The 114,925-nt window shown below is 71.7% G+C and carries 88 protein-coding genes, 4 pseudogenes and 1 riboswitch (1 of these 93 cut by a window edge); of the genes and pseudogenes, 48 read left to right on the top strand and 44 right to left on the bottom strand.

Going from position 1 to position 114,925, the window contains the following annotated elements; translation table 11 throughout:
- The 11 genes and pseudogenes from IF09_RS0107615 to IF09_RS0107570 all read right to left on the bottom strand — a co-directional run.
- Window positions 1-273 (bottom strand): annotated as a pseudogene (locus IF09_RS0107615) (sulfate ABC transporter substrate-binding protein); the annotation flags it as partial.
- Window positions 274-485: 212 nt separating this feature from the next.
- Complete coding sequence (locus IF09_RS0107610) at window positions 486-1,826, bottom strand: sulfate adenylyltransferase subunit 1 (RefSeq protein WP_030293226.1); 1,341 nt, start codon at window positions 1,824-1,826, stop codon at window positions 486-488.
- A 2-nt stretch (window positions 1,827-1,828) separates the two neighbouring features.
- Window positions 1,829-2,767, bottom strand: coding sequence for a sulfate adenylyltransferase subunit CysD (gene cysD, locus IF09_RS0107605; RefSeq protein WP_030293224.1), 939 nt, complete (start codon window positions 2,765-2,767; stop codon window positions 1,829-1,831).
- Window positions 2,764-3,309 (bottom strand): adenylyl-sulfate kinase, encoded by a 546-nt coding sequence (gene cysC, locus IF09_RS0107600; protein WP_030293223.1) that lies wholly within the window; start codon window positions 3,307-3,309, stop codon window positions 2,764-2,766. The genes cysD and cysC overlap by 4 nt, the downstream gene beginning before the upstream one ends.
- Window positions 3,310-3,359: 50 nt before the next feature.
- Entirely contained in the window at window positions 3,360-4,082 is a 723-nt protein-coding gene (locus IF09_RS0107595; RefSeq protein WP_051832175.1) for a phosphoadenylyl-sulfate reductase, read from the bottom strand.
- Entirely contained in the window at window positions 4,079-4,258 is a 180-nt protein-coding gene (locus tag IF09_RS0107590; protein WP_030293221.1) for a hypothetical protein, read from the bottom strand. The genes IF09_RS0107595 and IF09_RS0107590 overlap by 4 nt, the downstream gene beginning before the upstream one ends.
- Window positions 4,255-5,946 (bottom strand): nitrite/sulfite reductase, encoded by a 1,692-nt coding sequence (locus IF09_RS0107585; protein ID WP_030293219.1) that lies wholly within the window; start codon window positions 5,944-5,946, stop codon window positions 4,255-4,257. The genes IF09_RS0107590 and IF09_RS0107585 overlap by 4 nt, the downstream gene beginning before the upstream one ends.
- Window positions 5,947-6,169: 223 nt before the next feature.
- Window positions 6,170-6,253, bottom strand: a complete 84-nt coding sequence (locus tag IF09_RS48200; protein ID WP_309550570.1) for a putative leader peptide — start codon at window positions 6,251-6,253, stop codon at window positions 6,170-6,172.
- 170 nt (window positions 6,254-6,423) lie between these two features.
- A complete protein-coding gene (locus IF09_RS0107580) occupies window positions 6,424-6,987 on the bottom strand; it encodes a GNAT family N-acetyltransferase (RefSeq protein ID WP_030293218.1) in 564 nt (187 codons plus the stop codon).
- A 5-nt stretch (window positions 6,988-6,992) separates the two neighbouring features.
- Complete coding sequence (locus IF09_RS0107575; protein WP_051832190.1) at window positions 6,993-8,258, bottom strand: GAF domain-containing protein; 1,266 nt, start codon at window positions 8,256-8,258, stop codon at window positions 6,993-6,995.
- Window positions 8,259-8,629: 371 nt separating this feature from the next.
- Window positions 8,630-10,273 carry an acyl-CoA dehydrogenase family protein gene (locus tag IF09_RS0107570; protein WP_030293214.1) on the bottom strand — a complete coding sequence of 548 codons (1,644 nt, stop codon included), beginning with the start codon at window positions 10,271-10,273 and terminating at the stop codon, window positions 8,630-8,632.
- A 17-nt stretch (window positions 10,274-10,290) separates the two neighbouring features.
- Here IF09_RS0107570 and IF09_RS0107565 point away from each other — a divergent pair, with 17 nt between their 5' ends.
- Together IF09_RS0107565 and IF09_RS0107560 are read left to right on the top strand one after the other, a co-directional pair.
- Window positions 10,291-11,412 (top strand): YihY/virulence factor BrkB family protein, encoded by a 1,122-nt coding sequence (locus tag IF09_RS0107565; RefSeq protein WP_030293212.1) that lies wholly within the window; start codon window positions 10,291-10,293, stop codon window positions 11,410-11,412.
- A gap of 27 nt (window positions 11,413-11,439) precedes the next feature.
- Window positions 11,440-12,195, top strand: a complete 756-nt coding sequence (locus IF09_RS0107560; RefSeq protein WP_051832174.1) for a helix-turn-helix domain-containing protein — start codon at window positions 11,440-11,442, stop codon at window positions 12,193-12,195.
- On the opposite strand, the gene IF09_RS0107555 is transcribed toward IF09_RS0107560, so the two are convergent.
- Window positions 12,192-12,611, bottom strand: coding sequence for a VOC family protein (locus IF09_RS0107555; RefSeq protein WP_030293206.1), 420 nt, complete (start codon window positions 12,609-12,611; stop codon window positions 12,192-12,194). The genes IF09_RS0107560 and IF09_RS0107555 overlap by 4 nt on opposite strands.
- A 310-nt stretch (window positions 12,612-12,921) precedes the next feature.
- Here IF09_RS0107555 and rsgA point away from each other — a divergent pair, with 310 nt between their 5' ends.
- The gene (rsgA, locus tag IF09_RS0107550) at window positions 12,922-14,037 is read left to right on the top strand and encodes a ribosome small subunit-dependent GTPase A (protein ID WP_030293205.1); all 1,116 of its coding nucleotides are present in this window, start codon (window positions 12,922-12,924) and stop codon (window positions 14,035-14,037) included.
- Between the two features lie 91 nt (window positions 14,038-14,128).
- On the opposite strand, the gene IF09_RS0107545 is transcribed toward rsgA, so the two are convergent.
- The 4 genes from IF09_RS0107545 to IF09_RS0107530 form a co-directional block, all read right to left on the bottom strand.
- Window positions 14,129-14,506, bottom strand: coding sequence for a PPOX class F420-dependent oxidoreductase (locus IF09_RS0107545; protein ID WP_030293204.1), 378 nt, complete (start codon window positions 14,504-14,506; stop codon window positions 14,129-14,131).
- Window positions 14,507-14,577: 71 nt separating this feature from the next.
- The gene (locus IF09_RS0107540; protein ID WP_030293202.1) at window positions 14,578-15,795 is read right to left on the bottom strand and encodes a beta-ketoacyl-[acyl-carrier-protein] synthase family protein; all 1,218 of its coding nucleotides are present in this window, start codon (window positions 15,793-15,795) and stop codon (window positions 14,578-14,580) included.
- A gap of 138 nt (window positions 15,796-15,933) precedes the next feature.
- Window positions 15,934-16,416, bottom strand: coding sequence for a DUF456 domain-containing protein (locus tag IF09_RS0107535; RefSeq protein ID WP_030293201.1), 483 nt, complete (start codon window positions 16,414-16,416; stop codon window positions 15,934-15,936).
- A gap of 24 nt (window positions 16,417-16,440) precedes the next feature.
- A complete protein-coding gene (locus tag IF09_RS0107530) occupies window positions 16,441-17,415 on the bottom strand; it encodes a helix-turn-helix domain-containing protein (RefSeq protein ID WP_030293199.1) in 975 nt (324 codons plus the stop codon).
- Between the two features lie 199 nt (window positions 17,416-17,614).
- Between IF09_RS0107530 and IF09_RS48435 the strand changes: the two genes are divergently transcribed.
- The 5 genes and pseudogenes from IF09_RS48435 to IF09_RS42650 all read left to right on the top strand — a co-directional run bounded on the left by IF09_RS48435 (window position 17,615) and on the right by IF09_RS42650 (window position 22,776).
- Window positions 17,615-18,214: a hypothetical protein gene (locus tag IF09_RS48435; RefSeq protein WP_030293197.1), complete on the top strand. Its 600-nt coding sequence runs from the start codon at window positions 17,615-17,617 to the stop codon at window positions 18,212-18,214.
- Window positions 18,215-18,270: 56 nt separating this feature from the next.
- On the top strand, window positions 18,271-19,047 hold the full coding sequence (locus IF09_RS48430) for a S8 family serine peptidase (protein ID WP_030293196.1): 777 nt from the start codon (window positions 18,271-18,273) through the stop codon (window positions 19,045-19,047).
- A gap of 103 nt (window positions 19,048-19,150) precedes the next feature.
- Window positions 19,151-21,550 (top strand): protein phosphatase 2C domain-containing protein, encoded by a 2,400-nt coding sequence (locus tag IF09_RS47870; protein WP_051832172.1) that lies wholly within the window; start codon window positions 19,151-19,153, stop codon window positions 21,548-21,550.
- A 104-nt stretch (window positions 21,551-21,654) separates the two neighbouring features.
- Window positions 21,655-22,196 (top strand): annotated as a pseudogene (locus IF09_RS0107510) (thiamine pyrophosphate-dependent enzyme); the annotation flags it as partial.
- A gap of 253 nt (window positions 22,197-22,449) precedes the next feature.
- On the top strand, window positions 22,450-22,776 hold the full coding sequence (locus tag IF09_RS42650; protein ID WP_051832188.1) for an ATP-binding protein: 327 nt from the start codon (window positions 22,450-22,452) through the stop codon (window positions 22,774-22,776).
- Between the two features lie 77 nt (window positions 22,777-22,853).
- On the opposite strand, the gene IF09_RS0107500 is transcribed toward IF09_RS42650, so the two are convergent.
- Both IF09_RS0107500 and IF09_RS0107495 read right to left on the bottom strand, forming a co-directional pair.
- On the bottom strand, window positions 22,854-23,915 hold the full coding sequence (locus IF09_RS0107500) for a DUF2637 domain-containing protein (protein ID WP_030293184.1): 1,062 nt from the start codon (window positions 23,913-23,915) through the stop codon (window positions 22,854-22,856).
- Window positions 23,916-24,119: 204 nt separating this feature from the next.
- Entirely contained in the window at window positions 24,120-24,971 is an 852-nt protein-coding gene (locus IF09_RS0107495; protein ID WP_051832186.1) for a (2Fe-2S)-binding protein, read from the bottom strand.
- 139 nt (window positions 24,972-25,110) lie between these two features.
- On the opposite strand from IF09_RS0107495, the gene IF09_RS0107490 reads away from it, so the two are divergent.
- Window positions 25,111-25,776, top strand: coding sequence for a GntR family transcriptional regulator (locus IF09_RS0107490; RefSeq protein WP_037634243.1), 666 nt, complete (start codon window positions 25,111-25,113; stop codon window positions 25,774-25,776).
- A 26-nt stretch (window positions 25,777-25,802) separates the two neighbouring features.
- On the opposite strand, the gene IF09_RS46790 is transcribed toward IF09_RS0107490, so the two are convergent.
- Window positions 25,803-26,579 (bottom strand): hypothetical protein, encoded by a 777-nt coding sequence (locus IF09_RS46790; RefSeq protein ID WP_030293180.1) that lies wholly within the window; start codon window positions 26,577-26,579, stop codon window positions 25,803-25,805.
- Window positions 26,580-26,733: 154 nt separating this feature from the next.
- The gene (locus tag IF09_RS0107480) at window positions 26,734-28,416 is read right to left on the bottom strand and encodes a PucR family transcriptional regulator (RefSeq protein WP_030293179.1); all 1,683 of its coding nucleotides are present in this window, start codon (window positions 28,414-28,416) and stop codon (window positions 26,734-26,736) included.
- A 255-nt stretch (window positions 28,417-28,671) separates the two neighbouring features.
- Here IF09_RS0107480 and IF09_RS0107475 point away from each other — a divergent pair, with 255 nt between their 5' ends.
- From IF09_RS0107475 to IF09_RS0107450, 6 genes are all read left to right on the top strand, one after another.
- A complete protein-coding gene (locus IF09_RS0107475) occupies window positions 28,672-29,565 on the top strand; it encodes an FAD binding domain-containing protein (protein WP_030293178.1) in 894 nt (297 codons plus the stop codon).
- A 2-nt stretch (window positions 29,566-29,567) separates the two neighbouring features.
- Window positions 29,568-30,173, top strand: a complete 606-nt coding sequence (locus IF09_RS0107470; RefSeq protein ID WP_030293177.1) for a (2Fe-2S)-binding protein — start codon at window positions 29,568-29,570, stop codon at window positions 30,171-30,173.
- A 2-nt stretch (window positions 30,174-30,175) separates the two neighbouring features.
- A complete protein-coding gene (pucD, locus tag IF09_RS0107465; protein WP_030293176.1) occupies window positions 30,176-32,578 on the top strand; it encodes a xanthine dehydrogenase subunit D in 2,403 nt (800 codons plus the stop codon).
- 356 nt (window positions 32,579-32,934) lie between these two features.
- Entirely contained in the window at window positions 32,935-34,398 is a 1,464-nt protein-coding gene (locus tag IF09_RS0107460) for an NCS2 family permease (protein WP_030293174.1), read from the top strand.
- Between the two features lie 75 nt (window positions 34,399-34,473).
- Window positions 34,474-35,637 carry an XdhC family protein gene (locus IF09_RS0107455; RefSeq protein WP_030293173.1) on the top strand — a complete coding sequence of 388 codons (1,164 nt, stop codon included), beginning with the start codon at window positions 34,474-34,476 and terminating at the stop codon, window positions 35,635-35,637.
- Window positions 35,638-35,766: 129 nt separating this feature from the next.
- Window positions 35,767-37,059: a YncE family protein gene (locus tag IF09_RS0107450; protein ID WP_030293167.1), complete on the top strand. Its 1,293-nt coding sequence runs from the start codon at window positions 35,767-35,769 to the stop codon at window positions 37,057-37,059.
- Window positions 37,060-37,127: 68 nt separating this feature from the next.
- Here the strand turns inward: IF09_RS0107450 and IF09_RS0107445 are convergent, their stop codons facing one another.
- On the bottom strand, window positions 37,128-39,350 hold the full coding sequence (locus tag IF09_RS0107445) for a terpene synthase family protein (RefSeq protein ID WP_030293164.1): 2,223 nt from the start codon (window positions 39,348-39,350) through the stop codon (window positions 37,128-37,130).
- A 208-nt stretch (window positions 39,351-39,558) separates the two neighbouring features.
- Window positions 39,559-43,566 carry an FG-GAP-like repeat-containing protein gene (locus tag IF09_RS0107440; protein WP_051832170.1) on the bottom strand — a complete coding sequence of 1,336 codons (4,008 nt, stop codon included), beginning with the start codon at window positions 43,564-43,566 and terminating at the stop codon, window positions 39,559-39,561.
- Window positions 43,567-43,899: 333 nt separating this feature from the next.
- Here IF09_RS0107440 and IF09_RS0107435 point away from each other — a divergent pair, with 333 nt between their 5' ends.
- Both IF09_RS0107435 and IF09_RS0107430 read left to right on the top strand, forming a co-directional pair.
- On the top strand, window positions 43,900-50,643 hold the full coding sequence (locus IF09_RS0107435) for a polymorphic toxin-type HINT domain-containing protein (protein WP_158709921.1): 6,744 nt from the start codon (window positions 43,900-43,902) through the stop codon (window positions 50,641-50,643).
- Window positions 50,644-50,721: 78 nt separating this feature from the next.
- Complete coding sequence (locus IF09_RS0107430) at window positions 50,722-50,985, top strand: Imm32 family immunity protein (RefSeq protein WP_030293158.1); 264 nt, start codon at window positions 50,722-50,724, stop codon at window positions 50,983-50,985.
- Window positions 50,986-51,093: 108 nt separating this feature from the next.
- On the opposite strand, the gene cobN is transcribed toward IF09_RS0107430, so the two are convergent.
- Entirely contained in the window at window positions 51,094-54,711 is a 3,618-nt protein-coding gene (gene cobN, locus IF09_RS0107425; RefSeq protein ID WP_030293156.1) for a cobaltochelatase subunit CobN, read from the bottom strand.
- 32 nt (window positions 54,712-54,743) lie between these two features.
- A riboswitch (cobalamin riboswitch) is annotated at window positions 54,744-54,885 on the bottom strand.
- 123 nt (window positions 54,886-55,008) lie between these two features.
- On the opposite strand from cobN, the gene cobG reads away from it, so the two are divergent.
- The 3 genes from cobG to IF09_RS0107410 are packed head-to-tail and all read left to right on the top strand — an operon-like array spanning window position 55,009 to window position 58,456.
- Window positions 55,009-56,310 (top strand): precorrin-3B synthase, encoded by a 1,302-nt coding sequence (gene cobG / locus IF09_RS0107420; RefSeq protein ID WP_234320904.1) that lies wholly within the window; start codon window positions 55,009-55,011, stop codon window positions 56,308-56,310.
- Window positions 56,307-56,954, top strand: coding sequence for a precorrin-8X methylmutase (locus IF09_RS0107415; RefSeq protein ID WP_030293152.1), 648 nt, complete (start codon window positions 56,307-56,309; stop codon window positions 56,952-56,954). Before cobG ends, IF09_RS0107415 begins: the two co-directional genes overlap by 4 nt.
- The gene (locus IF09_RS0107410; RefSeq protein ID WP_030293151.1) at window positions 56,951-58,456 is read left to right on the top strand and encodes a precorrin-2 C(20)-methyltransferase; all 1,506 of its coding nucleotides are present in this window, start codon (window positions 56,951-56,953) and stop codon (window positions 58,454-58,456) included. Before IF09_RS0107415 ends, IF09_RS0107410 begins: the two co-directional genes overlap by 4 nt.
- Window positions 58,457-58,478: 22 nt before the next feature.
- Here the strand turns inward: IF09_RS0107410 and IF09_RS0107405 are convergent, their stop codons facing one another.
- The 4 genes from IF09_RS0107405 to IF09_RS0107390 are packed head-to-tail and all read right to left on the bottom strand — an operon-like array spanning window position 58,479 to window position 61,963.
- Window positions 58,479-59,147, bottom strand: coding sequence for a hypothetical protein (locus IF09_RS0107405; RefSeq protein WP_030293150.1), 669 nt, complete (start codon window positions 59,145-59,147; stop codon window positions 58,479-58,481).
- Between the two features lie 44 nt (window positions 59,148-59,191).
- A complete protein-coding gene (locus IF09_RS0107400; protein ID WP_030293149.1) occupies window positions 59,192-59,953 on the bottom strand; it encodes a cobalt-precorrin-6A reductase in 762 nt (253 codons plus the stop codon).
- On the bottom strand, window positions 59,943-60,692 hold the full coding sequence (cobM, locus tag IF09_RS0107395) for a precorrin-4 C(11)-methyltransferase (protein WP_030293148.1): 750 nt from the start codon (window positions 60,690-60,692) through the stop codon (window positions 59,943-59,945). The genes IF09_RS0107400 and cobM overlap by 11 nt, the downstream gene beginning before the upstream one ends.
- Window positions 60,689-61,963, bottom strand: a complete 1,275-nt coding sequence (locus IF09_RS0107390; protein WP_051832168.1) for a bifunctional cobalt-precorrin-7 (C(5))-methyltransferase/cobalt-precorrin-6B (C(15))-methyltransferase — start codon at window positions 61,961-61,963, stop codon at window positions 60,689-60,691. Before IF09_RS0107390 ends, cobM begins: the two co-directional genes overlap by 4 nt.
- Window positions 61,964-62,138: 175 nt before the next feature.
- Between IF09_RS0107390 and IF09_RS0107385 the strand changes: the two genes are divergently transcribed.
- Both IF09_RS0107385 and IF09_RS0107380 read left to right on the top strand, forming a co-directional pair.
- Complete coding sequence (locus IF09_RS0107385; protein ID WP_030293144.1) at window positions 62,139-63,071, top strand: oxidoreductase; 933 nt, start codon at window positions 62,139-62,141, stop codon at window positions 63,069-63,071.
- A gap of 110 nt (window positions 63,072-63,181) precedes the next feature.
- Window positions 63,182-64,588, top strand: a complete 1,407-nt coding sequence (locus IF09_RS0107380; RefSeq protein WP_063607322.1) for an FAD-dependent oxidoreductase — start codon at window positions 63,182-63,184, stop codon at window positions 64,586-64,588.
- Between the two features lie 11 nt (window positions 64,589-64,599).
- On the opposite strand, the gene IF09_RS41610 is transcribed toward IF09_RS0107380, so the two are convergent.
- Window positions 64,600-65,598, bottom strand: coding sequence for a trypsin-like serine peptidase (locus tag IF09_RS41610; RefSeq protein ID WP_051832167.1), 999 nt, complete (start codon window positions 65,596-65,598; stop codon window positions 64,600-64,602).
- A gap of 209 nt (window positions 65,599-65,807) precedes the next feature.
- Here IF09_RS41610 and IF09_RS0107370 point away from each other — a divergent pair, with 209 nt between their 5' ends.
- From IF09_RS0107370 to IF09_RS0107340, 7 genes are all read left to right on the top strand, one after another.
- Window positions 65,808-66,866 carry a phosphatidylinositol-specific phospholipase C domain-containing protein gene (locus IF09_RS0107370; protein ID WP_030293137.1) on the top strand — a complete coding sequence of 353 codons (1,059 nt, stop codon included), beginning with the start codon at window positions 65,808-65,810 and terminating at the stop codon, window positions 66,864-66,866.
- Window positions 66,867-66,934: 68 nt separating this feature from the next.
- A complete protein-coding gene (gene tsaD / locus IF09_RS0107365; protein ID WP_030293134.1) occupies window positions 66,935-67,984 on the top strand; it encodes a tRNA (adenosine(37)-N6)-threonylcarbamoyltransferase complex transferase subunit TsaD in 1,050 nt (349 codons plus the stop codon).
- A gap of 94 nt (window positions 67,985-68,078) precedes the next feature.
- Entirely contained in the window at window positions 68,079-68,747 is a 669-nt protein-coding gene (locus IF09_RS0107360) for an O-methyltransferase (RefSeq protein WP_030293133.1), read from the top strand.
- 48 nt (window positions 68,748-68,795) lie between these two features.
- Window positions 68,796-69,557 (top strand): tyrosine-protein phosphatase, encoded by a 762-nt coding sequence (locus IF09_RS0107355; RefSeq protein ID WP_324606839.1) that lies wholly within the window; start codon window positions 68,796-68,798, stop codon window positions 69,555-69,557.
- A 138-nt stretch (window positions 69,558-69,695) separates the two neighbouring features.
- On the top strand, window positions 69,696-70,529 hold the full coding sequence (locus tag IF09_RS0107350) for a S1 family peptidase (protein WP_030293131.1): 834 nt from the start codon (window positions 69,696-69,698) through the stop codon (window positions 70,527-70,529).
- A gap of 490 nt (window positions 70,530-71,019) precedes the next feature.
- The gene (locus IF09_RS0107345; protein WP_030293130.1) at window positions 71,020-73,377 is read left to right on the top strand and encodes a hypothetical protein; all 2,358 of its coding nucleotides are present in this window, start codon (window positions 71,020-71,022) and stop codon (window positions 73,375-73,377) included.
- Complete coding sequence (locus IF09_RS0107340; protein WP_051832166.1) at window positions 73,374-75,413, top strand: DEAD/DEAH box helicase; 2,040 nt, start codon at window positions 73,374-73,376, stop codon at window positions 75,411-75,413. Before IF09_RS0107345 ends, IF09_RS0107340 begins: the two co-directional genes overlap by 4 nt.
- 6 nt (window positions 75,414-75,419) lie before the next feature.
- Here the strand turns inward: IF09_RS0107340 and IF09_RS0107335 are convergent, their stop codons facing one another.
- A complete protein-coding gene (locus IF09_RS0107335) occupies window positions 75,420-76,712 on the bottom strand; it encodes a ricin-type beta-trefoil lectin domain protein (RefSeq protein ID WP_030293125.1) in 1,293 nt (430 codons plus the stop codon).
- Between the two features lie 153 nt (window positions 76,713-76,865).
- Here IF09_RS0107335 and IF09_RS0107330 point away from each other — a divergent pair, with 153 nt between their 5' ends.
- Window positions 76,866-81,494 carry a HEAT repeat domain-containing protein gene (locus IF09_RS0107330; protein ID WP_030293122.1) on the top strand — a complete coding sequence of 1,543 codons (4,629 nt, stop codon included), beginning with the start codon at window positions 76,866-76,868 and terminating at the stop codon, window positions 81,492-81,494.
- A 19-nt stretch (window positions 81,495-81,513) separates the two neighbouring features.
- Here the strand turns inward: IF09_RS0107330 and IF09_RS42645 are convergent.
- Window positions 81,514-81,662: pseudogene (locus IF09_RS42645) on the bottom strand (CorA family divalent cation transporter); the annotation flags it as partial.
- Window positions 81,663-81,749: 87 nt separating this feature from the next.
- On the opposite strand from IF09_RS42645, the gene IF09_RS0107320 reads away from it, so the two are divergent.
- From IF09_RS0107320 to IF09_RS42640, 3 genes and pseudogenes are all read left to right on the top strand, one after another.
- The gene (locus IF09_RS0107320) at window positions 81,750-82,400 is read left to right on the top strand and encodes a hypothetical protein (protein ID WP_030293120.1); all 651 of its coding nucleotides are present in this window, start codon (window positions 81,750-81,752) and stop codon (window positions 82,398-82,400) included.
- A gap of 259 nt (window positions 82,401-82,659) precedes the next feature.
- Window positions 82,660-83,217 (top strand): hypothetical protein, encoded by a 558-nt coding sequence (locus IF09_RS0107315; protein ID WP_030293119.1) that lies wholly within the window; start codon window positions 82,660-82,662, stop codon window positions 83,215-83,217.
- 393 nt (window positions 83,218-83,610) lie between these two features.
- A pseudogene (locus IF09_RS42640) lies at window positions 83,611-83,958 on the top strand (IS110 family transposase); the annotation flags it as partial.
- A 114-nt stretch (window positions 83,959-84,072) separates the two neighbouring features.
- Here IF09_RS42640 and IF09_RS0107305 read toward each other — a convergent pair.
- Window positions 84,073-85,245 (bottom strand): magnesium and cobalt transport protein CorA, encoded by a 1,173-nt coding sequence (locus IF09_RS0107305; RefSeq protein WP_078613106.1) that lies wholly within the window; start codon window positions 85,243-85,245, stop codon window positions 84,073-84,075.
- A gap of 111 nt (window positions 85,246-85,356) precedes the next feature.
- On the opposite strand from IF09_RS0107305, the gene IF09_RS0107300 reads away from it, so the two are divergent.
- Both IF09_RS0107300 and IF09_RS0107295 read left to right on the top strand, forming a co-directional pair.
- Complete coding sequence (locus IF09_RS0107300; protein WP_030293116.1) at window positions 85,357-86,472, top strand: winged helix DNA-binding domain-containing protein; 1,116 nt, start codon at window positions 85,357-85,359, stop codon at window positions 86,470-86,472.
- 45 nt (window positions 86,473-86,517) lie between these two features.
- A complete protein-coding gene (locus IF09_RS0107295; RefSeq protein WP_078613105.1) occupies window positions 86,518-88,269 on the top strand; it encodes an AMP-binding protein in 1,752 nt (583 codons plus the stop codon).
- 69 nt (window positions 88,270-88,338) lie between these two features.
- Here IF09_RS0107295 and IF09_RS0107290 read toward each other — a convergent pair whose 3' ends face one another.
- Together IF09_RS0107290 and IF09_RS0107285 are read right to left on the bottom strand one after the other, a co-directional pair.
- The gene (locus IF09_RS0107290; RefSeq protein ID WP_030293114.1) at window positions 88,339-88,827 is read right to left on the bottom strand and encodes a glutathione peroxidase; all 489 of its coding nucleotides are present in this window, start codon (window positions 88,825-88,827) and stop codon (window positions 88,339-88,341) included.
- Between the two features lie 171 nt (window positions 88,828-88,998).
- Window positions 88,999-89,883, bottom strand: a complete 885-nt coding sequence (locus tag IF09_RS0107285; RefSeq protein ID WP_030293113.1) for a hypothetical protein — start codon at window positions 89,881-89,883, stop codon at window positions 88,999-89,001.
- A gap of 279 nt (window positions 89,884-90,162) precedes the next feature.
- Between IF09_RS0107285 and gcl the strand changes: the two genes are divergently transcribed.
- Together gcl and IF09_RS0107275 are read left to right on the top strand one after the other, a co-directional pair.
- Entirely contained in the window at window positions 90,163-91,950 is a 1,788-nt protein-coding gene (gene gcl, locus IF09_RS0107280; protein WP_030293112.1) for a glyoxylate carboligase, read from the top strand.
- 150 nt (window positions 91,951-92,100) lie between these two features.
- Window positions 92,101-92,724, top strand: coding sequence for an ATP-binding protein (locus IF09_RS0107275; protein WP_030293111.1), 624 nt, complete (start codon window positions 92,101-92,103; stop codon window positions 92,722-92,724).
- Between the two features lie 358 nt (window positions 92,725-93,082).
- Here IF09_RS0107275 and IF09_RS0107270 read toward each other — a convergent pair whose 3' ends face one another.
- The 3 genes from IF09_RS0107270 to IF09_RS0107260 all read right to left on the bottom strand — a co-directional run bounded on the left by IF09_RS0107270 (window position 93,083) and on the right by IF09_RS0107260 (window position 96,580).
- On the bottom strand, window positions 93,083-94,540 hold the full coding sequence (locus tag IF09_RS0107270; RefSeq protein WP_030293109.1) for a catalase: 1,458 nt from the start codon (window positions 94,538-94,540) through the stop codon (window positions 93,083-93,085).
- Window positions 94,541-94,771: 231 nt separating this feature from the next.
- On the bottom strand, window positions 94,772-95,671 hold the full coding sequence (locus IF09_RS0107265) for a 2-hydroxy-3-oxopropionate reductase (RefSeq protein ID WP_030293106.1): 900 nt from the start codon (window positions 95,669-95,671) through the stop codon (window positions 94,772-94,774).
- A gap of 75 nt (window positions 95,672-95,746) precedes the next feature.
- On the bottom strand, window positions 95,747-96,580 hold the full coding sequence (locus IF09_RS0107260; protein WP_030293105.1) for a TIM barrel protein: 834 nt from the start codon (window positions 96,578-96,580) through the stop codon (window positions 95,747-95,749).
- A 126-nt stretch (window positions 96,581-96,706) separates the two neighbouring features.
- Here IF09_RS0107260 and IF09_RS0107255 point away from each other — a divergent pair, with 126 nt between their 5' ends.
- The 7 genes from IF09_RS0107255 to IF09_RS0107225 all read left to right on the top strand — a co-directional run bounded on the left by IF09_RS0107255 (window position 96,707) and on the right by IF09_RS0107225 (window position 102,592).
- Window positions 96,707-96,958 carry a hypothetical protein gene (locus IF09_RS0107255; RefSeq protein WP_078613104.1) on the top strand — a complete coding sequence of 84 codons (252 nt, stop codon included), beginning with the start codon at window positions 96,707-96,709 and terminating at the stop codon, window positions 96,956-96,958.
- Window positions 96,955-97,338 (top strand): helix-turn-helix domain-containing protein, encoded by a 384-nt coding sequence (locus IF09_RS0107250; protein WP_030293103.1) that lies wholly within the window; start codon window positions 96,955-96,957, stop codon window positions 97,336-97,338. The genes IF09_RS0107255 and IF09_RS0107250 overlap by 4 nt, the downstream gene beginning before the upstream one ends.
- Window positions 97,339-97,492: 154 nt before the next feature.
- A complete protein-coding gene (uraD, locus tag IF09_RS0107245) occupies window positions 97,493-98,011 on the top strand; it encodes a 2-oxo-4-hydroxy-4-carboxy-5-ureidoimidazoline decarboxylase (protein ID WP_030293102.1) in 519 nt (172 codons plus the stop codon).
- A 2-nt stretch (window positions 98,012-98,013) separates the two neighbouring features.
- Window positions 98,014-98,415, top strand: coding sequence for a hydroxyisourate hydrolase (gene uraH, locus IF09_RS0107240; protein ID WP_030293100.1), 402 nt, complete (start codon window positions 98,014-98,016; stop codon window positions 98,413-98,415).
- Window position 98,416: 1 nt separating this feature from the next.
- Window positions 98,417-99,340: a factor-independent urate hydroxylase gene (gene pucL, locus IF09_RS0107235; protein ID WP_030293098.1), complete on the top strand. Its 924-nt coding sequence runs from the start codon at window positions 98,417-98,419 to the stop codon at window positions 99,338-99,340.
- A 189-nt stretch (window positions 99,341-99,529) separates the two neighbouring features.
- A complete protein-coding gene (locus IF09_RS0107230) occupies window positions 99,530-100,933 on the top strand; it encodes an 8-oxoguanine deaminase (RefSeq protein WP_030293096.1) in 1,404 nt (467 codons plus the stop codon).
- A gap of 354 nt (window positions 100,934-101,287) precedes the next feature.
- A complete protein-coding gene (locus tag IF09_RS0107225) occupies window positions 101,288-102,592 on the top strand; it encodes a nucleobase:cation symporter-2 family protein (RefSeq protein WP_030293094.1) in 1,305 nt (434 codons plus the stop codon).
- A 101-nt stretch (window positions 102,593-102,693) separates the two neighbouring features.
- On the opposite strand, the gene IF09_RS0107220 is transcribed toward IF09_RS0107225, so the two are convergent.
- Complete coding sequence (locus IF09_RS0107220) at window positions 102,694-103,308, bottom strand: 3'-5' exonuclease (RefSeq protein ID WP_037634282.1); 615 nt, start codon at window positions 103,306-103,308, stop codon at window positions 102,694-102,696.
- 55 nt (window positions 103,309-103,363) lie between these two features.
- Window positions 103,364-104,209: an SDR family NAD(P)-dependent oxidoreductase gene (locus IF09_RS0107215; protein ID WP_037634235.1), complete on the bottom strand. Its 846-nt coding sequence runs from the start codon at window positions 104,207-104,209 to the stop codon at window positions 103,364-103,366.
- Between the two features lie 97 nt (window positions 104,210-104,306).
- On the opposite strand from IF09_RS0107215, the gene IF09_RS0107210 reads away from it, so the two are divergent.
- Complete coding sequence (locus IF09_RS0107210) at window positions 104,307-104,903, top strand: TetR/AcrR family transcriptional regulator (RefSeq protein WP_030293086.1); 597 nt, start codon at window positions 104,307-104,309, stop codon at window positions 104,901-104,903.
- Window positions 104,904-104,966: 63 nt separating this feature from the next.
- On the opposite strand, the gene IF09_RS0107205 is transcribed toward IF09_RS0107210, so the two are convergent.
- A complete protein-coding gene (locus IF09_RS0107205) occupies window positions 104,967-106,157 on the bottom strand; it encodes a GDSL-type esterase/lipase family protein (RefSeq protein WP_418953025.1) in 1,191 nt (396 codons plus the stop codon).
- Between the two features lie 245 nt (window positions 106,158-106,402).
- Here IF09_RS0107205 and IF09_RS0107200 point away from each other — a divergent pair, with 245 nt between their 5' ends.
- Entirely contained in the window at window positions 106,403-107,476 is a 1,074-nt protein-coding gene (locus tag IF09_RS0107200) for a beta family protein (protein ID WP_158709920.1), read from the top strand.
- A gap of 88 nt (window positions 107,477-107,564) precedes the next feature.
- Here the strand turns inward: IF09_RS0107200 and aceB are convergent, their stop codons facing one another.
- From aceB to IF09_RS45495, 3 genes are all read right to left on the bottom strand, one after another.
- On the bottom strand, window positions 107,565-109,184 hold the full coding sequence (aceB, locus tag IF09_RS0107195; protein ID WP_030293081.1) for a malate synthase A: 1,620 nt from the start codon (window positions 109,182-109,184) through the stop codon (window positions 107,565-107,567).
- A 273-nt stretch (window positions 109,185-109,457) separates the two neighbouring features.
- Window positions 109,458-110,084 (bottom strand): nucleotidyltransferase family protein, encoded by a 627-nt coding sequence (locus IF09_RS0107190; protein ID WP_051832163.1) that lies wholly within the window; start codon window positions 110,082-110,084, stop codon window positions 109,458-109,460.
- Complete coding sequence (locus tag IF09_RS45495; protein ID WP_158709919.1) at window positions 110,036-110,251, bottom strand: hypothetical protein; 216 nt, start codon at window positions 110,249-110,251, stop codon at window positions 110,036-110,038. Before IF09_RS45495 ends, IF09_RS0107190 begins: the two co-directional genes overlap by 49 nt.
- 89 nt (window positions 110,252-110,340) lie before the next feature.
- Between IF09_RS45495 and IF09_RS0107185 the strand changes: the two genes are divergently transcribed.
- Window positions 110,341-111,828, top strand: a complete 1,488-nt coding sequence (locus tag IF09_RS0107185; protein WP_030293076.1) for a PLP-dependent aminotransferase family protein — start codon at window positions 110,341-110,343, stop codon at window positions 111,826-111,828.
- Between the two features lie 145 nt (window positions 111,829-111,973).
- Here IF09_RS0107185 and IF09_RS0107180 read toward each other — a convergent pair whose 3' ends face one another.
- Window positions 111,974-112,603: a response regulator gene (locus IF09_RS0107180; RefSeq protein WP_030293074.1), complete on the bottom strand. Its 630-nt coding sequence runs from the start codon at window positions 112,601-112,603 to the stop codon at window positions 111,974-111,976.
- On the bottom strand, window positions 112,603-113,802 hold the full coding sequence (locus IF09_RS0107175) for a sensor histidine kinase (RefSeq protein WP_051832162.1): 1,200 nt from the start codon (window positions 113,800-113,802) through the stop codon (window positions 112,603-112,605). Before IF09_RS0107175 ends, IF09_RS0107180 begins: the two co-directional genes overlap by 1 nt.
- A gap of 134 nt (window positions 113,803-113,936) precedes the next feature.
- Between IF09_RS0107175 and IF09_RS0107170 the strand changes: the two genes are divergently transcribed.
- A protein-coding gene (locus IF09_RS0107170) for an ABC transporter permease (protein ID WP_030293070.1) crosses the window boundary here: on the top strand, window positions 113,937-114,925 show its 5' portion. It continues 100 nt past the right edge of the window; the window shows 989 of its 1,089 coding nt (coding positions 1-989); its start codon is at window positions 113,937-113,939; its stop codon lies beyond the right edge, outside the window.

Raw genomic sequence — 114,925 nt, 5'->3', positions numbered from 1 at the left:
GATCGCGGTGGCGCCCAGCTCCTTGGCGATCAGGCCCTCCTGGAGACCGACCAGAGCGGTGGCATGCGTCAGGTTCGGGAAGTACCCGATACGCACCTCGGGCGCGGAGAGCTTCTTGGCGCCGTCCGCGGCGGTGTTCGCCTTCTTGTCCGCCGGCTTGTCGGCCTGGGAGCCGTAGCCGCAGGAGGCGAGCACGCCGATCAGCAGCGGCAGGGCGGCAACGGCGGCGACGCCGCGGCGCAGGGTCGTGAAGGTGGTACGGGTAGCAGGCACGGGAGGGCTTCCTCTCGTAGCGTCATCTCATGACGCACGTCTTCGTCGGCGGAGCAAGGACGGGTCCGGCTCGTGGGGTGTGAGGGCGCGTAGGCAGTGCGCGTACGTCATCGCGCACATCGCGCCACTCCTCCCTGGCCGCTGCCGAGGCGGCCGCTGCCTACGCGGCCGCCTTCCTTGGCGAAGGTCGAGTAGATGTCGGAAGGCATGGGTTAGAAGTCCCACCCGTCTTCATCCGCCTGGACGGTGGTACGGGCCTGGGAGGCGAAGGACTCGCCGGCCATGCCCGCCGCCAGGGTCGTTCCGTCGGCCGGGTCGATCAGCAGGAACGACCCCGTCCGGCGCGAGTCGGCGTACGCGTCGAGCGCGAGCGGCTCGGCGGTCCGTACGACGACACGGCCGATGTCGTTGGCCACCAGCTGACCGGGGTTCGGGTGCTGGGAGAGGTCGTCCAGGGTCAGCCGCGAGGGAATCTCCTTGACGATCGCCTTGACCGTGCGCGTCGTGTGCTTGAGCAGCACCCGCGCACCGACGGCCAGCGGCTGGTCCGCGACGTGGCAGACGGTGGCGATGACGTCCTGCGTGGTGGCCGGGGCGCTCGCGGACGGCGCGATCAGATCACCGCGCGAGATGTCGATGTCGTCCTTCAGGCGCACCGTCACCGACTGCGGGGCCCAGGCGATGTCCACGCTCTCGCCGAGCGCGTCGATCCCGGAGATGACCGAAGTACGGCCCGAGGGCAGCACGGTGACCGGCTCGCCGACGCGCAGCACGCCGGAGGCGATCTGGCCGGCGTAACCGCGGTAGTCCGGGTGCTCCGCGGTCTGCGGGCGGATCACGTACTGCACCGGGAAACGCGCCGGGCAGGCCGTGAGGTCGTGGCTGACCGGGACGGTCTCCAGGTGCTCCAGCACCGTGGGGCCGCCGTACCAGTCCATGTGGGCGGAGGGCTCGACCACGTTGTCGCCGGCGAGCGCCGAGATCGGGATCGCGGTGATCTCCGGGACGCCCAGGTCCGAGGCGTACGCGGTGAACTCCTCGGCGATCGAGGCGAAGACCGACTCCTCGTAGCCCACCAGGTCCATCTTGTTGACGGCCAGCACCACGTGCGGGACCCGCAGCAGGGCCGCGACGGCGGCGTGCCGGCGGGTCTGCTCGATCACGCCGTTGCGCGCGTCGACCAGGACCACGGCCAGGTCGGCGGTCGAGGCGCCGGTGACCATGTTCCGGGTGTACTGCACGTGCCCCGGCGTGTCGGCCAGGATGAACCGGCGCCGCGCGGTGGCGAAGTACCGGTACGCCACGTCGATGGTGATGCCCTGCTCCCGCTCGGCCCGCAGGCCGTCGGTCAGCAGCGCCAGGTCGGGGGCGTCCTGGCCGCGCTGGGCGGAGACGGCCTCGACCGCTTCGAGGGTGTCCGTGAGGATCGACTTGGAGTCGTGCAGGAGGCGCCCGACGAGCGTGGACTTGCCGTCGTCGACGGAGCCGGCGGTGGCGAAGCGCAGCAGGGTGGTCGCCGACGCGTCGGTGAACTGCTCGGTGGTGGAGGTCATTTCTAGAAGTACCCTTCGCGCTTGCGGTCTTCCATCGCGGCCTCGGACATCTTGTCGTCGGCGCGGGTCGCGCCCCGCTCGGTGAGACGGGATGCGGCGATCTCGGTGATCACGGCGTCCAGCGTGGTGGCGTCGGAGTCGACGGCACCGGTGCAGGACATGTCACCGACGGTGCGGTAGCGGATCAGGCGGGTCTCGGTGGTCTCGTCCTTCTTGGGACCACCCCACTCGCCGGCCGTCAGCCACATGCCGTTGCGCTTGAAGACCTCGCGCTCGTGGGCGAAGTAGATCTCCGGCAGTTCGATGTTCTCGCGGGCGATGTACTGCCACACGTCCAGCTCGGTCCAGTTCGACAGCGGGAAGACGCGCACGTGCTCGCCCGGGGCGTGGCGGCCGTTGTAGAGCTGCCACAGCTCGGGGCGCTGACGGCGCGGGTCCCACTGGGAGAACTCGTCGCGCAGGGAGAACACGCGCTCCTTGGCGCGGGCCTTCTCCTCGTCGCGGCGGCCGCCGCCGAAGACGGCGTCGAACTTCAGGCTCTGGATCGCCTCCGTGAGGGGGACGGTCTGCAGCGGGTTGCGGACCCCGTCCGGGCGCTCACGCAGCTTGCCGGAGTCGATGTACTCCTGGACCGAGGCCACGTGCAGCCGCAGGCCGTGCTTGGCGACCGCGCGGTCCCGGTAGTCCAGGACCTCGGGGAAGTTGTGGCCGGTGTCCACGTGCAGCAGGGTGAACGGCACCGGCGCCGGCGCGAACGCCTTCAGCGCCAGGTGCAGCATGACGATCGAGTCCTTGCCGCCGGAGAAGAGGATCACCGGCTTCTCGAACTCGCCCGCCACCTCACGGAAGATGTGCACGGCCTCCGACTCGAGGGCGTCGAGGTGCGACAGCGCGTAGGGCGCGTCCGTCCCTTCGTGGACGTGTGCGACGGTGGCGGTCATGCCAGACCCCTCTCGGTGAGCAGCGCGTGCAGGGCCGAAGCCGACTCCTGCACGGTCTGCGTGTGCGACTCGATGCGGAGGTCCGGGGACTCCGGAGCCTCGTACGGGTCGTCGACGCCGGTCAGACCGGAGATCTCGCCCGCCGCCTGCTTGGCGTACAGACCCTTCACGTCACGCTCGGAACAGACCTCGACCGGGGTCGCCACGTGCACTTCGAGGTAGTTCGTCTCGGCGGCCGAGTGCCGCTTGCGGACGGCCTCGCGGCTGTCCGCGAACGGCGCGATCACCGGCACGAGCGCCTTGACGCCGTTGCTCGCGAGGAGTTCGGCGACGAAGCCGATCCGCTGCACGTTGGTGTGGCGGTCCTCGCGGGTGAAGCCGAGGCCGGCGGAGAGGAACTCGCGGATCTCGTCGCCGTCGAGGACCTCCACGCGGTGACCCTCGGCGCGCAGCCGCTCGGCCAGCGCGTAGGCGATGGTGGTCTTGCCCGCGCTCGGCAGCCCGGTCAGCCACACGGTGGCGCCCTGGTCGCTCACGCTCATCGTTCTCGTCTCCGTCGGTTCTGTGAAAGTCGATGCTTCGAGGTCGGTCATCAGCCGTGCAGTCCGCACTCGGTCTTGGCCCGCCCGGCCCAGCGGCCGGCCCGTGCGTCCTCGCCCTCCGCCACGCGGCGGGTGCAGGGGGCGCAGCCGACCGAGGCGTAGCCGTCCATCAGCAGCGGGTTGGTCAGTACGCCGTGCTCCGCCACGTACGCGTCCACGTCGTCCTGGGTCCAGCGCGCGATCGGGGAGATCTTGACCTTCTGCCGCTTCTCGTCCCAGCCGACCACCGGGGTGTTCGCCCGGGTCGGGGACTCGTCGCGGCGCAGGCCCGTCGCCCATGCCTCGTACGCGGTCAGGCCCTCCTCCAGCGGCTTGACCTTGCGCAGTGCGCAGCACAGGTCGGGGTCGCGGTCGTGCAGCTTCGGGCCGTACTGCGCGTCCTGCTCGGCCACCGTCTGGCGCGGGGTGAGGGTGATGACGTTGACGTCCATCACGGCCTCGACCGCGTCGCGGGTGCCGATGGTCTCCTCGAAGTGGTAGCCCGTGTCCAGGAAGACCACGTCCACGCCGGGGAAGGCGCGGGAGGCCAGGTGCGCGACCACCGCGTCCTCCATGGAGGAGGTCACGGCGAACTTCCTGCCGAAGGTCTCGGCCGCCCACGCGAGGATCTCCAGCGGGGTGGCGTCCTCGAGGTCGCGGCCCGCCTGCTCGGCCAGCGCCTTCAGATCGCGCGTCTCCGCGGCGGCCGGGCCCACTGCCTGACTCGTCGTCATATCTCGTCCCCTCCAGCGCTATCGGACTGAACACCGCGGGCCAGCAGCCCGAGGTACTTCAGCTGGAAGGCCCGGTTGCAGGCTCTGCATTCCCAGGCGCCGTGACCCGTCTCGTTCGGAAACAGGTCCTCGTCGCCGCAGTACGGGCAGTAGAACGGGGCCGCGCGCTCGCTCACGAGAGGTCCTCGTCCTTCGCACGGGTCACCCAGGCGGCGAAGCGCTCGCCGTCCCCGCGCTGCTCCTGGAAGCGCGTGACGACCCGCTCGACGTAGTCGGGCAGACCCGCCGAGGTGACCTTCAGGCCGCGGACCTTGCGGCCGAAGCCGGCCTCCAGGCCGAGGGCGCCGCCCAGGTGAACCTGGTAGCCCTCCACCTGGTTGCCGTCGTCGTCCAGGACCAGCTGGCCCTTGAGACCGATGTCCGCCACCTGGATACGGGCGCAGGCGTTCGGGCAGCCGTTGATGTTGATGGTGAGCGGCTCGGCGAACTCCGGCAGGCGGCGCTCCAGCTCGTCGATCAGCGAGGCGCCGCGGGCCTTCGTCTCGACGATGGCCAGCTTGCAGAACTCGATGCCGGTGCAGGCCATCGTGCCGCGGCGGAACGGGGACGGCTTGACCCGCAGGTCCAGCGCCTCCAGGGCCTCCACGACGGAGTCGACCTTGTCCGCCTCGATGTCGAGGACGATCATCTTCTGCTCGGCGGTGTTGCGCAGCCGGCCGGAGCCGTGCTGCTCGGCCACGTCCGCGATCTTGGTCAGGGTGGCGCCGTCCACGCGGCCGACGCGGGGGGCGAAGCCGACGTAGAACTTGCCGTCCTGCTGCTGGTGGACGCCGACGTGGTCGCGCCACTGGCCGCTCGGCTGCTCGGGCGCGGGGCCGTCGGTCAGCTTGCGCTTCAGGTACTCGTCCTCCAGGACCTGGCGGAACTTGGCCGGGCCCCAGTCGGCGACGAGGAACTTCAGCCGGGCGCGGGTGCGCAGGCGGCGGTAGCCGTAGTCGCGGAAGACCGAGATGACGCCCTCGTAGACGTCCGGGACCTCGTCGAGCGAGACCCAGGTGCCCAGGCGCACGCCCAGCTTGGGGTTGGTCGAGAGGCCTCCGCCGACCCAGACGTCGAAGCCGGGGCCGTGTTCGGGGTGGTTCACGCCGACGAAGGCGACGTCGTTGATCTCGTGCGCCACGTCGAGCAGCGGCGAGCCGGAGACCGCGGACTTGAACTTGCGGGGCAGGTTGGAGAAGTCCGGGTTGCCCACGATGCGGCGGTGGATCTCCTCGATGGCGGGCGTGCCGTCGATGATCTCGTCCTGGGCGATGCCGGCGACGGGCGATCCGAGGATGACGCGGGGCGTGTCACCGCAGGCCTCGGTGGTCGACAGGCCGACGGCCTCGAGGCGGCGCCAGATCTCCGGGACGTCCTCGATCCGGATCCAGTGGTACTGCACGTTCTGGCGGTCGGTGAGGTCGGCGGTGCCGCGCGCGAACTCCTGCGAGATCTCGCCGATGACGCGGAGCTGCTCGGTGGTCAGCCGGCCGCCGTCGATGCGGACGCGCAGCATGAAGTACTTGTCGTCCAGCTCCTCCGGCTCCAGGATCGCCGTCTTGCCGCCGTCGATCCCGGGCTTGCGCTGCGTGTACAGACCCCACCAGCGCATGCGGCCGCGCAGGTCGTTGGGGTCGATCGAGTCGAAGCCCGTCTTGGAGTAGATCGTCTCAATGCGTGTCCGCACATTGAGACCGTCGTCGTCCTTCTTGAACTGCTCGTTGCCGTTGAGGGGGGTGTGGTGTCCAACGGCCCACTGACCCTCACCGCGGTGACGGCCGGGCTTGCGGCGCGCGGCGGCGGGCGTTTCGGGGGTGGCGGCCATGGCGGTACATCCTTCTTCGGCGGCGTCAATGCAGGGTCAGGGGAGCGGCGGCGAGCCCCTGTCTTCGGCCCTGCCGCGGAGCAGGTGCGGCCGACAGCCGCCCTTGCCGGTGTTTCCGGAGGTCAGGGCGGTCTTCGGGCTTCAGGGGACATGCAGGTGCTTCGGGGATCGACGCGTCCGCAGCGGCGGGGACGACGGCGATGTGCGGCGGTGGCTGGTTCCGTCAGCTCGCCGGACAGATGGCGCTGGACATGCGGCCGAGGTCGACGTGCCGCCGACTCACCAAGGCAATTCCAGCTCCATTCATGGCGGAAGCGTGTCATGTGCCGATTGGAGGAGTCCACTACTGTCCATTATCCGGACGATGTGGTCCCGAATGGCGAGACGACGTGACGGGGGTCACGCGCGGGAGCGGCCAGTGGGACGGGCCATGGGCCGGGCGTCCGCAGGCCCGGCGCCACGCCGACGCGGGGAGGGTCAGGCGCCAGGCCAGGGGCCCGGGGTGGGGGCGGACTCCTTCTGCTCCGTCTCCGTACGGAAGAGCTTGAAGCCGCGGCGGAGGTAGTTGTCCATCGCCGTCGGGCCGTCCTGGCTGCAGGTGTGGAGCCACACCCGCGCCGTCGCCTCGCGCCCCGGCCAGCGGTCCGCCAGGGACCAAGCCGCTTCGACGCCCAGGGTCAGCAGGTGCCCCCCGATCCGGCGCCCCCGGAAGTCCGGGAGCAGCCCGAAGTACATGATCTCCACCACGCCGTCGTCCTGCGGGTCGAGCTCCACGTATCCGGCCGGCGTCCCGCGGTCGTACGCGACCCAGGTCTCCACGCCGGGACGGGCCAGCTGCTCCACCCACTGGGCGCGGGTCAGCGAGAGCCGGTCCGTCCAGTGGATGTCACCGCCCACCGAGGCGTAGAGGAAGCGGCTGAACTCCGGCGAGGGGATCTCCGCCCGCCGGACATGGATCTCAGGTCCTGGGACGGCAGCCGGGACCAGGTCCTGCGGGGAGGTCATTTCCAGGGACCAGGTGGTGAGTGTGATGGTGCTCATGCAGGTCAGGGAATCACGGCCTGCCCCGTACGGCCCAGGCGGGCCTTGATCACCGCCGGTGCCGTGGAGTGCGGCAGCAGCGCCGCCGGGTCCTGCGGCCGGATCAGCTCCACCTCCACGTCGTCCGCGAACCGGTACGGGCGGTGGGTCAGCACCCCGCCCAGGTGCCGCCGCACCCGCGACAGCTCAGCCCGGACGGTCACCGTACGCGTCGGGTCCCCGAACAGCTCCGCCGACAGCTCCGCCGCCGACCGCCCCCGCGGGCTCTCCGCCAGCAGGAACAGCAGCTCCGCATGGCGCGGGCTCAGTTCCTGCGACCAGCTCCCCGCGGCTCCGTACACCGTCGCCGACCACGTGCGCGCACGGCTCAGGTCCAGGACGACCCGGCTCGCCGCCTTCGCCGTGCCCGGTTCCCCGGCGATGCGCAGCAGCCAGCCGCCCGGCAGCGGCTCCACCACGCAGTCCCCGAGCTGCGGCACCCACACCCGGCCCGGCCGGAACCCCTTCGGCAGCGGGATCCGGTCCGCCGGTGCCAGGCCCGTCACCGCCGCCGTCCAGCCGTGCGGGTCCACCACGACGGCCTGCCCGGGCAGCCGGGCCAGCAGCGGCGCCGCGACCGCCCGAAGCCGCTCCAGCGACTCCAGGTGCCGGATCCGCAGCTCCCGCTCCGCGAGCCGGGCCACCGAGCTCACCCACGCCAGCGTGGCCGGGTGCATGGTGGCCAGCGGCCCGCTGACGTCCACCACGCCCAGCAGCCGCCCGTCCCGCGGGTCCCGCACCGGGGCCCCCGCGCAGGTCCAGTCGTGGTGGCTGGAGACGAAGTGCTCCGCCGAGAACACCTGGACGGGCCGGCGGGCCACCAGGGCGGTGCCCACCCCGTTGGTGCCGACCACCGCCTCGTCCCAGTCGGCGCCCACCGAGAAGCCCAGCCGGTCCGCCTTGCGCAGGATCGACGTGGCCCCCTCCCGCCACAGCAGCCGCCCCTCCGCATCGGCCACGACCATGATGTGCAGCGCCGTGTCCAGCGCCGGCAGCAGCCCCTCGCGCAGCACCGGCAGGATCTCCCGCAGCGGCGAGACCTGCCGCCGCTCCTCGGTCTCGGCCGCCGACAGCATCCGCGAGCGCGCGTCCCGGTCCGGGTGCACCCCGCCGGCCAGCATCCGGCGCCAGGATTCGGCGATCTCCGGGCGGGGCTCGGCCGGCGGCCGGTCCCCGGCCAGCGCGGCCGCCCGTACGCCCTTGAGCAGACGCGCGGCCTCCCGCGCGTCCATGGCCGAGATGCGTGCCACATCGACCGTGCTGCCTGCGGTGTAGGCCACCGGAACCTCCCCGTGTGGAACAGGACGTACGAGGGAATCCGCCCGGGCGGTCCGCGCGTGCCGCTTCCCCGGGCACGCACGGCGGACGGTTCCGACTCAGAGGGTTGCAACGGTATGCAACTCTCGCCAAGTCCCGGTCACCCGACCGAAACTGTCCGGACGTCGCCTCGCGGCGTGACAGCTCCTCCTCGGGGCTTTCGGATCAGGGGTGGTGCCGAGTCGGCGCGGCGCCACCCCTGCTCCCGGTCAACGGGTCCGGATCCCGGCTCGGACCTGTTTGGGGACAGGGCCCGCACCCTGGAGGGTGGCCGGCGGACCACGCTCTAGCCGGCGATCCGCGCCCGTTCGACCAGCGCACCCAGTCCCAGGCTGTGCGGCAGCGTGCCGAAGGCCGCACCCCCGTCGCCGCCCAGGCGCGAGGCGCAGAACGCGTCCGCCACCTCCGGCGGTGCCCAGCGCACGAGCAGCGACCCCTGGAGCACCAGGGCGATGCGCTCCACCACGCGGCGCGCCCGCGCCTCGATGCCCTCCAGGTCCGCGAGCTCCGTCAGCAGCCCCTTGATGGCCGAATCCAGCCGGTGGTCGGCGCCGCGCGCCTGTCCCACCTCCTGGAGGAACGCGTTCAGCGCCTGCGGCTCCCGCTGCAGGGCCCGCAGCACGTCCAGCGCCTGTACGTTGCCCGAGCCCTCCCAGATCGAGTTCAGCGGGGACTCGCGCAGCAGCCGCGGCAGCCCGGACTCCTCGACGTAGCCGTTGCCGCCCAGACACTCCAGCGCCTCCGCCACCATCGGCGTACAGCGCTTGGTCACCCAGTACTTCGCGGCGGGCACCGCGATGCGCAGGAAGGCCCGCTCCTGCTCCGTCCCGGCGTCGTAGGCGGCCGCGAGGCGCAGCCCGAGGGTGGTGGCCGCCTCGGACTCCAGGGCGAGGTCGGCCAGCACGTTGCGCATCAGCGGCTGCTCGATGAGCCGTGCTCCGAAAGCAGAGCGGTGCTCCGTATGGTGCACGGCCTGCGTCAGCGCCTGCCGCATCAGGGCGGCCGAGCCCAGCACGCAGTCCAGCCGGGTCGCCGCGACCATCCCGATGATGGTCCGCACCCCCCGCCCCTCCTCGCCGACCCGCCGCGCCCACGTCCCGTCGAACTCCACCTCGCCGGACGCGTTCGACCGGTTGCCGAGCTTGTCCTTCAACCGCTGGATCGCGAACACGTTGCGCGTGCCGTCCTCCAGCACCCGCGGCACCAGGAAGCACGTCAGCCCCCCGGGAGCCTGCGCCAGCACCAGGAACCCGTCCGACATCGGCGCCGAGCAGAACCACTTGTGTCCCGTCAGCAGGTACTCGCCCGCCGCGTCCAGCGGCTTCGCCGCCGTCGTGTTCGCCCGTACGTCGCTGCCGCCCTGCTTCTCCGTCATCCCCATGCCGAACAGCACCCCGCGCTTCTGCGCGGCCGGCCGCAGCCCCTCGTCGTACACGTGCGAGGTCAGCCGCGGCTCCCACTGCGCTGCCAGCTCCGGGTCCGTCCGCAGCGCCGGTACGGCCGCATGGGTCATCGAGACCGGGCAGCCGTGCCCCGCCTCGGCCTGCGACCACACGAAGAACCCGGCCGCGCGGCGCAGGTGCCCGGCCGGCCGCCCCCACGCATCGGTCAGCCCGGCGCCCACCGCGTGTCCGAGCAGCCGGTGCCACGCCGGGTGGAACTCCACCTCGTCGATCCGGTTGCCGTACCGGTCGTGCGTACGCAGTTCCGGGGGGTTCTCGTTCGCCAGCGCACCCCACTGCTGGGCCTGCGCCGAGCCCGCGGCCCGCCCGAGTTGCGAGAGCTCCTCCCGCACTTCGCCGAGGAGTTCGGGCGCCGAGGCCGACAGGTGCCGCTCCACGCCCTCGCGAAGGGCCCGGTCGGTGCCGTAGACGTCGTAGCCCACCAGGGGAGGGGGCTGGTTGGTGACGGTGTGGGTGGTGGCTGCCATGCGGATACCGTAAGGACGTGCAGCCAGCAGAAGAAACACCCGAGCGGGTCCCCGGGCGGCTCCATCGGGCCCGCGCCCTCTACCGCAACGTCTCCAAGCGCAAGATGGCGTGGCTGCTCCTGAAAGACACCGTCAATTCGTGCATCGAGTACCGGATCCTCGGCCTGGCGGCCGAAGCGGCGTTCTTCACGCTGCTCTCCCTGCCGCCGCTGTTCCTCGGCCTGCTGGGCCTGCTCGGGTACGTGGACGGCTGGACGGGCGGCACCTTCGTGGCCTCCATCGAGGAGAACATCCTGAACGCGGTCGGCACCGTGCTCTCCGACCGGGGCGTCAGCGACATCGCCAAACCCATGCTCGACGACGTCACCAAGGCCGGCCGCCCGGACCTGATCTCCCTCGGCTTCGCCTTCGCCCTCTGGTCGGGCTCGCGGGCGGTCAACGTCTTCATCGACACCATCACCGTGATGTACGGGCTCGACGGCCAGCGCGGCATCGTCAAGACCCGGCTGCTGGCCTTCCTGCTGTACGTCATCGCCCTGGTGATCGGCGCGATCGTGCTGCCGCTGATGGTGGCCGGGCCGGACGCCGTCGTCCGCTGGTTGCCCTGGAGCACGGAAGTGATCGCGGTGCTGTACTGGCCTACGGTCACCGTGCTGTCCATCGCCTTCCTGACCACGCTGTACCACGTGTCCGTCCCCGTGCGCTCCCCGTGGATCGAGGACGTGCCGGGGGCGCTGGTGGCGCTCGCCATGTGGGTGCTGGGCTCCTTCCTGCTGCGGATCTACCTGACCAACACCGTCGAGGGCCCGACCATCTACGGATCGCTGGCCGCCCCGGTCGCCGTCCTGCTGTGGATCGGCGTGTCGGCCTTCGCCGTCCTGGTCGGCGCGGCCGTGAACGCCGCCATCGACCGCGTCTGGCCGTCCGTGGCCACCGCCGCCGCCCGCGAGGCGAACGAACGGGTCCGGGAGGCGGAGGCCGCGCAGCTGGTCGCCCGGGCCGCCGCCTGGCGGGCGCTGGCCGAGGGCGAGTCGGAGGACGACGAGGAGGGCGACGCCGGGATGCCGTCCGAGTTCCCCGAGCGCTGGTCGAACTTCCTGCCGCCGGAGGACTACTCCTCCCGCCTGCGCAAACACTGACCGCCGGACCCGCCGTAGCCTGGCGCTGTGCACGAGGAGCGCCGGTACGAGGAGCGGCCGTCCCTGCTGGTGCCCGGCGCGATCGTGTGGCGCCGGGCCGGGGCGCCCGGCGGGCCCGTCCTGCCCGACGGCTGCATGGACCTGCTGTGGGTCGACGGGCGGCTGCTGGTGGCCGGCCCCGACACCGGCCCGCACCCCGTCGGGGAGGTGGCGGGCGGCGCCTACGGCCCGGTGTCGGGACTGAGGTTCGCCCCCGGTACGGCGCCCGCGCTGCTCGGCGTACCGGCGTACGAGCTGCGCGACCGGCGGGTCGAGCTGACCGACCTCTGGCCGGGTCCCGAGGTGCGCGGCCTCGCCGAGCGGATGAGCGCGTACGAGGACCCCGGCGCGGGGCTGGAGCGGCTGGCCCGCAGCCGCGCGGACGGGAGCTCGCCCCCCGACCCCCTCGCCGCCCGGGTGGCGGCGGGGCTGCGCGCGGGGGAGTCGGTGGCCGCCGTGGCCGCGGCGGCCGGCCTCGGGGCGCGCCAGCTGCACCGGCGCTCCCTCGACGCCTTCGGCTACGGACCCCGCACGCTCGGGCGCGTGCTGCGGCTGCAGCAGGCGCTGGAGCTGGCCCGCCGGGGGCTGCCGCAGGCCGAGGTGGCGTACCGGGCCGGGTACGCGGACCAGGCGCATCTCGCCCGCGAGGTACGGGCGCTGGCCGGGACCACCCCGGGCGCCTACGCGGCGGCCCACAACCAGGCCCGCGGCCAGGCCCACACCCGGGCCCGCGGCCGGGTCTAGGCCCCGGGGGGCGCTTCGCCGGGGGCGTCGGCCGCGGCGAACAGCGAGACGCCGCAGCCGTCCGGGTCGAGCACGACGGCGTAGCGCTGTCCCCAGAAGGCGTCCCAGGGCTCCAGGTGGCCCTTGTACCCGGCGTCCGTCAGCTCGGCGTACACCGCGTCCACCTCCGCGGGGGAATCGCACAGGAACGCCAGGTCGCGCCTGCCGTCCCCGGCGGGACGGGTCCAGGAGGGGTCGAAGGAGCGGACGACGTCCTCCGTGTCCCAGGCGATCCGGAGCCCGCCGGGGAGGGCGGCCTCCACATGGGGCTGTTCCTCCGCCCCGGCCGGGACGTCCAGGCCCAGGCGGCGGTAGAAGGCGAGCGAGGCGGCCATGTCGGAGACGACCAGGCCGATCAGGTCGAGTCGGGGAGTCATGCGCCCAGGCTAGGAGCCGCCCCGCCCCCGGTCTTGAACGAATCGGACATGCGCACCGCCAGGCGCCCCGAAAAAAGAATTGGCGGGCTCCTGGGCGTACTTGTTACGGTCGACGTGTTCCCGCCGAGAGGCCCGGAACTGCCAGCATGAGCATGACCCGGAGGTGAGTTCATTGATGACTGTCGTCACGCAGGGCGCGGACCGCACCCAGAAGACCGTCAATGTCACTTCCGTGGTCTCCGGCTGACCTCACACCTCTTCGCGCGCCGCTGAGCGCACGCTGCCGGGGCCACCCTGTGAAGGGTTCCCCTTGTCTTTCTCTTCTTCTCCGTCGTCTCCTTCCCCTTCGTACGCGCACGCCCTCACTCCCTTCGGCTGGGACGAGGCGTGGGAGGCCGAGTTCGCCCCGTACACCGGCCGGGGCCTGCTGCCCGGCCGGGTGGTGCGGGTGGACCGCGGCCAGTGCGACGTCATGACCGCGGACGGCATCGTCCGCGCCGACACCGCCTTCGTCACCCCGCACGACCCGCTCCGCGTCATCTGCACCGGTGACTGGGCCGTCGTCGAGGGGGCCGGCAACCCCCGGTACGTCAAGACGTACCTGCCGCGCCGGACCGCCTTCGTACGCTCCACCTCATCGCAGCGCTCCGAGGGGCAGATCCTGGCCGCCAACGTCGACCACGCGATCATCGCGGTATCGCTGGCGGTCGAGCTCGACCTGGGCCGCATCGAGCGCTTCCTGGCCCTCGCCTGGGAGTCCGGCGCGCAGCCGCTGGTCGTCCTGACCAAGGCGGACCTCGTACCGGACCCGGTGACGCTCGCGCACCTGGTCCAGGACGTGGAGACCACGGCGCCGGGCGTCGACGTCCTCACCGTCTCCTCCCACACCGGGGAGGGCACGGACGTGCTGGCGGCCGTCGTCGCCGGCGGTACGAGCGTGCTGCTCGGCATCTCCGGCGCGGGCAAGTCCACGCTGGCGAACGCACTGCTCGGCTCCGACGTCATGGACGTGCAGGCCACGCGCGACGTGGACGGCAAGGGCCGGCACACCACGACCACCCGCAACCTGCTGGCCCTGCCCGGCGGGGGCGTCCTCATCGACACGCCGGGCCTGCGGGGCGTCGGCCTGTGGGACGCGGGGACTGGGGTCGGCCAGGTCTTCTCCGAGATCGAGGAGTACGCGGCCGACTGCCGGTTCCACGACTGCGCGCACGAGGCCGAGCCGGGGTGCGCGGTGCTCGAGGCGGTCGGGACCGGCGCACTGCCGGAGCGGCGCCTGGAGAGCTACCGCAAGCTGCTCCGGGAGAACCAGCGGATCGTCGCCAAGACGGACGCCCGGCTCCGCAACGAGATCCGCCGCGACTGGCGGATGAAGTCGGCGGAGGGCCGGGCCAATTACGCGGCGAAGCGCACCGGCCGCTACTGACCCCGGCAAAGCCCGGGGCCCGGCCCCTGCTCCGGCAGGGGCCGGGCCCCGGGCCGGGCGTCGGCTGTGGGGCCGGGGCCGGGGCCGGGCGTCAGGCCTCCATGCCCCACGCGATCACCCGCTCCGGGTGGATCCGGATCACCTCCGGGCTGAAGTGCGGGCCCAGCGCGTGCGGGCCCACCTCCAGCGTGGCGCGGCCGCGGACCTCGATCCCGCGGACCCGCCACGGCCGGGTGCTCACCAGGTCGTCCACCACCAGCGCGAGCCTCGGGTTGCCCTGGAGGTTGCGCCACTTCTTCGTCGCCCCCATCGCCAGGCCGCCGACCAGGATCGTCCCGTCCTCCTGAGGGAAGAACCCCACCGGGTTCGCCTGCGGCTGCCCGGCCGCGTCCACCGTCGCCAGCCGGCCCAGCCGCTGCGACCCGAGGTACGCCAGCTCGGCTTCACTGAAACCCTTGAACTCCGTCATGTGCACCAGCCTGGCCGCACCGCCGGCTTCCCGCATCGGGCCTCCGGCCGACCGGGCGTGGACCCATGGCCCTACGCCGTGAACACCAGCGAGGCATTGTGCCCGCCGAATCCGAACGCGTTGGCCAGCGCGGCCGGCACCCGCCCGTGCCGTGCTTCGCCGCGGACCACGTCCAGGCCGATCTGCGGGTCCAGGGTGTCGAGGTTGTGGGTCGCCGGGACCACCCCGTCCCGGACCGCGAGGACCGCCGCGATCGCGCCGACGGCACCGGCGGCGCCGAACAGGTGACCCGTCATCGACTTGGTCGCCGTCACCGCCGGGTGCCCGCCCACCGCCTCGGTGACCGACCGCGCCTCCACCAGGTCCCCCGAAGGCGTGGACGTGGCATGGGCGTGGACGTGCGCGATGTCCGAGGGGGCGAGCCCGGCGGCGGCCAGCGCCAGCCGCATGGCCCGTACCTGGCCCTCCGCGTGAGCGGCCGTGATGTGGTGCGCGTCGGAGGTCACGCCGGCCCCGGCCAGCGTCGCGTGGACCCGGGCCCCGCGCGCCGCCGCGAAGGCGGCCCGCTCCAGGACGACCACGCCCGCGCCCTCGCCGATGACGAACCCGTCCCGGCCGGTGTCGAAGGGCCGGGAGGCCGCCGCAGGGTCGTCGTTGCGCGTGGAGTGTGCCCTGGCCTGGGCGAATCCGGCCAGCGGCAGCGGATGGATGCACGCCTCCGTCCCCCCGGCGACCACGACGTCGGCCCGGCCGAGGCGGATCAGGTCCAGGCCCAGCGCGATCGCCTCCGCGCCCGAGGCGCAGGCGCTGACCGGGGTGTGCGCACCGCCGCGCGCACCGAGGTCGATGCTCACCCAGGCGGCCGGACCGTTCGCCATCAGCATCGGCACGGTGTGCGGTGACACCTTCCGCACGCCCGAGGCCTCCAGTACGTCGTCCTGCCCGAGCAGGGTCAGCGCCCCGCCCGTCCCGGTCCCGATGACGACGGCGAGCCGCTCCGGCTCCACCTCGGGCCGCCCGGCTCCGGCCCATGCCTCCCGCGCGGCGACCAGCGCCAGCTGCTCGCACCGGTCCATCCGCCGTGCCTGCACCCGGTCCAGCACCTCACCCGGCTCCTGCCGCACCCGCCCCGCGATCCGCACGGGCAGCGCGCCGGCCCACTCCTCCTCGATGGCCCCGATGCCGTTCTCGCCGCGCAGCATCGCCCGCCACGTCGTCTCCACGTCCCCGCCGAGCGGGGTGGTGGCCCCGAGTCCGGTGACGGACACGCCTGCGTGGTCAGCGCTCATGACTCATCCCCTTGTGGTCTTCTCACAGTTGGTCGGACTGCTGTCCCTTCCACTGTGACAAGCAGGGCCTGGATGCACGGGCAAGATGATCAACGGACTCGGGGTCCCGAGTTTGTGGGGTTACGCCATGGCGGTCCGTCAGCCGGCCAGTACCGCCCCGACCCACGCGCCCACCACCATCAGGCACGCGAGCAGCTCGACCAGCACGCTCGTCCCCACCGCCCGCATCACCGCCCGGACCGAGGCCCAGGCCTCGCCGTGCGTGCCCAGCCGCAGCCGCTCGCACAGGTAGACGCCCCCCACGAACCCGGGAACCGCCCCCAGCACCGGCACCACCACGAAGCCGAGCAGCGCACCCGCGCCCGCGTACACCGCCATCCGGCGGGTGACCCCCACTCCCCGCAGCCGCCGCGGCGGCAGCTGCCACTCGATGACCTGGACCACCAGCAGCAGCGCCGTCGTCGAGACCAGCAGGGACCACGCAAGCGCAGACCGCACGTGCAGCGCCCACCACACCACGCCCGCCCACACCAGCCAGGTCCCCGGAACGCCCGGGACCAGCACCCCGACCACCCCGAGCAGCAGCACCAGCCCCACCAGGAGCAGCTGAGGCAGATCCATGCGCTCAGCCTGACCGACCAGGGCCTATCGGGCCACCCAGCCCCGTTCGTACGCATGCCAGCCCAGCTGGAGCCGGGTCGTGACCCCGGACAGCTCCATCAGGCCCTTGACCCGCCGCTGCACCGTCCGCAGCCCCAGCTCCAGGTGCTTCGCCACGCTCGCGTCCGTCATGCCGGCCAGCAGCAGCGTCAGGATCTCCAGGTCCGTGGTGTCGGGGATGCCCTCGGACACCTCCGCCCCGTCGTCCCCCAGCCGCAGCGGCAGCGCCTCCCGCCACACCGCCTCGAACAGGCCCGTCAGGGACTCCAGCAGCCCCGACGCGTGCACCACCAGCGCCGCCGGCTCCGCCCCGGGCCCCGTCAGCGGCACGAGCGCGAGCGACCCGTCCGCGATCACCAGCCTGGTCGGGACCTGCCCCGTCACCCGGACCCCCTCGCCCCGCGCGAGCGCCGTCGACGCCTCCCGGATGCCGGTCGGCAGGGTCAGTACGTCCCGCTCGATCACCACCCGGTACTCGACGCCCCGTGCGGCGGCCTGCTCCTCCGCCTCGTTGTCCATCCCCGTCACCACCTGGGGCCGGCTGCTGACCAGGGCGCACACCTCCTCGACCGCGCCCACCTGGAGCTGGTGGAAGCGGTGCGCCACCGCGCTCGCCCCCGTCACCACCTCGACCAGGTCGTGCACCGACGGCTCGGCCGCCTCCACCCGGTACTCCTGCGCCAGCAGCGCCGCCGCCAGCTCCGCCTGCTCCAGCTCGTGCCGCTGCTGCGTCAGCAGCGCCCCCAGCGCCACCCCCGGCGGAGCCGCCACCCAGCGCCCCGGCCGGGCCGAGGACTGCGCCGCCAGCCCGTGCCGCTCCAGGTGCCGCAGCGCCCGCTCGGTCTGCGGCACCGGCAGCGCCAGCCGGTGCGCCAGATCCGGTATCTCCGCCGCCCCCAGCGCCACCAGCGCGCGGTACGCCGACTCCTGGCCCTCGTCCAGGCCTATCGCACTCAGCAACCCGTCCACCCACCCTCTCGACGCTGTTCCTGGCGGGAAGCAGCCACGGCGTAAACCCGCCGCGGACATCATCGCCGCACCCCCCGGCTCTCTGCCAGGGTGACGCCACCGCCGCACCAACATCCGCCGGTCAGAAGCCACTTGCGGGCAGATTTGCCCTGCGATGGAGCAGTTGGCCGCAATTCACCTGGGGAGAGCGATGCGCCCGATATCGCTCACGGCGCTGGGAGCGGCCGGCGCTGCCGTCCTGGCCGTCACCGCCGTCGGCCCGTCGGCGACACAGCCGATCGACGGAGCGCCCGGAGGAACGGGGAAGAGACCGATCGCGGGGAGCGAGGCGGCCGGAAAACAGCCCACGCCGCCCGTCACCGCCACCCTGGTCACCGGCGACCGGATCCTGGTCTCCCCCGACCCGGCCGGCCGCACCGCCGCCACCGCGATGCCGCGCGAGGACGGCTCGCAGCCGCTCGTGCAGACGAGCCAGAGCGGCAAGGACCTGTACGTCTACCCCGAGAGCGCGGTCAAGGCCCTCGCCGGCGGCACGGTCGACCAGGAGCTGTTCAACGTGACCGGCCTGATCCGGCAGGGCTACGACGACGCGCACGCCGAGAAGTTCCCGCTCATCGCGGTCTACGACGGCTCCGCCCACCCGGCGCGCAGCGCACCGCCCACCCCGCGCGGCGCCGAACGCTCCCCCTCGGCTCCATCGGCGCCGTCGCCCTCGCCGCCGACAAGCAGCAGTCCGCCGCCTTCTGGGCGGACGTCACCGACACCCGCTCCCGCGCGGCCGGCGGGCTGAAGAAGCTGTGGCTCGACGGCAAGGTCCAGGCGAACCTGGAGCGGTCCACCGAGCAGGTGGGCGCCACCGCCGCCCGGGCCGCCGGGTACGACGGCAAGGGCACCAAGGTCGCCGTCCTCGACACCGGCACGGACCTCGAGCACCCCGACCTCAAGGGCCGCGTCGCCGCGTCGAAGAACTTCACCGACTCCGACACCGACGCGGACCGCCAGGGCCACGACACCCACCCCACCTCCACCGTCGGCGGCTCCGGAGCCGAGAGCGGCGGCGCCAGGAAGGGCGTCGCGCCGGGCACCGAACTGCTCAGCGGCAAGGTCCTCAACGACGCGGGCCACGGCCTCGGCTCGTGGATCATCGCCGGCATGGAGTGGGCCGTCGAGAGCAAGGCCGACGTGGTCTCCATGAGCCTCGGCGACCCCTCCCGGGCCACCTGCGACGACCCCATGTCGGCCGCCGCCGAGCGGCTCGCGCAGAGCAGCGGCACTCTGTTCCTCATCGCCGCCGGCAACTCCCGGCCCGGCAACAACACCGTCTCCTCTCCCGGTTGCGCGCCCAGCGTGCTGACCGTCGGCGCCGTCGACCGCGACGACGCCACGGCCTCCTTCTCCAGCCGCGGCCCCGCCGGACTCCAGCAGTCGGTGAAGCTGTCGTACTCGTACGACGGTGAGAACTGGATGCAGGCGGCCGTCGCCGAGCGGGGCGGCCGGTGGTCGGCGGTCGTGAACCACGCCGGGGCCGGCTCCGGCCGGCAGGTGACCCTGAAGGTGGAGCTCACCGACACGAAGGGCGCGGCCGTCACCCAGACTGTCGCGCGGGCGTACGACATCCGGTAGGTCGTACGAGAGATACGGAAGGGGTCCACCGGGCGGCGGCCCGGTGGACCCCTTTTCGCGTATTCGGCGTTTTCTGCCCCTCTGGGGGGCCGAGAATGAGCCCATGAGTCAGCAGGGCGCGGACGACTGGTGGCAGAAGCTGTACGAGGACCCGGACGCGGGACCGGTCCCGGACCCGGGGGACACGCTGGAGAGCCGTTTCCACTCGGCGTCGGCAGTGACGTCCCCCGAGGCCCCGGCCCTCCCCACCCCACGCCCCGCCCCACCCGCGCCGCCGCCACCGGGTACGGCGCCGGCCGTGCCGCCGGCGGGGGCTGTGCGGCCCGGGCAGGCGCCGCAGGCCGTGCCGCCCGTTCCGTCCGTGCCGCCGCAGGGTGCCGAGCCGCCCGGGGCGCCGCCGCATGCGGTGCTGCCGGGGCCGCGCCGGGAGGCCGCGCCGGAGCCGCCGCCACCCAGGGACCCCCGGGAACCCGGCACCACCGGATACGGCCTGGGCAGCGTGACCGTGCCGCCGGCGCTCCCGGACGAGCCGCCCGAACTGCCGGTCTGGCGCTGGGGCGTCCCGCGCGACACCCCGCCCGTGCCGCCGTCCCCCGCCCCCGGGGGAGCCTCCAGCACCTGGCCTGCACGCGAACAGACCCCGGACCCCGAGACCGCCCCCGGTGGGCCCGAGCGCGCCCCCGAGCAGGGCGCGGGCTCCTGGCCCGTCCCCGCACCCGACGCCGGTACCGGATCCTGGCCCGAGCCCGGAGCCGGGGCGGGGCCGTGGGCCGGCACGGACCGGGCTGCCGAGTCCGGGGCGGGCACGTGGCCCGACACGGGCTCAGGAACGGCGGCCGAGCCGGGGACGGGCGCGGCCCCCCGTACCCGGCCCGTGGCCGGGGACGGCACGGGGCGCCCCCCGGAGGCCTGGGCCGACGCCGGGTCGGGCGACCCGGGTGCGGGCGAGGCCGGCTCGCGTTCCGGTCCCGGCCTGCTTCCCCGGGCCCGTTCCGGTGCGGAGCCGGGCTCCTGGCCCGGCCCGGAGGCCGGTACGGGGCCCCGTGACACCGCTGCGAGGCGCGGGCCCGACCCCGACACCAGGCCCGGGCCCGGGACCTGGCCCTCCGGTGAGCCGTCGTCCGTCCGCGACGACGAGCCCTCGACCGGGCCCGGAGCCCCGCCCTGGGCCGGTTCCCGCGCCGATGACACCGGGCCCTCCTCGGGTTCGCAAGCTCCGGCCGGTCCGGAACGCCAGCTCTGGGCCGACCCCGGAGCCCGACCGGGTTCCTGGTCGGGCCAACCGTGGGCCGATTCCCGAGCCGATGCCGACCCGCGGTCCGGTGCAGAGCTTCCGGACGCTCCCGCCGGACAGCCCGGGGCCGGCTCCGGTGCCGAGCCCGAGGCCGGATCCAGGGGACGAGCATGGCCCGGGGCCGGAGAGGCCGCGGGGGCAACCACCGCCGGTGCCGGGCCCGGCAGTGGGCCCATGCCTGCGTCCCGGCCCGGTTCCGACGCGGGTGCCGTCGGGGAGTCCTGGTCCGCCGCCGGTGCCGGGCCCGACGGCGGCCCCCGGGCCGCTGCCGCACCCGCCTGCGGGCCGATGCCCCCCGCCGGGTCCGCGACCGGGCCGGAGGCCGAGCCCTGGGGAGGGGAGCGGCCCGTGGTGGGGTATCTCGGGGACCGGGCGCCCACCTACGCCGCCGAGCCCGGGGCACTGCCGCTCGCCGATCCGGGAGTGCTCGACGGGCTCGTGCCCGACACCGTCCTCGAGGGGGCGCGGCACGGGACGTACACCCTGCGTGCCACCTCCGTGCGCGGCGACTCCGCCCGGTTCCGCGGCGAAGCCCGGCGGGACTTCCTGCTGACCGCCCGCTTCGGCAACGGCGACGACGCCCTCGTCCTCGTGGCCCTGGCCGGCGGCGACCGGGCCGCCCCCGGCGCCGCCGAGGCCGCCGCCGAGCTGTGCCGCTGGATGGCATCGGCCGTCGGCCGCAGCCGCGCGCGGCTGGCCGACGACATCCGCGCCGGCCGGCGCGACGCCCTGCGCTCGGGGCTCCAGCGGCTCACCGACCGCGGCTACGGCCGCCTGCGGGCCCACGCCGCCGAGCTCGGGCTCCCGCAGGACGCGTACACCGCCGGGCTGCGCGTGCTGCTGCTCCCCATCGACCCCGAGTGCAAGACCCGGGTCTGCTTCGGCGCCGGCGCAGGCGGGCTGTTCCGGCTCCGGGCCGGGGCCTGGGAGGACCTGGAGCCGGAACCGAAGCCCGAGCCCGAGCCGGCCGAGCCCGCCGGCGACGGGTTCCGGTTCCGGGCCGCCGTGGCCCGGCCCGGCGACACCCTGCTGCTCTGTTCCGGCGGGCTCGCGGACCCCCTGCGCGAGGAGGCCCTCCTTCCGGCCGAACTCGCGGCCCGCTGGGCCGACCCGCAACCGCCCGGCCTCGCGGCCTTCCTCGCGGACACCCAGCTCCGCCTCAAGGGCTACGCCGACGACCGGACGGCCGCCGCGGTCTGGGAGGCGTGACCGGCGGAACGTGCAGGGCGGGCACGCACTGCGCGGCAAGAGCTGCCTCCCTCATTGATCGCGGGCGTTCCGCCGCCCTGCTTGCACTCAGAAGGGGTGACGAGCGGCGCATCATCGGCTCCTTCAGCCACAGCTCCATGGCCAACGCCCTCCCCCAGGGCATCGGCGCACGGTTCACGGACCGGGCCGTCAAGTGGTGTCGATGTCGGGCGACGGCGGTTCCTCGATGCTGAGGGGAGATTTCCTCGCCCTGGTGCAGTACGGCCTGCCCGTCAAAGTGGTCCTCTTCGACAACTCATCGCTGGGAATGGTCGGGTGGGAAATGCCGGTTTCCGGCCTGCCCCCGTACGGAACGTCCCCTCACCACCCGGATTTCGCGGCGGTGGCGCGCGCGGCGGGCGCGTTCCGGGTCCGGGTCGAGAAGCCCAAGCAGCTCACCGGGGCTCTGAAGGCCGCCGTCCGGCACAAGGGACCCGCGTGGGTGGACGTGGTGACCGATCCCAGCGCCTTGTCCATTCCGCCCGGGATCAGCGCCGAGACGGTGACCGGTTTCGTACTTCCGGCCGGCAAGACCGTGCTGGACGGAGGGGCGGGCCGAATGATCCGGATGGCTCGATCCAGCCTGCGCGACGTGCTGTGCCCGTAAGCCCGCAGGAGTGCGGATTGCCCCGGCGGGCATGCATCCCGTAGACCAGTTCGAGATCCGTGGGACACGGGGGAGGTACATCGCCGTGCGGGTGGGGGCGAAGACCGGGAAGCAGTGGAGGAGAGGGCGGCCCGTACCGCGTGAACCGTCCGTCGAGGGCGGGGGAGCGGTGGACGCGCTGGAGATCACCCGAAGCGTACGCCGGGCGGATCTCAAGGCCGTGGGGGAAGTGCGCAAGGCATTACGGGAGTTGATGCACCACCGGTGCCCGGCCGACACCGCGGAGGTGGCGGAGCTGCTGATCACCGAGCTCGTCACCAATGCCCTCGTCCACACCGACCAGGGTGCGGAGGTGTCCGCGCGGCTCGCCGCGGACCGGCTGAGGGTGGAGGTCCGGGACTACGCCTCGCGCCGGCCCCGGCCGTACGTACCGACCGCCGACGACGGTACGCACGGCCGGGGACTGGTGCTGGTGCAGGCCCTCGCCGACGCCTGGGGCGTGGACATGCCGGTGCAGGCCGGCGGCAAGGTGGTGTGGTTCGAGCTGGACGGCGCCCTCGCGATGTACGACACCCCCTAGGGGCGTACGGCGGGACGCGCGGCGGAGGGCCCGCCTCCTGACCGGCGGGCCCTCCGAGGGCCTGAGCGGGTGCGGCCTCAGCCGAACTGCTGCTCCAGGTCCTTGAGTTTGCGCTCGAGCGAGTCGAGGCGGGGGATGGTCTGGGTGTCGTCCTCGGCGGTGAGGTCCACCGTCCGGGGGCCGGTCACCTCAGCGATCTCGGTCGGGTGCACGGCCTGCAGGGAGGGCCGGCGGCGCGGTGCGGGCAGCTGTCCCGTTTCCGCTATGGCCGGCTCCGCGCCGACCGGCGCGGAGCCCGACCCGGGGGCCAGCCCCGGCACGTCGACCTGGCGGGCGCGGGATCGCCCGAACGCCCGGTTCTGCCGGCCCAGGGCCTTGATGCGGGCCCGGTCCAGCCGGTTCTCGTTGCGCCGGCGGTGGCGGTCCTGCTCCCGCTCGCGCTTGTCCTCGCGCACCTCGTCGACGGCCTCGTCGAGGGTGCGGACGCCCTCCAGCAGCATGAGCGACCAGGCTCCGAAGGTCTCCCGGGGAGCCCGCAGCCAGCGGACCATCCGGACCTGCGGCAACGGCCGCGGAATCAGGCCCTGTTCGCGCAGCGCCGCCCGGCGGGTCTGCTTGAGGGCGCGGTCGAAGAGGACGGCCGCCGAGAGCGACATCCCGGCGAAGAACTGCGGGGCGCCGTCGTGGCCCATGCCGCGCGGCGCGTGCACCCAGTTGAACCAGGCGGCCGCGCCCGCGAACAGCCAGACCAGCATGCGCGAGCCGAGGGCCGCGTCGCCGTGGCTGGCCTCGCGGACGGCGAGCACCGAGCAGAACATGGCGGCGCCGTCGAGGCCGAAGGGGACCAGGTACTCCCAGCCCCCGGAGAGGTTCAGGTTCTGCCGGCCGAAGCCGACCAGTCCGTGGAAGGAGAGCGCGGCGGCCACCGCCGCGCAGCAGAACAGCAGGACGTAGGAGGCGGTTCCGTAGACGGCTTCCTTGCGCCGCCGCCGCTCTTCGCTGCGCTCCCAGGTGTCGTCGGCCGCGGCCTTGTCGCCCTCCCGCTTGCCCCGGGCCAGTACCGCAACTGCCGCAAGTACGCCCAGGATCAGCAGGCTGCCGGGCAGCAGCCAGTCCAGCGATATGTCGGTCAGTCTCATGCGGATGTCCCTTGCCTCTGCCTCGCGTATGCGGCCTTCCGGGAGCCATGGTGGCGCAGGAGATCGGCCCGGCATGCAGGTTTCGGGGCAAGTGGACGCCATCGGGGGGTGCGGCCCGCCGGATAGGGTGTTGTAGCTCGAACTACCGCTCGTGCCACCCGAGTTGTGTTCGATTACGGCCAGCCGGACGAGTGGGTTCAGATGTCAGGCGGCAGCCGTGAGGCGCACGATGCGGTCCGCGTCGCAGGTGCGGGGGCAGGTGGTGCAGGTCTCCTCGGGCCGGATCGTGTAGAAGAGGCAGCAACTGGCCCGGTCCCGGGTGGGCAGCCGTTCGCCCGCCGGGCCGGAGAGCATGCGGAAGGCCGCGCCGGCGGTGTACGGGGCCGTCATGCCGGGCAGCAGCGCCTCCAGCTCGGCCCTGGCCCGCTGCTCCTCGCCCACGAGCTTGCCCAGGTGCCAGACGCCCGAGACGATCTCGTCGGTCACCATGCCCCACAGGGCGCGCCGGCCGCGCCGCGTGCGCGGGCCGAAGCTGTCCAGGAGGGGTTCGAGGTGCTGGGCCACCGCAGCCCGCACCTCACCGCGCAGCGCCTCCTCGTCGGGCACGACACGGGCCCCGGGGAGAGCGGCCGCCGGGTCGTCCGGCAGGCAGGCGAAGGACTCGACGCGTACGTTCATGCGCCCTTGGGTCCGGTGGAAGGCCACGTGGCGCGCCGACAGCAGGGGTACCCGCCGGTGGAGGAACCAGGGCGCCGTGATCAGCAGGCACGCGGGCCATGCGTACCGGTGCAGGCCGAACGTGGCCACGACGTCGGGGCGGGCCTGGCGGCCGTAGTCCCGCAGGACCTGGGCGTCGTCCCAGGCGAGGTACCCGTCCAGCTCCGCTCCGCCCGCCGCGAGCGCGTCCGCGCCGACCCACCCCACACCGCGAGGGGCGCTCTCGTGCGCTGCGCGCTCGGTGACCTGCAGCTTGCCGTACACCTGCGACAGGCGTGCGTACGCGTCCGCCACCGGAGAGCCGGCCGGGGGCGGGGCGTCGACGGAGCTGTCGGGCATGGCGGAACCACCGATCCACACGATCACGACGGACAAAGGTAAGGCTTACCTTAACTGATCTCGGTGGCCCGTGCCAGCACTTGCGGAATCGATTCGCCTATCCTCGGAGGGCCCAGGTCGAGACCCCGAGGAGGACCGAGTGCACGAAGCGGCCCACGTCGGGGTGACGGCGCTGATCCCGACGCAGAAGGTGCTGCGCCATTCGGTGCGCGGACAGGTGCTGGACGCGCTGCGCGCCGCCCTGGTCGACGGGGAGCTGGTGCCGGGGGAGATCTACTCCGGGCCGGCCCTGGGGGAGCGCTTCGGCGTCTCCGCGACGCCCGTGCGCGAGGCGATGCAGCAGCTGGCGCTGGAGGGGGCGGTGGAATGCCTCCCGAACCGGGGTTTCCGGGTGCTGTCGCGTACGCCGCGGGTCCTGGCGGAGCTGGCGGAGGTCCGCGCGCTGCTGGAGGTGCCGGTGATGCTGCGCCTCGCCCGTACGGTCCCGGCCGAGGCCTGGTCGGCGCTGCGGCCGGCGGCGGCCGCCACGGCCGAGGCCGCCGCGGCCGGTGACCTCCCGCGGTACGCGGACGCGGACCGGGCCTTCCACCGGGAGGTCCTCTCCCTGGCCGGGAACGACCAGCTGGTCCAGGTCGCGGAGGAACTGCACCGCCGGTCCCAGTGGCCGCTGCCGGGCGCCCCGCGGGTCCGCAGGGCGGCCCTCGTCGCGGACGCGGCGGAGCACTCGGCCCTGCTGGAGGCCCTGATCGCAGGAGACCTCCACCTGATCGAACCCCTGATCCGCAACCACTTCACCGGCACCTGACCGGGGCCCCGCAGGGGCCCGCGCCGTCAGGTGGCCGGGGCCGGGTGGAGCTGGTCCGCCAGCCAGGTGGGGATGCCGCCCAGGAGGTGGAACAGCCGGCGCGCCTCCGCGCGGAGGCGGGCGGCCTCCGGTTCCGCCTCGGCTTCGGCCAGGGCGGCCAGCGCCGGGGCCGTGCCGATCAGGAAGCCCAGCTCTTCCCGGATGCGCAGGGACTCCGCGAAGCCCTTGCGGGCCTCCGCCACCTCCCCGTCCCGCAGGGCCAGCGCCGCCAGGTGCCGCCAGGTGAACGACAGGAGGAGGGTGTCCCCATGGGCCAGCGCCCCGGCATGGGCGCGGTGGTACGCGGGCCGGGCCGACTGGGGGGCGTCCGCCAGGTGTTCCGCGACCAGGCCGCGCCGGAAGTCCAGCAAGGGCCGCGTCCGGGACCCCGGGGACAGCAGCGCCGCCGCCCGGCCCAGCGCCGACCGGGCCTCGTCCGAGCGGTCGCGGACCCCGAGCACGGTGGCCGCGTACGCCAGCTGCCCCCGCTCGCACGCCGCCGAGCCCCGCTCGTCGTCGTCGTGGGCCACCGCCTCCGCGACCCGCAGGGCGTCCTCCGCCTCCGCCCAGCCCTGCCCGGTGAACAGGCACCGCTCGACCAGCAGCGCGGTCCGCTGCACGGCCGCGCCGGCGTCGGGCAGGTGCGGCGTCAGCAGGGCCGCCGCGTCGGTCCAACAGCCGCGCGAGCGCAGCCGCCATATCGCCCGCTGGAGGGGGTCGTCTCCCCCGGTAGTTCCGGCACCGGACATGGCGGTATCCGCCACATTGCCCTCCCCAAAGCAACCAAGCAGCACGTCGTCGAGCCCTGGGCCGAAATGAGAGCACGGATCGACGGCTTCGGCCAAGGGGTCGGGTGAACTCTTTCACAAAGTCCGGACGCCGCGTCAGGCGCCCGGCGCCGATCTTGGCCGGATCAGCTCAGCTCATCCGCAGTGCCAGGAAGAAGTCGAGCTTGTCCTCCAGCCGCGACAGGTCACGCGACGTCAACTGCTCGATTCGCCCGACCCGGTAGCGCAGGGTGTTGACGTGCAGGTGCAGCCGCGTCGCACACCGCGTCCACGAGCCGTCGCAGTCCAGGAACGCCTCCAGCGTCGGAATGAGCTCCGCGCGGTGGCGGCGGTCGTAGTCCCGCAGCGGGTCCAGCAGGCGCGCCGTGAAGGCACGGCGCACGTCGTCCGGGACGAACGGCAGCAGCAGTACGTGCGAGGCCAGTTCGTGGTGGCCCGCCGCACAGACCCGGCCCGGGCGCGCCGCGGCGACCCGGCGGGCGTGCCGGGCCTCCTCCAGCGCCCCGCGCAGCCCCTCCGCGGAGTGCACGGCCGCGCTGACGCCGAGGGTGAGCCGGCCGTCGTCGGCGAGGCCCGCCTGCAGGGGCTCCCGTACGACGGAGAGCAGCTCGTCGGCGTGCAGGGCGCTGTCCGGGCCGCCCTTCTCCTCGCCGGGCTCCCCGGGCAGTGCGGGCAGCGGTACGAGCGCGATGGCCTCGTCACCCGCATGGGCCACGGCGATCCGGTCCGAGGGCTCGGGCCCCGAGACGGACGGGTCGATCAGGATCTCCTCCAGCAGCGACTGCGCCACCGGGCCGCCGGGGATGTCCCCGCCCTCCCAGTCCACCCGTGCCACGACGACCTGCCAGTGGGGGGCGGTGCCCAGCCCGGGCAGCAGCACCGGGGCCGCGACCCGCAGACGGGCGGCGATCTCGGCGGGCGCGGCGCCCGTCTGGACGAGCTCCAGCACCTCCTGGGCGAGGCGGCGGCGCACCGTACGGGCCGCGTCGCGCCGATCCCGCTCGACGGCGATCAGCTGGGTCACGCCCTGGAGCAGGTCGAGCCGCTCCGCGGGCCAGTCGCCCGCGTCCGCCTCGACGGCCAGCAGCCAGTCCGAGAGCACGCTCTCGCGCACGTCACGGGCCCCGGGACCGCCCGGGCCCCGCCCCGCTCCCCTGATCGGGAACAGGGAGTAGGCAATACCCTGGATGGAGATCCGGTGCGGGCCCCTGCGCCCGGTGCGGACCGCCGCCAGGTGCTCGCCGGCCAGCGTCGCGCAGACGCCTGGTGCCAGGGGTTCTCCCGCGCCGGCGATCTGCCGGCCCGTGGGGGACAGCACCCAGGCGCGCAGATCGAGGTCAGTGGTGAGCAGATCGAGCACCACGTCGGGTCCACCGCCCGCGGGGCCCGAGGTCATCAGGCGGCGGTGCCGGTCCACGACGGCCGCGAGGTCACCCGCGCGCTCCCCGGAGACCTGCCGGACCACGTACTCGGTGATCGTGGCGAATGCAACGTCTTCGTTCACAGCGAACAACGGCAGCCGGTTGCGCCGACAGGCTGAAACGAGATCATCGGGGATGTCCCCGAGCTCCGCCTCGCCGGCCGCGAGGCCCGCGACGCCCGCGCTCGCCAGGATTCGTACGAACGGCTCGGAGTCGGCTGAATTTCTTCGCCAGGCCAGGCCGGTGAGGACGAGTTCGCCCCCCGTGAGGTATCGGCTGGGATCCCTCAGGTCGGTCGTCATGACGCCGCGGACCGTCCGGTCGAGTTCGTCCTCGCCGCCCAGCAGCCGCAGCCCCAGCGCCTCGGTTTCCAGCAGTGCGCGCAGCCGCATGGTGTCGCCGCCGATCTGTCTCGAATGTTGCCGTTGGAAATCGGGCAGGTCGTTGCATCCTGCCTTTCATACGAATCTACAAGACGAGGGAGGCCGCCAGCCAACTCCTTCATGGTTTCGGTGACTGCACCGGGGGGACGCGCGGCTTGTGTACTGACTCCACACCGCGTTAACAGCACGTGAACGACCAGTCGAGGGCCCCCCGGGCCTCCTGGCTTGAAGTGAACGACACGATGAAGAAGAAGAGAGCCGCACATGGACTTCCTTCGCCCCGCCAGCTGGGAGGAGGCACTCGCCGCTAAGGCCGAGTACCCCACAGCTGTGCCGATTGCGGGTGGCACCGACATCATGGTCGAGATCAACTTCGACCACCGCCGTCCGGAGTACCTCCTTGACCTCAACCGCATCGGACTGCTGCGGGAGTGGGAGGTAGGCGAGGAGGTCACCAAGCTCGGCGCCTCCGTCCCGTACACCCAGATCATGGAGAACCTGCGCGGCACGCTGCCGGGCCTCGCGCTCGCCTCGCACACGGTCGCGTCCCCCCAGATCCGCAACCGCGGCGGTGTCGGCGGCAACCTCGGTTGCGCCTCGCCGGCCGGCGACTCCCACCCCGCCCTGCTCGCCGCCGACTGCGAGGTCGAGGTCGAGTCCGTACGCGGCTCGCGCCTGATCCCGATCGACGAGTTCTACACCGGCGTCAAGCGCAACGCGCTCGCCGCCGACGAGCTCATCAAGTCGGTGCACATCAAGAACGCCACCGGCCCGCAGCAGTACTCCAAGGTCGGCACCCGCAACGCGATGGTCATCGCGGTCTGCGGTTTCGGCCTCGCGCTGCACACCGACACCCGCACCGTGCGTACGGGCATCGCCTCGGCCGCCCCGACCCCGATCCGGGCGAAGGCCGCGGAGGAGTTCCTGAACGCCGCGCTCGAAGAGGGCGGTTTCTGGGAGTCCGGCAAGGTCATCACCCCGTCGATCGCCAAGCAGTTCGGTGAGCTCGCCTCCGGCGCGTGCAACCCGATCGACGACGTCCGTGGCACGGCGAAGTACCGCCGTCACGCGGTCGGCATCCTGGCTCGCCGCCAGCTGGTCTGGACGTGGGAGCAGTACCGCGGCAACAACGGCCGCCCGCTTGAAGGGGCTGCGTAACCATGCGCGTCAATTTCACTGTCAACGGTCGTCAGCAGGAAGCCGACGACGTGTGGGAGGGCGAGTCCCTCCTCTACGTGCTGCGTGAGCGCCTGGGTCTGCCCGGCTCCAAGAACGCGTGCGAGCAGGGCGAGTGCGGTTCCTGCACCGTCCGCCTCGACGGCGTGCCGGTCTGTTCCTGTCTGGTCGCGGCCGGTCAGGTCGAGGGCCGCGACGTCGTGACCGTCGAGGGCCTGGCCGACTTCGCCAAGCAGCGCGAGGCCCACGGCCACGGCGGTGCCTGCGGCACCGGCGGCGGTTGCGGCAGCAACGGCGTCTCGACCGACGAGGCGAAGCGCTGGGCGGCCAAGCCCGGTGACTCCCAGACCGGTGAGGGCGTCGAGCTCTCCAACATCCAGCAGGCGTTCATCGACGCCGGCGCGGTCCAGTGCGGCTTCTGCACCCCGGGTCTGCTGGTCCAGGCGGACGAGCTCCTGGAGCGCAACGCCGACCCGTCCGACCAGGACATCCGTGAGGCCCTGTCCGGCAACCTCTGCCGCTGCACGGGCTACGAGAAGATCCTCGACGCGGTCCGCCTCGCGGCCGCCCGTCAGGGAGAGGCGGTCTGACCATGGCTCAGAACACCCGCACGGTACCGGCCGGCACGCCGACCAACGTCACCCAGAAGCACAACAAGGGCGGCATCGGCGAGTCCACGCTCCGCCCGGACGGCACCCTCAAGGTCACCGGTGAGTTCGCGTACTCCTCGGACATGTGGCACGAGGACATGCTGTGGGGCCAGACCCTGCGCAGCACCGTCGCCCACGCCGAGATCGTCTCCATCGACATCTCCGAGGCCCTGGCCATGCCGGGCGTCTATTCGGTGCTGACGTACGACGACCTGCCGGCCGAGATGAAGAACTACGGCCTCGAGATCCAGGACACCCCGGTTCTCGCCAACGGCCGGGTACGTCACCACGGTGAGCCGGTCGCCCTCGTGGCCGCCGACCACCCGGAGACCGCCCGCCGCGCGGCCGCCAAGATCAAGATCGACTACAAGGAGCTGCCGCTCGTCACGGACGAGGCATCCGCCCTCGCCGCCGACGCGCCGCTGATCCACGAGGGCCGCGACGACCACCACTCCGGTCACGTCCCGCACCCGAACATCGTGCACCGCCAGCCGATCATCCGCGGCAACGTGGAAGAGGCCCGCAAGCGCGCCGACGTCATCGTCGAGGGCGAGTACACCTTCGGCATGCAGGACCAGGCCTTCCTCGGTCCGGAGTCCGGCCTGGCCGTGCCCTCCGAGGACGGCGGTGTCGACCTCTACGTCGCCACCCAGTGGCTGCACTCGGACCTCAAGCAGATCGCCCCCGTCCTCGGTCTCCCCGAGGAGAAGGTGCGCATGACGCTCTCGGGCGTCGGCGGTGCCTTCGGCGGCCGCGAGGACATCTCGATGCAGATCCACGCCTGCCTCCTGGCCCTGGCCACGAACAAGCCGGTCAAGATCGTCTACAACCGGTTCGAGTCCTTCTTCGGCCACGTGCACCGCCACCCGGCGAAGCTGTACTACGAGCACGGCGCCACCAAGGACGGCAAGATCACGCACATGAAGTGCAAGATCGTCCTGGACGGCGGAGCGTACGCCTCCGCCTCCCCGGCGGTCGTCGGCAACGCCTCCTCGCTCTCCGTCGGCCCGTACGTCATCGACGACGTCGACATCGAGGCGATCGCGCTCTACACGAACAACCCGCCCTGCGGCGCGATGCGCGGCTTCGGCGCCGTCCAGGCCTGCTTCGCGTACGAAGCCCAGATGGACAAGCTCGCGGCGAAGCTGGGCATGGACCCGGTCGAGTTCCGCCAGCTGAACGCCATGGAGATGGGCACGATCATGCCCACCGGCCAGGTCGTGGACTCCCCGGCCCCGGTCGCCGAGCTGCTGCGCCGGGTCAAGGCCCGCCCGCTGCCGCCGGAGCGCCAGTGGGAGACCGCCGGCGAGGGCGCGGACGTCCGCGCACTGCCGGGCGGCCTCTCCAACACCACCCACGGCGAGGGCGTCGTCCGCGGTGTCGGGTACGCGGTCGGCATCAAGAACGTCGGCTTCTCCGAGGGCTTCGACGACTACTCCACCGCCCGCGTGCGCCTGGAGGTCATCAACGGCGAGCCCGTCGCGATGGTCCACACGGCCATGGCGGAGGTCGGCCAGGGCGGTGTCACCGTCCACGCGCAGATCGCCCGTACCGAGCTGGGCGTCACGCAGGTGACCATCCACCCGGCCGACACGCAGGTCGGCTCCGCCGGTTCCACGTCCGCCTCGCGGCAGACGTACATGACCGGTGGCGCCGTGAAGAACACCTGTGAGGCGGTCCGCGAGGCCCTGCTGGAGATCGGCCGTCGCAAGAACGGCTCGTACCACCCGGCCTGGGCCCAGGCCGAGCTCCTCCTGGAGGGCGGCAAGGTCGTCACCGACGGCGGCGAGGTCCTCGCGGACATCGCCGACATCCTCGAGGACGAGGCGATCGACCTGGAGCTGGAGTTCCGGCACCGGCCGACCGTCGCGTTCGACCTGAAGACCGGCCAGGGCGACGGCCACGTCCAGTACACCTTCGCCGCGCACCGCGCGGTCGTGGAGGTGGACACCGAGCTCGGCCTGGTCAAGGTCGTCGAGCTGGCGACCGCCCAGGACGTCGGCAAGGCGCTGAACATGCTCTCCGTGGTCGGCCAGATCCAGGGTGGTACCACCCAGGGTCTCGGCGTGGCGGTCATGGAGGAGATCATCGTGGACCCGAAGACCGCGAAGGTGCGCAACCCCTCCTTCACGGACTACCTGATCCCGACCATCCTCGACACCCCGACCATCCCGGTCGACGTCCTGGAGCTCGCCGACCCGAACGCGCCGTACGGCCTTCGCGGTCTCGGCGAGGCCCCGACCCTCTCGTCCACTCCGGCCGTCCTCGCGGCGATCCGGGCGGCGACCGGTCTGGAGCTCAACAAGACGCCGATCCGTCCGGAAGCCCTCACCGGCACCCTCTAGGACGGCGTGGTCCGGGGGCCGCGAGGCCCCCGGACCCCCACAGATTTCCGGGCGGTGTGACACCGGGAACGTCACACTTCCAGCCGCACCGCCCGGAGCAAGAAGTCCGGAGTACGAAGCACCGCACCGCTCGCGGTCCGTTCCCCCGGCAGCACCCCCACGCAACACCCCGGTGGCCCCGGCACCCCGGAGCCGCCACCAGTACCGCAGAACCCCCGCAGTACCCGCAGTACACGCAGTGCATTTCGCGTCGCCTCGGGCCGTCACCCCGGGTCGTGCAGCCAAACGGAGTTTCCCAAATCCCGCGTCTCCAATCTTCATGCGGGTGCCCCTTTGAACCTTGGGAGTTAGGCACCATGACCCAGTCGTCTGTGGAGCCCAAGACCACCGCGGAAGAGGCCGGCGACGGCTCTCGTACCCCCGCCGGGCGTTCTTGGCTCGACCGGTACTTTCACATCACCCACAGAGGATCCAGCGTCGGCAATGAGGTACGTGGCGGAGTCACGACCTTCATGGCCATGGCGTACATCCTCCTGCTCAACCCGCTGATCCTCTCCGGCAAGGACGTCGCCGGAGACACCATGAGCCAGAAGGCTCTCATCACCGCCACCGCGTTCGCCGCGGCCCTGACCACGCTTCTCATGGGCTTCGTCGGCAAGGTCCCGCTGGCGCTGGCCGCAGGCCTTTCGGTCTCCGGCGTGCTCTCCTCGCAGGTCGCCCCCCAGATGACCTGGCCGCAGGCCATGGGCATGTGCGTGATGTACGGCGTCGTGATCTGTCTCCTGGTCGTCACCGGCCTCCGCGAGATGATCATGAACGCGATCCCGCTCGCGCTCAAGCACGCGATCACCATGGGCATCGGCATGTTCGTCGCCCTGATCGGCCTCGTGAAGGCCGGCTTCGTGGGCAAGGGCTCCGAGTTCGGTCCCCCGGTCCAGCTCGGTTCCGTCGGCGAGCTCGCCGGCTGGCCCGTCCTGATCTTCTGCGTCACCCTGCTGACCATCTTCATGCTGCAGGCCCGCAAGGTCCCCGGCGCGATCCTGATCGGCATCGTCGGCGGCACCGTGCTCGCCGCGATCCTCAACGCCGTCGCGGACATCGACGCGAAGGCCTGGCGCAACGGTCCGCCGACCCTGGACGGCTCCGCGGTCTCGATGCCCGACTTCTCGCTCTTCGGCAAGGTCGAGTTCGGCGGCTGGGGCGACGTCGGCGTCATGACGGTCGGCATGATCGTCTTCACCCTGGTCCTCGCCGGCTTCTTCGACGCGATGGCGACCATCATCGGCGTCGGCACCGAGGCCAAGCTCGCCGACGACAAGGGCCGTATGCCGGGCCTGTCCAAGGCCCTGTTCATCGACGGCGCCGGCGGCGCCATCGGTGGTGTCACGGGTGGCTCCGGCCAGACCGTGTTCGTCGAGTCCGCCACCGGCGTCGGCGAGGGCGCCCGCACGGGCCTCGCCTCCGTCGTCACGGGCCTGTTCTTCGCCGCCTGCCTCTTCTTCACCCCGATCACGCAGATCGTCCCGGGTGAGGTCGCCTCCGCGGCCCTCGTGGTCATCGGCGCGATGATGATGCAGAACGCCCGCCACGTGGACTGGGCCGACACGGCGACCGCCATCCCGGTCTTCCTGACCGTGGTGGTCATGCCCTTCACGTACTCGATCACCCCGGGCGTCGCCGCCGGTGTCATCTCCTACGTGGCCATCAAGATCGCGCAGGGCAAGGCCCGCGAGATCGGCGCCTTCATGTGGGTCCTGACCGGTGTCTTCCTGGTCTTCTTCGCCCTCCACCCGATCGAGGCGTGGCTCGGTGTGAAGTAAGGCCGGGCCCGTGACCGGGACCTGACCCTCCACGCATCCGATACTGGTAACCGAACCTCTCCGAGGAGGCCGCACATGCTGGACATCGCCGAAGAACTGAACCGGTGGGTCGAGCAGGGACGTGACTTCGCCGTCGCCACCGTGGTGGCGGTCGGCGGGAGTGCACCCCGGCAGCCCGGAGCCGCACTCGCCGTCGACGGCGAGGGCACGGCCATCGGCTCGGTTTCCGGCGGATGCGTGGAGGGCGCGGTGTACGAGCTGTGCCGGCAGGCGCTGGAGGACGGCGAGACCGTCCTCGAGACCTTCGGCTACAGCGACGACGATGCCTTCGCCGTGGGCCTGACCTGCGGCGGGATCATCGACATCCTCGTCACCCCGGTCCCCGTGGGATCCCCGGCGCGCGAGGTGTTCGCGGCCGCGCTGGCCGCGGCGGCCCGCGGTGAGGCCGCGGCGGTCGCCCGGATCGCGGAAGGGCCGGCCGAGCTCAAGGGCCGCGCCGTACTCGTCCGGGGCGACGGCGGCCACGAGGGCGGTTTCGGGGGACACCCCGAGCTGGACCGCACCATCGCCGAGGAGGCCCGGGCCCTGCTGGACGCGGGCAGGACCGGCGTGCTGGAGACCGGCGCCGACGGACGGCTCTGCGGAGAGCCGCTCAAGGTGCTCGTCGAGTCCAGCGTCCCGCCGCCGCGGATGATCGTCTTCGGTGCCATCGACTTCGCGTCCGCCCTGGTGCGGATCGGCAAATTCCTCGGCTACCACGTGACCCTGTGTGACGCGCGGCCCGTGTTCGCGACGAAGAACCGTTTCCCCGAGGCGGACGAGATCGTCGTCGAATGGCCGCACCGCTACCTCGAGGCACAGTCCTCGGCGGGCTCGCTGGACGGCCGGACCGTTCTGTGCGTGCTCACCCACGACGCCAAGTTCGACGTCCCGCTCCTCGAACTGGCCCTCAAGCTGCCCGTCGCGTACGTGGGCGCCATGGGCTCCCGCCGTACCCACGAGGACCGCAACAAGCGGCTCCGCGAGGTCGGCGTGACCGAGCTGGAGCTGGCCCGGCTGCGCTCCCCGATCGGCCTGGACCTCGGCGCCCGCTCCCCGGAGGAGACCGCGCTGTCCATCGCCGCCGAGATCGTCGCCAACCGCCGAGGCGGCTCCGGCGCGGCCCTCACCGGAGCGCACATACCGATCCACCCGGACACCTCGAACACCGTGATCGGCAGGATCGGCTCCGTCGCTTGAAGGACGTGAAGAAGAGGGCCTGAAGAAGCGGGCCTGACGAAAAGGGCGTGACCCGAGGGTTGCGCCCTTTTGCCGTTCCGCTTATTTTACCGGCCGGTAACAGCGCCTTTTTGCAACGGAGTTGAGCGGATGTCCCGAACCGCGCGCACCGCCCGCACGGCCCGCACCGCCCGTACCCCCGTCGTCACGCTCCTCGCCGGCTGTGCGCTGCTCGCGGCCTCCCTCGCCGGGGGCCCCGCCTCGGCCTCCGCCCCGGCCGCCGGTCCGGCCCCGGGCCCCGGCGTCCGCGAGGTGCTCTTCGTCGGCAACAACTGGGAGGGGACCGCCGACGTGCTCGCCTCCACCGGCGACCTCGCCAAGGTCGGGCGGATCAACATGATCCCCGACAAGGAGGAGCGGCTGCGGGAGATCTACCTCGATCCGATCAAGCTCGGCTTCTTCCTCGGCATCCGCGCCACCGCGGGCGAGGGGCACGACCAGTTCGTGGACGACATGTACACCACCCCGGACGGCACCGCCGTGGTCGCCTCCCGCCCCAGCTTCGCCGACGTCGTCTCGATCGACGTGCGGACGGGCCGGGTCAACTGGCGCTTCCCCGTCTCCGGCTACCGCTCCGACCACATGGCCGTCTCGCCCGACGGCACCCGGGTCGCCGTCTCCGCCTCCACCGCCAACACCGTGCACGTCCTGGACATCGCCACCGGGCGGCAGCTCGGCTCCTTCCCGACCGGCGACAAGCCGCACGAGAACACCTTCTCCCGTGACGGCCGCTACCTGTGGAACAGCTCGATCGGCGACGTCACCTCCGCCCTCGACGCGCCGTGGCTGGACTGGACGAAGGGCGACCGGAAGATCACCGTCGTCGACGCGCAGACCTTCCGTACGGTCCGCGTGATCGACATGCGCGCGCGGCTGGACGCCTTCGGCCGCCCGGACCTGTCCGACGCGGTGCGGCCCATGTCGTTCAGCTCCGACGAGTCCAAGCTCTACTTCCAGGTGTCCTTCTTCAACGGGGTCGTGGAGTACGACGTGGCCACCGACCGGATCACCCGGATCAAGGAGCTCCCCCGCAACCCCGGCACCAACGCGGACCGCACCACCTGGGTCAACGACTCCCGCCACCACGGCATGTCCATGAGTCCGGACGGCGCCAAGCTCTGCATCGCGGGCACCATGGACGACTACGTCACCGTCGTGGACCGCGCCACCCTCGCCGAGGGGCCGCTGGTCCAGGCCGACAAGCCGTACTGGGCCACCGTCGACGGGGACGGCACGGCCTGCGTGATCTCCGAGAGCGGCGCCGACCGGGTCACCGCCATCGACTTCGCCACCGGGACCAAGCGGGTCTCCGTCCCCGTCGGCGACCACCCCCAGCGCGTCCGCCTCGGCCACGTCCCGACGGGCTGGACGGGTCCGCGGTAACGGCGCCCGCAGGAGCGGCGTCCGCCCGCCCGGGCGGCGGTACGCGCACGGCCCGGGCCGGGCGGGGGTCAGGCCGGCAGGGAGATGCGGGCCGCCGACATGCCGAAGGAGGAGCTCCAGGCGCCGGGAGCCAGTCCGGTGGGCTTCGGGTGCAGGTCCTCGTCGCGGTAACGGCTCACGTTCCGGTGCCAGTTGAGGACGGCGGCCATCCAGTCCTCCAGCTCCCGCACGTAGGTGTCGAGCGAGGCGCGCGCGGGCCGGCCGAGGCCGTGGTCTTCGTACAGCACCGGCAGCTGGTGGTCGCGGATGTGCTCGAACTCCCGGGTGCGCTGCTCCAGCAGGTCGGCGACGATCGCGAACGCCTGCGGGTAGTCGATGTCGAAGAAGTTCTGGGTGACGAGGACATGGTTGTGGACCTCGCCCTCGACCTCGATCTCCTTCTGGTACGAGAAGAGGTCGTTGACGATGCACCCGACGTCCGCCGCCGCGCTCTCCAGCGATCGCATCACGCCGTCCCGGTAGACCTCGGGCGGGACGCCGTCGCCCTCGTGGCCGAGTTTGGCGAGGAACATCGTCATGTACGAGCCGAACGTGAAGCGGCGCATCTCGGCGTAGTCGACCGGGTCCGGAATCCGGTTCACGACGGCGTTGCCGATCTCCCAGACCCAGCTGTCCAGCATCCCGATGACGTGCCCGCGGAACTCCGCGCGCATCGCAGCGCCCATCCCGGCGACGGTCCGTGCCCACAGGTCCTTCAGGCTCCGCTCCATCGCGGTGACCGGCCGGGGAGCCCCGGCCGGGTCCACCGGGATCATGGCGATCAGCCGGTCGGTCGCCGCCCGCGCCGCGCCGGGTGACTTCGCCCCGCCGAAGACCTTGGGGTAGTAGTCGTCCGCGTACGTGCCCCAGGCCAGCCATTGCGCGCTCAGGCTGAGCGCCTCGGGCGTCGCGTCGGGGTCGATGCCCGCCGAGCACAGCGCGAAGTCCATGCCGACCAGCTTGGCCTCGTCCCAGATGTCGGAGCCGGGGTCGCCGGGCTGCGGGTGCAGCAGGCCCATCTCCCGGCACCAGAGCACCAGTTCCCGGCGTGCCCGCTCCAGGTGGGGACTGAGGGTGAGCGGGAACGGCATGTGGAACTCGGGCAGCAGCGAGGGGCCCACCTTCCGGAACGGCACGTGCGTGAAGCTGCGCCGGCGCAGGTCCATGGCGCGGGGGGTGAACACCGAGCGCAGGTCGAGGGCGGCGGTTCCGGGCCCGCTGGGCATGAAGGGCAGGGTGAGGGGGGCCGCCGCCGCTGCCCTGGTCCCGGTGTTCATGTAGCGGCTGGAGACCATGTGCCATTCGTGGCCACCGGACTGCCAGTCCTGCAGGCCCTTCGCGTACGCGAGTACGGACGCCAGCTCGACGGGGTCCAGCCCGTGCAGGGCGGCGAGCGCGGGGACCTCGGCGAGGGCCGTGTACTCGAACTGCTGGAGCCGCGAGGTCAGCAGGTCGTTCGACAGGTCGGCGGCCTCCTGGGTGGTGCACTTCAGGAAGGTCTCCAGGACCAGGACGGCGTTGGAGAGTTCGCCCTCCTGCTCCACCTCGCGCTGGTACGAGAAGATGTCGTTGCGGATGTGCACCGCGTCGGAGAACGCGTCGCGGAGCACCTCGAGCGGGCGCGCGTGCGCGACCCGGGCCGGCACCTCGGCGGAAACGTACTCGACCAGTCCCGCGGACCAGGGGGCGCCGCCGACCTTGCGGCGCATCTCGATGTACTCGAGCGGATTGGCCACCCGGCCGATGTTGATGTTGTGGAGCTCCCACATCGACTCGTTGAGGAGGTTCCTCGTCGACTCGGAGAATCGTTCCCGCCAGCCCATCGACATCGCGGGCACGGTCCGCGACCACAGGTCTTTCAGGCCCGCCTCGACCGGGTTCGCGGGCTCGGGGAACCCGTCGGCGAGGTCCATCGGCATGAAGGCGGCGAGCCCGTCGAGGTACTTCTTGGCGCCCGCGCGGTCCTGGGTGCGCTTGTAGACCTCCAGGAAGTGGTCGTCGAAGAAGAACACCCACACGTACCAGTCGGTGACCAGGTCCAGCGCGTCGCCGTCGCAGTCGGGGTGCGTGTACGAGCACAGCAGCGCGTAGTCGTGCGAGTCCAGGTCCTCCTGCGTCCAGACGCCGGACCCCTCCAGCATCCCGAAGTCGCGGGCCCACCGCCGGGTGTGTGTTCGCGCGGCCTCCAGGTGCGGGTTCAGTCGCGCCGGATAGGGCACGTAGAAATCCGGCAGTTGAAACGGCTGTGTCACGGCGCGATGGACCTTTCCGTCCGAGGGTGCGGGGGTCCGCTGGCTGCGGCCCCCGCACGAGATCAGCAGGGCCCTACCCCTTTCGCCGCCGGGACAAGGAAGAGTTCACCGCTTCAGGTGAATCAGATGCCGTTCGTGGGGCATGGCTGAGGGGTGAGGCCCCTTACGGGACCTCACCCCTCAACGTTCAGCGTTCCCGGCGGTGCCGTCAGAGGACGACGTCGTAGGCGTTCCAGCCGTTGCCGACCAGGACGCGGCCCTGGTTTGGCAGGAAGTCGTAGAGCTCACCGTTGTTCAGGACGCCGACGTGCTCCGCGGCACCGTCGCTGTTGAGGTCGGCGGGGTACGGGGTCCATCCGCCGACCCACCAGCCGTTGCCCTCGAACGTCCGGGCACCGAAGGAGATCTTCCCGTCCGCGCCGGTGCTGTTGGGGAACAGGTACACGTCGCCCTGGTCGGTGCGGCCCACGATGTCGATCTTGCTGTCACCGTTGAGGTCGGCGTACCGGAGGGTCTCCCATCCGCCCGGCCAGAAGCCGTTGCCGATGAACGTGCGTGCACTGAGCGTGCTGGTGCCGGTTCCGCCGCTGCCCGGGTAGACCCACAGGTCCGCATTCGCGTCACGAGCGAAGACGTCGGTACGACCGTCGAGATTGACGTCACCGAAGCCCAGGTCGTAGCCGTTCCAGCCGACACCGATCAGGTAGCGGCCCGCGAACGAATTGGTGTCGGTTCCTCCGGTACCCGGGAAGAGGTAGAGGTCGCCCTCCTTGGTGCGGCCGACGATGTCGGTGCGGCCGTCGTTGTTGAGGTCGGCGGTGTAGAGGTGCGTCCAGTAGTCGCGCCAGAACCCGTTGCCGATGAAGTAGCGGCTGCCGAGCGTGCTGGTGCCGCTGCCACCGGTTCCCTGGTAGACCCACGCGTCGCCCTGGGCGTCGCGGGCGAGGACGTCGGTGAAACCGTCGCCGTTGTAGTCGGGCCGACTCTGCGAACCGCTCGTCCACAGGCTCTGGCCTGAGGCGTTGTAGATCACGAGCACGCCGCGGCTCTGCAGCACGGCGTAGGAGTAGGGGGTGGTGGTCTTGCTGCTCCACAGGGCGGTGGTGCCGTTGGCGGCGTAGACGACGAAGTTCCCGTCGTTCTGCATGCGGGCCACGGCGCCGTTGTTGCCGCCGGTGTTCGTGGACCAGATCTGCTTGTTGTCCTTGGTCGTAAGGACCAGGTTGCCGTCGGCGCGCATGACGAGCTTGGAGTTGCCGGAGGAGAACTCCTCGCCGGAGGCCAAGGTGGTGCCCGCCGGGATCTTCGCTCCGGGCACACCGTCGATCTGGTAGTTGGCGGAGAACGCCGTGACGGTGCCGCCCGAGGCGACTCCGTTCCAGCCGAGGACCGTGTTGTCGGCCTGTCGGGCCCACAGGTCGCTGACGCCGTCACCGGAGACGTCGCCCACCGAGCCGATCTGGGGGAAGGCGGCCTGGGTCACACCGCCGCCGATCTTGGTGCGGGTCTGGGTGCCCCAGGTGGCGAGGTCGACGACGAACTGCGGGTCCTTGCTCTTCTTGCCGTAGGTGCGCAGGATGTCGCCGGTGGCGTTGTCCCGGAGCCAGAGGTCGGGAACCTTGTCCCCGTTGACGTCGCCGGGGGCGACGACGGTGTACTTGTCCCAGTCGGTGTTGCCGACGAGCACCGGCTCCCCGTTGCCGTCGAGGGTGCCGAAGACGCTGCCGTAGTAGGCCCAGAGCTGCTTGCCCTGCTTGACCAGCAGGTCGGGCGTGCCGTCCCCGTTCAGGTCGCCGGGCGCGAGGACCTGCTCGGCGTTGTACCAGTGGTCGTCGCCGTTCCAGTCCGGACCGTAGTCGCATCCGGCGCCGGGGTTCTTCACCGGGCACGCCACCGTCATCTCGACGGGGTTGTCCGCACCGCCCTGGCCGTTGTTGGCGTAGGCGAAGAGCTTCTTGGCCGTCATCCCGGACGGCTGTTCGAGAGAGACGAGATCGTTGTACCCGTCGCCGTCCCAGTCGCCGAGCGTGTCGAGCCGGGCCCCGTTGAAGTTCTTGCCGGCCCTGGTCGCGGCAGTGAACTTGGCGTTGCCCTGGCCGGCGTAGGTCAGGAGGTTGCCGAAGGAGTCGTTGCTCCAGATGTCGCGGTTCCCGTCGCCGTTGAGGTCTCCGGCAGTGTCCTGCGCCGCGGAGCGGGCGGCGTAGAAGAGGTACGCCGTGGTGTCGGAGCGGTTGCCGGCCGCGTCCTGGCTGAAGGCGTAGACGAAGTGCGGGCCGGCGCCGGGCGGGGTGAGCTGGACGTCGACGGAGGCACCGGGGGCCACGGTGGCGCTCTTGAGCTCAGGGTTCCAGTCGGTGTAGTACCCGTACCAGGTCGCGTCCTTCACGTCGTTGGCGGCGAGGGTGAACGAGCCGGGCGTACGGGCCTTGCCGGTTCCGGCGGGCCAGCCGCTCTTCCCGTCGGGGAAGACGGTCGAGCTGATCTTCGGCGCCTTGGCCGGCCGGGTGCGGTCGACCGAGAACTTGCAGGTCTGCGACCAGGCGGAGGTGGCGTGGTCCTGGTCGGTCGCGCGCACCTTCCAGGTGTAGTCGCCGTCGGGCAGGCTGGTGTCAGGGACGTTCCACGTGGCGACCTTGCCGTTGTTGGCGGGGAGCGTCTGTGTCGCGACCGGTGTGCTCTGGCCGGCCTTGAAGATCTGGTACTCGGCGCTCAGGTTCCCGGCGTCGGGGTCCGAGATCGTCGAGTAGAGGCCGATGGTGGTGTTGCCGATCTTTCCGCCCTCGACGCAGGGCACCCACGGCGACGTGCCCGGGTCGGCAGGGGTCCTGGGCGGGTTGTTGTACTCCGTCTCCAGGGTGATCGTCTTCGGGTCGAAGCGCTTCCACTGGTACTGGTCGCTCTCGTTGGACGCGTACAGGCCCAGCGTCACGCTGGACCAGCCCTTGGACGCGGACTCCTTGGCGGCCGCGGTGGCGTCGAACTCGAGGTTGCCGGCGCCGCAGTCGGGACGGCCCTTGGCGGCGGAGACGGTCGCCAGCTTGGTGCCCTTGCCGGGCTGGCTGTTCCAGGTGGTCGCGGAGGAGATGGGGCCGGTGGTCCACAACTCCACCGGGGTGGGCGTGCAGGACCAGGACCACGTCTCCTTGATGCGGAACGTCGACTTGGTGACCTGGGCGCCCTTGAGGTTGGCGGTGTCGAGCTGGAAGAAGGAGCGGGACAGCCCGTTCGTCTCGCTCTCGTAGCCGACGCGGACGTCCTGCTTGGTGTTCCAGTACGAGTTCTTCGGCCAGCTCCGGTACGCCCAGGCCCAGTTCTGGCGCTCGCCCCAGGCGACCGAGGGGTCGATGAACACCGGGTACTTCGTGGCGGCGCCGGTCAGGAGGGCCTGGTCGGGCTTGATCTCCAGGTTGCCGCCGGTCACGGTGGTGGGCATCTGCGCGTCCTTGGCCCCGGACGGCGTCACGAAGGCGTCGGCGGGCGCGGCGGGTTCGCCGGCGTCCGCCGCGGCGGCGAGCGAAAGGGCCGCCGTCTTGGCCTGCGGAGCGGCGGCGGCCCCGGTCGTGGTGGAGTCCCACATCATCGGCGCGGACGCGGTGAACACGGTCTGGCCCGCAGGGTTGACGGCGCTCAGCAGGCCGGTCGTGGCGTTGGACGAGACGTTCAGGCCCACGGTGTCGAGCTTGAACTTCAGGGTGGCGAGGTCGGGGTGCTTGGCCGCCTCGGCCGTCTTGACGACGAGCAGCTCCGAGAAGCCCTCGACGTCGGCCTTCAGCTGCAGGTCGACGTCGGGCAGCACGTTGGCGTACGTCGCCACGTTCGCGGCCAGCGTCGGCTTGGGCAGCGCCTTCGGCCAGGTCAGGGACAGCGTGCGGCCGTCCTTGACCCCGGTCAGCAGGGGCCCGGTGCCGCCGCCGGAGAAGGCGATGCTGACTGCCGACGCCTTGGGAGCCACCGTGCCGTCCGCCGCGAACTGCAGCGTCGGATCGGTCGCGACCCACGCACCGGCCCGCCGCACCCGAACCGTCGTCCCGTAGCGCTTGACGGTCCACTTGCCCGTCGGCAGCGCCCAGGTGTCGGAGGTCTCGGTCCGGGCGGACGTCAGCTCGTACGGCTGGCCCGTTTCCCTGGCCTTGGCAAGTGCGAAGTCGGCCGGGCTCATGGAGCCCTCGGCGACCGGATCGGTGGCGGCGACGGCCGTCGTCGACGAGTTTATCACCCCCAATGCGGTAGCGGTTATTCCGCTTATCAGGGCCACAGAAATGGCCCGTGAAATTCCCCGCCCACCCGGCGTACCGGAGAGGGTCCTTTTTCTTCTCACGCACACTCCATCAGTCCGATATCTGTGACGACTCTACTCGGAATATCGGCTTCAAGGCGCTCTGAGCTGCGCTTTTTAAGTTGATCTTATGCGTGACGTCCCATTTGGTCCACTGCTCCCAGTTGGCCCAATTCGATCCCTTACGTGGTGTCAGATGAGCGAATTGTGACTGTTAGTCTGCGTCGATAAATCTCAATGTGAAGCATGGGGTGGGGTGTGAGAAGATTTCGCATGCGAGGGCTTTCCGTGGCATTGGCCGCGGCAGTCCTTTCAGGCATGCTGCCCGGCGCTGTTGCCGTAGCAGACAGCAAATCCAAGCCGTCGCTGCCGGAGCTGAAGCAGCCGAAAGCGGTGCCGGTCAAGCCGGTCCGTGCGGGCGGTGCGAAGAAGGCCGACGACGCGGCGACGCGGTGGAAGGCTCCGAAGGTCTCCTGGCCGACGGCCGGTTCGGCAGAGGTGGACCTGGCTCCGGCTCCGGGCCCGGTGTCGAAGTCGTTCCTCTCCGGTGCGGCGCAGGCTCCGGCCATCGGCTCGGGTACGCAGCAGGCGGGCAAGCTCCCGGTCGCGGTATACGTGGCTCCGGGCAAGGCGGCCGAGGCTCCGTCGAAGGTGAAGGTCTCGGTCGCGGCCAAGGACGCGGCGCGCAAGGCGGGTGTCGACGGCGTGCTGCTGTCGGTGGGCCGCTCGGACGGTTCCGACCAGTCCGCTTCGGCCAAGGTCGAGGTGGACTACAACACGTTCCGCGGCGCCTACGGCGGTGACTACGTCTCCCGTCTGCACCTGGTCGAGCTCCCGGCGTGTGCGCTGACGACGCCGGAGCGCACGGAGTGCCGTACGCAGAAGCCGCTGCAGACGCAGAACGACACGCGCGCGGGCAAGCTGTCCGCGCAGGTCGCGACGCCGGGCGTCGCGGCGAGGTCGGCGGGTGCGAAGGCCGCCCCGGCGGCCGCAGCCGCGAGCGGTGGTGCGACCGTCCTGGCTGCGACGGCGGGTGACGCGGGCCCGACGGGTGACTACAAGGCAACGTCCTTGCAGCCGTCGGGGTCCTGGACCTCCGGCGGCTCGACCGGCGGCTTCTCTTGGACCTACAGCATCAGCACGCCCGCCGTTCCCGGCGGGCAGGCGCCTCAGATCGGGCTCGGCTACAGCTCGCAGTCGGTAGACGGCCGGATGGCGGCGTCGAACAGCCAGGCCTCGTGGATCGGTGACGGCTGGAACTGGGAGCCCGGCTTCATCGAGCGCAGGTACAAGGCGTGCAACGACGACAAGACCGGCGGCACCAACTCCACCAAGGTGGGTGACCAGTGCTGGTTCAACGACAACGCCACGCTCTCGCTCGGTGGCAAGTCGACCGAGCTCGTCTATGAGGCGGGCAAGGGCTGGCACCCGGCGTCCGACTCGGGTGAGAAGGTCGAGAAGCTGACCGGCGCCTCCAACGGTGACAACGACGGTGAGCACTGGAAGATCACCTCGACCGACGGCATGCAGTACTTCTTCGGTCTGAACCGCCTGCCGGGCTGGAAGGATGCGTCGACGCCGACGACGAACTCCGCATGGACGGTACCGGTGTTCGGTAACCAGGCGGGCGAGCCCTGCTACAACGCCTCGTTCGCGAGCGCGTGGTGCCAGCAGGCCTGGCGCTGGCAGCTCGACTACGTCGTCGCCCCCGGCGGCAGCGCCACGGCGTACTACTGGAAGACCGAGACCAACAACTACGGCCGCAACGTGTCGGAGACCACCGGCAAGGCCACGGTCACCCCGTACGTCCGCGGCGGCTGGCTCGACCACATCGACTACGGCCTGCGCTCCGACAGCGTCTACACGTCCAAGGCGATGGGCCAGGTCACCTTCGACGTCAACGAGCGCTGCCTCACCACCTGCGGCACGTTCGACGAGACGAACGCGAAGAACTGGCCGGACGCCCCGTACGACCTGTTCTGCAAGGACGGCTCGACCGAGTGCAAGGGCCAGTATTCCCCCACGTTCTGGTCGCGTAAGCGCCTGACAGGCATCAACACCAAGATCCTCACCGGCGGCGTCTACCAGGACGTCGACACCTGGAGCCTGGACCAGAACTTCCCGCCGGCCGGCGACGGCATCTCCACTCCGATGTGGCTGAAGTCCATCACCCGCACCGGCAAGGCGGGCGCCGCACCAGACGTCCCGCTCCCCCCGGTCACCTTCACCGGTGAGCAGCGCCCGAACCGGGTGGACGCCACCGGTGACGGCCTCGCGCCGTACATCCGGCTCCGGATGTCACAGGTGAACACCGAGAGCGGCGGCACCATCGGTGTCACCTACTCCCAGCCCGACTGCACCCCCACCACCCTCCCCAAGCCGGACGAGACGAACACGACTCGCTGCTACCCGGTCAAATGGGCCTGGGAGGGCGACACCTCGAAGGTCGACTGGTTCAACTCCTACGTGGCGACCCAGATCGTGGAGGGCGACAATCTCGCCTCTACTCCGGACAAGGTGACCTCGTACACCTATGTGGGTGGAGCGGCCTGGGGCAAGGACACGAGCGAATTCGCCAAGGCCGAGGACCGCGTCCACTCCGTGGCCCGCGGCTACGAGCTGGTGCAGACCCGGACCGGCGCCGCGTCCGACCCGAAGACGCTGAGCGAGACGCGCTACTTCCGCGGTCTCGACGGCATGGACGTCAAGGACTCCGCTGGCGTCGCAGTCACGGACCGGCCCCAGTTCGGCGGGATGGTGCGGGAGTCGGCGACCTACGTGGGTGACGACACCACCAAGTTGATCAGTGCCACGTCCAAGTCCCCCTGGCGTTCGGACCTCGTGGCCAAGAGGCTCCGGCCGGGCCTGCCTGACCTCGTCTCCTACAGGACGGGAACGGAGAAGGAAGCCACCCGTACCACCGTCACCGGCGGTACGCGCACCACTGAGGCCAGCCGCCACTTCGACGAGTACGGCATGGTCGACTGGGAGTCCTCGACCGGCGACACAGCCAAGGTGGGTGACGAGGCCTGCACCACGACCACCTACGCGCGCAACACCACGAGCTGGATCCTGGACAAGCACAGTCGCGTCGAGACCGTCGCCGCGCCCTGTGGCTCACCGGTAAACCGCCCCGCCGACGTGGTCGCCGACTCCCGCACCTACTTCGACAACGGCGCGCTCGGCACCGTTCCCGGTGCAGGTCTGGTGACCAGGACGGAGAAGATCAACGGCAAGGGCGACGGCTACGACCTCGTTTCCTCCGTCCCGTCCACCTGCGGATCTGCGAAGAACCAACTCTGCTACGACATCTACGGCCGCGTCCTGGCCGACACCGACCAGTACAGCAAGGTCAGCACGACCGCGTACACCCCGGCCACGGGCGAGGCGCCGACCTCGATGACGGTGACGAACCCACTGGGCCACACCATCACCTCCGAGATCGACCCGCAGCGTGGACTGCCGACGAAGGTCATCGACCCCAACGGCAAGGTCACCACGACGGCGTACGACGCCCTCGGGCGTACGACTAAGGTCTGGGTCCCGAACTGGACGGTCGAGGCGAACCCGAACGCGCCGAGCCGCGCGTTCGACTACACGGTCCGCAATGACGGACCCAACGTCGTCACCTCCAAGACGCTGACGCACGACTACAAGTACTCCACCGTCTATTCCATCCAGGACGGCCTGCTGCGCGAGCGCCAGACGCAGACGCAGTCCCCCGACCTGTCCGGGCGTCTGATCACGGAGACGTTCTACGACACCCGTGGTCTGGCCTGGCGCAGTTCAGGTACCTACTACGCCGACGGCGCTCCGTCACCCGATCTCGTGACGGGCCAGGAGCTCAACTACCCGGCGTCCACCGACACCGTCTTCGACGGTGCCGGACGGCCGACCGCGGTGATCTCCAAGAAGTTCGGCACCGAGACCAAGCGGGCCACCACCAGCTACACCGGTGACACCACCACGGTGGTCCCGCCCCAGGGCGGGACGGCGACGACCACGGTCGTCGACGCTCAGGGCCGCACCACCGAGGTCAAGCAGTACACCGACGCGGCGCGGACGGCCTCGCAGTCGACGGTCTACGGCTACGACAAGCTGGGCCGGCTGGCTCAGGTCACCGACCCGGGCAACGCGAAGTGGACGTACGCCTACGACGTCCGCGGCCGCCAGGTTGAGTCGAACGACCCGGACAAGGGCATCAGCAAGACCGCCTACGATGCCGGCGACCGGACGACCGACGTCACTGACGCCCGCGGCATCACCCTGCACACCGACTACGACGACCTCGGCCGCCCCATCGGCACCAAGCAGGGCACGACGACCCTGACTTCGCAGGTCTATGACACGGTCGCCAAGGGCCAGCTGACGAAGTCCACGCGCTACGTGGACGGCAAGGCGTACGAGTCCGAGGTCCTCTCCTACAACAACCTCTACCAGCCCCTCACCACCAAGGTGACCATCCCGTCCACTCCGGACACCGGGGCGCTGGCCGGCACTTACCAGTGGACGAACACCTACAACATCACCGGCCAGGTCCTGACGACCAAGCAGCCGGCCATGGGCGATCTGCCCGCCGAGACGGTCGGCAGCACGTACAAGAGCATCTCCGGCCTGCTCAACAACATGGCCGCCGGCAGCAGCCGCCTCGTCTCGGCGATGACCTACGACCACTACGGCCGTGACACCCGCCAGGAGCTCGGGGCCATCGGCCAGCGCCTGTACCGGTCCACCGAGTACGACGAGCACACCAGCGCCATCAGCCGCGCCTACACCGACCGCGACCTCGCTCCCCAGCGGATCGAGGACACCAAATACACCAACGACCCCGCGGGAAACCTGACCTCCATCGCCACGTCCTACGGCCAGGACGCCGCCCGCACCACCGACACCCAGTGCGTCAAGATCGACGCCCTGCGCCGTATCACGCAGGCCTGGACCAACATTGGCGAGACCTGTGCGAGCTCCCCGTCGACTTCGGTCATCGGTGGCGAGGACCCGTACTGGACCACGTACACCTACGACGCGGTCGGCAACCGCAAGACCGAGACCAAGCACAAGACCGCCTCGGGCCCGACCGCCGACACCATCCGCACCTACACCCCGCCGACCGCCGGCAAGCACGACCTCACCAAGGTCACCCAGACCGGCACCGACCTCCACGACGAAACCTTCACCTACGACGAAAGCGGCAACACCAAGAGCCGCAAGAGCGGCACGGGTGAAACGCAGTACCTCGACTGGGACGTCGAAGGACACCTGAAGACCCTCAACCAGGGCACGTTCAGTGACTCCTTCCTCTATGACGCCGCCGGCCAGCGACTGTTCCGCAAGGACACCAAGAGCACCACGCTCTACCTCCCCGGCGGCAACGAACTCCACCTGGACAAGACCGGAAAGGTCACCGGCACCCGCTACTACGGCGACGTGGCCGTCCGCGAGGGCGGCAAACTCACCTTCACCCTCGCCGACCACCACGGCACCGGCACCACCCAGATCACCGCAGACGCCACACAGGCGGTGACCCGCCGCAAGACCGGCCTGTTCGGTGAGACCCGTGGCAGCCAGCCGACCGGCTGGGCGGGTGACAAGGGCTTCGTCGGAGGCACCAAGGACACCGACACCGGCCTCACCCACATCGGCGCCCGCGAATACGACCCCATCATCGGCCGTTTCGTCTCCGTCGACCCGGTGATGGACCTGAACGACTCGCAGCAACTCCACGGCTACACGTACTCGAACCAGAACCCCTTCACGTTCTGGGACCCCACCGGCAGGCAACTCGAAGAGTGCGCCAGCGGCATGTACAAGTGCCACAACGGCAACGACCCGTACGACTACGGAAACCGCTACGAGACCATCGTGGAATCCGTCGGCGGAACCCTCGCCCCTGAATACGTCGCGCGGAAGCAGCGGCAGCAGCAGTCCTACGCGCGGGCCTGCAGCCACGACCCCGATTGCCGTGGAAGTCAAGGCCGTCAGGGCGGCAGGACGGGTGGCCAAGCTCCTCCGAAGCCGAAGGTGGTCTACGTACAGACGGCCTCCGGCTACCCAGCCCAGGGCGTTCCGCAGGGCAGTGTCTTGGACCCCAACCGCAATGCGGGAGGGGCGAAGCCGAGCATCGAAGAGATGAAGCAGATGTACTGCTCGGCGGACGAAAGCGAAAGCAAGTGCAACTTCCGGGTCAGCTACATGCTGAGCGGCCCGCTGATCGAGTCCCTGGCCGGCACGTTCAGCGCCGCGGCAGCGGGCAAGGGAGCGGGTCGAGGCCAGGGCGGCAACTGTTTCCTCGCAGGCACGCTCGTTCTGATGGCCGACGGATCCAGCAAGAAGATCGAGGACGTAGAAGTCGGTGACAGCGTTCTCTCCACCGACCCGAGGTCTGGCGAGACCGAGGCTCGCTCCGTCGAAAAGCTCATACGGTCGGAGGGCGATCGGGATCTGAACGCGCTCTCCGTTGCAACATCGGACGGAGTCAGCGAGATCACGGCGACTCGCGAACACCCGTTCTGGTCACCTTCCGAGAAGCAGTGGATCCTTGCCGGAGACCTCCGCCCCGGAATGACCCTCGCAGCCGAGGGCGAAGGCACGGTGCTCGTCACGGGCAACAGGGCCTTCTCCGAACACGTGAAGACGTACAACTTCACGGTGAGTGACTTCCACACGTACTATGTGCTGGCCGGGGCAACGCCGATCCTCGTCCACAATTCGTGCGAACCGTGGACCTCTTACCGGAAATTTGATAGCGATGGCCATCCGGTGGATAAAACCCGGGTGCCTACCGATGAAGCTCTTGATGCAGCAGAGCGATGGGTTGGACCTGGTTATTCAGAGCTCGTGCCGGGTAGCGGGCGGTTCGTCTCAAAGGACGGCACGCGCGTTGCCAGGATGGGCGAATCGGACATCACTGGGCAGCATGGTGGCGGCCCGCACATGAATTTTGAGCGATTGGGGCCGAACCCGAAGAAGCCAGGAAAGTCGATGGTTGTGGAGAATCGACACATCTATCTCGAGTAGGAAGTCCATGGAGGGAGCCGTTGGGTGAGGCATCGGCGGCTCCCTCCTGCGTTGCCGCCACGGAGGGTGGAAGTTTCAATGGACCGAATGATCGATGTTCCGGAGTACCGGGGCGACGAAGGGCTGCGTTTCGCCTGGGATGATGATTTTGAGATCGAATTGACCGTGAGTTCGGCGGAAGTCGTCATCAAGGCGAATCGCGCAGGATTGACCTCACTGGCCCGCCACCTGTTGACCCTTGCACAAGAAGGTGTCGGTGCGGGTTCTCATGTCCACCTGACGGCTGACCAAGAGATCGAATCCAACGTTGACCTCATTCTTGAGCGAATGGGGGATGGGTGAACGGCCGGGTACTCGGCTGCGCCTGTTGAACTGCCACATCGCCACAGAAACGGCGCCCGGCTCACCGAAAGGGTGGGCCGGGCGCCGTTGTGTCCGTCGGGGCGTGGACTACTCCGAGTCGGCTTCCAGGTTGCCTTCCGTGTCCAGGTAGACCTCGCGGAGGGATTCGAGGATCTGGGGGTCCGGCTTTTCCCACATGCCGCGGGACTCTGCCTCCAGGAGGCGTTCCGCGATGCCGTGCAGGGCCCAGGGGTTGGCCTCCTCGAGGAAGGCGCGGTTCGTCGGGTCCAGGACGTACGTTTCCGTGAGCTTGTCGTACATCCAGTCCGCGACCACGCCCGTCGTGGCGTCGTACCCGAAGAGGTAGTCCACGGTCGCCGCCAGCTCGAAGGCGCCCTTGTAGCCGTGGCGGCGCATCGCCTCGATCCACTTCGGGTTGACCACGCGGGCACGGAAGACGCGGGACGTCTCCTCCACCAGGGTGCGGGTCTTGACCGTCTCCGGGCGGGTGGAGTCGCCGATGTACGCCTCCGGGGCCGTGCCGCGCAGGGCGCGGACCGTGGCCACCATGCCGCCGTGGTACTGGAAGTAGTCGTCCGAGTCGGCGATGTCGTGCTCGCGGGTGTCCGTGTTCTTCGCGGCCACCGTGATCCGCTTGTACGCGGTCTCCATCTCGGCGCGGGCCGGGCGGCCCTCCAGGCCGCGGCCGTACGCGTAGCCGCCCCACACCGTGTAGACCTCCGCGAGGTCGGCATCCGTACGCCAGTCACGGGAGTCGATCAGCTGGAGGATGCCGGCGCCGTACGTGCCCGGGCGCGAGCCGAAGATACGGGTCGTCGCGCGCCGCTCGTCACCGTGCTCGGCCAGGTCCGCCTGGGTGTGGGCCCGGACGAAGTTCTCCGCGGCGGGCTCGTCCAGGGACGCCGCCAGCCGCACCGCGTCGTCCAGCAGGCCGATCACGTGCGGGAACGCGTCCCGGAAGAAGCCCGAGATGCGCAGCGTGACGTCGATGCGGGGGCGGCCCAGTTCCTCGAGCGGGATGGGCTCCAGGCCGGTCACGCGGCGCGAGGCCTCGTCCCAGACCGGGCGGATGCCCAGCAGGGCCAGCGCCTCGGCGACGTCGTCGCCCGCGGTGCGCATCGCGCTCGTGCCCCACAGGGACAGGCCGACCGAGGCGGGCCACTCGCCGTTGTCGGTGCGGTAGCGGGTGAGCAGGGAGTCGGCCAGGGCCTGGCCCGTCTCCCACGCGAGGCGGGAGGGGACGGCCTTCGGGTCGACGGAGTAGAAGTTCCGGCCCGTGGGGAGGACGTTCACCAGGCCGCGGAGGGGGGACCCCGAGGGTCCCGCCGGGACGAAGCGGCCGTCGAGGGCCGCCACGACGTGCGTGATCTCGTCCGTCGTACCGGCCAGCCGCGGGACCACCTCGCGGGCCGCGAAGTCCAGTACGGCCGCCACGTCCGCGGAGTGTCCGGCCGCGACCGAAGCCACCGCCTCCGGGGCCCAGTTCGCGTCCTCCATCGCCTGCACCAGCGCGCGGGCCGCCTCCTCCGCCTCGTCGGCGGTCGTACGGGTGGCCGCGGACTCGTCCAGGCCGAGCGCCTCGCGCAGGCCGGGCAGGGCCGTGGTGCCGCCCCAGATCTGACGGGCGCGCAGGATCGCGAGGACCAGGTTGACCCGGGCCGCGCCGGTCGGCGCGCCGCCCAGGACGTGCAGGCCGTCGCGGATCTGGGCGTCCTTGACCTCGCACAGCCAGCCGTCGACGTGCAGCAGGAAGTCGTCGAAGCCCTCGTCGTCCGGGCGCTCTTCCAGCCCCAGGTCGTGGTGGAGCTTCGCGGCCTGGATCAGGGTCCAGATCTGGGCGCGGATGGCGGGCAGCTTGGCCGGGTCCATCGCGGAGATCTGCGCGTACTCGTCCAGGTGCTGCTCCAGGCGCGCGATGTCGCCGTAGGACTCCGCGCGCGCCATCGGCGGCACCAGGTGGTCGACCAGGGTGGCGTGCACGCGGCGCTTGGCCTGCGTGCCCTCGCCCGGGTCGTTCACCAGGAAGGGGTAGATGAGCGGCAGGTCGCCGAGCGCCGCGTCGGGCGCGCAGGCCGCCGACAGGCCGGCGTTCTTGCCCGGCAGCCACTCCAGGTTGCCGTGCTTGCCCAGGTGGATCATCGCGTCGGCGCCGAAGCCGCCGTCCTGCGCGCGGGCCTGGATCCAGCGGTACGCGGCCAGGTAGTGGTGCGAGGGCGGCAGGTCCGGGTCGTGGTAGATCGCGATCGGGTTCTCGCCGAAACCGCGCGGCGGCTGGATCAGGATGAGCAGGTTGCCGCGGCGCAGCGCCGCGAGGACGATGTCGCCCTCCGGGTTGGCCGAGCGGTCCACGAACATGTTGCCCGGGGCCTCGCCCCAGTGCTCCTCGACGCTTTCGCGCAGCTCGGCGGGGAGCTCGGCGAACCACCGCTTGTAGTCGGCGGCCGGGATCCGGACCGGGTTGCGGGCCAGCTGCTCCTCGGTCAGCCAGTCCTGGTCATGGCCGCCGGCCTCGATCAGGGCGCGGATCAGCTCGTCGCCGTCGCCGGAGACCAGGCCCGGGACCTCCTCGACGGGGCCGAAGTCGTAGCCGCCCGCGATGAGGGTGCGCAGCAGCTCCACGGCGCTGGCCGGGGTGTCGAGGCCGACCGCGTTGCCGATGCGGGAGTGCTTGGTGGGGTACGCGGAGAGGACGAGCGCGATCTTCTTGTCCCGGCGCTCGATGTGCCGCAGCCGGGCGTGCCGGACGGCGATGCCGGCGACGCGGGCGGCGCGCTCCGGGTCGGCCACGTACGCGGGCAGGCCGTCCTCGTCGAGCTCCTTGAAGGAGAACGGGACGGTGATCAGGCGCCCGTCGAACTCCGGGACGGCGACCTGGGTGGCGGCGTCGAGCGGGGACAGGCCCTCGTCGTTCTCCTCCCATGCGCTGCGCGAGCCGGTCAGGCACAGGGCCTGCAGGATCGGGACGCCGAGCGCGGCCAGCGCGCCCGCGTCCCACGACTCGTCGTCGCCGCCCGCGGAGGCGGTGGCGGGCTTGGTGCCGCCGGCCGCGAGGACGGTGGTGACGACCGCGTCCGCCGACTCCAGCGCGGCGATCAGGTCCGGCTCCGGGGTGCGCAGGGAGGACACGTAGAGGGGGAGCGCCTGGGCGTCCTGGGCCTCGATCGCGTCGCACAGGGCGTGCACGAAGGCGGTGTTGCCGCTCATCTGGTGGGCGCGGTAGTACAGCACGGCGATCCGGGGGCCTGTCGTGGTCCCGGGCGTGCGCTCCAGCGGGCCCCAGGTCGGCGCGGCGGCCGGCGGCTCGAAGCCGTGGCCGGTGAGCAGCACGGTGTCGGAGAGGAACCGGGCCAGCTGGTCCAGGTTGGCGGGGCCGCCGTGGGCGAGGTAGCCGTGCGCCTCGGCCGCGATGCCGATCGGGACCGTGGAGGCCTCCATCAGCTGGGCGTCCGGGGCCTGTTCGCCGGTGAGGACCACCACCGGGCGGGTCTGGGCGGGCGCCAGGAGCAGGTCGAGGCCGTCCTGCCAGGCGCGCAGGCCGCCGAGGAGGCGTACGACGACCAGGTCGACGCCGTCGAGCAGCCCGGGCAGGTCGTCGAGGGGAAGGCGGGACGGGTTCGCGAACCGGTACGGCACGGGGCCGTCCGCCGTGTTCGCGGCGCGGGCGCTGAGCAGATCGGTGTCGGACGTCGACAGCAGCAGGATCATGCGGCGGCAGGCCTTCCTCGGGGTTTCCGCGCCCCGGGCAGTGAGGACAGCGGGAGTTCCTGACTCACCCGGCGGATTGCTCTGCAGGGTTCACAGTGGCGGGACCGCGCCGGATTCGCACCGGGCTTCCTCCCGGCGGGCCACGTGGCTCCGCCGCTGGTCATCTTAGGTGGCGATCTCCCCGACCGGGAGTGGGGGTGGTCCGCGCCGCCCGCCCGCGCACGACCGCTGCGCGGAACGGGGCGGGTGGTGACGGCCACAGGCCGGGGCGGGGGAATCGTGGGTATGCTCGCCGCCATGCCGCCCCAGCCCCCTTCCGCCGCACCGCGGGACGAACCCGTCATACGCGACCGCGGTGACGCCTGCCCCGGTGCGCTGCGGCTGCACGCCGCGGACGACGGGTTCCTGGCCCGGGTCCGGGTACCCGGCGGGATGCTCGACGCGGACGCGGCCCTGCTGCTGGCCGACGCCGCGGACCGGCTCGGCGACGGGCACATCGACCTGACCTCGCGCGGCAATGCGCAACTGCGCGGACTCGGGGCGAGCTGCGGCGGCGAGCTGCAGTCCGTGCTGGTCCGCGCCGGCCTGCTGCCCGCGCCCACCCACGAGCGGGTCCGCAACATCGTGGCCTCGCCGCTGACCGGCCTCGACGGGCTCGGCCTGCCCGACGTGGCGCCCTGGGTCGCGGAGCTGGACCGGCTGCTGTGTGCGAGCGCGCCCGCGGCCGGGCTGTCCGGCCGCTTCCTGTTCGCCCTCGACGACGGCCGCGGCGACGTCACCTCGCTCGCCGCGGACGTGAACCTGACCGCCCTGGACGCCGACCGGGCCCTGCTGTGGACGGCCGACCCCGCGGACGCCCTTCTCGTGGCCGCGGCCGACGCGCCCCGGGCCGCCCTCGTGGCCGCCGCGTACTTCCTCGACGCCGTCCGGGAAGCGGGCACCCGGGCCTGGCGGGTGGCCGAGCTGCCCGCCGGACAGTCCCTGCGTAGCGATGAGTTGGGTGTGCGACTGACCGCCGCCGGGATCGCGGCAACCGTCGGACGGGGAAACGCCCGGCGCTCCCCGGCTCCCGAACCCGGCATCGTCCAGGGCCCCGACGGCACCGCCGCACTCAGCGTGCTCGCACCGCTGGGCCGGCTGACCACCGCCCAGTGGCGCCTGCTGGCCGGCCCCACGGGCCGTATCCGCCTGACCCCCTGGCGCGGCATCGTCGTCCCCGGCCTGCCCGCGCACGCCGCGGCGCAGGAACTGGCCGCCCTCGCCGAGGCCGGGCTGGTCACCGCGCCCGACGACCCCTGGCGGTCCGTCACCGCCTGTACCGGGCGCCCCGGTTGCGCCAAATCCCTCGCGGACGTACGGGCCGATGCCCGCGCCGCCGTCGCCCGGGCGACCGGCCCCCTGCCCGTGCACTGGTCCGGATGCGAACGCCGGTGCGGGCACCCCCGCGGCACCGCGTGGGTGGACGTGGTCGCCACCCCCACGGGGTACGACCTCTCCGCGGCCGGCCGCACCCCGCGCCTCGGCCTCCGGACCTCCGAACTTCCCGCGGCCCTCGCGGACGCACGCCGCACCACCTCCCACGACGCAGCGAAGAAATGAGCGAGTACACAGTGTTCGAGTACGAGAAGGACGGCGCGGCCATCTACCGCCAGTCCTTTGCCACGATCCGCGCCGAGGCGGACCTCTCCGGGCTGCCCGCCTCCGTCGCCCAGGTCGCGGTACGCATGATCCACGCCTGCGGAATGACCGACCTGCCCCAGGACCTCGGCTACACCCCCGACGTCGTGCTGCGCGCGCGGGCCGCCCTGACCGCCGGCGCGCCGATCCTCTGCGACGTGCAGATGGTCGCCAGCGGGGTCACCCGCAAGCGGCTGCCCGCAGGCAATGAGGTGATCTGCACGCTCTCCGACCCGGCCGTGCCCGCCCTCGCCGCGAAGATGGGCACCACGCGCAGCGCCGCAGCCCTGGAAGTCTGGCGTGACCGCGGCCTGTTGGAGGGATCCGTGATCGCCGTCGGCAACGCGCCGACCGCGCTGTTCCGGCTGCTCGAGATGATCGAGGAGGGTGCCCCGCGCCCCGCCGCCGTCATCGGCGTCCCGGTCGGCTTCATCGGCGCCGCCGAGTCCAAGGACGCGCTCGCCGCCCACGCCTCCGGCCTCGACCACCTGATCGTGCGCGGCCGGCGCGGCGGCAGCGCCATCGCGGCGGCCGCCGTCAACGCGATCGCGAGCGAGGAAGAATGAGCGCCGCAACGAGCACCGGAAAGCTGTACGGCGTCGGGCTCGGGCCCGGCGACCCCTCCCTGATGACCCTCCGGGCCGTCCAGGTCATCGCCGAGGCGGACGTCGTCGCCTACCACAGCGCCCGCCACGGCCGCTCGATCGCGCGCTCGATCGCCGCCGAGCACCTGCGCGCGGACCACGTCGAGGAGCCGCTGGTCTACCCGGTCACCACCGAGACCACCGACCACCCCGGCGGCTACCAGGGGGCCATGGAGGAGTTCTACGAGGAGTCCGCCGCGCGGCTGGCCGCGCACCTGGAGGCCGGCCGGACCGTCGCCGTGCTCGCCGAGGGCGACCCGCTCTTCTACGGCTCGTACATGCACATGCACAAGCGGCTCGCCGACCGGTACGAGGCCGAGGTGATCCCCGGGGTGACCTCGGTGAGCGCCGCCGCCGCCCGGCTCGGCACCCCGCTCGTCGAGGGCGAGGAGGTGCTGACGATCCTGCCCGGCACCCTGCCGGAGGAGGAGCTCACCGCCCGTCTGGCCGCCACCGACTCCGCGGTCGTGATGAAGCTCGGCCGTACCTTCCCCGCCGTGCGCCGGGCCATGGAGGGCAGCGGCCGCCTCGCCGAGGCCCGGTACGTCGAGCGCGCGACGATGGCGGGCGAGCGGACCGGCGTCCTCGCCGACACCGACCCCGAGAGCGTGCCGTACTTCGCCGTCGCCGTCGTGCCCAGCCGCATCGGCAACCCGGGCAGCGTGCCGTCCGGCCCCGGCGAGGTCGCCGTCGTCGGCACCGGGCCGGCCGGACCCCTCTGGCTCACCCCCGAAACCCGGCGGGCGCTGGCCGACGCCGAGGTGCTCGTCGGGTACACCACGTACCTGGACCGCGTACCCGTGAGGCCGGGCCAGGTCCGGCACGGCTCCGACAACAAGGTCGAGTCGGAGCGCGCCGAGTTCGCGCTCGACCTCGCCCGCCGCGGCCAGCGGGTCGTCGTGGTCTCCGGCGGCGATCCGGGCGTCTTCGCCATGGCCACCGCCGTCCTGGAGGTCGCCGGGCAGCCGGAGTACAAGGACGTGCCCGTACGGGTCCTGCCGGGGGTGACCGCCGCCAACGCGGCAGCCGCCGCGGCCGGGGCACCGCTCGGCCACGACTACGCGACGATCTCCCTGTCGGACCGGCTCAAGCCGTGGGAGGTCATCGCGGAGCGGCTGCGCGCCGCCGCAGCGGCGGACCTCGTGCTCGCCCTGTACAACCCGGGCTCGCGCAGCCGGACCTGGCAGGTCGCCCAGGCCAAGGAGCTGCTGCTGGAGCTGCGTTCGCCGCAGACGCCGGTCGTGGTCGCCCGCGACGTGGGCGGCCCGCAGCAGTCGGTCCGCATCCTCCCGCTCGGCGAACTGGAGCCGTCCGAGGTGGACATGCGGACCATCCTGCTGATCGGCTCCTCGCAGACCCAGGTCACGGAGCGGCCGGACGGCTCCCGGATCACCTGGACCCCGCGCCGCTACCCGGAGGCCTGACCGGCGGGCCGGGCGGCCCTCCTCAGCATTGCCAGAGGAACGCCGCCCGGCCGCAGGGCGCGCAGGCGTGCGCATAGGCGCTGCCGGAGCCGAAGTTGGGGGCGGTGAGGGGGTCCGGACCCTCCTCCAGCCGGGCGACGAACTCCATCGGGCGGCCGCAGCCCGTGCAGTCGGGCGTCTCGTCGTTCTGAAGCCAGCCGGGGGTGCCGCCGAGCTGTCCGAGGACGTGGCTCGTCGGGCGCCCGCTCCGCTCGGACCAGGCCTTGGAGGCGGCCCGGTACTCCGGCTCGGCCATGGTCACCCGCTCGACGGTACGGACCGCCCCGAGCTGCCGAACGTCCTCGTCCTCGTCCTCGTCGTCCTCGTCCTCGTCGTCCGCGTCCTCGGCGGTGGGGAGTGGGGGCAGCGGTACCGGCACCAGCCCGGTCGGCGGGAAGAGGTAGGCCCTGTTGCCGCCGGACGTTGCGCTCCAGTCCTCGCAACTGCCGGGATCGTTCGCGCACATGAAGACGGCGAGGACCCCGCGCCCGCCGTCGAGGACTATGTGCGCGATGAACTGGAGCGGCCCCGAGCAGGTCGTACAAGTGGGCCACTGCGTGCCGGCGGGCGCCAGCGGAAGGCCGCCGACGCGGGTGACCGGGGCATCGGGTGCGGCGGAGCCGCTGTGGATCAGCAGAGTGGTGGTGCTCATGCCGACGAGAGTAGGAGACCCCTCCGACAACGGCCGGGCGGGGTCTACCCCGGGGTTCCCGCGAGCCACTCCAGGGCCGCCTGCGGGCACTCCGCCTCCGCAACGCCTTCCGGGACAGGGGGCCTGCGGACGACCAGGACCGGGATGCCGGCTTCGCGGGCCGCGGTGAGTTTGGGGGCGGTCGCGGAGCCGCCGCTGTCCTTGGTGACCAGGACGTCGATCCGGTGGCGGGCGAGCAGCTCCCGTTCGTCTTCCAGGGTGAACGGGCCGCGGGCGAGCAGGACTTCGAGGCGCGGCGGCACCGGTGGGTCCGGCGGGTCCACGGAACGCACCAGGAACCACGTGTCGGCGAGGTGTGCGAACGTGTGCAGGCCCATGCGGCCGGTGGTCAGGAAGGCCCGGCCGCCGAGTTCCGGAAGCCGTACGGCCGCCTCGGCGAGCGAGCCGGCGAACTGCCAGTCGTCCCCCGGCCCGGGGGACCAGCCGGGGCGGCGCAGCGCGAGCAGCGGGACGCCCGAAAGCGACGCAGCCCGGGCCGCGTTGAAGCTCATCCGCTCCGCGAAGGGATGCGTGGCGTCGACCAGGTGCGAGACCCGGTGGCCGGTGATCCAGGCCGCCAGCCCCTCGGGGCCGCCGAAGCCGCCGATCCGCACCTCGCCGGGCGGCAGCACGGGTGCGGAGACCCGGCCCGCGAGCGAGGTGGTCACGCGGTACGCCGGGCGGGACGCCAGCGCCTGCGCGAGGCGGCGGGCCTCCGTCGTACCGCCCAGGATCAGGACGTGAGCCCGAGCCCCGTCAGCAGACATGCCGGTCGCGCTCGGGGGAGTACAGGTGGCTGTCGCGGAACTGCTCGGCGCCGAGCGTGCGGCCCACCACGATGACCGCGGTGCGGACCAGGCCCGCCTCCTTCACCTGCGCCGCGATGCCGGCCAGCGTGCCGCGCAGGATCAGCTCGTCGGGGCGGCTGGCCATCGCAACCACCGCCACCGGGCACTCGGCCCCGTAGTGCGGCAGCAGTTCGGCGACGACCCGGTCCACGTAGCGCGTGGCAAGGTGCAGGACCAGCAGCGCGCCGCTGCGGCCGAGCGTGGCCAGGTCCTCGCCGGGCGGCATCGGGGTGGCCTGCTGGGCGATCCGGGTCAGGATCACGGTCTGGCCGACGGTGGGGACCGTCAGCTCCCGCTTCAGCGCGGCCGCGGCCGCGGCGAACGCCGGGACGCCGGGCACCACTTCGTACGGGATGCCGGCCGCATCCAGCCGCCGCATCTGCTCCGCGACCGCGCTGAAGATCGACGGGTCGCCCGAGTGGAGCCGCGCCACGTCCTCGCCCGCCGCATGGGCCCGTACGCACTCGGCGATGATCTCGTCGAGGTTCAGCTGCGAGGTGTCGACCAGACGGGCGTCCGGCGGGCACTCCGCCAGCAGTTCGCGCGGGACGAGACTGCCCGCGTACAGGCAGACCGGGGCGGCGGCCAGCGTCCGGGCACCGCGCACCGTGATGAGGTCGGCGGCGCCGGGGCCCGCACCGATGAAGTACACGGTCATGTCGCTTGGTCCTTTTCGTTCTCTGCGTCTGCTTCGGTGGGGTCCTGGGGTCGCGGCCAGGGCTTGGTCACGGACCACTGCGTGACCGGCATCGCCTGGCGCCAGCCCGTGAAACCGCCGACCGGCACCGCGTGCGCGACGGCGAGCTTGACCAGGTCGCCGCCGTGGCGCCGGTAGCGCTCGGTGAGGACCGCCTCCGACTCCAGGGTCACGGTGTTGACCACCAGCCGGCCGCCCGGGGCCAGGGCCGCCCAGGCCGCGTCCAGCAGGCCCGGCGCGGTCAGCCCGCCGCCGATGAACACCGCGTCGGGGGCCGGGAGTCCGGCGAGGGCCTCGGGAGCGGCGCCGGTGACCACGCGCAGCCCCGGGACGCCGAGCGCCGCCGCGTTGCGGGTGATTCGGGCCGCGCGCGCCGGGACGCGCTCCACGGCCACCGCGCGGCAGGAGGGGTGCGTGCGCATCCACTCGATGCCGATGGAGCCGGAGCCGCCGCCGATGTCCCACAGCAGCTCGCCGGGGGCCGGGGCGAGGGCGCACAGGGTCGCGGCCCGTACGTGGCGCTTGGTGAGCTGGCCGTCGTGCTCGTACGCGGTGTCGGGCAGCCCGGGGGTCGCGCCGAGCCGCGGGACCCGGGTGTCCCGGTCGCGGCGGCAGTCCACGGCGACCACGTTGAGCGGATCGCCGGGCGCGTGGTCCCAGCCGTCGGCCTCTCCCTCGTACGCGTCCTCGCGCTCGGAGCCGAGCTGCTCCAGCACCCGCATCCGGCTCGGGCCGAAGCCCCGCTCTCGGAGCAGAGCAGCGATCTCGTTCGGGGTCGCCGCTCCGGCGCTGAGCACCAGCACCCGCCGCCCCTCGTACAGCGCGGCCGCGAGCCGGGCCACCGGGCGGCCGACGACCGTGACCACCTCGGTCTCCTCCACCGGCCAGCCCAGGCGGGCACAGGCGTACGACACCGACGAGGGGTGCGGGTGGACCCGCAGGGCGTCCGGCCCGAGCTCCTGCGCCAGGGCCCGGCCGATCCCGTAGAACATGGGGTCGCCGCTCGCCAGCACCGCGATCCGGTGCCCCGCGTGCGCGGCCATCAGCTTCGGCACGGCGGGCCGCAGCGGGCTCGGCCACGCCACCCGCTCGCCGGTGCACTCGTCGGCCGGCAGCAGGTCCAGCTGCCGCGGCCCGCCGATCAGCACCTCGGCCCCGGTCAGCGCGGCCCGCGCGGCGGCGGTGAGCCCGGCCCAGCCGTCGGCGCCGAGGCCGACGACCGAGACGGGCATGGGGGGCGGTGCGGAGCTCACTGCGCGGTACCTCGGGGAACGGGAAGGGAGCGGGTGGACCCGCAGCCTACTGGCCGGGGGAGCGGCCCCCGGCCCCACCCCCGCGGAGGACGAGGTCTACCCTCGGTAACCCCACCGTAGCCGCGTCGCTCGACCACCTCGCGAGGGAGCCCACATGCCTGGCTGGAACGCCGAGAACATCCCCGGCCAGAGCGGCCGGACCGCCGTCGTCACGGGCGCCAACAGCGGTATCGGCTACGTCGCCGCCCGGGAGCTCGCCCGGCGCGGCGCCGACGTGGTGCTGGCCTGCCGCAGCGCGGCGCGCGGCCGGGCCGCGGCGGTGCGGCTGCGCGCCGAAGTCCCCGGTGCCGAAGTGGAGTTCCTGCCGCTGGACCTGGCCGACCTGGGCTCCGTGCGGGAGTTCGCGAAGGCGTGCGGACAGCGCCGGCCGTCCCTCGACCTGCTGGTGAACAACGCGGGCGTGATGGCCCTGCCGTCCCGGCGGACCGCCGACGGGTTCGAGACCCAGTTCGGGGTCAACCACCTCGGCCACTTCGCCCTGACGGGACTGCTCCTGCCGCAGCTGCTGGCCGCCGCCCCCGGCGCCCGGATCGTCACCGTCTCCAGCGGGTTCCACGCGCTCGGCGACGTCGACATAGACGACCTGAACAGCGAGCACCGCTACCGGCGCTGGATCGCGTACGGCCGCTCCAAGACCGCCAACCTGCTCTTCACCCACGAACTGGCCCGCCGCCTCGAAGCCGCCGGCTCCGGGATCGTCGCGGCCGCCGCGCACCCCGGCTACGCCTCGACCAACCTGCACGTCGGGGCGTCGCGCCAGGAGGGTCACCGGCCCATGTCCCGGCTGATGGGGGCCGGCGCCGCCGTCCTCGCCCAGTCCGCGGCCTCCGGGGCGCTGCCCACGCTGTACGCGGCCACCGCGCCGGGGGTGCGGCCCGACGCCTTCTACGGACCGCGGTTCGGCTGGCGCGGAGCGCCCGTCCGCTCCTGGCGGGCCAAGTGGACCCTGGACGACGCCTCCGGCGAACGCCTCTGGGCGGCCTCGGAGAAGCTCACCTCGGTCCCGTACGGCTCCCTCGCACGCTGAGTCGATCCCGGCCGGGCGCCCCGCCGTGAGCCCGTCCGCCCCCGGGGTGCCCCGGGGCGCCCCGGGCGGGACCTGATCCCGGGTGCACCCGCCACGGGAGACTCGGCGCCATGGACGACGACACGGACAACCACCCAGAAGCCCACGACCACGCCGTGGTCCTCGGCGCGGGCCTGGCGGGGCTGCTGGCGGCGCGGGCACTCGCCCAGCGGTTCGCACGCGTGACCGTGGTGGAGCGGGACGAACTGCCCGACACCGGACCGGCCTTCCGGCCCGGTGTGCCGCAGTCCCGGCACGTGCACGTGCTGTGGTCCCGGGGCCTGGAGCTGATGGAGGAGCTGCTGCCCGGGGTCACCAGGGAGCTGCTGGCGGCCGGGGCGGCCCTGATGGAGACGCCGCGGGACTTCCTGTGGCTGAGCCCGGCCGACTGGTTCCACCCGGTTCCGGGGTCCCGGATCCTGGTCGGCAGCCGGGAGCTGATCGACTGGACGGTCCGCAGGGAGGTGCTGCGGGACGAGCGCATCCGGGTCCGCTCCGGCTCGATGGTGACCGGCCTCGTCGCCGGGCCCGACGGCCGCTCGGTCACCGGCGTGCGGCTGCGCGAGGGCGGCCCGCTGCCCGCCCGCTTCGTGGTCGACGCGACCGGGCGGACCTCCCGGGCCCCGGCCTGGCTCGCCGCCCTCGGCCACCCGGCGCCGGCGACCACCCGCTACGACTCGCACCTCGGGTACTCCAGCCGCTACTACGAGATCCCGCCGGATCCCACGCGCCGCTGGCAGGGGATCTACGTCCAGGGCCGACCCGGGAATCCGCGCGGCGGCGTGCTGGTGTCCCAGGACGACGGCCGCTGGCTGGCGACGCTGACCGGCAACGGCGAGCACGCCCCGCCGACCGGGGAGGAGGAGTTCCTCGACTTCACCCGGACCCTGCGCACCCCGGCGCTGTACGACGCCCTCCGCGACGCCAAACCGCTCTCCGCGCCCACGAGCTACCGGAACACCGCCAACGAATGGCGCCACTTCGAGCGCCTCGACCGCTGGCCGGCCGGATTCGTCGTCCTCGGCGACGCCGTCTGCCGGGTCAACCCCGTGTACGGGCAGGGGATGACGGTGGCCGCCCTCGCGGCGGACGCGCTGGCCGGAGCCATCCGGGGTCTCGCGCCCCGGGAGATCGCCGCGGCCGCCCGGCGGATCCAGCGGCGTACGGCCGCCGCCGCCGAGGTGGCCTGGCAGATCGCCACCAGCGAGGACATGCGCTACCCGGAGACCGAGGGACCGCCGCCCGACCCGGCGACCAAGATCCTGCAGGCCTACATGTCGCGGGTGATCGTGGGTGCCAACGCCGACCCGGAGATCTCCCGCCCCTTCTTCGGAGTGCTGTCGCTGTCGGCGTCGCCGAACGTCCTGCTGAGCCCGGGCACGGTGATCAGGGTCCTGTCCAAGTGGCGCCTGCCGACGGCCCCGGAGACCGCCGCCTACCCACCGCACCACAAGGCCCCGGCCGACTCGGGGGCGTAGGGGCGTCTCGTCTAGCCGGCCGCCACGGCCCGCTCGTACAGGGCGCGTACCGCCTCGTCGAAGCGGCTGCTGTACGAGGTCGTCTCGTCCCCGCCCCCGTCGCGGCCGCCGACCACCCCGATGAGGGTGTGCGCGTCGGTCAGCACCGGACCACCGCTCGTGCCGTCGGGTACGTCCGCGCAGTCCAGCCGCAGCTGCGCGGGCCCCGCGGCGCGGGCGGTGTTGAAGCACTCCACCGGATGCTCGGTGTCGTTCGGATAGCCCACGACCCGGGCCGGCGCGGGCAGCTCGGGCCGGAACCGGATCGTATGGGCCCCGGTGGCGTCCTCCAGGCGCTCGCCGGGACGGCCGGGCCGGCGCATCCGGAGGAAGGCCACGTCGTGGTCGGGGTCCTGGTCCTCGGTCCACCGGGGGTCCACGTCGATCCGGGTCGGCACCCAGATCCCGTACGGGGCCTCGCCGTCCCGGTAGCCCGGGGCGAAGGCGAGGTTCGTACGGAAGCCGAAGATCCCGCGGTACACGCAGTGGGCGGCGGTGGCGATGAGGTCGCCGCCGGGCGAGTGGACCACGGCGGCCGAGCAGTGGTGGTCCTGGTCCCCGTCCTCGCCGGGTGAGAACAGCGCCCCGGTCGCGGGCTCCGCGGCTGCGGGCCGCGCGACCAGGGGGTCGGAGGGCTGCCAGCCGCCCGACCGCCAGTGCACGCCGGCCGGGGGGCCGTCCGTGCCCTGAGGGGCCGGGCCCGGCGGGGCGGATTCCGGCGCGGGAGCCTCCCGTACCGGAGCCTGCCGCGCCGGAACGTCCCGCGCCAGGCCGTCCAGTACGGCCGCCGCCGCGCGGTCGGCCTGCTCCGGGTCCTGTACGTAGCTCCCCTCCGCGGGATCCCCGTCCGCGAGGTGCGCCGTGATGCCGCGCAGCTCCCACAGGAAGCCGGCACCCCCGATCAGCGCCGCGCAGCACAGGCCGACGAGCAGGGAGACCCGTACGGCCCGCCCGTGAACCTTGGTGAACATGTGGCACTCCCGCCCGCAAACCGCGATCGGCACCCCGATCGCCCCCTGTTCGACGGACGGCGTGGCGACGACAGTTCCGGATCCGGAACGTGTCCGTTCTCACAGCCGGACGCCCGTCATCCGCCGTCCTTCCGGACGTCACTCAACTCGCTTACTCTCCCGGCGAGTTGACGGATGGCGCACTGACTGGGCGAACAGGAGCCGAAAGCATGGGAATGCGGAACCGGATGGCGGGCGCGGTGGCGGCGGGCCTCGCGGCCCTGGCCCTCGTCCTGGCCACGGCCCCCGCAGGGGCCGCCGCCAAGGCGGCAGGAGCCGCCGCCGACCTCCCGTACGCGGGATCGACCGGCGTCGGCGTGCACAACGCGTACGAGAAGGCCAAGTACCCGTACTTCGCGGACGCCCTCGACTCGGGCGCCGCGATGCTGGAACTCGACGTGTGGACCAACTTCTTCGGCAGCTCCTGGCGGGTCGCCCACGACAACCCCTTCGGCAACGACAACAACTGCGAGAACGCCACGAGCCCCGCCCAGCTGCGCACCAAGTCCCGCAACCAGAACCTCGCGGGCTGCCGCTCCGACATCCGCAGCTGGCACGACGCCCACCCCGGTCACCGCCCGGTCGTCCTCAAGCTGGAGCTCAAGGACGGCTTCGCCGCCAACCTCGGGCGCGGCCCGGCCGAACTCGACGCGCTGCTGGCCTCGAAGCTCGGCGACGCCGTCTACCGCCCCGGCCGGCTCGCCGCCGGCCATCCCGACCTGGACAGCGCCGCCCGGGCCGGCGCCTGGCCGAGCCGCGCCGCGATGGCCGGGAAGTTCCTGGTGGAGCTGATCCCCGGCACGCTGGAGGAGGGCAACGCGGGTGACACCCTGTGGACCGACCGGGAGTACGCCCAGCACCTGCGTTCCCTCGCCGCCGCGGGCCGGCTCGGCCAGGCCGCCGCCTTCCCCGCCGTGCACCGGGCCGAGGCCGGCGACCCGCGCGGCCGGTACGCCGACGCGACGCTCCGCCCCTGGTTCGTGGTCTTCGACGGGGACGCGAGCGCGTACGCGGGCGGCTCCGTGGACACCGCCTGGTACGACCGCAACCACTATCTGCTGATCGCCACCGACGCCCACGGCGTGGCGCCCGCCATCGACGGGGTGCACCCGACCGAGGCCCAGGCCCGGGACCGGGTCGGCCTGATGGCCCGGCACCACGCGTCCATCGCCTCGGCGGACTGGTACCCGCTGCCGTCGGTGCTGGCGACGGTGGTTCCGCGAGGCTAGTACCCTTATTGCAAAATATTCGCAATAAGGGTACGGGTGCAGGTGTGATGGCGGTGGCGGGTTCTCCGGTGGTGCTCGGCATCGAGTCGTCCTGCGACGAGACGGGCGCGGGCATCGTGCAGGGCGGCCGCCTCCTCGCGCACGTCGTCGCGTCGAGCATGGACGAGCACGCCCGCTTCGGCGGGGTCGTCCCCGAGATCGCGGCCCGCGCCCACCTGCACGCCTTCAACCCGGTGGTCCGCCAGGCCCTCGACCGGGCCGGACTGCGCGCGGACCAGCTCGACGCGGTGGCCGTCACCACCGGACCCGGCCTCTCCGGCGCGCTCCAGGTCGGACTGGCCGGGGCCAAGACCCTCGCGTACGCGCTCGGCGTACCGCTGTACGGGGTACACCACCTCGCCGGGCACGTCGCCGCGGACACCCTCGAGCACGGGCCGCTTCCCGAGCCCTGCGTGGTGCTGATCGTCTCCGGCGGGCACACCTCGCTGCTGCTCGTACGGGACCTCGTACGGGAGCCGATCCTGCACCTCGGGGACACCCTGGACGACGCGGCCGGGGAGTGCTTCGACAAGGTGGCCCGGGTGTTCGGCCTGCCGTATCCGGGCGGGCCGGCCATCGACCGGGCGGCGCGGGGCGGGAACCCGCAGGCCGTGCCGTTCCCCCGGCCGCTGACCGGCGGGCCGCGCGGGGAGGACCCGTGTGCGTACTCCTTCTCCTTCTCCGGGCTGAAGACGGCCGCCGCCCGCTGGGCCGAGGGCCACCGCCAGCGCGGGGCGCGGCTGCCGGTCGCCGACGGCGCGGCCTCGCTCCAGGAGGCGGTGGCCGACGTCCTGACCCGCAAGGCGGTCGCGGCCTGCACGGCGTACGACGTGAGGACGCTGGTGGTGGTCGGCGGCGTGGCGGCCAACTCGCGCGTCCGTGCCCTGGCGGAACGGCGCTGCGCCTCCGCGGGCATCGAACTGCGGGTGCCGCCCATGACGTTGTGCACGGACAACGGCGCGATGATCGCGGCGATCGGCGACCTGCTGGTCCGCGCGGGCGCGGAGCCGGCGCCGTACGACCTCACGATCGACCCGTCGGCCCCGCTCGAGTACGCGGCGCTCCACCCGATGGCCTGACGGCCCCGCCCGGGGCGGCCCGTTGCCGCTCCGGGGCGCTGTCGTTGGGCAGTCCCGAAGGCGTACGCACGGGACTCGCGAAGGGACGTACGACATGGACAGGGACGTCGACGAAGTGAAGACGGTGCACCTCACCCACGAGGTGTACGGGTATCTGGTCGCTCAGGCCGAGCCGCCGAGCCTCGTCCAGGAGGAGCTCGTCGAGCGGACCCGCGCGCTCGGCCGCGAGGCGCAGATGCAGGTCCCGCACGAGCAGGGCGTCTTCCTCACCTTGCTGGGCAAGATGCTCGGCGCCCGTCGGATCGTCGAGGTCGGCACGTTCACCGGCTATTCGACGCTCGCCCTGGCCGCGGGCCTGGTGCCCGGCGGGCGGGTCCTGACCTGTGACGTCTCCGAGGAGTGGACGTCGATCGCCCAGGAGGCCTGGAAAGCGGCCGGGGTCGGCGACCGGATCGAGCTCGCGATCGCCCCGGCGCTGGAGACGCTCCGCGCGCTCCCCCGGGAGCCGGTGGTCGACCTGGCCTTCCTGGACGCCGACAAGTCCGGCTACCGCGCCTACTGGGACGAGCTCGTGCCGCGCCTGCGCCCCGGCGGGCTGATCCTCGCCGACAACGTCCTGTACGGGGGAGATGCGGTGCACGCGGACGCCCGGGGGAACGCCCTGGCCATCCGGGAGTTCAACGCGCACGTACGGGCCGACGAGCGCGTCGAGTCGGTGATGCTCCCGATCGCGGACGGTCTCACGCTCGCGCGCAAGCGGTAAGGACCGTGGGGCATCCTGGGGTGACAACCCCACTCTGAGGAGCCCCAGTTGACCGACCGCACCATCGAGCCGCCCGCGGACACGTACCGCCGCCACATCGAGTTCGAGCGCCTGCACAACTTCCGTGACCTGGGCGGCTACCGCTCGGCCGACGGCCGCACCGTCGCCTGGGGCACGCTCTACCGCTCCGACTCCCTCGGGAAGCTGGCGGGCGCCGACTGGGAGCGCTTCCTCGGGCTGGGCATACGGACCGTCATCGACCTGCGCTACCCCTGGGAGATCGAGGCGAAGGGCCGGATCCCGGAGGCCGGGCGGTTCAGGTACGCCAACCTGAGCATCGAGCACCGCCCGTACGACCAGGCCGCGATCGACCCCGGCATCGACCCCTGGCGGTACCTGGCCGACCGGTTCGCCGAGGTGACCGAGGACGGCGTCGAGGAGATCCGCGGGGCCATCGAGCTCATCGCCGCCGACCCCGGCCCGACGGTCTTCCACTGCACCTCCGGCAAGGACCGCACCGGCCTGATCGCCGCTTTCGTCCTGACGCTCCTCGAGGTGTCCGAGGAGGAGATCCTGGCCGATTTCGCGCTCACCGAGCTGGCCACCGCCCGCCTCACGGCCGACTGGCACGCGGCCAACCCGGGCCGCACCATGCGCTGGCCGTCGTACGGCCGTGCCCCGGCGACGATCCTCTCCCTCGTCCTCGCCGATCTGACCACGCGCTATGGCTCGGCGGCCGGCTATCTCGCCACGCGCGTCGGGATCACGCCCGCGACGAAGGCCCGGCTGCGGGAGCGTCTGCTGCGCTGATCATGGCCGGAACCCGATACCGGTGTGGCCTCTGCCAACTCGGCGTACGGGCTTGTGAGTTGAGGCGGACATCCCAACAATGCACATGACAACCGGAGGATCTTCGGTTGCTCTTCGTCATCAGAGGGGAACCCCCACATGAACAAGCCTCTCGCCGGCGCCCTGCTCGCGCTGCTCCTGACAGGAGCGGCGGCAGCCCCGGCCGTCGCCGCACCCCGGGACCAGGCCGCGGCGGCCGTCACCGTGAACTACGCGGGGACGGTCGCGCTCAGCAACTGCTCCGGCTCCGTCGTCCGCGCCCCCGGCTCCCTGCCGACCGACCCGGCGCTCGTCCTCTCCAACGGGCACTGCATCGAGACCGGCTTCCCGGGGCCGGGCGAGGTCGTCAAGGACCAGCCGTCCAGCCGCTCGTTCTCGCTGCTCAACGCGTCGGGCTCGCGCGTGGCGACGCTGCGGGCCAGCAAGATCGCGTACGCGACGATGACCGACACGGACATCTCGGTCTACCAGCTGACCAAGACGTACGCGCAGATCCAGAGCCAGTACGGCATCAGCGCGCTCACCCTGAACGACGCCCGCCCGGTCCAGGGCACGGCGATCAAGGTCGTGTCCGGGTACTGGAAGCGGATCTACAGCTGCAACGTGGACGGGTTCGCGTACCGCCTCAAGGAGGGCGAATGGACCTGGAAGGACTCCGTCCGCTACACCTCGTCCTGCAACACCATCGGCGGAACCTCGGGCTCCCCGGTGATCGACACGACGACGGGCAAGGTCGTCGCCGTCAACAACACGGGCAATGAGGACGGGCAGCGCTGCACTGAGAACAACCCGTGCGAGGTGGACGAGAGCGGCAACGTCACCGTCCGCCAGGGCATCAACTACGCCCAGGAGACGTACCTCATCGTCCCCTGCATCGGCGCGGGCAACAAGATCGACCTGAACCGGGCGGGCTGCGCCCTGCCGAAGCCGTAGCGCGACCGGCCGCCCGCTCCGCGGGGGCGGGCGGCCACTCGCCCCACCTCGGCCGACGGCGGGTCGCTCGCCGCGGTCGCCGTCGCGATGTGCCGGCGTTGACCCGATGCGATCCGCCCACGTACGCCCTGGCGTCCGGCACATCCTGAATGCGGTGTGGCCGGAACTCGTCGCTCACTTATTCCAAATACCGTGTTCGGCCCGCGAGTTGACGTGTTGTCGGCTACGGTCTGCTGCGCAACCACCTCCGACGGGTGGTCGCTCCACATCATCGGGAGTCCATCCGCCCTCGCACGCCGCAGCTGGCGACGCGCCTGGCCGGCTCTGGTGACGGTCTGTGGAGGCGGCGCTTGCGTCGTCATGAAGTTGAGTTCCGCGCTCCTTCGACACACCGACGACGCACCCGTTCTTCACCGTGCCCTCCCGTACGCGTACCCGTGTACGGGCATCGCGCTGTGATCGGGTGTCGACCCTGAGGAGGTCGCCATCCATGGCTGCCCGCAAGAGCACCTTCCGGTTCCTTGACCCCCGCCACGAGAACCTGATCTCCGACGCCGTCCCGCTCGACGGCGTCTTCCCCATGCTGCCGCCGCAGTTCGAGCCCATGCGGGGCGAGCCCGCCCTCTCCGACGGGGAGCCGCCCACCGAACTCGGCAAGGCCGTCATGGACTGGTACGCCAAGGCCCACGACTGCGCGTCCGAGGAGACTCCCGCCGAGTTCGTCCGGGCCATCGAGGCGGTGTCGGCCGGCGGCCGGGAGAACATCGACGCCGTCCGCCGCGCGCAGTGGCGGCGCAACCACGCCGGGCTGCTGTCGGTGGCCCAGCTCGTGGTCTGCGTCCCCATGGTGCGCCCGGCCACCGTCCAGCCGCGCATGGCCGCCTCCGCCCAGCGGATCATGCGAGGTCACGGTCAGTCGTTGATCCACGAGGTCGGTTCCGGCCTGCGCATCCGGGCCCGGTCCGCCGCGCATCTGATCAACATCACCAGGGCGCAGCAGGAGGTCCGCGTACCGCACGCGTACGTAAACGAAGCCGAGAAGGAGTTCGCCGACTCGCTGGCCCTGGAGGGGATCCGGGAGCCGATCCGCGGCTTCCTGTACGACGTGTACGTGTCGGACGACGAGCGCGGGTACCTCGTCGAGACGGACGACGGATGGACGCGGGTGAGCGTCGCCCAGTCCTTCATGGGGCTACTGATGGGCACGCATGCGGACCTGTCCACGATGCACTGGGAGAACGCGGACGACGGCTCCCTGACCGTCCGGCCGCACACCCCCGAGAGCATCGCCGCGGCCCACCGCGCGCTGCGCTTCGAGGACGCGTCCTTCGCCGTCTGGCCGACGGGCCGGAGCAGGCCCGCGGTGGACGCCTGGCTCGACGGCGCCCCACCCGAGGCCCAGGCCACGCTGCGCATGATGACGGCCCGGATGGACATCGGCATCGCCGTCGATCCGTACCGGAGGAACAGCGCTCACGACGTGGTCTACGCCGACATGGCCCGCTTCCACGTCAAGGGTCAGAACCCGACCCTGTGGGGGAAGTCGGACGACGAGGCCTTCAAGGCCCGCACGGTCGTCAACGACCTCGTCCGTCGCGACTACCTCGCCGAGGAGCAGCGGGACGTCTTCTTCGGAGACACGCAGGTGCCGTGGGAGGACGACCCGTCGGGCATGCCCTATCGCAACCGCGTCGTGGCCACCACGCACGTCATGGTCTCCACGGTGGTCGACGATCCTGCCGTCCCCAGCCGGTACGGCGTGGTGCGGGAGACGCTCAAGCGGCTGCGGGTGCCCAACTCGCCCCTTCAGGCGGCGACCACCACCGCCTCCCTGGCCGGTCTGGTCGCAGGTCTGGAAGGGGACGGCGAGATGGGCCAGTTCACCGCCGTGACCGCCCGCTCCTTCCGCAAGCCGGAACTGCGCGACATCGCCCAGCACGACGGCAATTGGACGGAGCTGATCGATCGGGACGTCGAGGAGATCGCCGAAGGCGCCCGGCGGGAGCTGGCGGCGGCCCTGCAGGCCAAGCGGACCCGTATCGGACGGCACCAGCGGGCCCTGGCCGTCCTCGCGCTCGTCGCCCACGCGGCGAACCCCGCGCTGCGCAACTACCGCCGCCCGGACGGTGGCACGCACCCCGACGGGACGCCCCGTACGATCCGGTACCCGTCCTCGATGACCCTGACCGGGCGTGGCGGCCGTGGCGGGGTGATGAAGGTCGAGGCGGACGTCGTCGTCATGAACGCGGCCCGCTCCGCCGAGGGAATCGACCAGCTCGAAGCCATCGTCCGCGCGGCCATCGTCAAGGAGCCCGTGGTCCCGGTCGACCCGGCGACCGGCGCGGAGATGCTGGAGGAGTGGCTGCGGCGGTCCTGGGCCAAGCCCCCCGGCATCGACGGCAGGCCCGGCGCGGGCCCGGGATCCCCGGCACCCATTCCGACGCCCGGCTTCCGGGCCGGCGACAGCGACCACCCGGAAGGCCAGGGCCTCCGCTCCGCCGTCGCCGTCCCGCTGTGGCCGGACGGCCCGGGCGCGGAGGGGGACCGGGGAAGCGCCGACCCGCTCGCGGAGATCGGCGCGTGGGAGAGGGCCGTCGTCGCCCTGGCCGACGAGATCGACCACGTGGCTGCCCGGGCGAGCGTGCTTGCCGGCATCCGGGTGGACGCCGTACGAGCCGGTGTCGACGAGGAGGACTACGACCCCGACGACGAGAACCTCCCCCTCATGATCGACGAGGTGGGCATCGACCCCGATGTGGAGAACGGCACCGACGAGTCCCTCGAAAGCCTGCGCCGCTTCCTCCGCCAGGGCGTGATGGCCTACCTCAGGCAGCAGGCCCGCCGGTGACCGCGGCGGACGCGGAAGCCGCGACCGAGGCCGCCGCCGCGACCGAGGCCGCCGCCTCGGCGGAGGGCCGCCGCGGCGCCCGTACGACGACCGTGGCCGACGACCGCCGCGCCACCGGCACGGTGACCGGTGACCACGACGGGCGGGCGACCGGCACGGTGACCGGTGACCACGACGGGCGGGCGACCGGCACGGTGGCCAGGGACGATGACCGCCGCGCCACCGGCACGGTCGCCGTCGACGAGGCCGGGCGGCCCGTGGTGCGGCGGCCCGCGCACGTCAGCGACCGCTGGTGGCAGGACGTGGCCGCCCTCCTCGGCCCGACCCTGCACGGCACGCCCGCCACGGCCGTCACCGCCGCCTCGGTCGTCGTCCGCCGTGACCGGGCCCGGGCCCTGCCCCGGCTGCTCGCCCGCCATCCCGCGGCAGCCGCCCGGTGGACCTGGACCCCGGCCGCCGAACGGCTGCGCGCGGGCGGAGCCGCCGCCGCGGACGGGCTGGCCGCGCTGCTCGCCGCCGATGCGGCCGAACAGTCCGCGTGGCCCGCCGACATCGACCTCCCGGCCCTGGGCTTCGTCCGGAGGCTGCTCCCCTTCCAGCGCACCGCCGCGGCCCGCCTGCTCCGTGCCGGCGGCGGCGCCAACTTCTCCGTACCGGGCTCGGGGAAGACCACCGTGGCGTACGCCGTGTTCACCGCCCTGCGGGCCCGGCGGGCCGCGCACGCCCTGCTCGTCGTCGCACCGCCCTCCGCGTTCGAGGCCTGGGTGGAGGAGGCCCGCGCCTGCTTCGCCCCCGACCGGGCGCCCGCCGTCGCCGTACGCCCCCGGGTCATGGCGCGCACCGACACCGTCGTCGTACTCAACTACGAGCGCCTCGGCGACCCGGCGGTGCGCGCCGCACTCGCCGGCTGGTCCCGCGGGCGCAAGGTCCTCACCGTGTTCGACGAGGCCCACCGCGCCAAGGCCGGCGCCGCCTCCCGGCGCGGCGCGCAGGCGGCGGAACTCGCCCGCCGCGCCGACGCCGTCATGGTCCTGACCGGTACCCCGATGCCCAACCGGCCCCGCGACCTCGAGGCCGTGTTCGACCTGGTGTGGCCGGGGCAGGGACCCCGGCTCGTCCACGGCGACCTCGCCCACCTCCGGGACCGGGCCTACGTACGGGCCACCAAGGACGATCTCGAACTCCCGCCCCTGCACCTGAGGGTGGAACGCATCGCCCTCGACGCCTCCCACCGCGCCCTGTACGACGCCATGACCAGCCGCGTACGGCAGTGGGCGCAGGACGCCGCCGGAGCCGAGGGATCCGCCTCGGCAGCGGTGGCGGCCCGGGCGGGCCGCGCCCTGCTGCACCTGATCGCGGCCGCGGCCAACCCGGCCGCGGTCTTCGCCCCGGGGCATCCGTGGTCGCTGCCGCTGGACGGGCCCGGCCATCCGGACCTGGCCTCCCTGGTGGCCGAACCGACCCGGCACATCCGCCCGGCCAAGGTGGTCCGCGCCGCTCAACTCGTCGCCGAGCACCGCGCCCAGGGCCGCAAGACCGTCGTCTGGTCGGGTTTCCTCGGCAACATCGAGGCGCTGGTCACGGCGCTGGCCCGGCACCGTCCGGCCGTCGTCACGGGCACCACCCCGCTCGACGACCGCCAGGGCGAGCTCGACCGCTTCCGCCACGACGACGACTGCTGGGCCCTGGTCGCGACCCCGCAGACCCTGGGCGAGGGGGTCTCCCTGCACCTGGCGGCCAGCGACCAGGTGCACCTGGACCGCGGGTACGCCGCCGGCACCTGGCTCCAGGCCCTCGACCGCACGCACCGCCTCGGCCTGCCCGCCGCCGCCCGCCCCACCTGCACGGTGCTGCTGGCCGCCGACACGGTCGACGAGCGGGTCAACGAGGTCCTCAACCACAAGGTCGCCGCCCTGGCAGCCGCCCTCCGCGACCCCGCCCTCCGCCCGATGGCGGACCCGTCCCTCACGGACGGCGACACGGACGCCCTGCTGGGCGACACCGACGCCCTCCGCGAGCTGCTCCGCCCCTGGTGACCGTGCTCAGCCGGTGAAAGTCCACTTCTGGTTGGGATTGCCGCTGCACCACCAGGTCTGGACGGGGGTCGCATCGGCCGGGTTCTGCTCGCGGACGTCCACGCACTTGTCGGCCGGGACGTTCACCAGGTCCCGGGTGGTGGCGTTGTGATCGAAGCGCTGGGCGCCGGAGCCGTTGCAGTCCCACAGCTGGACCTTGGCGCCGGGTTCCGTGGAGGCCGCGTTGACGTCCAGGCACTTGCCGAGCGCCCGGACGGTGCCGTCGCCCGGCAGCGTCCACCGCTGGGCGCCCGTGCCGTTGCAGGTGTAGAGCTGGACCTGGGTGCCGTTGGCGGTCTGCGAGCCGGCCACGTCCAGGCACTTGCCGGCCAGCCCGACGAAGGTTCCGGTACGCCCGCCGCCGCCATCGGAGGTGGTGACGCGCACGTAATCGACCACGAGCTGGTTGGGGAACTGCGTCGAACCGTCCGGGTTCCCCGGCCAGTCGCCGCCCACCGCGAGGTTGAGGATGAGGAAGAACGGCTTGTCGAAGACCCACTGCCGGCCGCCGAGGTCGGCGGGGGTCCGGCGCTGGTAGACCTGCCCGTCCACGGACCAGGTGATCGAGCCCGGCGCCCAGTCCACGGCGAAGGTGTGGAAGTCGTCGGCGAAGGCACGACCGCCGGACAGCGTGTACGCAGCCCCGATGCCCCCGCCGCCCGAGTACCCGGGCCCGTGGACGGTGCCGTGCACGGTCGACGGCTCGTACCCGACGTTCTCCATGACGTCGATCTCACCGCTGTTCGGCCAGCCGACCTGGCCGATGTCATGGCCGAGCATCCAGAAGGCGGGCCACATGCCCTGCCCGCGCGGTACCTTCATCCGGGTCTCGACGTGCCCGTACGCCTGGGTGAACCGGCCGGCGGTGTTCAAGCGCGCGGAGGTGTACTCGCACCGGCCGTACCAGCACTGGTAGTTGTCGGGATTCTCGCGGCGGGCGGTGATCACCAGGTTGCCCCGGCCGTCGAGCGCGGCGTTGGCGGCGCCCGGCGTGTACCACTGCCGCTCGTGGTTGTTGACGTTGTCCCCGGTCTCGATCTGCCACTTCCCGGTGTCCACGGCGGCCCCGCCCGGGCCGTCGAAGTCGTCCTCGAAGGTGACGGCGTCGACGGCTGCCGCCCGGGTGACGGGCGTGACGGGCATGACGGGCATGACGGGCGTGACGGCCGAGGTGGCCGGACCCCAGCCGAGAACAAGTGCCAAGGAGCTGCCGACAAGCGCTGCCAGCGTCGATCCGCGTCTGCGTAAGGGTGTGGACATGGGGGCCTCGATTCGAGCGCTGGTCCAGACCTGAGCGTGAGTGGGAGTGAACCCCCTTGACGCGTCCCGGTCAAGAGTGCGGGAGTGCCGCTCTGCCGGCTGCCGCAGATCACCTGCTGGTGGTGCGGGGAACGTCCGCATTAGCATCCGATGATGATCACGCCGGCAGACAAGCCCTTCCACGATGCGGTGCGCCGAGCTGACGTCGGCTGGCTGGCCGGCCATCTTGACGCGCAGCTCTGCCCGCCGGCCGTTTTCGGACGCCTCATCCGGCACGACGATCCCCGCATTCGGCATCTGGGCCTGGTCCTTCTGACCGAGCGGGTCACGTCGGGCCGGACGGGTGACGACCCTGAGAAGGCCGAACTCGCGGGGCTGCTGCCGGTATCGGTGGAGGGACCGCCGGAGGCGGCGCTCGTCCTGGCGCGGCTCCATGAACGACTGGGGCCGTATCGCCAGGGGCTCCGCCGGCCGTCGTGGCGTTCGGCCGGGCTCCCGGCGCGGGTGCAGATCGCCTGGCTGCGCGCTGAGCTGATCAACGAGCCCACGTTGATCCGGAAGGAACCGCGGGGCGAACTGCTGTACCAGGCCGTGCGGGAAATGACCGTCACCCGCGCGCACCGGCCCGGGCACCTCGTGAACGAACTGGCCGACAGCGGTGACCCGGTGCTGCAGGCCGCGGCGCTGCAGCTGGCCCGGCAGGGGCTGCACGCCGGTCTGCTGGCCCCCGCACTGGTTCGCGAGTGTGCGATCCGCCTGCTCGGTGCCGACAGTGCGGCCGTCGTCGCCGACGTACTGGGTGAACTCGCCGCGCCGTGGGCCGCGTTGGCGCCCTTGCCGCAGGGACTCCTGTCTCCCTTTCTCACGGCCGACTCGGTGATCACACGGCCCGAGGCGGCCGATGCCGCAATCGCGGCTGCCGTCCATCACGGGCACGGTGGCCTGCTGCGGCAGGTCGTCGACGATCCGGATCTGCCGCCGGGTCTTCGCCGGCGCGGGATGGAACTGCTCGGTGACCTGGCGGACCGTGGGGACATAGGCGCGTTGACTGCCATCGCCGCACGGGACCCCCTGCTGTTCGGCGGCCCGGCGGTGACGTGCCTGCGCGGGCTCCACCGGCGGGGGCACTTCCCGGACGACCCGCACGTCCCGTCCATCATCGGCCTGGCGCTGGCCGATCACTCCATCCCGCCCCACGAGGTCGCGACGATCCTGTACACCTGCCGACAGGCGGTGCTGCGCGTGCTGGTGGATGCGGACGCCGACGATCCGAGCTGGCCGCGGCGGCTCACGCTGCTGGTCGCCCTCGCCGGACAGGGGACGGGGGAGCTGCCGATCGGGGACGCGATCACACGGGTTCTTCCCTCGGCTCCCGTGCCAGGGCCTTTCCTCGACGCGATCCGCGCCTTGCGCCACGAGGATGCCGAAGACGCCGTGATCGCTCTCCTGCCCTCCGCTCCGGCAGCGGCCCTGGATGCTCTGAAGGCCATCGGCGGTCACCGGACGACGACGGCGCTGAGGGAAGGGCTCGGTCTCGCCACGGCGGAGAGCGTGGGCGTGATCGCGCCGCATCTCCGCGCGGTGCGCAGCCGCGCCCTCGAGGTGCTGTGGCATCTGACCCACGACCCGTCACAGCGACGTGCCATCCTCGTCCGTCTCGATCCCACCGATCTGCCGACCCGCATCGCGGCGGATCTCGGTGGCCCTGACGAGCACGAACTGGCCCTCCTGGGTTCCCATCTGGACCCGGACGAGCCGGTGGCGGCACTGTGCAGACTGGCCACCCACGGCGGCGCCGGCACGCTGCCGGTCATCGCGGACCTGCTCCTGCGCATCGTGGCCGAACTGGCGGCGTCGTGGGAGCCGGGCGGAGCCGCCCCGCGACTCGACACCGGACGGCCGGCCGGGGAGCCCGTCGAGCCCGTCGTACCCCAGGAGATCCTGGATGCCGTACACGGCCTGGGCCGTCGTCTCCACAGGCGCGGACGGATCAGGCCGTCCTGCCTGCTCGATGCGGCGACTGAACAAGAGGCCGGACACGCACTCGTCGCGACCATGGGTCTGGATCTGCTGGACCGGCCCGGCCTGTCGGCCGGCGAGCAGGCGATCCTGCTCGAACTCCTGCTCCGGGCCCCCTACGCGCGCACCCGTACGCGGGCGCACCGCCTTCTGCGGCACCGCGACCGGCACGTCCGCAAGCACGTGCTCGCGCTGCTCGCCCGCGACGCCACCGGGGACGACGCGCAGGCATTGTCGGCGACCTTGATCGCGCTGACCGCCGCACAGGACATCCAGACCGTTCGGCAGGCGCTGCTCGCACTCGGCCACGCCCGGGCCCGCTGGGCCTCCGCCGCGATCGCCGCATGTCTCGACCATCCGAACATGAACATCAAGAAGACCGCCGCCGAGGTCCTGGTCCGCGCGGGCACGCCCGTGGCGGTACCGGCACTGCTCTTCTGGCTCGGGCGTCACGACAACCCGGGCCTGCGCGGCTCGCTCGTCGAGGCGCTGCGCGCCGTCCTCGGCGACGCGTACGTGGCGACCGTCCTCGCCGCCGCCGAACACAGCGAAGACGGCCGCGCCCGCGAACTGCTGCTGGAAGGCCTCGACCGCACACTGCCGGCGGCCTCGGTCCTCGCACTGGCCGACCAGGCATCACGGGTCGCACCGACCCTGCTCGCCCTGGTGGCGACCGGCCGGGTCGGCCTCGCTTCCGGGACGATCGAGGAGCTGTCGCCGGCCATGGCCGAGCACGGGATCACCCCGCCCGCCACGCCGGGGCCGGCGGTGGACGGCGGAGCGGACCGGGACCTCAGGTCGCTGGCGACGGAGGGCTGGAACCCGTCGGTCGCGCTACGCGTCGCCCAGAGGCGTGAGCAGCCGCACCCCACCCAACTGCGGGCCCTGCGGCCCATGCTGCCGGACTGGCTTCGCCTGGCCGGCTGCGAACCCGCTGCACGAGGTCGCGTACTGGCCCTCGTCCTCCGGCTCTGCCCGGCACCGTGGACGACCGAGGAGCTGACGGCCTTCGCCCGGTCCCACGGCGTCCTGCTCGACGGCCTCGCCGAGGCCCCGGCCCGAGACCGGAACGAGCTCATCGCGGTACTCGAAGCGGTCGCGCCGACTCTGGCGGCGGCTCTGAAGCCGGCAGTCGCCGACGCGGTGCGCGCGCTGCCCCCTGCGCCCGGGGGCCGGTCCCTGCTGACGCTGCTCCGCCGGCTCGGCGCGGTGCTGGTCCGCGCCGACCTCGAGCAGGCACTTGCTTCGGCGCGGCTGGGTGCCAACCCCTGGCAGGCCGAGACCGCTGTGCTGCGGGACGCGTTCGCCGCGCCTGCCGCCCCTGCCGCCCCTGCCGCGCCGGCCGAAGCCGAGGCGTGGCGAGCCGCACTGGACGCGGCGGTGCGCACGCCGAGCACCCTGGAACGATTCCGCCGACTCCCTCCCGGGCCCGAGGGCATCCCGGACTCCCGGGACCGCCTGAGCACACTGATCGATGTCCACGCCTCTGCCGGCCCCGAGGTCCGCGCCGCCCTCATCGACTGGATGACGGACATCCAGCCGCTCGACGCACCACCCTGGACCATCACCGAGACCACGTACCCGCGGACGCCGCGACCGCGGGCGGTACACATCGACGACCTCGACCAGCCCCGTTCGACCGCACTGCGGGAGCGCCTGCTGACCATGCTGCAGGCACCCGCTCCGGATCACCGGCACACTGCGGCCCTGGCGCTCCTGGAGTGGCCCGAGCCCGAGGCCAGGCTTCCCGTGCTCCGGGCGTTTCTGCAAGGCCGCATCGACGTACCGGTCGGTATCGACCTGGCCCACACGCTCAACGCCGTCGGCGAGACGGAACTTCGCGCGGATGACGTCCTGCACGACAGGGTCGCCCTGGCGGCGGGCCGGCTCGACCCGGGGGACCTGGAACCACTCATTCCGATTTTGCTGGACTGGTGGGAGCACGACCCGCCGGCCGGCAGCTCCGCAGCCGGACGGGCGCTGCGCCGGGCCCCCTCCGACGTACTGGCGGAGCATCTCGGCGACCGGCTCGACGCCGGAGCCTGGGGGTTCCTCGACCTGCTCCGCGGGCGTCCCCTGCTGCGCACCCCCGCGCTGGTGCGGACCTGCCGCCGGCTGCGTGCCGAAGGCCGCGACGACCTCGCGGACGGCCTGCTCCTCGTCGAGGGTCCGCTGCGCCACCCCGACGCCGTACGGCAGGACGCCGCCGCGCTGGCCGCCCTCCGCGACCGTGCCCCGGCCGCCCCGCCGGCACCGTCACGAGCCCCGTCCGGGCAGCATCTCCTCGACCTGGCCCGCACCGGCGACCCGATGCGGATACGCCGAGCGCTCACGCGACTGGCCGAGGAACACCGGGTCCCCGGCCCGGACCAGGACCCCGGCCTCCGGGACCTGATCGGCGAGTTGCTGCATCACCCGAAGCCGAAGGTCCGCCTGCACGCCCACCGCACCTCGCGGGCCGTGCTGGACCGGCAGACCTACCTCCGCCACACGACGATCCTGCTGGACGACCCCCAGCCGGACCTGGTGCGCACGGCGATCCGGACCCTCTCCCACGCGAGTTGGGCCCCCGCGATCCCCGCCCTGACCGGGCTGCTGGAGCACCCCCACCCCACCGTCCGCAAGGCCGCGGCCGAGGGACTCACCGTCATGGGCACGTCGTCGATCCCCGCCCTCAGACACGCCGCCGCCCACGTCCGCCCCGACAGGCGATCCCTGTACACAGAGGTTCTCGGACAGATCACGACCGCCGAAGCCGAATGACGCCCTCCCGGCCTGCCGGCTATGGCCAGTCGCGCTTCTCGAAAATGACGTAGAGGCTGACGCAGACGACGGCCATCAGCAGGACCGCGAAGGGGTAGCCGCCGGCCACTTCAACTCCGGCATGTCCTCGAAGTTCATGCCGTAGATGGTTCCCACGAGTGTGGGAGCGGTCACTCCCCAACGGGGGTATTTCGGGCGCCGGCGTGAACGTGCAGCGGAGCGGAAGCGGCCCACCGGCAAACTCGCGCGCACCTCATGCCGTTGCCCGATTACGTGGGTTTGGACAGCATGTCCGTCGCCTGGGTGTATGCGAGCACGTCCGTCACCACCACGGACGGAAACCTCAGCAGTGCTCTGCACAACTACACCCAGGGGTCCAACGGCGAGTGGAACGCCGCGATGCGGCAATTCTGCGGCGCTGTCTGGGGTGCGAGCGGGTGGGGCCAGAGTCGCGAGGGTTATGAGTGGAGGGGGAGGAGTTTCGCGGTCGGCTTCTCCCTTGAGGTGGACGAGGAGGCGATGAACGCGGCGGTCGAGGCGTACAACAACCGCGTGCGCCGACAGGTCGCTGAGCTCAGCAAACTGCACGAAGCCCTGGATGAGGCATATCTCAGTGCTCCCACGTTCCGGGCCGAGTCGGCGCGGGCGGAGTCCTTCGGCGCCCGAGCTCTGACCGATTTCAAGAACGATCCGCTCTACACGGTGGCGGGGGACGACGAAAGCAATCACAAATACCCGATCGACCTTGCGAACCTGGAGGGCATTATCGGGTCCCATGTGGTGGACAAGCAGGTGGGAAAGACGGATGAGCAACTGGAACAACGGCTGCGGGACCAGCAGATCGTCAGGCCTTCCGGCATCCGACCCGAGGCCGTTTCGGCGTTCGGGAGCCTTGCAGACGCGTAGCGGTATACTCAGGCGGCTCTGGATGAACCGCTCGAGGGTAACCCTGGACCCAACTCGTCACGCTCACTCCTCCTGACGACGAACGACGTTGTGGGAAGGTCGTGGGACCGGGGCGACACCGCCGCGCGTGACGTGACCATTGTGTGGGTCGTTCTGAGACCCAACCCGGGGAGCCACTCGCCGTTCGTCGTTCTCACTTCCATGCCCACCGACAGACCCGGCACCCATAGTGTGCACTTGGAGAACCGGGGTAAGGCCCGTGACTCAGATTGACGCCACCTCGTGGAGCCGTTCCCTGCGGGCCCTTTTCGGGGAGGGCATGTTCGCGGCCGTGGGGGCGCGGTGGCGCGATGGCTGGAGCCTGGACGCCCTCGACGTCATGCGGCTGCGGACGGACGATCCGCGTGGCTGGTCGAAGGTTGCCGCGGCACCGGGAGGGGGCGATCACGGCACCGGCCCGGACAGCCCGTTCAGTGCTGTTACGCCAGGAGACTTCAGCACGGTCTTCCCTGTGTCCAGGAGGGGCGCCGAACAAATCCTGGCCACTCTCCAGGGCGAGTGGTTCCAAACAGAGGACATTCCGGATTTCGATGCACAAGAGGCCGAGCTGACCTCGCACGCGAGAACGATCCTGGAAAGATTCGGAGAAGACGCGCTGTTTTTCACCAATGCGGCGACGGCGCGAGAGAATCCCCATGCCGATATGTTCCGTCGCGAGGGTGCCTATGAGGGCTTCACCAGCCACGTGATGGATTGTGGTGTAATCGCTGTCTCCGCCACGGAAGTCGGCATCTTCTGGGGCTTCACCATCGACTGAGGATCTCCCGTGCTGCGTGGTGGACTTGGGAGCTGGGGTCGCGCTCGGTGGCGTGGTCGCCGCCCTTGCGGGCGTTCAGGGCTTGTGCCTGGCGCGCAGCGTGAGCGGAACGGGCGTGCGGGTGCCGGCCCTGGCCAAGCGGCCGCCCGGTTCCCCCATTACCGTTTTGGCGCCCCGCAATGGGGCGCCGCGCCTCCCGAGTTGGCATGACTGTCCCCCCTGTCGAACGCATGGCCTGGGGGGTGGCGTCACCGGCTCCTGAGGCATCGACAGACCGCTGATGAGGGGCATGACCACCGGCTTCTTCGCAAGTCGGGAGGCTCTTCGTCATGTGGATGGGGCGATCGGTGCCGTGGGACGGCCGGGTATGGGGACGACCGGAGGACGCACGCGATCGACGTCAGTGACATCGGCGCCTTCCTCGGCCTGGACGTCGGCAAGGGCGAACACCACGCCACCGCCGTCACCGCGGCCGGGAAGAAGGCATTCGACAAGCGGCTGCCCCACAGTGAACGCAAGCTCCGCGAGGTGTTCGGGAAACTGCAGGCCAAGCACGGAACCGTGCTCGTCGTGGTCGATCAGCCGGCCTCCATCGGCGCCCTGCCGTCGGCCGTCGCGCGTGACATGGGCTGCCCGGTCGCCTATCTCCCCGTGCTGACGGTGCGGCGGATCGCCGATCTCTACCCGGGCGAGGCCAAGACCGATGCCCGCGACGCCTCCCTGACTGGAGAACTGGGTAGACAAGTTTGTGGACGTCTATTCTCCCCAGCCGCTCTCCAGGGCACGTTACGCGCTCGATTTTTTGACGGTACAGATGCAAATCCAATAGGCGAGCGCTGCGGTGAGTTGCTCAGTCTAGAGCCAGTCCCGACGTTTGAAGATGAGGTACAAACTGATGCAAACTGCCGCCATCAGGGCAACTGCGAAGGGGTATCCGAGCGCCCAGCGCAGCTCTGGCATGGCTTCGAAGTTCATGCCATAGATCGTTCCAACGAGTGTGGGTGCAAACAGAATTGCCGCCCAAGCGGAAATCTTCTTGATCTCCTCGTTCTGTTCGAAGCCGGCTTCGGCCAGGGCGCGCATTTCGGCGTTCTGTTGTTGGGAGACCAGGGTGGCGTTGACCGTCAGGATGTCCGTCAGGGCCTGGCGGAAGCCGTCGACGCGTTCGCTGGTGTGGGTGACGTGGTCGGCCACGTCGCGGAGGTAGCGCTGGAGTTCCTCGTCCGTGCCGTACTTCGCGAAGCCGGCCATCAGGCCGTGGAGCATGCCGACCAGGGGGCGGGTGGCGCGCTGGAACTCGACCATTTCGCGGGAGAGTTCGTAGATGCGGCGGGAGACCTCCGGTTCGCCGCGGAAGACCTCCGTCTCGATCTCGTCCATGTCGTTCTGGACGCCCGCGACCACCGGCGCGTAGCCGTCGACCACCGCGTCGAGGATCGCGTACAGGGCGGCCTCGGGACCGAGGGAGAGGAGCTCCGGGGTCTCCTCCATGCGCCGGCGGACCGCGGAGAGGTCCGGGGCGGCGCCGTGGCGGACCGTGATCAGGAAGTCCGGGCCGACGAAGATGTGCAGCTCGCCGAACTCGACCTCCTCCGGGGCGTCGAGGTAGCGCGCAGCACGCAGGACGACGAAGAGGGTGTCGCCGTAGCGTTCCAGCTTGGGGCGCTGGTGGGCCTCGAGGGCGTCCTCGACGGCGAGCTCGTGGAGGTTGAACTCGGCGGCGAGGGAGTGGAGCTCGGGCTCGGTGGGGCGGTGCAGGCCGATCCAGGCCATGCCGTCGGGCTGGTCGCGCAGCTGGCGGAACGTCTCCGCGAGGGTCGCGGGGGAGGCGATGCGCCGGCCGTCGCGGTAGACGGCGGAGTCGATCACGCTGCGGTGGTTCGGACGAGGGGCCGGCGCGGGTTTCGGGCCGGCCGGCGGGGAGGCGGGTGGCGTGGCGGGCGGGGAAGTTGCGGGCGGGGGAGTGGGGCGGCGCCATCCCGGGCGTTTGCCGGACGGCGAGGGGCGGCGGTCTGGGCGCTCCGGCATCGCAGGTCAGCTCCCGGTCGAACGTGCACTTCGGGTGATCGAAGGATATCGGGCCTCGGGCCCCCCGGTTGAGGACCGTATCTGTCCGCAACCGGGGGTAGCTTGCTGTCCATGGCCTCCCGGACCGCGCATCCCGTACTCGGCACCCGTTCCCTGAACCGTGCCACGCTCGCCCGCCAGTTGCTCCTGAGCCGCGCCGCAACGTCCGCGCAGGACGCCGTCGCGCACCTGCTCGGGCTCCAGGCGCAGAACGTGAAGCCGCCCTACTTCCAGCTGCACGCCCGGCTCGCCGGATTCCGGCCCGCCGAGCTCGCGGAGCTGATGGAGTCCCGGCGGGTGGTCCGGATGGTCACCATGCGGTCCACCATCCACACCCACACCGCGCACGACGCGCTGACCCTGCGGCCGCTGGTCCAGGGCGCCCGGGACCGGGAGGTCAACTACTTCCGCAAGGGCCTCGTCGGAGTGGACCTGGAGCGGCTCGGCGAGCTCGCGCGTGCGTTCGTCGAGGCCGCACCCCGCACGATGGGCGAGATCCGCGAGGAGCTGCTCACGCAGTGGCCGGAAGCCGATCCGCAGGCCCTGTCCGTTGCCGCGCGGTGCCGGCTCCCGCTTGTCCAGGTCACGCCCCGCGGGGTGTGGGGACGCAGCGGGCAGGTACGGCTCACCACCGTGGAGCAGTGGCTCGACACGCCCGCTGCACCCGCCGCACCGGCCCCGCAGGCCGTGGACGACGTCGTACTGCGCTACCTCGGCGCCTTCGGGCCCGCCTCCGTCAAGGACATGCAGGTCTGGGCCGGCCTGACCCGGCTGCGGGAGGCCTTCGAGCGGCTGCGCCCGCAGCTGGCCGTCTTCCGCGACGTGAACGGTGTCGAGCTGTTCGACCTGCCCGACGCGCCCCGGCCCGACGCCGGCACACCGGCACCGCCCCGCTTCCTCCCGGAGTTCGACAACCTGCTGCTCTCCCACGCCGACCGCACCCGCGTGGTCGCCCCCGAGATCAAGGGGCGCACCTGGACGGGGAACCAGGCCCACTGCACCCTCCTCGTCGACGGGTTCCTCGCCGGGCTGTGGCGGCTCGAGGAGGGGACGCTGACCGTCGAGCTCTTCGGGAAGGCGTCGAAGAAGGACGAGGAAGAGATCGTGGCCGAAGGGGAGCGGTTGATCGCCGACATGACGGACCACGGCGGCCGCGGGTCCGTGCGCTTCGGGTCAATCAGCGGCTGACGCCGCTCTGGTGGGGCGTACGGCAGGCACGGCACGATGCCTCCCATGACGCACAACAGCCCCGAGAACGCCCCGAATACCGAGCACGCCGAGAGCCCCGGGCACGCCGACCCCGGCTTGATCAACAGCGACGCCACCGCCGCGTTCCTGGCCGCGCGCGACTTCCTGCTCGAACGCCGCGGCGACTACGAAGCCGCCCGCGCCGGATTCACCTGGCCGCGGCCCGAGCGCTTCAACTGGGCCCTGGACTGGTTCGACCGCATCGCCACCGGAAACGCCGCCGACGCCCTGCGCATCGTCGAGGAGGACGGCACCAGCAAGTCCGTCTCCTTCGGGGAGCTGGCCGTACGGTCCGACTCCGCTGCCAACTGGCTGCGCGACCAGGGCGTCGCGGCCGGCGACCGGGTCCTGGTCATGCTCGGCAACCAGCGCGAGCTGTGGGAGGTCATGCTCGGCGCGATGAAGCTGCGCGCCGTCGTCATCCCCGCCACCCCGCTGCTCGGAACGGCGGACCTGCGCGACCGCATCGAACGCGGCCACGTGCGGCACGTCGTCGTGCGCGCCGAGGACACCGGCAAGTTCGACGAGGTCCCCGGCACCTACACCCGGATCGCCGCCGGAGCGGACGTACCCACCGGCTGGCGCCGGCTCGAGGACATGTACGGGGCCGACGCACACTTCCGGCCAGACGGCGAGACGCTCTCCACCGACCCGCTGATGCTCTACTTCACCTCCGGGACCACCGCCCGCCCCAAGCTCGTCGAGCACACGCACGCCTCGTACCCCATCGGGCACCTGTCCACCATGTACTGGCTCGGGCTGCGCCCCGGCGACGTGCACCTGAACATCGCCTCGCCCGGCTGGGCCAAGCACGCCTGGTCCAACCTCTTCGCCCCGTGGAACGCCGGCGCCACCGTGTTCGTGCACAACTACACCCGCTTCGACGCCGACCGGCTGATGGCCGAAATGGACCGGCACGGCGTGACCACCTTCTGCGCCCCGCCCACCGTCTGGCGGATGATGATCCAGTCCGACCTCACCAAGCTCCGCACCCCTCCGCGCGAGGCCGTTGCCGCGGGCGAGCCGCTCAATCCCGAGGTCATCGAGAAGGTCCGCGAGGCCTGGGGCGTCACCATCCGCGACGGTTTCGGCCAGACCGAGACCACCCTGCAGGTCGGCAACTTCCCCGGGGTCCCCGTCAAGCCCGGCTCGATGGGGCGCCCGGCGCCCGGGTACGAGATCGTGCTCCTCGACCCGGTCACCGGCAAGGAGTCCCCCGACGAGGGCGAACTCTGCGTGGACCTGCGCAGCCGGCCCGCCGGGGTGATGACCGGCTACCGGGACGACCCGGAGCGCACCGCCGAGGCCATGGCGGACGGGCTCTACCGCACCGGTGACATCGCCTCGCGCGACGAAGCCGGGTACCTCACCTACGTCGGGCGCTCGGACGACGTCTTCAAGGCCTCCGACTACAAGATCAGCCCGTTCGAGCTGGAGAGCGCCCTGCTCGAGCACGAGGCCGTCGCCGAGGCCGCCGTGGTCCCGGCCCCCGACCCGCTGCGGCTGGCCGTGCCGAAGGCGTACATCGCGCTCGCCGCCGACTGGGAGCCCGGGCCGGAGACCGCGCGGGCGCTGTTCGCGCACTCCCGCGCGGTGCTGTCCCCCTACAAGCGGATCCGCCGCATCGAGTTCGCGGAGCTGCCGAAGACCGTGTCGGGCAAGATCCGCCGGGTGGAGCTGCGGGAGCTCACCGCGGCCGGCTCGGGCGCGGAGTACGACGAGGCCGAGCTCGGCTGAGCCCGGCCCTCGTACCGTCGGGGGCGGCCGACCGTGGGGTCGGGCCGCCCTCCGTACGGCCGGGCGGGGCTAGGCCGGCAGCTGCGCCTCGATCGCGGCGATGACCTCGGGGGACTCGGGCTCGGTGCGCGGGCGGAAGCGCGCCACGACCTCGCCGGCCGGGGAGATCAGGAACTTCTCGAAGTTCCACTGGATGTCGCCCGCCTCGCCGTCGGCGTCCGGGGTCTTCACCAGCTCCCGGTACAGCGGGTGCCGGTTCTCGCCGTTGACCTCGGTCTTCTCCAGCATCGGGAAGGTCACGCCGAAACCGGCCGCGCAGAAGGTCGCGATGTCCTCGGCGTTGCCGGGCTCCTGCTCGCCGAACTGGTTGCAGGGCACGCCGACGACGGTGAAGCCCTTCTCCTCGTACGTGAACTGCAGCCGGGCCAGTCCCGAGTACTGCGGGGTGAGACCGCACTGCGAAGCGGTGTTCACCAGCAGGATCGCCTTGCCCTTGTGGGCCGCCAGGCTGGTGGGCTCGTCGGACAGGGTGGTCAGCGGGATGTCGTACAGGCTCATCGGGCTCCTCGGCAGGGAAAGGGGCAGGCCCGCAGGCAGGCAAGCGGGCACGCACGCAGGCAGCCAACGGATACGGATGTGTGTTCCGAGCCTACGTCCTGCCCGGGCAGGTCTGATCGGCAAGACGCCCCATGCCGGGCCGCTCTGGCCACGCCCTGGCCACGCCCCTGACTACGCCCCCGAGTTCACCAGCCGGTCCGCCGGGTCGTTGACGGGCTGCGGCATGCCCGTGAGATCCATGACGAAGAGCGGTATCCCGAGGTCGTCCGCGCGGGAGCGGGCGTCCTCCGTATACCCCGCGAGCGCGAAGTAGACGCTGGTCGCGGAGGCCGTCAGGCCGTTCAGCCAGACGCACTCCACGGCCCGCAGTCCGGCCGGAGCGGTGGTCGGGTCCACTTGCGCCACCAGCCCGGGGGCCCGCAGGTCCACGGCCGCGGAGGGGATGGGCCGGCCGTCGGGCTGCCGGACGTCCTGGAAGCCGAGCCACCGCAGGTACAGCGCGGCCGCGGCCACCGCGTCCCGGGCGGTACGGATGGTCACCGGGCGGAACGCCGGCCGCGGCACCGGCGCCGCCGAAGGCTGCCCGGGGACCGGCGCCGGGGCCGACCCGGCCGCCCCGGCACCCCGGGCCGACCCGTCCCGGCCCGGGGTGCCGGGCGCGCCCGCCATGCCCGGCCACCCCGGACCCGCCTCCCGAGCGTCCCCACGTACGCCGGGCCGCGGAGGCAGCCCGTCCCGTACGCCGCTCCCGGGCGTGATCCCCGGCCCCGGCCCCCTCCCCGTCTCGGGCTCCACCGGGTGCACCGGGATCCGCACCACCGTCCCGCACGAGGCGCATCCCAGCTCGGGATGCGGCCACTCGCTCACCCGCCCGCACGCCGTGCACCGCACCGCCACCCAGGTCTCCGACCAGGTGCGGTGCGTCAGCGGCACGGGCGGCGCCGCGAGGTCCAGGGGCGGGACGACCGGGCTTCCGCAGGCGCACGGGAAGACCGGGGCGGCGTAGCCGTTCTCGCGCAGACATGCCGGGCAGCGCACCGGTACCGCTTCTGCCATGGCTACTGCGCCCCCTCCGTCGCTGTGCGTGGGTCCATGCTCCACCACCTGCCACCGGCGGGTGGGCATGCCCTCGATTTTCCCCCGGATTCGGCCGGGTCCCGGTGGTTCGTACAACTCGCTTGTGCGAGACGCGGCATTTGGTGTGTTCCGGGGTGCGGAAGCTCCTTGACGTGCGGGGACTGGCCGCTTAGCTTGTTCCGTATAGCAGAACAAAACTTCCGGATTGTGGAAACGCCCCGGGAAACAGTCTGACCGCCAGACCCGCAGGAGAACTCGATGCCTCGTATGACAGCCGCCGCCGCTGCAGTGGAGATCCTCAAGCGCGAGGGCGTTTCGCAAGCGTTCGGCGTGCCCGGCGCTGCGATCAACCCGTTCTACCGCGAGCTCAAGAACGTGGGTGGCATCAACCACACCCTCGCCCGCCACGTCGAGGGCGCCTCGCACATGGCCGAGGGCTACACCCGCACCAACGCGGGCAACATCGGTGTCTGCATCGGTACGTCCGGCCCCGCCGGCACCGACATGATCACCGGCCTGTACTCGGCCATCGCGGACTCCATCCCGATCCTGTGCATCACCGGTCAGGCTCCGGTCGCGAAGCTCCACAAGGAGGACTTCCAGGCCGTCGACATCGCCTCGATCGCCAAGCCGGTCACCAAGGCCGCGACCACGGTCCTCGAGGCCGCGCAGGTCCCCGGCGTCTTCCAGCAGGCGTTTCACCTGATGCGCTCCGGCCGTCCGGGCCCGGTCCTGATCGACCTCCCGATCGACGTCCAGCTGACCGAGATCGAGTTCGACCCCGACCTGTACGAGCCGCTGCCCGTCCACAAGCCGGCCGCCACGCGGAAGCAGGCCGAGAAGGCCCTCCAGTTCCTGCTGGAGTCCGAGCGTCCGCTGATCGTCGCCGGCGGCGGCATCATCAACGCCGACGCCTCCGACCTGCTGGTCGAGTTCGCCGAGCTGACCGGCGTCCCGGTCATCTCCACGCTCATGGGCTGGGGCACCATCCCCGACGACCACGAGCTCGCCGCCGGCATGGTCGGTGTCCAGACCTCGCACCGCTACGGCAACGCGACGTTCCTCGAGTCGGACTTCGTCCTCGGCATCGGCAACCGCTGGGCCAACCGCCACACCGGTTACAACCTGGACGCGTACCTCGGCGACCGCAAGTTCGTCCACGTCGACATCGAGCCCACCCAGCTGGGCAAGATCTTCGCCCCGGACCTCGGCATCGCCTCCGACGCCAAGGCCGCGCTGGAGATCTTCATCGAGGTCGCCAAGGAGCTCAAGGCCGAGGGCAGGCTGCCCGACTTCAGCGCCTGGGTCGCCTCGCACCTGGAGCGCAAGGCCACGCTGCAGCGCCGTACGCACTTCGACAACATCCCCATGAAGCCGCAGCGCGTCTACGAGGAGATGAACAAGGCCTTCGGCCCGGAGACGCGTTACGTCACCACCATCGGCCTTTCCCAGATCGCCGGCGCGCAGATGCTGCACGTCTTCAAGCCGCGCCACTGGATCAACTGCGGCCAGGCCGGCCCGCTCGGCTGGACCATCCCGGCCGCGCTGGGTGTCGCCACCGCCGACCCGCAGACCCCCGTCGTCGCCCTCTCCGGCGACTACGACTTCCAGTTCATGCTGGAGGAGCTGGCGGTCGGCGCGCAGCACAAGATCCCGTACGTCCACGTCCTGGTGAACAACGCCTACCTCGGCCTGATCCGTCAGGCGCAGGGCGGCCTCGGCATCAACTTCGAGGTCAACCTGGAGTTCGAGAACATCAACGCCCCGGAGCTGGGCGTCTACGGCGTCGACCACGTCAAGGTCGTCGAGGGCCTCGGCTGCAAGGCGATCCGCGTCACCGACCCGAACGAGCTGGGTGCCGCCCTCGAGGAGGCCAAGAAGCTCGCCGCCGAGTACAGCGTCCCGGTGGTCGTCGAGGCCATCCTGGAGCGCGTCACCAACATCTCGATGAGCAAGACGGTCGACATGAGCGACGTCACCGAGTTCGAGGAGCTCGCCACCGAGCCGGGCCACGCCCCGACCGCGATCCGCCCGCTGTCGGTCTGAGCCCCGAGCCGACAGTAGCGGCTGCACGTTGCGGCCCCCGTCCCTCCACGAGGAGGAACGGGGGCCGTTCTGCATGCCCCACCGGGCCGGCCCTGGCCTCCGTACCCTCCGCGCGGCTCCTGCCCCGTAGGGCTTCGGCATACTGCTCCGATGGACAGATCAAGGGCCTCGTGGCGCAACACGACGCACGACTGGGCAGGTTCCGTGGACGCCGGCCATCTTGCCCACATCCGCGAGAACCAGGCCGTGTTCGCCCCCGGCGGGTTTGCACACCTGATCCTCGAAGCCGTCGCGTACGCGGCCGACGAGGCGCAGTGCACCGGCGGGGGGCGTTGTACGGTCACGCTCCACGGCGACGGCTCGGTGTCCGTGGCGGACGAGGGCAGGGGCACCGACACCCGGCCCGACGAGCACGGCCGGCCGGTCAGGAAGCCGATCATGGCGACGAAGGACCTCCGGTTCTTCGATCACCCGGCCTCGCAGATCCTGCCCGACGGACGCCCGCGGCGCGGCATGTCCGTCGTCGCGGCGCTCAGCGAGTGGCTCGTCCACACCAACCGCCGGGCGGGCGGGGCCTGGATCCAGCGCTACGAGCACGGCGTTCCTGCGACCGACCTGATGCCGATCGTCGGTGACGGTACTACCGGTACCACCGTCCACTTCAGCCCCGCCGAAGCCCTGCGCACGGCGACCGGACCCGCCTCGGACGAACTGGCCGCGCTCACCACGCAGTGGCCGCACCTGTCCGTCCACATCATCGACCACCGGGCATGACAAAGCGCCGAGTCACGGGACCGTCCGTGACTCGGCGCTTTGGGTTTGACCGCCCGACGGTACGAGGCTGGCGCGACAGGACATTCGCATCGCCGGGCGGAGTCGGAGTGGGGGACCCTGTGCGTGGCCCCCGTATATAAGGAGTGGCTGGGACCGCGACGGGCGGTGACGAGAGCTTCGGCTTCGTCTCCCTCAGGTCAAGAGACGGGCCTCGGCCCCCATTACCACCGCACTGGCTCACACGCCCGTCGCGGCCCTCGTCCGGCCCTTACCGCGTACCACCCCTCATCCGGGTCCGCGGTTCGGGCTCGGCACCGGGGACCTGACCTCCCGCCAGGTCCCCGGTGCAGCTATGGGCTCAGGCGTCGCGCAGGGCGCGGACGGCCTCCTCGACGCGCTTGCCGTAATCGGCGTCCGCGGCGTGGAAGTGAGCCAGGTTCTTCTCGATGACGTCCTCGAGGGTGACCTGAGACAGGCCGCCGGCGATGTTCGCCACCAGGCGCTGCTTCTCGGCCTCCGACATCAGGCGGTAGAGCTCACCGGCCTGGAAGAAGTCGTCGTCCTTGGTGTGGGCCGGGGCCTCGTGGGTGCCCGTGTAGCCGGAGACGGCCTTCGGGGCACCCAGCGCCAGACCGGTCTCGGCCGGGCCCTGGTACGAGTTGGGCTCGTAGTTCTTGTCGTGGCGCGAGCCGTTGCGCAGCGCCATGACGCCGTCGCGGCCGTAGTTCTCGGCCTTCGTCGCCTTCGGGGCGTTGACCGGCAGCTGGGTGTGGTTCACACCGAGGCGGTAGCGCTGGGCGTCGGCGTACGCGAAGAGACGGCCCTGGAGCATCTTGTCCGGCGAGGCGGTGATGCCCGGGACGAAGTTGTTCGGGGAGAACGCGGACTGCTCGACCTCGGCGAAGACGTTGTCCGGGTTGCGGTCGAGGACCAGGCGGCCCACGCGCTGCAGCGGGTAGTCGCTGTGCGGCCACACCTTGGTCAGGTCGAACGGGTTGAAGCGGTACTCCGCGGCCTCGGCGGCCGGCATGATCTGGACGTACAGGGTCCAGCTCGGGTTCACACCGCGCTCGATCGCCTGGAGCAGGTCGGTCTGGTGGCTGTTGCCGTCCTTGCCCGCGAGCTCGGCGGCCTGCTCCGACGACAGGCAGCGGATGCCCTGGTTCGTCTTGAAGTGGTACTTGACGAAGAAGGCCTCGCCCTGCTCGTTCGTCCACTGGTACGTGTGGGAGCCGTAGCCGTTCATGTGGCGGTACGAGGCGGGTATGCCGCGGTCACCCATCAGCCAGGTGATCTGGTGCGTCGCCTCGGGGGCGTGCGCCCAGAAGTCCCAGACGTTGTCCGGCTCCTGCTTGCCCGTGAAGGGGTCGCGCTTCTGGGAGTGGATGAAGTCGGGGAACTTGATCGGGTCCTTGATGAAGAACACCGGGGTGTTGTTGCCGACGAGGTCGTAGTTGCCCTCTTCGGTGTAGAACTTCAGCGCGAAGCCGCGCGGGTCGCGGACCGCGTCCGCGCCACCCAGCGAGTCGGCCACGGTGGAGAACCGCAGGAAGGTCTCGGTCTTCTTGCCGACCGTGTTCAGGAACGCGGCGCTGGTGTACGCGGTGACGTCGTCGGTCACCTCGAAGTAGCCGTACGCGGCCGAGCCGCGGGCGTGCACCACGCGCTCCGGGATGCGCTCCCGGTTGAAGCGGGCAAGCTTCTCGAGCAGCTGCTGGTCCTGGATCAGCAGCGGGCCACCGACGCCGGCGGTGGCGGAGTTCTGGTTGTCGGCGACCGGGGCGCCGGACTCGGTCGTCAGCGTGCGCTTCGACATGGTGACCTTCCGTACGGGAACCTGCTGACGGAAAGCGTATTCCGTCATGCGGAACAGCCTAATTTCAGGCCGAACGCAGCGTCAACAGTTTGTTGAACAAAGATGGAGAGAGGTGATCCGGACGGTGCCGGCGCTTGGGCGCGACAGGACAGGTGTCAGCACCGGCACCATCCGGAAACTCAGGCCCCCGGAGGGGGGGAGGGGCGGCGGCCCGGCGAGCGGGCCGCGGGCTCAGATCTGGGCGCCGGAGAGGCGCTCTACCGCGCGCAGCAGGGCCGAGTGGTCCAGGCCGCCGTCACCCTGGGCGCGCAGCGAGGCGACCAGCTGGGCGACGACCGCGCCGACCGGGAGGGCCGCACCGACGTTGCGGGCGGCGTCGGTGACGATGCCCATGTCCTTGTGGTGCAGGTCGATCCGGAAGCCGGGCTTGAAGTCGCGGTTCAGGAAGTTGTCCTTCTTGCGGGTCAGGACCGTGGAGCCGGCCAGACCGCCGTTGAGGACGTCCAGGGCGGCCTGGAGGTTCACGCCCGACTTCTCGAGGAAGACCACGGCCTCGGCGCACGCCTGGATGTTCACCGCGACGATGAGCTGGTTGGCGGCCTTTACCGTCTGGCCGGAGCCGTGCGGACCGCACAGGACGATGACCTTGCCGAGCGCCTCGAGGATCGGCAGCGCCGCGTCGAAGTCGGCCTGCTCGCCACCCACCATGATCGACAGGACGGCCTCGATGGCGCCGGCCTCGCCGCCGGACACCGGGGCGTCGATGACGCGGATGCCCTTCTCGGCGGCGTTCTTCGCGAGGTCGATCGAGGTCTGCGGGGTGATCGACGACATGTCGATGATCAGCGCGCCGGACTTCGCGTTCTCGAGGATGCCGTTCTCGCCGTACGAGATGGCCTCGACCTGCGGGGAGGCGGGCACCATCGTGATGATGACGTCGGCGTCCTTGACGGCCTCGGCGATCGAGCCGGCGGCGGTGCCGCCGGCGGCGGCCAGGCGGTCCAGCTTGTCCTGCTCCAGCGTGAAGCCGGTGACCGGGTAGCCGGCCTTCAGGAGGTTCTCGGCCATGGGGGAGCCCATGATGCCGAGCCCGATCCAGGCGATCGACGGGAGCGCAGCGGGGTTGCTCATGATGAGGGTCCTTCTCTTAATGCTTTGTACGAAAAGTGCGTGACGTGCCTGGCTGATCGCCTGGACTTGGTCCGCCTACTGGGCGGCGCGGGCCTCGGCCGGCAGCCACGCGAAGGAGGCGGCGGCGTCGGCGGCCTTGTACTCCAGGCCTACGTAGCCCTCGTATCCGGCCTTCTTCAGCTGGTCGAGCAGCTCCTCGAGGGGCAGCTCGCCGGTGCCGGGGGCACCGCGTCCGGGCTTGTCCGCGATCTGGACGTGCCCGGTCTTGGCGGCGTACTTTTCGATGACCTCGGAGAGGTCCTCATCGTTCATCGCCAGGTGGTACAGGTCGAGCAGGAACTTGGCGTTCCCGAGGCCGGTGGCCTCGTTCACCTTGTCCACCACCTCGATGCCGGCCGGGGCGCTCACCAGCGGGTAGAGCGGCGACTCGGGCTTGTTGAGGGTCTCGATCAGGAGGATCGCGCCGACGCGGTCCGCGGCCCGGGCCGCCACGACCAGGTTCTTCAGGGCGAGCTCGTCCTGGACGGCCGGGTCCACACCCTCGACGCGGTTGCCGTAGAGGGCGTTCAGCGCCTTGCAGCCGACCGAGGCGGCGAAGTCCGCAGCCACGTTGATGTTGGCGTTGAAGCGCTCCGACTCCTCACCGGGAACCGATACCGCACCGCGGTCCGGGCCCGGCAGCCGGCCGGCGTAGAAGTTCAGGCCCACCAGCTGGGTGCCGGCGTCCTCAAGAGCCTTCTTGAGGGCGTCGAGCTCCGCCTGAGCGGGGGTGGGGGTCTCGATCCAGGGCCACCACAGCTCGACCGCCGTGAAGCCCGCCGCGGCGGCTGCCGCGGGGCGCTCCAGAAGCGGGAGTTCCGTGAAGAGGATCGAAAGGTTCACATCGAAGCGCTGGTCCGTGTATCCCATGAGGGGTGTGCGCTCCTTCCGTATTGCGGAAGTTAGTTTCTGCTTGATGGAAGACTGCATGGGCCTTGTCGCAGATGTCAAGTGCGAACTGCCGAAAAAAGCCGACTGGGAGGTAGCTTGACCAGCGTGCGATTGAGAGTGGAGTTCACGACCGAGCCCTTCGATCTCGAAGAGGCCCCTGCCCATGCCGTGGCCGCTCGCGAGGTCATCCAGAAGGCCCGGCTGGACGCGGTGGACGTCGGTCCGTTCGGCAATACCGCCGAGGGTGGCGCCGACGAGGTGCTGGCCGCGGTGGCCGCGCTGCTGCGCGACTCGCTGGAGTCCGGGGCCACGCGCGTCTCGCTCCAGGTCAACGTGATCGGGGAGGACACCCCATGACCGAGCCCCGCGACCACCCGTTCGTCACCGCGGTCAAGCCGCTGGTCGACGCGATGGGCGGCGAGCTGATGGATCCGGCCCAGGCGCTGCCCGACGACGTCGTGCTCAGCTGGGAGGGTGAGGACCTGCTGGCCGTGCGCCTGCCCCAGCTCTCCGACTCGCTGGACCACATCCTCGCGGCGCTGGAGCGCCGCCACGGCGTACCGTTGTCACAGCTCGACCGGAAGTCCAAGCAGGACATCGTCCGGATACTGGAGGCGCGCGGCGCCTTCTCCGTCCGGCACGGCGTGGAGACGGTCGCGGGCGCCCTGGGCGTAAGCCGCTTCACGGTCTACAACTATCTGAACAGGGAAAACCCCAACAAGAACAGCAAAGCGTGAAGCCTGCTTGACCCACTGTGACGAGCCGCCGCCCCATTCATCCGGGCGGCGGCTTTTGTGTACGGGAAGTTTCAACAAAGTGTTGACGCCGTGTTGTCGAGGGCGTTAGCTATGCGCAGCCCGTCAAAGCAACAACAGGCCACGGAGGCCTACCGTGACTTCGAGTCCGACCCCGGGTCTCACCCGGTTCAACGCCTTGGACGACAGCGCGGCCACGGCCGAACTGCACGAGGTGTGCGCCAGTTCGGCATGGGGGAGCAAGCTGCTCGCCCAGCGCCCCTTCGCCACCGCCGACTCCCTGTTCTGCGCGAACGAGGCCGCCATGGCCGAGCTCACCGCCGAGGACCTGGCCGAAGCGATGGCAGGCCACGCGCCGATCGGCCGGCCGAAGCCGGGAGACCCGACCTCCGCCCGCGAGCAGCGAGGCATGGCCGGCGCTTCGGAGGAGCTCAAGAACGAGCTCCTCGAACTGAACCTGGCGTACCAGGAGAAGTTCGGCCACGTCTTCCTCATCTGCGCCACCGGTGCGACCGGTGAGTTCATGCGGGACGCGGTCAAGGTCCGGATCGACAATTCGCCGGAGCAGGAGCGGGAGATCGCCCGCGGCGAGCTCGTGAAGATCAACCGGATCCGTCTGACCCGCCTCGTCGAACTCGCAGAAGAAGGAGCGTGAGCATGAGCACTGAGACCGCGGCATCTCCGAGAAATTCGGTGTCCACGCACATCCTGGACACCAGCGTCGGACGCCCCGCCGAGGGCGTCGCCATCTCCCTGTCCGCCCGTACCGGGCCCGACGGCGAGTGGGCGACCCTGGGCGGCTCCGCCACCGATGCGGACGGGCGCTGCAAGGACCTGCCGGCGCTGCCGGAGGGTACCACCCACGTACGTCTCGACTTCGAGACCGAGGCGTACTTCGAGAAGAAGCAAGCCGAGGCGCAGCAGGACGCCCCCCGCGTAAGGGACAGCGGTGCGTTCTTCCCCGAGGTCACCATCACCTTTGCGGTGAACCCGGGCGAGCACTACCACGTACCGCTGCTGCTCAACCCGTTCGGCTACTCCGTTTACCGAGGGAGCTAGCATGGCCACGATTCTGGGCCAGAACCAGTACGGCAAGGCAGAGAACCGCGTCGTCAAGATCACGCGGGACGGCGACACCCACCACATCAAGGACCTGAACGTCTCGGTCGCCCTCTCCGGCGACATGGACGACGTCCACTACTCCGGCTCGAACGCCAACGTCCTTCCGACGGACACCACCAAGAACACGGTGTACGCGTTCGCCAAGGAGTACGGCATCGAGTCCGCCGAGCAGTTCGGCATCCACCTGGCGCGCTGGTTCGTGAACAGCCAGGAGCCGATCCAGCGTGCGCGCATCCGGATCGAGGAGTACGCCTGGGACCGGATCGCCACCTCGGACGCCAACTCCAAGTTCATCGGCTCCGACGAGGTCAACCACTCCTTCGTCCGCAAGGGCATGGAGACCCGCGTCACCCAGATCACGTACGACGGCCAGAACTGGGAGGTCATCTCCGGCCTCAAGGACCTGATCGTCATGAACTCCACGAACTCGGAGTTCTGGGGTTACGTGAAGGACAAGTACACGACCCTGCAGGAGGCGTACGACCGCATCCTGGCCACCCAGGTGTCGGGCCGCTGGCGCTTCAACTGGTCGGACGACGAGCAGCGGATGCCCAACTGGGAGAAGTCCTACGCCGAGACCAAGAAGCACATGCTCCAGGCCTTCGCGGAGACCTACTCCCTCTCGCTGCAGCAGACCCTGTACCAGATGGGTTCGCGCATCATCAACCACCGCTCGGAGATCGACGAGGTCCGCTTCTCGCTCCCGAACAAGCACCACTTCCTTGTTGACCTCGAGCCGTTCGGGCTCAAGAACGACAACGAGGTCTACTTCGCCGCGGACCGCCCGTACGGTCTGATCGAGGCCACGATCCTGCGGGACGGCGCTGACGCCCGCATCCCCGTGGACATGACCAACCTCTGACACGGCACGCGCGTCCCGGGGCTCCGCAGTGGCCCCGGGACCGCGCGACACGCTTCAACTTCCTGAATCGGCACCCGGACGCACAACGAGGGACGGCAGTACTGTCAGCTGTCGAGGTCCCGCCTCCGGCACTCAAATCCCCTGGGTCCTGCCGTGCCCGCACCGCCACTGAAAGCACGAGGAAGTCCCATGGCAGCATCGGCAGCGCGTGACGGCGCCGTAGAGCGCATCGTCATCGAGAACTGTGCGATTGCGACCGTCGACGCGAACGACACCGAGTACGCCTCGGGCCACGTTGTCGTCGCCGGCAACAAGATCGAGTCCATCGGTGCGGGCAAAGCCCCCGAGAACCTCGACAATGTGGTCCGCCGCATCGACGGCACGGGTCACCTCGTCACCCCGGGTCTGGTCAACACGCACCACCACTTCTACCAGTGGATCACCCGTGGTCTGGCCACCGACCACAACCTCTTCAACTGGCTCGTCGCGCTGTACCCGACGTGGGCGCGCATCGACGAGCAGATGGCCTACACGGCCGCCCAGGGCTCCCTGGCGATGATGGCCAAGGGCGGCGTCACCACCGCCATGGACCACCACTACGTCTACCCCAAGGGCTCCGGCGACCTCTCCGGCGCGATCATCCGCGCCGCGTCCGAGATGGGCGTCCGCTTCACCCTCGCCCGCGGCTCCATGGACCGCAGCAAGAAGGACGGCGGCCTGCCCCCGGACCACGCCGTCGAGACCCTCGAGGGTGCGCTCGCCGACACCGAGGCGACGGTCAAGAAGCACCACGACCACTCCTTCGACGCGATGACCCAGGTCGCCGTCGCCCCCTGCTCCCCCTTCTCGGTCTCCACCGAGCTGCTGAAGCAGGGCGCCGAGCTGGCCCGCCGCCTCGGTGTGCGCATGCACACGCACGGCTCCGAGACCGTCGAGGAAGAGCAGTTCTGCAAGGAACTGTTCGGCATGGGCCCGACCGACTACTTCGAGTCGACCGGCTGGCTCGGCGAGGACGTGTGGATGGCGCACAGCGTCCACATGAACGACTCCGACATCGCCGCGTTCGCCCGCACCAAGACCGGCGTCGCGCACTGCCCGTCCTCCAACGCCCGTCTGGCCGCCGGCATCGCCCGCGTCCCGGACATGCTCGCCGCCGGCGTCCCGGTCGGCCTCGGCGTGGACGGCACCGCCTCGAACGAGTCCGGTGAGCTGCACACCGAGCTGCGCAACGCGCTGCTGATCAACCGGCTGAACCCGGTCCACCGCGAGGCCGCCCTCAACGCGCGCCAGGCCCTGCGCCTCGGTACGTACGGCGGCGCCCAGGTCCTCGGCCGCGCCGACAACATCGGCTCGCTCGAGGTCGGCAAGTGCGCCGACCTGGTGATGTGGAACCTGAGCACCCTGGCCCACTCGTCCATCGCCGACCCGGTCACCGCGCTGGTCTTCGGTGCGGCCGCCCCGGTCACCCTCTCCCTGGTCAACGGCAAGCAGATCGTCGAGAACAACCGACTGCTCTTCGCCGACGAGGACGCCATCGCGGTGTCGACCCGGGAAGAGGCCCAGCGCCTCGCGCGGATCTCCGCGCAGGGCTGATCCCCACGGAGTCCGGCCGGGGGGGACGGCCCCCGGCCGGCGGTCGCGGACCCGAGCGGGGTCCGCGGCAGCCGTTCCCGGGAAGCGCCCGAGGATTTCCGAGGGCGCCCCCGGGGCGGTGACTCGTGCCACTGCTTCTGGAACGAATCGGGCGAATCGTTTCTGCATGCCTTCACACAACTGAACACAAGATCGACTTGCACAGCTTTCGCACCACCTCCCAGACACCCACGTCCCTGCCGACGTGTTACCCGACCGGAGGAAGCCGTGGCCAAGGCGCCCAGGTTTCGCACAGATGCTGTCGCAGTACCGGAGGAGAAGCACCCGGTCGACGAGACCCTGCCTCCGCTGAAAATGTTCACGAGCGGCCTCCAGCACGTGGCCGCCATGTACGCGGGTGTCGTCGCCCCGCCCATGATCGTCGGCCCTGCCGTCGGACTCTCCGCCACCGAGACCGCGTTCCTGATGGGCGCCTCGCTCTTCACCGCCGGCCTCGCCACCCTTCTCCAGACCCTCGGCTTCTGGAAGATCGGCGCCAAGCTCCCCTTCGTCAACGGCGTCTCGTTCGCCGGTGTGACCCCGATGATCGCCATCGGCAAGGGTGAGGGCGCGGACGCCGTCCCCGTCATCTTCGGCGCGATCATCGTCGCCGGGCTCCTCGGGTTCCTCGCCGCCCCGTACTTCGGGAAACTCGTCCGCTTCTTCCCGCCGGTCGTCACCGGCACGGTCATCACGCTGATCGGCGTGTCCCTGCTGCCGGTGGCCTTCAACTGGTCCCAGGGCGGCAACCGCACCGCCACCGACTACGGCTCGGTGAAGAACATCGGCATGGCCGCCGTCACCCTCGTGATCGTCCTGCTGATGCGCAAGTTCCTGCGCGGCTTCCTTCAGCAGATCTCCATCCTGCTCGGCCTGGTCGCGGGTACGCTGATCGCCCTCCCGCTCGGTATGACCAGCTTCGACGCCGTCAGGAACGCCTCCCTCGTGGGCTTCCCGACCCCGTTCCACTTCGGCGCCCCGCAGTTCCAGGCCGCCGCCATCGTCTCCATGTGCATCGTCATGCTGGTCTGCATGACCGAGTCCACCGCCGACATCCTGGCGCTGGGCAAGATCGTCGGCCGTCCGGCGGATGCGAAGACCATCGAGGGCGGGCTGCGCGCCGACACCCTCGGCAGCGCGCTCAGCCCGCTGTTCAACGGCTTCATGTGCAGCGCCTTCGCGCAGAACATCGGGCTCGTGGCGATGACCAAGGTGCGCAGCCGGTTCGTCGTCGCCGCCGGTGGCGGCATCTTGATCCTGCTGGGCCTGTGCCCGGTCGCCGCCTCCGTCATCGGAGTGGTCCCGCTGCCGGTCCTCGGCGGCGCCGGCATCGTGCTGTTCGGCTCGGTCGCGGCCAGCGGGATCCAGACCCTGGCGGGCGCAGCCATGGAGAAGGGCGAGAACGCCCTGATCGTCGCTGCCTCGGTGGGCATCGGCCTGATCCCGATCGCGGCGCCGGACTTCTACCACGCGTTCCCGAAGGACCTGCTCGTCGTCCTGGACTCGGGCATCAGCACCGGCTGCGTGGTGGCCATCGTGCTCAACCTGGCCTTCAACCACTTCGGCGCCCGGCGCGGCGCGGCTGCCGCTCCGGAACCGGTGCCGGTGCCGGTGCACTGACCCTCACGGGGCCGGCCTGCTACGGCGGTGCGTACGCCACCCACTACTGCGGGTGTGGCGTACGCACCGGCCGTCCTTCCGCACCCGCCCGGGCGGGGGAGTCAGCCGGCGGCACCCGGGGCCGGGGGTGTCCAGAGCATCAGGTTGCTCATCAGCTCGGCCTGCTCGATCGCGTCGTCGAGCGCGTGGTGGGTGTGCCGGCGGCGGGAGAGCAGCTGCTTCGGCATCCGCCCCTTGACTGCTGCGCGCAGCGGCACCTGCGCCTTCGCCGCGTACAGGGTCTTCATGTCGAGGCAGCCGGAGTGCCCGAAGGGGCTGTCGCCGCCGAACCGGATCAAGTACCAGTACAGGAAGGTCCAGTCGAAGGAGGCCGGGTAGCCGCACATCACGGGCTGGGCCCCCCTCTCCGCGGCGACCTCCCGCACCCAGGCGCGGAACTCGGCCATGGCCGCCGCGGGTTCGGCGCCCTCCCGGACCAGCCGGTCCCGGTCCAGGCCGCTGACGGCGAGCGCCTCGGGGACGTACGCGTCGCTGATCGGCCGGAGTTCGCGGTAGAAGGTGTGCTGCTCGGGGTCGGCGGCCGTATACGAACCGCCGTCCTGCCGCCCCGCGACGGCGGCCCCGAAGCTGATCATCGAGTACGGGCCGGGGATCGGGCCGTCGGCCTCGATGTCGACGGAGATGTAGAGGCTGGGACGTACGGTACGGACCGGCATGAACGGGATCATGCCAGCCCGGGACCGTGACGGGCATCCGGTTTCCCGGCGCCCGTCACCCCTGCGCGGACGCCCGGACCGCCGAGGAGCCCCGGGGGGAGATCATCCGGCCGACGATCCGTACGACCGTCCGGCGGCTCGCGAACCGACCGCTCAAGGTCATGATCCGGTTCATGGCTCCGGAGACCACGCTCGGCGGCGGGTTCCTCCGGTCCAGCGCCTTCAGCGCGGTGCGTACGACCTCCTCGGAGGTCTGCATCCGGGTGCCGCTGGCGGCGTCCTCCGTGCCGACCACGTCGAAGAACTCCGTCCTGGTCGCGCCGGGCGACAGCGCCATGACGCGCAGCCCGGTGCCCCGGGACTCGTGCCAGAGGGCCTCCGTGAAGCTGAGCACGAAGGCCTTGGTGGCGCCGTAGACGGCCATGTACGGAACGGGCTGGTACGCGGCCGTGCTGGCGAGGTTGACCAGCACCCCCTCGCCACGGCGGCGCAGCGGGCCGATGAAGGCACGGCTGATGTCGACGACGGCCGTCACGTCGAGGCCCACTTCCTGGCGGAGCCGCTGCGGGTCCTCCTCGTGGAAGCGGCCGTAGGTGCCGAAGCCGGCGTTGTTGATGACGCTGGAGACCGCGATCCCGCGCCGGTCGACCTCGGCGGCGAGCAGCTCACCGCATCCGTCGACGGACAGGTCCATGGCGATCGACTCGGCTTTGACGCCGTGTGCCGCCGACAGCTGCCCGGCCAGCGCCTCGAGCCGGTCCTCCCGGCGGGCGACGAGCACCAGGTGGGAGCCCCGCGCGGCGAGCTGGCGCGCGAACTCGGCGCCCAGGCCCGAGCTCGCGCCGGTGATCAGGGTGGTCCTGCCTCGGTAGTCGACCGCGTTCACAGTGGCTCCTGCCATGGGGTGACATCGTCAGGCATCACTGTATGCCCGACTGGCAGTGACTGCCAAGCGGGCAGTAGGGGTCAAATGGGCGGCGCGCCTATATGCTGACCGGATGGGGACCATCGCAACGCAGCCGAGCCTGTGGGACCGCTCCCGGCAGGCCGTGGTCGCGAGCATCTTCGGCACGGCCATGCGGCTCTTCGCCGAGCAGGGCTACGAGGCCACGACGATCGCGCAGATCGCCAAGGAAGCGGGCATCTCCCAGCGTTCGCTGTTCCGGTACTTCGGTACCAAGGAGGACATCGTCTGCGGCGAGCAGGAAGAGCTCGGCGAGCTGCTGCGCGCGACGGTGGAGGCCCAGCCCGCCGCCGCCACTCCGTGGGAGGCCCTGCGGGCCGGTTTCGAAGTGCTCATGGACGCGCACGGCGACCCCGAGCAGCTGCTGGAGATCACGGCGCTGATCTTCGACACCCCGTCGCTGCGCGCCCGGTACACCCAGAAGCGGCTGCGCTGGCAGGAGCTGGTGCTGCCCGCCGTCACGGCCCGCATGGCGCAAGGGCCGGGCCTGGTCCCCGGGGTCCGCGCCGCGGCGGTCGTCGCGACCGTCTTCGCCTGCGTGGACGCCGCCACCGAAGCCTGGGTCCGCAGTGGCGGCAGCGCCGACCTGGCGGCCCTCTACGACGAGGCACTGGCCGCCGTACGGGGCTGATCGAACGCGAAGGGCGCCCGCGCAGTTCTCCGCGGACGCCCTCGCACGGAACGCATGTCCCCGTCAGGGAGTGGGTGCCAGGAACATGCCCGTCTGATCCGCTCCGGCGGTGTTCTTGCAGCCGGCGGCGGAGTTCGCGGGCTGGGCGACCGCCAGGGCCAGGCAGCGGCCGACGGCCAGCTGGCCGAAGTAGTTCGGGTGCATGGACTCCTGGACCGGCCCCTGCGTCTCGCTGCTGTCGATCCAGCGCGCCCACTCGCTCGTCTTCGCCGAGGCGGGCGCCGAGGTGGTCACCTGCTTGCTGGCCTTCGCGCACACCTCACGGCCCTGCATCATGTCGCGCAGGTCCAGGAACTGCACGCCCTTGGCGGTGGCAACCCCCTTGAGGCGATCGGCGATCTGCGGCACGAGCGAGTCGCGCGCCCAGTCCGAGTCCCGGTTCCAGAAGGGGCAGCCGCCGGTGTTGAGGCGGCTCCAGTCGCTCTGCGTGTACCGGTTCTCGGCGCCGCGCGGGATGGGCGACGGGTAGGACTGCAGCACGATCCGGTACGAGGAGTCGGTGTACCCGGCGGCCCGCATCACGGCGCGGATCTCGTCCACGGACTTGCCGACGTTCGCCATGACACCGTCGATCTTCTCGTCGACTCCGTACTGCTGGTCGTCGTAGCAGTACGAGTTCCAGATGACGAAGTCGAGGGCGCAGTCCTTGATGATGTCGGCGAAGCCGAGGTCGTTGCCGCCGATGGACAGAGCGATGACCTTGACGTTGTTGGCGGCGGCCACGGCGGCCAGCTGATCGGCCTGCGGGGCCTCGCCCTTGAAGGGCACGCCGCCGTTGGAGGCGCGGAAGACGTTCTCGGAAATCGCCCCGGAGCAGGCCAGGTTCACGGCCACGTCGGCGATCGCCCCGGCGCTCTTGACCTCGGCGGAGTCGGAGCGGTGGCACCCGCCGGCGGTGGTGCCGTACACCTTGGCGGGGTCGTAGGTGCTCCCGGAGACCCATGCGCGGTCGGTTCCGGTCCGGTTCCCGCTGTTGGTCAGGCTGTTGCCCTTCCAGCGGCCGGCCTCGCCGGAGATGTAGCTGTCGCCCATGGAGACCACGGCGGTGGGCCCGGTCCCGGGACTGGCCACGGAGGTCCCGGCAGAGCCGGCGACCAGCGCACTGACGGCGAGCGGCAGAACCATCCCGGCCCCGGCGAGTCGTCGCACTCGACTGGGGGCCCGGTCCTTGCTGGCGTTGCGGAATCCGATCACGGCGGAACTCCTGCGGTCGGCCATGGCGAAGCCGGAGCGAACTCCGGTGCATGGCTGGGGAAGTGGGGGTACCGCCGGCCGGTGGCATCGGAAAGGTGACACGCCGCGCGTTGTTACCGCTAGGTACAGGGAAGTTACGATGGAGTAACAACCGATCGATCGGTCGGCCCGTCGGCCGCCGCGCTGCCCCGTCCCGCCCTTGGCCGGATTGCGCCGTTCCCTTGGCGGCCGTTCACGCTCACCCTGTGAACAGAAGCGCAACCAAGGCGGTCAACGGGGGAGCCACCATGGTCGAGCCGCTCTACGTACCCGTCCTGCCGATGCGCCGCGGCCCGCTCGCGGCGTACTCCCGGCTGGCGCCGTTCCTGCAGGCGGCCGTCTCACCGCTGTGGACGATCCCGCTGCGTACGGATCCGGCCGGACCGCCCGGACCGCCCGGCGCCGTCGTCGCCGCCCAACGGGCCACGCCCGCCTGGGTGGACGCCCGGCACCTCGAGGGTGCGCCGCGCGCCGTCACGGAGGGGCTCTGGCCGTACCTGCTCCACACGCCGCTGCGGCCGGTCACCGGCCCGGGCCGGCCCGACTGGCAGCAGTCCGCCTGCGCGGACTTCGCCCGGGCCTGCGGGAACGGCCTCGGGCTGCGGGTCCGTGCGGCCGACGCCTCCTCGGAGCAGGGTGCCGAGGAGGTGCGCCGGCTCGTCGAGCGCCTGGCCGGTCCGGACCTCGCCCGGGACCTGCCGGTGGACCTGCTGCTGGACCTGGAGGCGGTCACCGATGAGGACCACCAGGCGGACAAGTGCGCCCTGCGCGCCCTGGAATTGCTCGGCCCGCTCACCCGGTGGCGCTCGATCGTCCTCCTGGCCGGTTCCTTTCCGCCCACCGCGCCCGAGCCGTCAGGGTGGGGGCCGATCGAGGCGCAGCGACACGACTGGGACGTCTGGCACATGGTCCGCCACGCCCGGCCGGAGCTCCCCGTCGACGTCACCTACGGGGACTACGGCGCCCACCACGCCTTCGCGGCCGACGCCGGGGCGGGCGGCGGCCCGCCCTGGGGCGTCCTGCGCTACACCACGGACCGTACGTTTCTGCTGGCCAAGGCGCCCACGATCGGGGACGGACATGCCGAAGAGGTGCGGGAGACCGCCCGCCGGATGATCTCTGAGCCCGAGTTCCGCGGAGCCGGGTTCAGTGAGGGCGACCGCTGGCTGCACGAGTGCGCCACGGGTACGGGAACCCCCGGCGTCGGCAACGCCGAGTCGTGGATCCGGGCGGGCCACAGCCAGCACCTCGCCTACGCGGCATGGTGTTTGACCGCCTGAAGCACGAAACGGCTCCGCCCCCGGGCCGGTTGTGGCGCGGGGGCGGAGTGGGGGTCGGCTGCTGTGCGAATCAGCCGGCTTCCGGGGGTCAGCCCACGAGCTGGTCGTAGGCCGGGAGGGTGAGGAAGTCCGCGTAGTCCGCGTCCAGGGAGACCTGGAGGAGGAGGTCGTGGGCCTGCTGCCACTTGCCGGCCGCGAAGGCCTCCTCGCCGGACTCGGCGCGGATCGCGGCCAGTTCCTCGGCGGCGATCTTGCGGGTGAGGTCGGCGGTGGCCGTCTCGCCGTTCTCGAAGACGACGCCCGCGTTGATCCACTGCCAGATCTGCGAGCGCGAGATCTCGGCGGTGGCCGCGTCTTCCATCAGGCCGAAGATGCCGACCGCGCCGAGGCCGCGCAGCCAGGCCTCGATGTAGCGGATGCCGACCTGGACCGCGTTGCGCAGGCCGTCGTACGTCGGTCGCGCGTCCAGGGAGTCGATCGCGATCAGCTCGCCGGGGGCGACGGAGACGTCCTCGCGCAGGCGGTCCTTCTGGTTCGGCTTCTCGCCGAGGACCGCGTCGAAGGACGCCATCGCGATCGGGACCAGGTCGGGGTGGGCGACCCACGAGCCGTCGAAGCCGTCGCCCGCCTCGCGGTCCTTGTCGGCCTTGACCTTGTCGAACGCGACCTTGTTGGCCTCCGCGTCCTTGCGGGACGGGATGAAGGCGGCCATGCCGCCGATGGCGTGCGCGCCGCGCTTGTGGCAGGTGCGGACCAGGAGCTCGGTGTACGCCCGCATGAACGGGGCCGTCATCGTCACCGCGTTGCGGTCCGGCAGGACGAACTTCTCGCCGCCGTCACGGAAGTTCTTCACGATAGAGAAGAGGTAGTCCCAGCGGCCCGCGTTCAGGCCCGCCGCGTGGTCGCGCAGCTCGTAGAGGATCTCCTCCATCTCGTACGCGGCCGTGATGGTCTCGATCAGGACCGTCGCGCGGACCGTGCCCTGCGGGATGCCGACGTAGTCCTGTGCGAAGACGAAGATCTCGTTCCAGAGGCGCGCCTCCAGGTGCGACTCCGTCTTCGGCAGGTAGAAGTACGGGCCCTTGCCGAGCGAGATGAGGCGCTTGGCGTTGTGGAAGAAGTACAGGCCGAAGTCGACCAGGGCGCCGGGGACCGGACGGCCGTCGACCTGGAGGTGGCGCTCCACCAGGTGCCAGCCGCGCGGGCGCATCACGACGGTCGCCAGCTGCTCGGCGGGCTTCAGGGCGTACGACTTGCCCGTGCGCGCGTCCGTGAAGTCGATGCGGCGCTCGTAGGCGTCGATGAGGTTGAGCTGGCCGAGGACGACGTTCTCCCAGGTGGGGGCGGAGGCGTCCTCGAAGTCGGCGAGCCAGACCTTGGCGCCCGAGTTCAGGGCGTTGATGGTCATCTTGCGGTCGGTCGGACCGGTGATCTCCACACGGCGGTCGTTCAGCGCGGCCGGGGCCGGCGCGACCTTCCAGTCGCCCTCGCGGACCTGTGCGGTGTCCGGGAGGAAGTCGAGGTGGGAGGTGCGGGCGATTTCGGCGCGGCGCTCTGCGCGGCGGGCGAGGAGCTCGTCGCGGCGGGGCGTGAACCGCCGGTGGAGCTCGGCCACGAACGCGAGGGCCGCCTCGGTCAGGACTTCGTCCTGCCGGGGCAGGGGCTCGGCGTCGACGATGGCCAGCGATGACGGCGCTGGTGCGGACATATCTGTCACTCCTTCAGCGGCGGTGCCTGGCGGCCGCGGGGAATGCTCGCGCAGGACGGCACGCAGTGCCGCCGGGTGTGGAGAGTTCCGGGATACGGTCGCGGGCGCCGTCTGGGGGTTCAGGGCGCTTCTGACCAGTGGATAGTAATTTCCTTATGGTGGAAGTTCAATGGTTTGTTGATGTCGAGATTCTCCGAGTCGACAGACTCTGGCGCCCGGTGGCCCTCAGTGCCACCTTCGTCACTGCCCGCTCAACTGCTGCTCGACCTCCGCTCAAGCCAGTCGTGCCAGGTCGGGCGGGGTGTCGATGTCGAAGGCCTCGGCGATGTCCCCGCACTCCACCAGCGTGAGCTCGTTCGCGTGTTCTGTCAGATGGATCCGCGCGCCCTTGTCCCCCGTCGCCGTCGCCGCGATGTCCGCCCAGCGGTCCGCTCCGAAGAGCACCGGATGGCCGCGCTCCCCGCCGTAGGCCGCCGCGACCAGGCTCGAGGGGGAGCGGTACGCCTCCCGGACCCGTGCCACGGCCGCGGGGCCGATGCCCGGCTGGTCCACCAGTGAGACGAGGGCAGCTGAGGCGCCCGTACCGGCGAGGGAGGCGAGCCCGGCGCGCAGGGAGGAGCCCATGCCCTCCGTCCAGTCGGGGTTGTCCACGACCACGCAGCCGGTCAGGTCCGCCTGCTCGCGGACCTCGGCGGCACGGGCGCCGAGCACCACGTGCAGCGGACCGCAGCCCGCCTCGCGCAGCACCCGTACCGCGTTCTCGACGAGCGGGCGCCCGCGGTACGCGAGCAGGGCCTTGGGGCGCCCGCCCAGGCGGCGCCCGCCGCCGGCCGCGAGGAGCAGGCCCGCGATCACGGGGTCAGGGCCGGGGGTTGAGGTCGAGTCTGCGTGGGTCGGCATGTCAGCGATTCTCGCCCCTGCGGGCCGGTGCGTGGCCGCCGCGTCAGGAGGCGTCGTACGGAGGCCAGGGCGGGCCCGAGGCGCAGCGGCTCGGAGATCCGGTTCTCGACGGCAGCCGCCAGGGCGCGTTCGTCGCGGTCGGTCAGGGGGGTCGGCGTGCTCGACATGGGGTGGTCTCCTTGCCAATCGGGGGCCAATACCGCGAGTCTGGTCCCTGGATTGGCCTGGCAGGCAGAGCCAATCAGGGGGGGTTGGCATGGCAAACGGGCGAGTCGTCCAGACGGCGGACAGAACCATCGGCAGCCGCCAGCTCGCGGCCCTGCTGCCTTCCGAGGTGCTGGCGCGCCCCGGCTACCGGTCCCTCGCCGACGCCGTGCGGACCCTGATCCTCGACGGCCGGATCGCCCTGCACGTACGGCTGCCCGCCGAGCGCGAGCTCGCCGAGGCGCTCGGCGCCAGCCGTGCCACCGTCACCGGGGCCTACGACCTGCTGCGCGAGAGCGGCTACGTCCGCAGCCGGCGCGGATCCGGCACCTGGACCGAACTCCCCGAGGGCCACGGCCCGGTCGGCGCGCACCTGCTGGTCGGCTCCGGCGGCTACACCGCCGACGGCGATCCGGGGATCGACCTGGCCATCGCCGCCCTGGGCGCCCCCGAGGACGCCCTCACCGAGGCCCTCGCCTGGGCCGCGCCCCGGCTGCCGGGCCTCGCCCGGAGCCCCGGCTACAACCCCTTCGGGCTGCCCGACCTGCGCAGCGCCGTCGCCGAGCGGTTCACCCGGCGCGGGCTGCCGACCCGGCCCGAGCAGATCCTGGTCACGGCCGGTGCGCAGCAGGCGTTCTCGCTGGTCGTGAGCCTGTTGTGCCGGCCCGGGGACCGGGTGGTGACCGAGAACCCCACGTACGCGAACGCCCTCGACGCCCTGCGGCACGCCCGGCTGCGCACCGGGTCGATCGCCGTGTCCGACGCGGGCTGGGACATGGAGATCGCCGAGTCCACGCTGCGGCAGACCGTGCCGAGGCTGGCGTACGTGATCCCGGACTTCCACAACCCGACGGGCCTGCTCATGCCGCAGGAGCAGCGGCTGCGGCTGCTGTCGGCGACGCGCCGGACCGGGACCTGGCTGGTGGTCGACGAGACCATCGCCGACATCGCCCTGGACGCGCCGTCGCCGCCGCCGCTGGCCTCGCTGGCGTCGGGGGGCGGGGCGGACCACGTGGTGACGATCGGCTCGCTCAGCAAGACGCACTGGGGCGGGCTGCGCGTGGGGTGGGTACGGGCCACGGCGAAGATGATCACCGAGCTGACGGCGGTGAAGGTGGCCGCGGACATGACGGGGTCGGTGCTGGACCAGCTGGTGGCACTGCCGCTGCTGGAGGGGCTGGAGCGGACCCTGCCGGCGCGGCTCGCGCAGTTGCGGGGGCAGCGGGAGGCGCTGGTCGCTGCGCTCGAGCGGCACACTCCGGAATGGTCGTGGCAGGTGCCGCCGGGTGGGCTGTCGCTGTGGGTGGACCTGGGGGAGTCGGTGAGCTCGGCGCTGGCGGAGCGGGCCGGGGCCTGCGGCGTGCACATTGGGCGGGGGGCGCGGTTCGGGGTGGACCCCGGGACGTTCGAGCATCGGCTGCGGATTCCGTACACGTTGTCCGCGGACCGGCTGGACGAGGCCGTGCAGCGGCTGGCAACCGCGTTCCATGACGGGGTTCCGCTGGCGCCGGCGGTGGAGCGGCCGCACTGGGTGGCCTAGGTGTATTGCCCCGGGAGGTTGTGGACGGCAGTCGGTACCCCGTATGCAACCGGGCGGATACACGGGGCACCGTCTGCCGCCCGGTGTATCCGCCCGGGGGAAGGCCCCACCCACCCGGTCCCGCCGGGCGGGGCTGGAGCAGTGGCTACGGGGTGCGGATCAGGCGACGGGTCGTGGCCGTGGCCACTGCTGACGTGCGGGAGTCGACGCCGAGCTTTGCGTAGATGTGGACCAGGTGGGATTTGACCGTGGCCTGGCTCAGGAAGAGCTTCTTCGAGATCTGCTGGTTCGACAGGCCGTCGGCGACCAGCTGGAGCACCTCCAGCTCCCGCTTCGTCAGCGCCTCCGCGGGGGTGCGCATGCGGTCCATCAGGCGCAGTGCGACCGCCGGGGCCAGCGCCGACTGGCCCGCCGCCGCGGTGCGGACCGCCGCCGCCAGCTCCTCCGGCGGGGCGTCCTTCAGCAGGTAGCCCGAGGCGCCCGCCTCCACCGCCGCGAGGATGTCCGCGTCCGTGTCGTACGTGGTCAGGACCAGGACCCGGGGGGCTCCGGGCCGGGCGGTGATCGCCGCCGTCGCCGCCGAGCCGTGCATGCCCGTGCCGAACTGGAGGTCCATCAGGACCACGTCCACCGGCTCCGAGGCGGCCAGTTCCACCGCCCGCTCGGCGGTGGCGGCCTCCGCGACCACCGTGAAGCCCGGCTCGGTGTCCAGCACCGCGCGCAGCCCGGCCCGGACCACCGGGTGGTCGTCGGCCAGCAGCAGGCGGATCGTCATCAGGATGCCTCCAGGGGCAGCGGCAGGGTGACGGCCACGGCGGTGCCCTGGCCGGGGGAGGACTCGACCGTGAACAGGCCGCCGAGGGTCTCGGCGCGCGAGCGCATGGCGGGGAGGCCGAACCCGCCCTCGCCGGTGGGGGCGCAGGAGGGGTCGAAGCCGGTGCCGTCGTCCACGACGTCCAGGGTCACCGAGGCGTCCATGAAGGTCAGGGTGATCTCGGCCCGGCCCGCGCGGGCGTGGCGCACCACGTTGGCCAGCGCCGACTGCGCGATGCGGAGCAGGGCGACTTCGTACGGGGTGGGCAGGACCCGGGGCGCGCCGCTCAGGCAGAACCGCACGCGCGGCCCCGGCGCAGCCGTGCACAGCCGCTCCAGCGCGGCGGCGAGGGAGCCGTGCTCCAGGTCGGGAGGGGTGAGCGCCCGTACGAAACGACGCGCCTCGGCGAGGTTCTCCTGAGCCGCCTCCCGGGCCCGGCCGATGTGTTCAAGGGCCGGGGCGTCCTGCGGAAGCGACCGCTCCGCCGCGCGCAGCAGGAGCTGGATCGAGGACAGGCCCTGCGCCAGGGTGTCGTGGATCTCCCGGGCCAGGCGTTCCCGCTCCGCCAGGATCCCCGCGTCCCGCTCGGCCGCGGCCAGCTCGGCGCGGGTGGCGATGAGCTCCTCGATCAGCTCGCGGCGGCGTTCGCTCTCGCGGTACAGCGCCTGGTAACCCAGTACGGTCGCCACCGCCACGGCCCCGCCGAGCAGCGGTCCGAGGAAGGCCCCGGGCGACACCGCGCTGCTCTGCGCGTGCGCCAGGAAACCGCCGATCGCCGCGCACGCCGTCACCGCGACGGCAGCGACGCCCCAGCGCAGCCGTAGCAGGTGCAGCTCCAGGAAGTACAGGGGGAACGCGATCCACAGCCCGTCGGGGGAGACCACCAGCAGCGCCGCCCAGGCCGCGCCCAGCCCGGCCAGCCACACCGCCCCGGCGCGCGGCGAGCGGTGCACCGCGGGGGTCAGTACGCCGGCCGCGTACACGGCGGCCAGCACCGCGCAGGCGGCGACCACCCAGCCGGCCCGCGGCGCGGAGTCGGTGACGGCCCGCCCGGCAGCCAGCGCGAGCAGCCCGAACAGCAGCGCGTGCAGGCACAGGCGCAGGATGCGCGAGACGGGGGTGAGAGGGCGTGGAGCGGGGGATTCCGGAGGAGCAGCCATGGCCTGACCAGCCTAAGCGCGGCCCTGCGCCTCCCGGTCAATCGAAAGTTTGATGTCCGGATGCGTCGTTCGATACCAGGATCACTACCGTGGCGCGATGCCCTGGACCCGCGCCGGAGACCAGGGTGGGGATCATGTTCGTCGCATGGAGAGATCTACGGTTCGCCAAGGGCCGCTTCGCCCTCATGGGCTCGGTCGTACTGCTGATCACGCTGCTGGTCGGCCTGCTGTCCGGGCTCACCGCCGGCCTGGCCCGGGAGAACGTCTCGGCCGTCACCGGCCTGCCCGCCACCCACCTGGCCTTCGCCGCGCCGACGGGGCACCAGAAGGTGTCCTTCACCAACTCCCAGGTACCCGGGAAGGCCTGGCAGGCCTGGCGGGCGCAGCCCGGTGTGAAGTCGGCGGAGCCGCTCGGCATCCGCACCACCAACGCGGCGGCGGGTGAGCGCACCGCCGCCGTCTCCGTGTTCGGCGTCGACCCGGCCGGCCCCCTCCCGCCGCGCGGCACGGGCCTCGCCCAGGGGCAGGTGGTCCTCACCGAGAAGGCCGCGAAGGAACTCGGCGGCCTCGCCGCCGGCGGCAAGCTGAAGATCGGCCCGCTCGAACTGACCGTGGCCGCCGTCTCCGGCACCGCCGCCTACAGCCACACCCCCGTCGTCTGGACGGACCTGGGCGACTGGCAGCGCATCGGCAACCCCGGCACCTCCCTCGACACCCTCGCCACCGTGGTCGCGCTCGACACCGCCGGGTCGGCGGACCTCGCCGCCGGCGACAAGGCGGCCGGCACCAAGGCCCGGACCATCGACGAGGCCCTCGGCGCCATAGGGTCCTACCAGGCCGAGAACGGCTCGCTCCAGCTGATGCGCGGCTTCCTCTTCGTCATCTCGGCCCTGGTCATAGGGGCCTTCTTCACCGTGTGGACGATCCAGCGCAGCGGGGACGTCGCCGTGCTGAAGGCGCTGGGCGCCTCCACCCCGTACCTGCTCAAGGACGCGCTCGGCCAGGCCGTGGTCATGCTCGCGATCGGCACCGGCCTCGGTACGGCGCTGGCCGCCGGGTTCGGCGCGCTGATCAGCGGGGGCGACGTGCCCTTCGTCCTCGACGCCGCGACCGTCCTCGTGCC

Source organism: Streptomyces katrae, assembly GCF_000717655.1.
Taxonomy (GTDB): Bacteria; Actinomycetota; Actinomycetes; order Streptomycetales; family Streptomycetaceae; genus Streptomyces; species Streptomyces katrae_B.
The sequence above is the reverse complement of the archived record's forward strand: the minus strand, read 5'-3'. Positions and strand labels throughout refer to the sequence as shown.

Bases quoted from the DNA above. Each gene is read 5' to 3' on its own strand.
- IF09_RS0107610 (WP_030293226.1), bottom strand. From the start codon at position 1,826: ATGACCTCCACCACCGAGCAGTTCACCGACGCGTCGGCGACCACCCTG.
- cysD (WP_030293224.1), bottom strand. From the start codon at position 2,767: ATGACCGCCACCGTCGCACACGTCCACGAAGGGACGGACGCGCCCTAC.
- cysC (WP_030293223.1), bottom strand. From the start codon at position 3,309: ATGAGCGTGAGCGACCAGGGCGCCACCGTGTGGCTGACCGGGCTGCCG.
- IF09_RS0107595 (WP_051832175.1), bottom strand. From the start codon at position 4,082: ATGACGACGAGTCAGGCAGTGGGCCCGGCCGCCGCGGAGACGCGCGAT.
- IF09_RS0107585 (WP_030293219.1), bottom strand. From the start codon at position 5,946: ATGGCCGCCACCCCCGAAACGCCCGCCGCCGCGCGCCGCAAGCCCGGC.
- IF09_RS48200 (WP_309550570.1), bottom strand. From the start codon at position 6,253: ATGAATGGAGCTGGAATTGCCTTGGTGAGTCGGCGGCACGTCGACCTC.
- IF09_RS0107580 (WP_030293218.1), bottom strand. From the start codon at position 6,987: ATGAGCACCATCACACTCACCACCTGGTCCCTGGAAATGACCTCCCCG.
- IF09_RS0107575 (WP_051832190.1), bottom strand. From the start codon at position 8,258: ATGGACGCGCGGGAGGCCGCGCGTCTGCTCAAGGGCGTACGGGCGGCC.
- IF09_RS0107570 (WP_030293214.1), bottom strand. From the start codon at position 10,273: ATGGCAGCCACCACCCACACCGTCACCAACCAGCCCCCTCCCCTGGTG.
- IF09_RS0107555 (WP_030293206.1), bottom strand. From the start codon at position 12,611: ATGACTCCCCGACTCGACCTGATCGGCCTGGTCGTCTCCGACATGGCC.
- IF09_RS0107545 (WP_030293204.1), bottom strand. From the start codon at position 14,506: ATGACGGAGTTCAAGGGTTTCAGTGAAGCCGAGCTGGCGTACCTCGGG.
- IF09_RS0107540 (WP_030293202.1), bottom strand. From the start codon at position 15,795: ATGAGCGCTGACCACGCAGGCGTGTCCGTCACCGGACTCGGGGCCACC.
- IF09_RS0107535 (WP_030293201.1), bottom strand. From the start codon at position 16,416: ATGGATCTGCCTCAGCTGCTCCTGGTGGGGCTGGTGCTGCTGCTCGGG.
- IF09_RS48435 (WP_030293197.1), top strand. From the start codon at position 17,615: ATGCGCCCGATATCGCTCACGGCGCTGGGAGCGGCCGGCGCTGCCGTC.
- IF09_RS47870 (WP_051832172.1), top strand. From the start codon at position 19,151: ATGAGTCAGCAGGGCGCGGACGACTGGTGGCAGAAGCTGTACGAGGAC.
- IF09_RS42650 (WP_051832188.1), top strand. From the start codon at position 22,450: ATGCACCACCGGTGCCCGGCCGACACCGCGGAGGTGGCGGAGCTGCTG.
- IF09_RS0107500 (WP_030293184.1), bottom strand. From the start codon at position 23,915: ATGAGACTGACCGACATATCGCTGGACTGGCTGCTGCCCGGCAGCCTG.
- IF09_RS0107495 (WP_051832186.1), bottom strand. From the start codon at position 24,971: ATGCCCGACAGCTCCGTCGACGCCCCGCCCCCGGCCGGCTCTCCGGTG.
- IF09_RS0107480 (WP_030293179.1), bottom strand. From the start codon at position 28,416: ATGCGGCTGCGCGCACTGCTGGAAACCGAGGCGCTGGGGCTGCGGCTG.
- IF09_RS0107475 (WP_030293178.1), top strand. From the start codon at position 28,672: ATGGACTTCCTTCGCCCCGCCAGCTGGGAGGAGGCACTCGCCGCTAAG.
- IF09_RS0107470 (WP_030293177.1), top strand. From the start codon at position 29,568: ATGCGCGTCAATTTCACTGTCAACGGTCGTCAGCAGGAAGCCGACGAC.
- pucD (WP_030293176.1), top strand. From the start codon at position 30,176: ATGGCTCAGAACACCCGCACGGTACCGGCCGGCACGCCGACCAACGTC.
- IF09_RS0107460 (WP_030293174.1), top strand. From the start codon at position 32,935: ATGACCCAGTCGTCTGTGGAGCCCAAGACCACCGCGGAAGAGGCCGGC.
- IF09_RS0107455 (WP_030293173.1), top strand. From the start codon at position 34,474: ATGCTGGACATCGCCGAAGAACTGAACCGGTGGGTCGAGCAGGGACGT.
- IF09_RS0107450 (WP_030293167.1), top strand. From the start codon at position 35,767: ATGTCCCGAACCGCGCGCACCGCCCGCACGGCCCGCACCGCCCGTACC.
- IF09_RS0107435 (WP_158709921.1), top strand. From the start codon at position 43,900: ATGCGAGGGCTTTCCGTGGCATTGGCCGCGGCAGTCCTTTCAGGCATG.
- IF09_RS0107430 (WP_030293158.1), top strand. From the start codon at position 50,722: ATGGACCGAATGATCGATGTTCCGGAGTACCGGGGCGACGAAGGGCTG.
- cobN (WP_030293156.1), bottom strand. From the start codon at position 54,711: ATGATCCTGCTGCTGTCGACGTCCGACACCGATCTGCTCAGCGCCCGC.
- cobG (WP_234320904.1), top strand. From the start codon at position 55,009: ATGCCGCCCCAGCCCCCTTCCGCCGCACCGCGGGACGAACCCGTCATA.
- IF09_RS0107415 (WP_030293152.1), top strand. From the start codon at position 56,307: ATGAGCGAGTACACAGTGTTCGAGTACGAGAAGGACGGCGCGGCCATC.
- IF09_RS0107410 (WP_030293151.1), top strand. From the start codon at position 56,951: ATGAGCGCCGCAACGAGCACCGGAAAGCTGTACGGCGTCGGGCTCGGG.
- IF09_RS0107405 (WP_030293150.1), bottom strand. From the start codon at position 59,147: ATGAGCACCACCACTCTGCTGATCCACAGCGGCTCCGCCGCACCCGAT.
- IF09_RS0107400 (WP_030293149.1), bottom strand. From the start codon at position 59,953: ATGTCTGCTGACGGGGCTCGGGCTCACGTCCTGATCCTGGGCGGTACG.
- cobM (WP_030293148.1), bottom strand. From the start codon at position 60,692: ATGACCGTGTACTTCATCGGTGCGGGCCCCGGCGCCGCCGACCTCATC.
- IF09_RS0107390 (WP_051832168.1), bottom strand. From the start codon at position 61,963: ATGCCCGTCTCGGTCGTCGGCCTCGGCGCCGACGGCTGGGCCGGGCTC.
- IF09_RS0107385 (WP_030293144.1), top strand. From the start codon at position 62,139: ATGCCTGGCTGGAACGCCGAGAACATCCCCGGCCAGAGCGGCCGGACC.
- IF09_RS0107380 (WP_063607322.1), top strand. From the start codon at position 63,182: ATGGACGACGACACGGACAACCACCCAGAAGCCCACGACCACGCCGTG.
- IF09_RS41610 (WP_051832167.1), bottom strand. From the start codon at position 65,598: ATGTTCACCAAGGTTCACGGGCGGGCCGTACGGGTCTCCCTGCTCGTC.
- IF09_RS0107370 (WP_030293137.1), top strand. From the start codon at position 65,808: ATGGGAATGCGGAACCGGATGGCGGGCGCGGTGGCGGCGGGCCTCGCG.
- IF09_RS0107360 (WP_030293133.1), top strand. From the start codon at position 68,079: ATGGACAGGGACGTCGACGAAGTGAAGACGGTGCACCTCACCCACGAG.
- IF09_RS0107350 (WP_030293131.1), top strand. From the start codon at position 69,696: ATGAACAAGCCTCTCGCCGGCGCCCTGCTCGCGCTGCTCCTGACAGGA.
- IF09_RS0107345 (WP_030293130.1), top strand. From the start codon at position 71,020: ATGGCTGCCCGCAAGAGCACCTTCCGGTTCCTTGACCCCCGCCACGAG.
- IF09_RS0107335 (WP_030293125.1), bottom strand. From the start codon at position 76,712: ATGTCCACACCCTTACGCAGACGCGGATCGACGCTGGCAGCGCTTGTC.
- IF09_RS0107330 (WP_030293122.1), top strand. From the start codon at position 76,866: ATGATCACGCCGGCAGACAAGCCCTTCCACGATGCGGTGCGCCGAGCT.
- IF09_RS0107320 (WP_030293120.1), top strand. From the start codon at position 81,750: ATGCCGTTGCCCGATTACGTGGGTTTGGACAGCATGTCCGTCGCCTGG.
- IF09_RS0107305 (WP_078613106.1), bottom strand. From the start codon at position 85,245: ATGCCGGAGCGCCCAGACCGCCGCCCCTCGCCGTCCGGCAAACGCCCG.
- IF09_RS0107300 (WP_030293116.1), top strand. From the start codon at position 85,357: ATGGCCTCCCGGACCGCGCATCCCGTACTCGGCACCCGTTCCCTGAAC.
- IF09_RS0107295 (WP_078613105.1), top strand. From the start codon at position 86,518: ATGACGCACAACAGCCCCGAGAACGCCCCGAATACCGAGCACGCCGAG.
- IF09_RS0107290 (WP_030293114.1), bottom strand. From the start codon at position 88,827: ATGAGCCTGTACGACATCCCGCTGACCACCCTGTCCGACGAGCCCACC.
- IF09_RS0107285 (WP_030293113.1), bottom strand. From the start codon at position 89,883: ATGGCAGAAGCGGTACCGGTGCGCTGCCCGGCATGTCTGCGCGAGAAC.
- gcl (WP_030293112.1), top strand. From the start codon at position 90,163: ATGCCTCGTATGACAGCCGCCGCCGCTGCAGTGGAGATCCTCAAGCGC.
- IF09_RS0107275 (WP_030293111.1), top strand. From the start codon at position 92,101: ATGGACAGATCAAGGGCCTCGTGGCGCAACACGACGCACGACTGGGCA.
- IF09_RS0107270 (WP_030293109.1), bottom strand. From the start codon at position 94,540: ATGTCGAAGCGCACGCTGACGACCGAGTCCGGCGCCCCGGTCGCCGAC.
- IF09_RS0107265 (WP_030293106.1), bottom strand. From the start codon at position 95,671: ATGAGCAACCCCGCTGCGCTCCCGTCGATCGCCTGGATCGGGCTCGGC.
- IF09_RS0107260 (WP_030293105.1), bottom strand. From the start codon at position 96,580: ATGGGATACACGGACCAGCGCTTCGATGTGAACCTTTCGATCCTCTTC.
- IF09_RS0107250 (WP_030293103.1), top strand. From the start codon at position 96,955: ATGACCGAGCCCCGCGACCACCCGTTCGTCACCGCGGTCAAGCCGCTG.
- uraH (WP_030293100.1), top strand. From the start codon at position 98,014: ATGAGCACTGAGACCGCGGCATCTCCGAGAAATTCGGTGTCCACGCAC.
- pucL (WP_030293098.1), top strand. From the start codon at position 98,417: ATGGCCACGATTCTGGGCCAGAACCAGTACGGCAAGGCAGAGAACCGC.
- IF09_RS0107230 (WP_030293096.1), top strand. From the start codon at position 99,530: ATGGCAGCATCGGCAGCGCGTGACGGCGCCGTAGAGCGCATCGTCATC.
- IF09_RS0107225 (WP_030293094.1), top strand. From the start codon at position 101,288: ATGTTCACGAGCGGCCTCCAGCACGTGGCCGCCATGTACGCGGGTGTC.
- IF09_RS0107220 (WP_037634282.1), bottom strand. From the start codon at position 103,308: ATGCCGGTCCGTACCGTACGTCCCAGCCTCTACATCTCCGTCGACATC.
- IF09_RS0107215 (WP_037634235.1), bottom strand. From the start codon at position 104,209: ATGGCAGGAGCCACTGTGAACGCGGTCGACTACCGAGGCAGGACCACC.
- IF09_RS0107210 (WP_030293086.1), top strand. From the start codon at position 104,307: ATGGGGACCATCGCAACGCAGCCGAGCCTGTGGGACCGCTCCCGGCAG.
- aceB (WP_030293081.1), bottom strand. From the start codon at position 109,184: ATGTCCGCACCAGCGCCGTCATCGCTGGCCATCGTCGACGCCGAGCCC.
- IF09_RS0107190 (WP_051832163.1), bottom strand. From the start codon at position 110,084: ATGCCGACCCACGCAGACTCGACCTCAACCCCCGGCCCTGACCCCGTG.
- IF09_RS45495 (WP_158709919.1), bottom strand. From the start codon at position 110,251: ATGTCGAGCACGCCGACCCCCCTGACCGACCGCGACGAACGCGCCCTG.
- IF09_RS0107185 (WP_030293076.1), top strand. From the start codon at position 110,341: ATGGCAAACGGGCGAGTCGTCCAGACGGCGGACAGAACCATCGGCAGC.
- IF09_RS0107180 (WP_030293074.1), bottom strand. From the start codon at position 112,603: ATGACGATCCGCCTGCTGCTGGCCGACGACCACCCGGTGGTCCGGGCC.
- IF09_RS0107175 (WP_051832162.1), bottom strand. From the start codon at position 113,802: ATGGCTGCTCCTCCGGAATCCCCCGCTCCACGCCCTCTCACCCCCGTC.